The organism is Chelativorans sp. ZYF759, from assembly GCF_012911015.1.
In the GTDB taxonomy this organism is placed as follows: Bacteria; Pseudomonadota; Alphaproteobacteria; order Rhizobiales; family Rhizobiaceae; genus ZYF759.
This window is the reverse complement of sequence record NZ_WVVV01000012.1, coordinates 1-111,693: the sequence shown is the minus strand read 5'-3', so window position 1 is coordinate 111,693 and position 111,693 is coordinate 1. Positions and strand designations below refer to the sequence as shown.

Sequence of the window (111,693 nt, the reverse complement as noted above, 5' to 3'; positions counted from 1 at the left end):
CATCTCTTCGACGATCGCGGCAGCGGTTTCCTCGGCGATGACACCGACATCGCTCATCGCCGCGTCCTTGATGGAGGCGATGCGACGCTCGGCCTCGGTGAGGCGGACCTCGAGGGCGGCCTCCGCCTTGCGCTGCTCGGCATCGGCATCGGCCTTGGCCTTGTCGCGCGCGGTGTTGGCGATGGCGCTGGCCTTCATGCGGGCCTCCGCCAGGTCCTGTTCATAGGCGGCCACGGCCGCATCCGATTCCTCGCGCATCCGGGCGGCCTGGTCGAGATCCTGGGCGATGCGGTCGCGCCGCACCTCTAGGATACCGCCGATGCGCGGAAGCACCACCTTCTGCAGGAAGAGGTAGAAGAGGCCGAAAGTGATCGCCAGCCAGAGCAACTGCGACGGATAGGTCGAAGTATCGAAGGGCGGGAAGGCCGATTCGGCTGGCTGAGAGGCCGGCACCTCGATGGCTTCCTGGATGGTTTCTTCCAGGTCGCCCTCGGGCGTCGCCGCCGGGTCGTTCGTTTGTGCGTAGGCTGTTGCCGTGAACATAGGCTGTCCTGTCACCAATGCCGGACATCTCGTCCGGTTAGGTTCGAGCCGGCCGCAACAAGGCGGCCGGCGTGACGGAGCGCGTCGATCAGACGGCGAAAAGCAGCAGCAGAGCGATCAGCAGCGAGAAGATGCCGAGCGCTTCGGTCACGGCGAAGCCGAAGATCAGGCGGCCGAACTGGCCGTCAGCTGCGGAGGGGTTGCGCAGGGCGCCCGAGAGATAGCTGCCGAAGATATTGCCGAGGCCGAGAGCCGTACCGGCCATACCGAGACAGGCGAGGCCCGCACCAATGAAACGTGCTGCATCTGCTTCCATGTCGAAACTCCTTTTTGAATGGTCAAGCTTGTGTTGCCCACAGCACCGTCTGCGCTGCGGAGATGGGGGTGAAGAGGTCAGTGGTTGGGATGAACCGCGTCGTTGAGATACATGCAGGTCAGGATCGCAAACACATAGGCCTGGATGAACGAGATGAGCAGCTCGAGACCGGTCAGCGCGATGGTCATCAGGAGCGGCAGGATGGCACCGGCCACGCCGATGGCGCCGAGCGAACCGAGCGATACGATGAAGCCCGCGAAGACCTTCAGCGTGATGTGTCCGGCCAGCATGCTGGCGAAGAGGCGCACCGACAGGCTGATAGGGCGCGAGAGAAACGAAATGATCTCGATCGACACGACAAGCGGCAAGAGCGCCTTGGGCACCCCGGATGGGGCAAAGAGCCCCAGGAATTTCAGGCCGTGCTTGTAGAAGCCGTAGAAGATCACGGTTCCGATCACCAGCAGGGCGAGCGCGAAGGTAACGATGATGTGGCTGGTCACCGTAAAGAAGTAGGGCACCATCCCCAAGAGGTTCGCGACCAGCACGAACATGAACAAGGAGAAGACCAGCGGAAAGAACCGCATGCCCTGGGTGCCCGCGGCATCGCGCAACATCGAAGCCACGAATTCGTAGGAAAGCTCGGAGACGGACTGCACGCGGGAAGGAACCAGCCCACGGCTCATCGTCGTCAGATAGAGAAAGCCGCCCGCCGCCGCGACGGTCGCGACCATGAAGAGCGAGGAATTCGTGAAGGAAAAGTCGAGTCCACCAACCTCGATCGGGATCAATCTGTTGATCTCGAACTGATAAATCGGATCGTCGGCCATCCGGGCCCCCTAACTGGCTGCGGCGCCGCACGCGCCCAGAAATTCTATTTCTCGTTTTGACCGTCTGGCCCCGGACGGGGTTTGACGGCACCAAAATCGGCCATCTGTCCAGACGACCGCAACACGTTGACGACACCCGCAACAAAGCCGAGCAGCAGGAACACGATCAGCCCCCAGGGCGACGTGCCTGCAATCCGGTCGAAGAACCAGCCGAGCCCAACACCGACGATGATGGCGGCGATAAACTCGCTCGACAGTTTCAGGGCGCTACCCACGCCCTGCAGCGTGCCGTTCTTCGTGTCTTCACTGTCCGGCGCGGCAGGACGGCGCGCGGCCAATGCCGCATCGAGTGCCTTACCGCGACGATCGAGATCGTCCTTGTCGAAACCGGCCATGCCTTTTTCCCCGGATTGTCGGGCTTTGTCCGGGCGTTTGCTTCCGGCCACCGCGACCTCCAATTCCGGGACCGCCAGCGCTTGGCCACCCGCGTCAAAGTCGCGCGCAACATAGTTTTCGCCCATGCCCCAGTCAAGCCACGGCGCGACTGCCGCAGCGAAACCGGAATACCATCTAGATCAATAACTTAGCAGGCTGCGACAATGCGCCCGCCCTATCCATGTGTGGATGGGCGGGAGAATCGGGGAAGCGGCGACGCCCGGCAGCCTTTCCGGCTCAGCTCCAGCCGCCGCCACGCGTGCGGTAAAATATGTGGAGGCCGATGCGCTGCAGACGCTCCATCGAGCGCGCCCAGCGCGGGCTGACATAGGTCGCGTGATAATGCGTGGAGGAACCGACCTCCGGCAGGAAGATCTTCCCGGCCGTCACGGCCAGACCGACTTCCTCGGCGACACGGTAGTGGCTCGTGCTGCGAACGCGTGGCGTGGTGCCGTCGCAGGCGAAGGAAAACTGGCAGCGGTTGCGCCAGGTACGGTTCTGATACACGACGCCGCAGATCGTGTCGGGGTAGGCGGGATTGCGGACACGGTTCAGAATCACCTGCGCAACGGCGGCCTGCCCTTTGACGATCTCGCCGCGGGCTTCGAAGTAGATGCCTTCGGCCAGGCATTTCTGCTCGGCCTCGGTGAAGACGATCGGGGGCAGCGGCTTCGACATCCAGGCGTGGTCGCGTTGCCCGAGCGGCGGGATGAAACGTCCCGCCTGCAGATCGGGCTCGTCGCGCAACAGGCTGGCAAAGGGCGAGGTGCTGGCATAGTCCGGCGATGCGGGGGCATAGGCGGTGGCAAGCACATCTGGCCGGTTGTTGGTGATCAGCGAAGCCAGATAGGTCGGAACGTCTTCGGCCGCGGGTGCCTGTTCCATCATATGAAAGGCAAGCGCGATCTCGAGTTCGCGACCGGCGATCTCGGGCTCGATGAAGGCCATCGCGAACTCTGAATCCTCGGCAGGGCTCAGGAGATAGCTCTGGCGTTCGAGGATCGAGCCGGCATTGAACATGCGCGGCGGGGCAACCGGCGCGACATGGACGATGCGGCCGCGCTTGGCCTCGCGATTGACTCGCGCCTCGTCGGGAAGCTCGCTGAAGACGCCCTTGTTCGAAAGGAATGCCACCTTGCCGATGCCCGGCGTATCGCGCCCGCCGCCGCTGATCGAACCGGTCGTGCTCGTGTCGATGAACTGCATCTCGCCGGATTGCACGGAGCCCACCGCCGAGCGCTCGACGAACGCGCCCCAGCGCTGGCCCGTATTCTCGAGCCCGGAAACGAGGCTGACCATGTCCTGGTAGGCGATTGCGGTGGGAGAAGCCGCCAGCATGCCCAATCCGATGATCAGGGGCGCCAGCAGCGAACGCCGTTCACGTGCGGCAAAGCGCCGGCGCAACTTCCGCGGAAATCTCAATGACCCACTCCAACGCAACCCGTCCCACAAATCAGCCTCGATAGTGGGTGATTAACCTAAACGGAGGGTTAATGGCGGACTGGCGGCGCGGCAGATCTTTCTGCGATCACATGTGGTTACGCTGAGGCAGCTCAGCGCTTGCGGGCCTTGCCCGCATAGGGATTGTCGGAGGCCCGTGGCATCATGCGGATCGGTACGCCCTGCATGTCGAACGCCTCACGAATGCCGTTGGTCAGATAACGCAGATAGGATTGCGGCATCGCCTCCGGCACCGAACAGTTGAGGACAAAGCCGGGCGGCCGCGTCTTGACCTGGGTCATGTAGCGGATCTTGAGACGCCGCCCGGAAACGGCCGGTGGCGGATGATGCGCCAGCACGCCCTCCAGCCAACGGTTCAGCCGGCCTGTGGATATGCGCGTGTTCCAGACCCGGTGCGTGGCTTCCACCGCTTCCATGAGCCGGTCGAGGCCCTTTCCCGTTTCGCCGGAGACGGTCACCGTCTTGAGGCCGCGGACCTGCGGCAGCAGCCGCTCGGCGCGTTCGCGCAGATCGGCCAGGACGGCCTGGCTGTCCTCGATGAGATCCCATTTGTTGAATGCGAGCACCGGCGCCCTGCCCTCCCGAATGATGAGATCGGCAATCTGCAGATCCTGCTTTTCGAAGGGGATCGTCGAATCGAGGACGATGATGACGACTTCGGCGAATCGGATGGCGCGCAGCGCATCGGCGACGGAAAGCTTCTCCAGCTTCTCCTGGATGCGCGACTTGCGCCGCAGACCCGCCGTGTCGAACAGCTTGATGCGGCGATTGTGCCACTCCCAGTCGACCGAGATCGAATCCCGGGTGATGCCGGCCTCGGGCCCGGTGAGCAGGCGTTCCTGGCCGATCAGGGAATTGATCAGCGTCGACTTGCCCGCATTCGGCCGTCCCACCACGGCGATCCGCAAGGGCTTGGTGGCATCGTATTCGGGAATGTCCTCGGCATCGGGATCGTCGATGTCGTCTCCGGGCATGGCCGGGAAGACTGCGGGAGCCGCTAACTCGACGTGCTCGTCCGGTCCGAAGGCGCGCTCGCCCAGGGCTTCGACGATTGCATCGCGAAGATCCGGCATGCCCTGGCCGTGTTCGGCCGAGATGGAGATCGGTTCGCCGAGGCCCAACTCGTATGATTCCCAGGTGCCCGCATCGGCAGCCCGCGATTCGGACTTGTTGGCGACAAGCACGACCGGCTTGCCCTTGCGGCGCACCACATCGGCAAACCCCTTGTCGTCCGGCATGATGCCCGCGCGCGCATCGATCATGAAGACGATGATGTCGGCGTCGTCGATGGCCTGTTCGGACTGCGCGCGCATGCGTCCTTCAAGCGTGTCCGCGTCGGCTTCCTCGAGACCCGCCGTGTCGATCACGTCGAATCGCAGGTCCTGCAGGCGACCGGCATGGACGCGCCGGTCGCGCGTGACACCGGGCGTGTCGTCGACCAAGGCGAGCTTGCGCCCCGCCAGCCGGTTGAACAATGTGGACTTGCCTACATTGGGGCGGCCGACGATGGCGAGCTTGAATGCCATGGCTTGTCAGGACCGAGGTATCGAGCCGGCGATCAGCTCGACCATCATCTCCGCCCGCTGGCGCGTGTTGGTCGGGGCCGCCGGGTCGTCCACGATCATCGTGAACAGGCGTTGTGCATTGTCGAGATCTTCTGCGGCCCAGGCCGCAAGGCCCATGGCTTCGCGGGCTCCGTGGCGAAGGGCGTTGGCGTCGTCGGCCAATGGCTCGGCACGCGATGCAACGTCGCCGTAGCTCCCATGGTCGACCAGAAGCAGCGCCGCGCGAAGCCTGGCCATATCGCGGATCGAGCCGGGGACCGACGAGTCCGCGGCCACGGAATCGAAGGCCGAGACGGCGGCTTCATATTCGCCGGCCTCGGCCCGGACAGTCGCAGCGCGCATGCGGGCAAGCACCGGATAGGCGCCGTAGCCATCCGCTTCGAGTTGGCCGAGCGCCTCGAGCGCCTCCTCGGTGCGTCCCTCATTGGCCAGCTGGAGCGCAGCTGAATACTGGTCGCCGGACTGATTGGCGCGCTGCTCGTTCCAGTGGTTCCAACCGACATAGCCGGCAGTGCCCGCCAGGATGAGGATCACCCCCGCGACGATCACCATGCCATAGCGGCGCCAGACCGCCTTCAGCTGATCCTGTCGCAGCTCTTCATTGACTTCGCGAACGAAACCGTCGTCGGACATTATCTAGAACCTGTTCCGGCGCTGTTGGTGGCCGACCTGTTGGCCGCCTGATGCTTGGCACCGGGTTTTAACCGAATTTTGGCGGCTGGGAAGGGGCCGCCGCCAAAAAGCCCGCCCGCTCACGGCAGCACGGGCACGCCGAACAGCCATAGATGCAGCCGCCACACGAACAGGAGGTAGAAGACCACCGCTATGGCAAGCGCGATGATGTCCCACTTCACGGGTCCTGGCGCCGGGCCCATGTCGCCGCGCCGCTTGACGGAAATGCGGTCGACGACGGCCCAGGCGAGGAACGAGCCGAACAGGATGAGCGCCGCCAGATCGCCATTTGCGAGCAGGTGGCCGAAGGCCCAGATCTTCACGGCGAGCAGCATGGGATGCTTGACCGCGGCCTTGATGCGGCCAGCCGGCAGTTGGGAGGCGGCCAGGAATACGAACGCGAAGAACATCAGCAGGAGGTTGATGTGCCGCATGAAGATCGGTGGATCGTAGAGGATGGGCGCGGTCAGTCGGGCCATCGAATAGCCCCAGACGATCAGGACGAGGCCGATGAGCGCGACGACGGAATAGATACCCTTCCAGCGTCCCTCCCCGCCCGCGGCGATCTGCCGGTCGCGAAAGTCGGGCGCGACGATCCGGACCGAGTGGATGCCCAGAAAGACGACGATCCCCAGTATCAGTACCAGCATGCGAGCCCCCTTGTTCAACTCGCCGGAGACTACGCCAATGGCCACCATGCGCAAGGCGCACCTTGCCGCGGCGCCGCCTGCTTCGAGCCACAATCGGCCTTTAGGCGAAGCCGCTTCGGCAGATTGCGTGCGCGTGGAGATCAGGTCAGTGCTGCGTTTCGGGTTCCTCCTTCTCACCCTGTTGGCCACCGGCCACGCCCTCGCCGACGACCGGCCAGTCCAGAAGGTGCTGGTGTCCTTCGACGGCGCACTCCATAACGAGCAATGGGACCGCAGCCTGGCGCTTGCCGTGGAGACCGGCGCCCGTTTCACCTACTTCCTTTCCTGTACCTATCTGCTCACATGGGAGACGCGGCGCGAGTACAGGCCGCCGGATCGTGGCGCCGGCGCCTCGAATGTCGGCTTCGGCTATTCGCGCGAGGACGTCGCCGACAGGCTGGCCAACATCCTGCGCGCCGACAGTGAGGGGCACGAGATCGGCAATCATGCCTGCGGCCATTTCGACGGCGGTGGCTGGACCGAGGCCGAATGGCTGCATGAATTTGCCGAATTCGACCGGATCGTGGCCCGCGCCTACGAAATAAACGGGATCGAGAACGAACCCGAACCCTGGCGCGATCTGGCCAGAGCGATGAATGGCGGCTTCCGCGCGCCCTATCTGTCGGCCGGAGACGGGATGTTTGCCGCGCTTCGCGCGCATGGTTTCGCCTATGACGCCTCGACCGTCTCCCAGGGGCCCCAGGCACCCGGGGCGGTGAACGGCCTCGCGACCTTCGCCCTGCCGATGGTCGCCGAAGGCCCCCAGGGCCGTCCCGTTCTGGCCATGGACTACAATCTGTTCGTGCGCCACTCCGGCGGATTCGAGCGTGCGGACACGGAGGGAGCCTTCGAGGAACGGGCTTACCGGGCCTTTATGGATGCGTTCGAAAGCGAATATGGCGGATCGCGCAAGCCGCTGCAGATCGGCTTCCATTTCACGCTGATGAATGGCGGCGCCTATTGGAACGCGCTGGAGCGTTTCGCGCGCGCGGTCTGCATTCGCGACGATGTGGCGTGCATCAGCTATCGTGAAGCGCTGGCCGACGGGGCCGTCGTTACGGGCGCCGGGGGCTAGTCCGTGCCCGCGCCCCGGCGCGAAGAAAGGACAAGTCCCGCGGCAACGAGCAGCGCCACTGCCGCCAGCAGCGAGGCCAGCACGAAATCACCGGTCCGGTCGGCGACGAAGCCGGCGGCGATGGGGCCGAGAATCTGGCCGGTGCCGAAGGAGGCCGTCATCAGCGCGAGCGCGCGGCGTGGCGACAGGCTGGCGAGCCTGCGGCCGGCCTGGAGGCCGAAGGCCGTGACGGCCACGAAGGTGCCACCAAGGAGCACGCCGCCGATCAGCGGGCCGGCAATGCCGGGGACGAGCACGCTGGCGAGCACCCCGACAATCTCGACGACACAGCCGGCTGCGAACGCGACCCGCAGCCCGCGGCGGCGCACCAGCAGGCCCCACAGCCAGATGGAGGGGAGGATGGCCAGGCCCGTTGCCAGCCAGACCCATGCCTCCAGCAGCGGGCCGCCGGTGCCCTGCCGGACGATGGCCACCAGAAATGTCGCGGTCACGATGTAGCCGAAACCGAACAGGCCATATCCGGCGACGAGCTTGAGAAAGGGCGGCGTGAGCGCGAGCGGGGGTTCGGGCGCTGCGATGCCGGTCCGCGGCGCGCCCCGGTCAAGCAGCAGCCACACCGCGCACAGCCCGGCTAGCGAGAGGATGCCCGCCCAGATCCAGCCCGCCTGCCAGGCCGCATCTTCGACATGGAGCAGTCCCGTCATGATCGCGGAGGCGGCAATCCCGAGCCCGACGCCGCTGAAATGAAGCGCCTGCAGATCGTCGCGGCCGGCCGCCATCAGCCGTGTGAAGACCAGCGACGACACGAATATCATCACGAAGGCGCTGGCGATCCCGGCCAGGAAGCGCAGGACCAGGAAAGGTGCAAGCTGGTTGAAGGCCGCCATCAGCGCGACCAGGATCGCGCTCGCCGCCAGGGACCAGAGGCCGACAGCACGCTCCCTGCCCTCACCCCACCCGCCCCCGGCCAGAAGCGCGCCGATCAGATAGCCCGCATAATTGGCGGACGCGATGAGCCCGGCATCGCCGGCGGACTGGCCCAGCGCCTCCATCATGCCGGGCAGGAGCGGCGTATAGACGAAACGTCCGATGCCCATGGCAACCGCCATCGAGATCATGCCGGCAATCGCGGGACGGAATGGAGAAGACAGGAACGACCGCATTGCGGGCAGGATCGGGCATGGCCGTGCTTAAAGCAATCGCGATTGTTCGGGCCAGTTTCCGGCAGCCCGGGCCTCGGGCCCGCATGGTGCGGTCCGAGGTCTCGGGCGCGCGGAACTTCCGCGCCGCGCTCCGGTTGTTGAACGAGGGATCATCGCCATCAGATCGCAAGTCCGGAGACCCGCATGAGCAACACCACCGCAAATCCCCTGGCACAGAAGGGCGGCCGCGAGCTGCTCGCCGGTTATGCCGACGTGGTCAACAGGGCCATGCAGCGCAACGCCGACAAGAGATGGTTCCGCAGGGCCAAGCAGGCCAGCAAGCTCCTGGCGGGCGGATCGCGATTCAAGACGCTGGTCTATGACGGCGATTCCGACAATGTCGTCGCGGAGGCAATTCTGCATTTCGATGCGGACAGGGAAACCGTGCGCGTTGTCGAGGGCAAGAGCGGCCGCGTCACGTTCAGCTGGAAGGTCTCGACCGCCTATCTGCGCGACGTCGTCGACAACCGGCCCGATTGGTACATCGACAATCCCCTGCAGCTCGACTGGAAATGGCTTTCCGACCGCGCCGCCACGGAATGGCGGCACCGAGATACCGAGCCGGTGGCCATGGGCTTCCTGCTAGGCCTGGTCTTTGCCGGCACGATGAGCCTCCTGCGGCCCCGCGACCGCTACCGCTAGCGGCCGTTTTGCCTCAAGCCGCGACGGGGAAGTAGGGCCGGGACCATTCCAGCGCCTTCGGCCCGAGGTGGCCTGCCACGCATCTCGCCGCAGCAAAACCTGCGATCTCGCCGGTCTGCATGCACCAGGGAAAATTGCGCATCACCATGAACAAGGTGTCGTAGGTGAAGGAAAGCGAGGCGCCTGTCAGGATCATATTGTCCACGCCCTTGGGCAGAAAGCAGCGGAAAGGAACCTCGAATTCGTGCTTGCGGTGGCCGTCCCAATAAAAGGGCTTGGTCATGGGGGCTGTCACCGCGTCGCGGAAGCGCCTCCCGGCCAGAACGTCTTCCAGGCTGAAGACATGCTCGCCCACCGGATGGCGGCCATCGCGCACACCCACGAAGCGCCCGACGCTGGCAATGGCCGCTTTCTCGAAGCCGGGCACGTATTTCCTGAGGAATTTCGCTTCCGCGTTGACGTATGAACGCAGCAGGCGGATGGCCAGTGCCTGGTCCTCCCCGCTCTCATCCATGTGCAGGCCGAGTTCGTAAGGCACGTTCTGCCACAGCACATAGGTGCCGTCGGCGGAGATGGGGCTCATGTCGAGCGTCGGGTGCCCGATGTAGAAATCGCCATAGACGCCCTTGCCGCCCATCTTGGGGCGGTAAAGGTCGGGCGGGATATCGCCGGCTGCCAGCGCTTCGGCGATGGTCTTTTGCAGGAACGGATCCCTCGCATCGCGCTGGTGGCGCGCGACAGCCGAGAAATCGATGCCCGACATGGTCCACAGGAGCCCGCCGGGAATGGGGCGCTCGACGCCATCCCATTGCGCGGTGTCGGGCTGGCCACCGCCGCCAGACACATAGGGCACGCCGGCGCGCGCCGCGAGTTCGGCCGTGCCCGATCCCTCGATGAAGATCTTTCCGCGAATTGCAAATCGGCCGCTGGGGTTCTCGACAACGATCGCCTCGATGGTTGCGTCACCCGGACCATCGCGCATCACGCAATCGACGAAGCGGGTGTCGTAGAGCGTTCGCACCCCCGCCTCGTGCAGCATCTCCGACATGACGCAGCCCGCACCTTCCGGGTTGAAAGTGACGCGGGTGAAGGGGCTGCCGGCTTCCTTGAAGCGCTCGTAATGGGTGAGCGGATTGCCGGCCCAGTCGGGGTGCGACTGCTCGTTTGCGGTATAGACATAGCCTTCCGCCTCGAGCCGCGCGATGAGCTCGGCATGGATGCCGCCCACCTCACCGTCGGCCGACCCCTGCAGGCCCGATGTGTGGACGCCCCCGGGCATATCGAATTTTTCCACGACGATCACGCTGGCGCCCATGCGGGCTGCCTGGATGGCCGCAGCGAAACCCCCGGGGCCCGCGCCGACCACCACCACCTCCGCCTCGTAGCCGACGGGCAGCCTCGCGGCCGGAATTTCGAAATGGTCACGAGAAACGTCGATCGACATGAGCACCTCCTCCTGATTGACCTGCATTCTCACGATGCGAGACCAAATAACAAGATCGGCGCCAAGACCTGTTACGTCACTCCCATTCGATCGTGCCGGGCGGTTTCGACGTGACGTCGTAGACGACGCGGTTGATGCCGCGCACCTCGTTGATGATGCGGGTCGCGGCCGCGCCGAGGAAGCTCATGTCATAGTGGTAGAAGTCGGCTGTCATGCCGTCGACGGATGTGACGGCGCGTAGCGCGCAGACATATTCGTAGGTCCGCCCGTCGCCCATCACGCCGACCGTCTGCACGGGCAGGAGCACCGCGAAGGCCTGCCAGATGGCATCGTAGAGGCCCGCCTTGCGGATCTCGTCGAGATAGATCGCGTCCGCCTCGCGCAATATGTCGAGTTTCTCGCGGGTGATCCCACCAGGGCAGCGGATGGCGAGGCCCGGTCCCGGGAAAGGATGGCGCCCGATGAAGGAATCCGGCAGGCCGAGTTCCTTGCCCAGCACCCGCACCTCGTCCTTGAAGAGCTCGCGCAATGGCTCCACCAGCTGCATGTTCATGCGCTCGGGCAGGCCGCCGACATTGTGGTGCGACTTGATGGTCACCGAAGGCCCGCCGGTGAATGAGACGCTTTCGATCACGTCCGGATAGAGCGTCCCCTGGCCCAGGAAATCGGCGCCGCCAAGCTTCTTTGCCTCGTCTTCGAAAGTCTCGATGAAGAGGCGGCCGATGATCTTGCGCTTGGTTTCGGGATCGGACACGCCTTCCAGCTCGCCCACGAACCTGTCGACGGCATCCACATGGATAAGGTGCAGATTGTAGTGTTCCCTGAACATGGCGACCACGTCGGCCGCCTCGTTCTTACGCATCAGCCCGTGGTCCACGAGGATGCAGGTCAGCTGGTCGCCCACCGCCTCATGGATCAGAAGCGCCGCGACCGACGAATCGACACCTCCCGAGAGCGCGCAGATCACGCGCCTGTCGCCGACCTGCGCCTTGATCTGCTCCACCGCCTTCTGGCGATAGGCGTGCATGGTCCAGTCGCCCGTGATCCCCGCGACATTGTGCACGAAGTTCTGGATCAGCCTGGCACCATCCGGCGTGTGCACGACTTCGGGGTGAAACTGCACGCCGTAATATTTGCGGGCCTTGTCGGCGATGAAGGCGAAGGGGGCGTTGGCGGAGGTCGCGAGCACCTTGAAACCCGGCGGGATTTCGGTGACCCGGTCGCCATGCGACATCCACACCTGATGACGCGAGCCTACCGACCAGAGTCCCTCGAAGAGCTCGCTGTCTGCTTCTACATCAAGGAAGGCTCGGCCGAATTCGCGGTGATGGCCGCCTTCCACCTTGCCGCCAAGCTGCGCGCACATGGTCTGCTGGCCATAGCAGATGCCGAAGACGGGTACGCCGCTGTCGAAGATGATCTCGGGCACGCGGGGGCTGCCGTCGTCCAGCGTCGAGGCCGGACTGCCCGAAAGAATGACGGCCTTGGGCTTAAGCCGCCGGAAAGCCTCATCGGCGGATTGGAAGGGGACGATCTCGGAGTAGACGCCGGCTTCGCGGACGCGCCGGGCAATCAGCTGCGTGACCTGCGAACCGAAATCCACGATGAGGACGGTGTCGGGATGGGCTGAAATACTCATGTCGAGCGCATAGAGAAACGCGGACGATTGCGCAAGCGATCAGAGCGGAATCGCCCCGCCTTCGATGGCTGCGGCCAGTTTGTCCACCGCTTCGGCCAGCTTCCTGTCGAGCGCCTCCAGGCTGTCGGTCCAATGCCCTATCTCTGTCACCTCCGCATGGCCGTCGGAGATGCCACGCAGGCCGATCACCTGCACGCCGAAATCTTCCGCGACCCGCACCACGGCGTAGGTTTCCATGTCCACCATCTGCGCCAGGATGCCGTCATAGGCGAATCCCGACACGACATTGCCGCCGGTGGAGAGACTGGCGCGCGGCAGGCCGGGAATGACATAGGGAAGAACGATGGTCGCCGGCCGATCGAGGAACGGCGTGACACCTTTCTCGAAGCCGAGGGCCGATGCGTCCATGTCGCGGTAGCCGACATCGGCGACCTGGTAGATCTGGGAGTGGTCCAGCACCCGGCTGCCGGCCGAACCGATGGAAACGATCAGGTCCGGGAGCCGATCGGCGGCGGCAAGGGAATGCAGGTTGCCGGTCAGGACGATCGCCGATTCGACGGGGCCGACACCCGTCATCAGCGGGACGAAGCGTTTGCGCAGATGGATGCCATATTCCGGTTCGGCGGCCATGACGAACAGGATAGAGCGTCCGGCAAAGGATGTTGGCTCAATCGTGGTCTGGCGCATGTGGCCTCCTCTGGATCCTAGCCCTTCAGCCCTTCGCGGCCGCTGACCACCATGATGGTGGCCGTCATGGTGGCGACCAGCTTGGCATTGCCGTCGGCATCGAAACCGTAGCCGCGGCCATCGGCGACGATGATGGTCCGGCCAGGCTTGGTCACCTCGCCGCGGAAGAGAAAACGCTCGCCCCTTCCCGGCGCAAGCAGGTTCACCTTGAATTCGATGGTGAGCACCGCCGCATCGACCGGCATGAGCGAATAGGCCGCGTAGCCGCAGGCCGAGTCGAGCGCCGACGATATGACGCCGGCATGCAGGAAACCGTGCTGCTGGGTCAGGGCCTCCGCATAGTCCATCTCGATCTCGACGATGCCGGGCGTGACGGAGGTCAACCGCGCGCCGATCGTCTCCATCGCCTTCTGGCGGTCGAAACTCTCGCGCACGCGCGCCTCGAAATCACCGTCCGGCCTGATCTCGGCCATCATCGCCTCGTCCTTCTGCTGCCTGCGTCGGCTTTATCGCAAAGCCGGCTTCGCTCGGCAATGCGAATTTGTGCAGCGCAGCAATCAGTTCAGCCACCATATCGAAGCGTTGAGGAGCGAGGCGAAGGCGACCCAGGCCGCGTAGGGGAAAAACAGATAGGCAGAGATGCGGTCCCTGTCCCAGGCCAGCACGATGAAAGTAATCACCGAGGCAAGCATCGCCAGCACGACGACCAACGCCCAGTCGGGACGCTGCAGCGAGAAGAACAGCGGCGACCAGAGGAAGTTGAAGCCGAGCTGCACCCACCAGGCCGTCATCGCGCCGCCGGTGCGCTGCCGTATCCAGATGCGCCAGCCGGCCACGGCGATCATGATATAGAGGACGGACCAGACGGGTCCGAAGATCCAGTTGGGCGGGTTGAACCAGGGCTTCTCGAGCGCGGCATACCACGCACCGGGCGCGGTCCCCGCAGCGATCAGCGATCCGCCACCGACGACGGCGACGATAAACAGAATGAGGGGGATATATCGGGCCAATTGCATTCTCCGGTTCATCGTCGAAACAGACGCCGTGTCCATCAGGACAATCAACGGAAAAAGGTGGCAGCGCGTTCCTCAGCCCGTCCTTCGCAGCAGCGCGACAAAAAAGCCGTCAGTGCCCGTGCGGGCGGGCGTCATGACGATGCCGCCCGTGGACTCCACGCGCGCCATGGCTTCCATGCCCGGAAAACGGGCCGCCCAGATGGCTGCGTGGTCCTCGGGTGCGAATTCCGGGTTCTTCTCGAGGAAGGCCGCGACCTGCGCCCCGTTCTCTGAGGGAAAGACGGAACATGTGACATAGGCGAGCCGGCCGCCAGGCTTCACGTAGCGCGCTGCCTTTTCAAGTATCATGGCCTGTTCGGCCAGGCGCAGTTCGAGTTGCCGGTCGGTAAGGCGCCATTTTGCGTCCGGGCGGCGCCGCCAGGTTCCGGAACCCGTGCAGGGCGCATCGACCAGGACCAGATCAAGCTGGCCTTCCAGCGCTTCGAGACGCGCAGGATCGGCAAAGGCCTGGACGTTGCGCGTACCGGCGCGCTTCAGCCGGTCGAAGATCGGCGCCAGGCGCTGCTTCTCCGCGTCGAAGGCGAAGATCTGGCCTCGGTTTTCCATCGCCGATGCCATGGCCAGCGTCTTTCCACCCGCACCCGCGCAATAGTCGAGCACCTGCTGCGAGATTTCGGCGCCGGCAAGCTCCGCCGCCAGCTGGGAGCCTGTGTCCTGGATCTCGAACCAGCCTTTGCGGAAGGCCGGTTCGGACTGGACATTGGGGTGGCGACCGCCAGCTTCGATGGGCGGGATGCGGATGCCATTGCGGGCGAGCAGCGAGGGCACGGCGCCACTCGGCGCGAGTTCCGCCAATACCTTGTCGCGGCTGGCCGAAAGCGTGTTGACGCGCAGATCGAGCGGGGGCCGCGCGGCGAGTGCTGCGGCTTCCTCGACCCATTCGGGGCCGAAGGCCTGTTCGAAGAGCGGCACGCACCAGTCGGGACAGTCGGCGCGAACGGCGGCGGGTGCCTGATCGAGAGTGCGATCAGCGAGTGCGCCCCTTTCCATGTCGTCGAGCGAGGCGGGCGCGAAGCGGTCGCCCTCCAGTTGCGAGTCGATCTGTGCGGGCGACATTTTCCATTCGAGAACGAGCGCGCCGAGGGCGAGGGCGCGCGAGGTGCTGGCATCCAGGAGCCAGGCGGCCGAGCGTTTGCGCCGCAGCGCGTCGTAGACGATGTTGCCGATTGCCGCGCGGTCGCCCGCGCCCGCGAAACGGTGGGAGAGCCCCCAGTCGCGCAACGCTTCGGAGGCCGGACGGTGCCGTGACTCCATGTCGTCCAGGACCTCGATTGCCGCTGCCAGCCTGCCGCCCAGACGCATGTCATACCTCATCGATCGGTTTGCCCGAATGGACGCTTGCTAACGGGCCTCACCAGCCATGGCAAGGGCAATCGGCCGGCCGCGCGCGCCCTTCGAACGCAAAAGGGCCGGACGTACCGACCGGCCCCCTTTCGTATTGTGGAAACCCGGTTGCCCTAGTTCTTGGTGACCAGATCGAAGCGGTCGTTGTTCATGATCTTCACCCATGCGGCCACGAAGTCCTTGACGAACTTCTCCCTGGAATCGGCACAGGCATAGACCTCGGCAAAGGCGCGAAGCTGCGAATGCGCGCCGAAGATGAGATCGACCCGGGTGGCACGCCACTTCTGCTCGCCGGTGTTGCGGTCGCGACCTTCATAGGTGCCGTCGGGCAGCCCCTCCCACTCGGTCTCCATGGTGAGGAGGTTGAGGAAGAAGTCGTTGGTCAGCTGACCGACATTGTTCGTCAGAACACCGTGGTCGGTTCCGCCGGCATTGGCCCCGAGCACCCTCAGGCCGCCCAGAAGCACCGTCATTTCCGGGCCGGTCAGCGCCAGCAGCTGGGCACGGTCGACCATCGCCTCCTCGGGCTGCATGAACTGCTTGCCGGAGAGGTAGTTGCGGAAAGCATCTGCCCGCGGCTCGAGCGCCCGGAAGGAATCGACATCCGTCTGTTCCTGGCTTGCATCCATGCGACCGGGGGAGAACGGCACGGAGATGTCCACGCCGGCATCCCTGGCGGCCTTCTCCACGGCGGCCGTGCCGGCGAGCACGATCAGGTCCGCGAGCGAAACCTTCTTCTCGCCGGTCTGGGCATCATTATAGGCCTTCTGGATAGCTTCCAGCTTCTCCAGCACCTTGGCCAGTTGGCCCGGGTCGTTGACCTCCCAGTCCTTCTGCGGCGCGAGCCGGATGCGCGCGCCATTGGCGCCGCCGCGCTTGTCGGAACGGCGGAAGGTCGAGGCGGAGGCCCAGGCGGTCGAGACCAGTTCGGAGACAGTCAGGCCCGAAGCGAGGATCTTCGACTTCAGATCGGCGATATCGTCGTGGCTGACCAGTTCATGGTCGAGCTCGGGAATCGGATCCTGCCAGATCAGGGTTTCTTCAGGCACGAGCGGTCCGAGATAGCGGACCTTCGGGCCCATGTCGCGGTGGGTGAGCTTGAACCAGGCGCGCGCGAAGGCATCGGCAAACTGGTCCGGGTTCTCGTAGAAGCGCCGCGAAATCTTCTCGTATTCGGGATCGAAGCGCAGTGCCAGATCGGTCGTCAGCATGGTGGGTACATGCTTGCGGGAGGGATCATGGGCGTCCGGCACGTCGGCCGGCGCATCCTTGGCTTTCCACTGGAAGGCACCCGCCGGGCTCTTGTGGAGCTCCCACTCGAATTTGAAGAGATTGTCGAAGAAGTGGTTGCTCCAGCGCGTCGGTGTCTGCGTCCACGTCACCTCCGGTCCGCCGGTGATGGTGTCGGCGCCAAGCCCCGTGCCATGGCCGCTCTTCCAGCCGAGGCCCTGGTCCTCGACGGCCGCGCTTTCCGGATCGGCGCCGATCAACGACGGATCGCCCGCACCGTGCGTCTTGCCGAAAGTGTGACCACCCGCGATGAGCGCGACGGTCTCTTCGTCGTTCATGGCCATCCGGTAAAAGGTCTCGCGGATATCCTTCGCCGCTGCGATGGGGTCCGGCTTGCCGCCCGGTCCTTCCGGGTTGACGTAGATGAGGCCCATCTGCACGGCGGCCAGCGGCTCCTCGAGCTGGCGCTCGCCACTGTAGCGCGAATCACCCAGCCAGGTGCCCTCGGGGCCCCAGTAAAGCTCTTCGGGCTCCCACACGTCCTTGCGTCCGCCGGCAAAACCGAAGGTCTTGAAGTCCATCGATTCAAGCGCCGCGTTGCCGGCCAGGATCATCAGGTCGGCCCAGGAGATCTTGCGGCCGTATTTCTGCTTGATCGGCCACAAGAGCCGGCGCGCCTTGTCCAGATTGGCGTTGTCTGGCCAGGAATTGAGCGGGGCAAAACGCTGCTGCCCGGCGCCGGCGCCGCCGCGGCCGTCGGTGATGCGGTAGGTTCCGGCCGAGTGCCAGGCCATGCGGACCATGAGGCCGCCATAATGGCCGAAATCCGCCGGCCACCAATCCTTCGAGTCGGTCATCAGCGCCTTGAGGTCGGCCATGACCGTATCAAGGTCGAGCGTCTTGAATTCCGCCGCATAGTCGAAATCCTCGCCCATCGGGTCGGACAAATTCGAGTTGCGGTGGAGGACCTCGATGTCGAGCGCCTCGGGCCACCAGTCGCGATTGCGGTGTCCGCGGCCACCGCCGCCACCCATCGGGCATTTGCCGGCGTTGTCGTCTGTCTTGGCGTCCATGATCGTTCCTCGCTCGGTCTGAAAAAGGCAGCGCGGCCGGCTGATCCCATCGGCACGACGCACTCCACCCAAATTGGAATGGTTCCAGACTATCGCGTTCCAGCCATAGATACAAATTGCCAATTCTGTTCAGTTTGATAATCGCTCCTTATGATCAGATTGACCATCCGCCAGCTTGAATATTTCGAGGCGCTGACAGAGACGCTGCATTTCGGCCGGGCGGCCGCGCTTGCGGGCGTGACCCAGCCGGCACTGTCGTCTCAGATCGCGGAGATGGAGCGGCGCCTGGGATGTCGTCTCTTCGAGCGCGGCGCACGCGTGGTGCGGTTGACGGAAGAAGCAAATCTTCTGCGACCGCGTATCGAGAGGCTGTTGAGCGAGATCCGCGAGTTGGAGGCCTTCACTGCCAAGGACCGCCATGCCATGGAGGGCCGGTTCCGCCTCGGCGTCATTCCCACCATCGCGCCTTATTTTCTGCCCGCGGTGCTCCCCGTTCTCAAGACACGTTTTCCTCACCTGTCGATCGAACTGCGCGAATCCGTGACGCAGACATTGGTCGGCGAGACCGTAGGCGGGCAGCTGGATGCGATGATTGCGGCGCTCCCACTGGACCATGGTGCGCTGAGCGTGGCGACACTCTTCGAGGATCGTTTCCTGCTGGCGGTTCCAGCGTCCGATCCCGACTTCGCCTCGCCGCCGGTCGCGCCGGAAAGTCCGGCGCTGGAGAGACTGATGCTGCTGGAAGAAGGCCATTGCCTGCGCGACCAGGCCCTGGCGATCTGCGGGTCCATCCGCCCGGTCGCCATGGCCAGTTACGGAGCGACCAGCCTGACCACGCTGCTGCAGATGGTCGCCCACGGCCAGGGCATCACGCTGATACCGGAAATGGCGGCGGCCTCCGCCCCGCAATCCGGCATCAACATCGTGCCGTTCGCGCCGCCCGTCCCCATGCGGACGATCGGCATGGCCTGGCGGCGCAATTCCAGCCGCCAGTCCGTGTGCCGCGCGCTGGCGGAAATCCTGTCGGAGTTCGGCGCGGGTTCAGCCCGTGGCGAGCTGAATGGCGAGCAGCAGCCACATGCCGGCGAGTAGCACGAAGCCGGCCATGAAGGCGGGCTGGCGATAGCGTATCCGGTTCGAGGTGACGTGGATGATCGTGTGGATCACCCGCGAGGCCACGAACAGCCAGGCGAGCACGATGGCAAGCGTGCCGGCGCCACCCGCCGCCAGAAGCGCCAGACAGCCGGCGTGGAAAAGCATGGGCAGTTCGAACTGGTTTTCGAGATTGTTGCGCGCGAAGAGACTCGATGGCGGCTCGTTCTGGTTCTCCCGGAATCCGGAAATCCTGGCCTCTCCAGCCATCACCGCCTGCCTGCGGCGCAGGCCAAGCAGGACATAGACGGCAAAGACCAGGGCCACATGGGCGATCATCGGCCAGAGTATTGCGGTTTGGGTCATGGGGAATCCTGTGTGGTGTGCGGCTAGCATACGCGCCATGCGTGCCCACGGATTGCAACAAGGCTGTGGCGCAATCCACGGTTCAGGTCCCTTCAAACGACGAAGGGCGGGCCTGCGGCCCGCCCTCGGTTGTCGCGACCTTCAGCCCTCAGGGCAGCGACGGCACCCGGAAATCCGGGATCCGGCCCGTCAGCGCATTGAGGAACGCCTCGATGTCGGCCACCTCCTCGTCGGGCAGTTCCACAGCCAGCATCTCCTGCGCCATGACCCTGATCGCCTCATCGAGCGTGGCGACATTGCCGTTGTTGAAATAGGGATAGGTGAGCGCGACATTGCGCAGCGTCGGTGTCTTGAAGGCGTGGCGATCGAACTCCTCCCCCGTCACCACAAAACGGCCCATATCGGTCGAGCCCGGCACCTGGATGGAATGGAACAGGCTGTCCGTGAGGGCCGGGCCGCTGTGACAGGCCACGCAGCCGCGCTCCACGAAGGCCGCCATGCCGCGCTTCTGCTGTTCGCTCATGGCACCTTCGTCGCCGGCCAGCCAGAGGTCGAGCGGCGATCCGGGTGTGGTGAGCGTACGCTGGAACGCGGCCAGCGCCAGCGCCATGTTCTCGTCGCGGATCGGGTCTTCATCGCCCGGGAAGGCCGCGTCGAACATCTCTCTGTACATCACGAATTCGCCCAGCCGCTGCACCGCGTCGCCGATCGGCATGGCCATCTCGATCTCGGCCTCGATGGGTCCGAGCGCCTGGTCCTCCAGCGTATCGGCACGACCATCCCAGAACTGGGCACCGAAGAAACCGGAATTGAGCACGGTCGGCGTATTGCGCTCGCCGATCTGCCCGTCATGTCCGGTGGCGCGCGGAATACGGTCGGTATAGCCGAGCGCGGGGTTGTGGCAGGTGGCGCATGAGATGACACCGCTCGCCGAAATGCGCGGTTCGAAGAACAGGAACTTGCCGAGCTCGATCTTCTCCGGCGTCATTGAATTGTGAGCGGGAATGGGCGGGATGGCCGGAATCGGCTCGAAGAACTCCCGGTACTGCGCATAGTCCGCGAAAGCCGGCGCGCTGGCGGCAAGAACCAAAGCGACCGCCCCAATCGCCCCCCTCAGTCTGCCTGCCATCCGCGTCATCGTCTTTCTCCTCGGTCGAAGCGCTGGCCCGCCCAGCGATTTTGCAGCGCAGCATAGAATGCCGACCGCGCCCGGCATTTGATCGAGATCAAGGTGGGAGCGCGCGTCGGCGAGACAGGCCAAGGCAATGGCCAGGCGAAAGTGACGGTAAACTCGTGTTGATAAGCGGTCTCGCGGCGCGGCAAGACCTCTCCGCCACTAACGGAATGATCAAATGTGTGGCAGCATGCCAATTACTGCGCCATGTCGCTCCGTCATCATTCTCAAGAAATGAAGCGGAACACGGCTGTCGCGACAGTGCTGCCGGGTCGCCTAGTGGTAAGGGCCAGGGGGGCGATTACTCCTGAGCGCGGGTTCGAATCCCGTCCCGGCATCCACGCGCCTTTCCACAGGCCTACATCATTCCCGGATAATTCGGGCTTTCGCGGGTGATCGTCACATCGTGGGTGTGGCTCTCGCGTAGACCCGCATTGGAGATGCGGACGAAGGTTGCCTTTTCGCGGAGCTCGGCGAGATCAGCCGCGCCGACATAACCCATGGCCGCCTTGAGCCCGCCGACGAGCTGGTGCAGCACGCCGGAAACCGGTCCCTTGTAGGGCACCTGCCCCTCGATACCCTCGGGCACCAGCTTCAGCGTGTCGCGCACCTCGGCCTGGAAGTAGCGGTCGGCAGAGCCGCGTGCCATCGCACCCACCGATCCCATGCCGCGATAGGCCTTGTAGGAGCGGCCCTGGTGCAGATAGACCTCGCCCGGGCTCTCATCCGTGCCGGCCAGAAGCGAGCCGACCATGGCCGCCACTGCGCCTGCGGCCAGCGCCTTGGCGAGATCGCCGGAAAACTTGATGCCGCCATCGGCAATCACGCCGATGCCGGCCTTCTGCGCTTCTTCGGCGGCGCCGAGAATGGCCGAGAGTTGCGGCACGCCGACGCCGGCCACGATGCGGGTGGTGCAGATCGAGCCTGGCCCGATGCCGATCTTGACGGCGTCCGCGCCGGCATCGATCAGCGCCTTGGTGCCGTCGGCCGTCGCCACGTTGCCGGCAATGATGCGCACCGAGTTGGAGAGCTTCTTGGCGCGCTCCACGGCATCGAGCACGCGCTGGGAGTGGCCGTGCGCGGTGTCGATCACCAGCAGGTCCACCCCGGCGTCGATCAGGCGCTCGGCGCGCTCGAAGCCGTCATCGCCCACGCTGGTGGCGGCGGCGACCCGCAGGCGGCCCTGGTCGTCCTTGGTGGCATGGGGATTGAGCTGCGACTTCTCGATATCCTTGACGGTGATGAGGCCGACGCAGCGGCCTTCGGGATCGACCACCAGCAGCTTCTCGATGCGGTGCTGGTGGAGGAGCCGCTTGGCTTCGACCTGGTCGACATTCTCGGTCACGGTGATGAGGCTGCCGCCGGTCATCAGCTCGCTGACCTTCTGGGCCGGATCGGAGGCGAAACGCACGTCGCGGTTGGTCAGGATGCCGACCAGCCTGCCGGTATGGTGGCCGCCCGTGCCGCCATTCTCGACGACCGGGATGCCCGAGATTCCATGCGCGCGCATCAGCGCCTGGGCATCGCCCAGCGTCGCATCCGGGCCGATGGTGACGGGATTGACCACCATGCCGCTTTCGAATTTCTTGACCTGGCGGACCTCCTCGGCCTGCTCGGCCGGCGTGAAATTGCGGTGGACGACGCCGATGCCGCCGGCCTGCGCCATGGCGATGGCGAGCCTTGCGTCGGTGACGGTGTCCATCGCCGCCGAGAGGATCGGGATGTTGAGGTCGATGTCGCGGGCAATGCGCGTGCGCACGTCCGTCTGGCCAGGCATGACAACGGAATGTGCGGGCTGCAAGAGCACGTCGTCGAAGGTCAGTGCCATCGCACCGGTCGCGGTTTCGATGATTTTCGCCATGGAGCGCCAGCCCTGGTTGGCGGTAAGCGCAATGCGCCCGCGAGGCCTGTGGCCGGCGGCGACTCGCATGCGGGTCCCGTATGAAGATTGGCGCTGGCAGGTACCACGTCACAGGCGGGTTGAAAAGAGCGGGCGTGGCCGGAACCGCCGCCGCGGGGGGGACGCTGGCACTCCTATCCGGTGAGTGCCAAAATTTTTCACGGGTCCTCTTGAACGGCGATTCTGGCGCACCCAGATCATCGCCGCGGCGCCGCTTGCGGGCCGTGCCCCGCACGCCCTTCGGGCCTGCGGAGGAACCTCTCGAAAACCTGTTTGTCCTTTGAGGAGAACAAAGATGACGTTCCGTCCCCTCCATGACCGAGTCCTGGTCCGCCGCGTCGAGGCCGAAGAAAAGACGGCCGGTGGCATCATCATCCCCGACACCGCCAAGGAGAAGCCGCAGGAAGGCGAGGTGATCGCCGTCGGCCCGGGCGCGCGCGACGAGTCCGGCAAGCTGGCCCCGCTCGACGTCGAGGTCGGCGACCGCATCCTGTTCGGCAAGTGGTCCGGCACCGAGATCAGGCTCAATGGCGAGGACCTCCTGATCATGAAGGAGTCCGACGTGATGGGGGTGATCCAGGCCGAAGCCGCGATGCAGAAGGCCGCGTAAGCGCCTTCCCCCTGCCCAGTCAGAATTGCTGCCTATGATGGAGTAGAACAATGGCTGCGAAAGACGTGAAATTCCATGCCGATGCCCGCGAGCGCATGTTGCGCGGCGTCGATATCCTCGCCAATGCGGTGAAGGTCACGCTCGGCCCCAAGGGCCGCAACGTCGTCATCGACAAATCCTTCGGCGCCCCGCGCATCACCAAGGATGGGGTCACAGTCGCCAAGGAAATCGAGCTCGAGGACAAGTTCGAGAACATGGGCGCCCAGATGGTGCGCGAGGTGGCTTCCAAGACCAATGATCTGGCCGGCGACGGCACCACCACGGCCACCGTGCTGGCGCAGGCCATCGTCAAGGAGGGTGCCAAGGCGGTCGCCTCCGGCATGAACCCGATGGACTTGAAGCGAGGGATCGATCTCGCGGTCGAGGCCGTTGTCGCGGAACTGAAGAAGCAGTCGCGCAACGTGACCCGCAATGACGAGATCGCCCAGGTCGGCACCATCTCGGCCAATGGCGACGCCGAGATCGGCCGGTTCCTCGCCGAGGCGATGGAGAAGGTCGGCAATGAAGGCGTCATCACGGTCGAGGAGGCCAAGAGCCTGGAGACCGAGTTGGAAGTGGTCGAGGGCATGCAGTTCGACCGCGGCTATCTCTCGCCCTATTTCGTGACCAACCAGGACAAGATGCGCGTCGAGCTCGAGGACCCCTATGTCCTGATCCACGAGAAGAAGCTGTCGAACCTGCAGGCGCTGCTTCCCGTACTGGAAGCTGTCGTGCAGTCCTCCAAGCCGCTGCTGATCATCGCCGAGGACGTCGAGGGCGAGGCGCTCGCCACGCTCGTCGTCAACAGGCTGCGCGGCGGGCTGAAGGTCGCGGCCGTCAAGGCACCCGGCTTCGGCGACCGCCGCAAGGCCATGCTGCAGGACATCGCGATCCTGACCGGCGGCACCGCGGTCTCCGAGGATCTGGGCATCAAGCTGGAGAACGTGACGCTCAACATGCTCGGCCGGGCGAAGAAGGTGACCATCGACAAGGAGAACACCACCATCGTCGACGGCGCCGGCTCCAGGGCCGAAATCGAAAGCCGTGTCGCGCAGATCAAGGCGCAGATCGAGGAGACCACGTCGGACTATGACCGCGAGAAGCTGCAGGAGCGGCTGGCCAAGCTCGCCGGTGGCGTCGCGGTGATCCGTGTCGGTGGCGCGACGGAAGTCGAGGTGAAGGAGCGCAAGGACCGCGTCGACGACGCGCTGCATGCCACGCGTGCGGCCGTCGAGGAAGGCGTGCTGCCGGGCGGCGGCGTGGCGTTGCTGCGCGCCGTCTCCGCGCTCGAGAACCTGTCGGCCGCCAATGATGACCAGAAGGCCGGCATCGCCATCGTGCGCCGCGCCATCGAGGCGCCGGTGCGCCAGATCGCGGAGAATGCTGGTGCCGAGGGCTCCATCGTGGTCGGCAGGCTGCGCGAGAACACCGATTTCGGCTGGGGCTGGAACGCCCAGACGGGCGAATATGGCGACCTCTACGCGCAAGGCGTCATCGACCCGGCCAAGGTGGTACGCACGGCGCTTCAGGATGCGGCCTCCGTGGCGGGCCTGCTGGTCACCACGGAAGCGATGGTGGCCGAGAAGCCCAAGAAGGAAGCAGCCGCGCCGGCGATGCCGGGTGGCATGGATTTCTGATCCGGGCTTTTGTCAAAACGATCGAGGGCGGTGGCCATGCCATCGTCCTCTTGATTCGTTGCACCGCCTCAGTCGACGATCTCGGCGCCCTCGCTGGTGACCACCACCTTGTGGCTGTGGTCGACCTTGGGCCGTTCGGGCGGGAGTTGCGATCCGGTCGCGATATGGAACACCGTCTCGGCGATGTTGGTGGCATGGTCGCCGATACGCTCGATGTTCTTGGCGCAGAAGAGAAGATGCGTGCAGGCCGAGATGTTGCGCGGATCCTCCATCATGTAGGTGAGCAACTCGCGGAAGAGCGACGTGTAGACGGCGTCGATCTCCTCGTCGCGGTCGCGGATCATGGCGATCGAATCGACGCGGCGCGAGGCGTAGACATCAAGGACGTCCTTGAGCTGCGTCAGGGCAAGGGTCGAAAGCGCCTCGAGGCCGCGGAAGAGCGCGCGCGGCTGGCGGGCTTCGGCGATGGCCGCCACGCGCTTGGCATTGCTCTTGCCGAGGTCGCCCACGCGCTCCAGTTCCGCGGCGATGCGGATCGTGCCGATGATCTCCCGCAGGTCCTCCGCCATCGGCTGGCGCCTGGCGATCATCACGATGACGCGGTCATCGACCTCCCGCTGGAGTTCGTCGAGAACGGCATCGTCTGCGATCACCTTCGCGCCGAGCGCGGCATCGCCTGCAATCAGCGCGGTGACGGATTCGTCGACCATTCGTTCCGCGTGACCGCCCATCGCGGCGATGCGATTGGCCAGGAGCGCGAGTTCCTCGTCGAATGCACGAACGATATGCTGGGACGGCATGTGTCCTCCTGTCTGCCGGCGCGGATGGATTCTTGCGCCCGAATCTAGGCTACGCACATGACAGGAAAAAGAAAGCCGGCACGCTAACCGCCGATGGGCCTGAACAGCGTCATGACCGGCTGCCACGTCCATCCGCTGCCGGTGACCACTTCCGACAATGGCTTGCGGATCTCGGAGGCGTCGAAACGATAGGCGTAGCCTTCATTCACCGTGGGCGCGCCGTCTGGATCGGCGCTGACGCCGAGCTGCGCCCCGCCGTCGAGCGACTTGAAGGTGATGCCCTGGAAGAAGACAACCCGACCGCTGACGCTGCGAATGCCGCCGCCCCAACCGATCTTGTAGGTCTTTTCGAGCACGCGCACCGTGCGGGTGCCCTCGTCGATGTCCAGATAGAAGCGATGGGCCCGCCTGATGCCGCTCGTCGCCATGACGCTCATCCAGTCGGGATCGGCCAGGCGCCACTGGGCGACCAGCTGGCCGGGCCGCTCCTCCACCAGATGGAAGGGCTGGTTGAGGGTGCTGATCGCCAGCAACCTTTGTCGAAGCGTTTCGGCATCGGCCGGCGCGATCGTCTCCGGGGGCGGCAGCCTTCCCGCCCAGGCGCCCCCGCGCGCCAGAAACAGGATGAGCAGCAGGACATAGGCGCCCACTGCGGCCAGCGACAGTCCGGCCCGTTCCGTCAGGGCGATCCAGAGAAAGTTCGGCTCGGGATTTTCCGCGACGAAATCGAGTGCGGCAAAACGTTGCTCGACCAGCGGCGCCGTGGGCGCCTCGATCTCGATCACATACTGCTCGACCGGCAGGATCAGCCCGTGCCGTTCGGTGTCGGAACGGCGATAACGGGCGACCTCGAAAGTGCGGTTGACGAAGTTGGTCGGGCGGGCCTCGAACAGTTCCCGCGCAGCCTCCGTCGCCTCTTCCGGCGAGCCATAGGCGCGGAGCTCGACCTGCGAGCCGTCGTCGAAGGCGCGCTGCTGCAGCCACTCGTCGCCCGGGCCGCCGCCGGCCAGGATGTAGGGCGCGGGGCCAGTTGCCGCGAGGAAGGCGAGGATGCCGATCGGCAATGCAATGGCCACGAAATACGCGGCGAAGAAAATGGCGGCACGCTTCATTGCTGGGCTCCGGCCGGCCTGCCGACTGTGGAATGCAGATGCACGGTGAAGACGGCCCCCTCGCCCGGCCGCGAACGGATGGTCAATCTGGCGTCGTGGCGCGTGAGGATGTGCTTGACGATGGCCAGGCCCAGCCCGGTCCCCTTCTGGGAACGGCTGGTCTCGACATCGACTCGATAGAAGCGTTCGGTGATGCGCGGGATGTGTTCCTCGGCGATCCCCGGCCCGAAATCGCGAATGGAGACGTTCACTTCCCGATCGTCCGTCGCGCTGCGGTCGTCGATCTCGATCTCGACGCGGCCGCCGGAGGCCCCGTATTTGCAGGCATTCTCCAGCAGGTTCTGAAAGACCTGGTAGAGTTCGTCCCGGCTGCCGGGAACGGTGACCGGCGCATCGCCGAGCTTGGCCTTGACCTCGACGCCGGATTCTCTTGCCATGTGGCCCATCGTCTCGATCACCTGCCGGAGCACGGCGCGGAGATCGACCGGCGTGGTCGGCCGCACATAAGTCCGCATCTCGAGCCGCGAGAGGGAAAGCAGATCATCGATGAGCCGTGCCATGCGCTCGGTCTGGTTCTGCATGATCTGGAGGAAATTCTCGCGCGCCTTCTCGTCATCGCGCGCCGGACCGCGCAGCGTTTCGATGAAGCCCGAGATGGAGGCCAGCGGGGTGCGCAGTTCGTGGCTGGCATTGGCGATGAAATCGGCGCGCATGCGGTCGATGCGGCGCGATTCGCTCTGATCCCTGAAGACCATGGCAAACACTCCGGCGCCTCGACCGAGAGGCATTGCCGCCACGCGAAAAGCCCGTTCGACAGGTACGCGCTCGGCATATTCGATGATGGCGGGCGCCGCTTCGCCGGACAGGACGCGCGCGACCAGATCCTGCATCTCGGGGACACGAAAACGCATCTGCAGGAGCAGGCCCTCGGGGAGTTCGCCGAAGGCCGCCTGCGCGGCTTCGTTGGCATGAAGGACCGCGCCGGAACGGTCGAAGATCACGAGTGCGTCGGGCACCGCGGCCGCCAGGTCGATCGCCGTCAGCCTTTCCAGGTCGGCGCGCGCCCTGACAAGTGCGGGCGGTGACTGGGACGGCAAGGTCGCGGGCGACCCGCGCGGCGCGACGAGCGCCACGGCGACCACGCCGATGAAGGCCAGCACCGGCAGCCACCAGCCCGCCTCAGGCCAGGCGGCGACCACGAGCAGCGCCAGGGCGGCGGCGGCCAGCGTCCATCTCGCATTGTGAAGCCGGGCTCGCGCAAGCCCTGCCCGTCTGGTTTCGCTCATGGGTGTCGATGCCCCGTCGGCCAAAGCCATGGTGCCGAACCGTCCGGGCGTGTGGGTGGACGGTCCAGCCTGCCCCCAATAGCATGAAAGCCTCACCGGACAAGGCTGGCCGCGCCGTGCGCGTCGTGTTTTCCTCCTCTATGCAAGCGCTCCCGCCCGGCGCAATGTGGCGCTCCGAACTGAAGAAACGGCGCAGGGATCAAGACATGAGAGACGTTCCGGCGGGTGCGATCGAGATAGAGGTCGACGGCAAGATGCGCAGCTTCGACATCGACGATCCGAAATTGCCTGGCTGGGTCGAGAAACGGCATCTGTCGGCGGGCGGATATCCCCATGCCGAACGCATGAAGCGCGGCGCGTACGAAGCGTCGCTGAAAGCGCTGCAGATCGAACTCGTGAAGCTGCAATACTGGCTCCAGGAGACGGGCGAGCGCGTGCTGGCCATCTTCGAAGGGCGGGACGCGGCAGGAAAAGGCGGCACCATTTTCGTGCTGCGCCAGTACATGAACCCGCGCTCTGCCCGCAACGTGGCGCTGACCAAGCCGACGGAGACCGAGCGTGGCCAGTGGTACTTCCAGCGTCACGTGGCGCATTTCCCCACCGCCGGCGAGTTCGTGACCTTCGACCGCTCCTGGTACAACCGCGCCGGCGTCGAGCCGGTCATGGGCTTCTGCACGCCCGAGGAACACGCGAAGTTCCTGACAGAGGTGCCGGGTTTCGAGCGCTCGATCACCGACGAGGGCATCCGCTTCTTCAAGTTCTGGCTCAATATCGGCCAGGAAACGCAACTGAAGCGCTTTCACGAACGCCGCCATGATCCGCTGAAGACCTGGAAGTTCTCGCCGATCGACGTGGCCGGCCTGACGCGCTGGGAGGATTACACGCGCGCCCGCGAAACCATGTTCCGCCACACGCATACCGACCACGCGCCGTGGACGGTGATCCGCGCCAACGACAAGCGGCGTGCGCGGCTGGCGGCGATCCGCCACGTCCTGCTCTCCATCCCCTATGAGGGCCGCGACATGCAGGTGATCGGCGACCAGGACCCGGAGATCGTCGCAAACGATCCCGGCCTGGTCAGCGGCGCGGATGCTTCCTGAGCGGGTGGTGGGTCTTTTCCCAGTGATGCGGCCGGCGATATAATTCCCATAACGCGCGCCACGCGGCGATCGACATCGCCAGCCAGTAGGCCGGCGTCCACAAGACGACCTTCCAGAACGCGGTCCGCTCGCCAGGGTGCAGGACGCGGCGGCCCAGCAACAGATAGGCCGTGAAGCCGACGAAGACATTGACTGCATCCACTGCCAGGAGAGCCGCGTGGTAGCCGCCCAGCGTTCCGGTCGCAGCCACCAGCAGGGCGATCCACACCAGCGTCAGCGCGAAGATGACGTAGGCGAGCGACGACACGACGAGGCCGATCAGCATGACCTGCGACACGGCGAAGCGCGCGACGCCCGTCTCGCGGATGAGACGGCGCGGGTCGCGCATGTGGACGAGCCAGGTCTGCATCCAGCCCTTGAACCAGCGGGTGCGTTGCCGGCCCCAGTTGAACAAGGCTTCCGGCGCATCCTCCAGCGTGGGGCGGGTGATCGTCTCGGAGCGATAACCGAAACGCGCAAGGCGCAGCCCCAGATCGGCATCCTCGGTCACATTGAACGGGTCCCAGGCGCCGACCGCTTCGAGCGCCGCCCGGCGGAAGTGATTGGATGTCCCACCCAGCGGCAGAATAAGCTGATGCCGCGCCAGCCAGGGCAGCAGACCGCGAAAAAGCCCGGCATATTCGAACGCAAAGAGGATGGGCAGCAGCTTCTTCTGGGTGGGCACGACGACTAGCGGCGCCTGAAGACAGCCGAGCGCGTCATCCGAGGCACGGAACCGCTGCCAGGCTTCGTGGAGCTGGTCCGGATGTGGCTGATCCTCGGCATCGTAAAGCGTGACGAACTCGCCCGAACAAAGCGGCAGTGCATAGGACAGCGCCTTGGGCTTCGTGCGCGGCTGGCCCTTCGGCACGCGGATGATCTCGATGCATGGGTTGAGGCGAAATGCCGTCAGGGCTTCGAGGGTCGGTGCATCATCCTCCTCGCAGATCAGCTTGATCTCGAGCTTGCTGCGCGGCCAGCGAAGCCGCGAGAGCGCCGCCAGCACTTGCGGGACGATTTCCGCTTCGCGGTAGAGCGCGACCAGTACGGAATAGACGGGCAGTTCCTCAGCCGGCGCCGGCTCCAGCGGGCGCAGTTGGGGGGGCGTCGCGGTCATGGCGGCGGCGAGACGCAGCATCACGCAAGCCAGGAAGGCCAGCGAGAAGAGCACATGGACCGCCAGCCATGCGCTGGAGGCGTCGAGCCAGAAGGCGAATATGAGACTTGTCGCGATGGCGCCGCCAACCACGCCCTGCCCGCCCGCAAATACCTGACGCGCGGAGTGTTCGGGCTGTTCGATATACAGCGCGGTACGGGCATGCTCCGAGATATCCTCGCTGGCGGCCGCCAGCAGGGCTTTGCGCAATACGGTCGGCACCACGATCCCCAGGCGATCGCCCAGCCCCGGTCGGGACTGGACCACGCGATGCAATTCGGTCAGTTCGACCCGGGAGGGCGACAGAAGCAGGCGCATATGCTCCCCCTTGTCCCGGGCAAGGGCCATCGCGACGCCGCGATGCTCCCTGAGAGCCATTTCGCGCTCGCTGCGGCGCATGAGGAGCTGAGACGCCGCGAGTTGCTCCACTACCGGCAGTTCCAGTTCGCGCGCGATCTCGCGGCAGAGGCACGCCTCATCCACGACCCCGCTGGAGAACAGTTCGATCTGGAACGAGGTGCCGTTGGCATCGGCGCGTCTCAAGAGGACGCCGATGGCCTGTTGCGCGAGACCCAGCCGAAGCAGGATCGGCCACCAGGCATCGGGCACCTCCGCTTTCGACACGGGCGGCGGCAGCAGACGCAGATGTGGAGCCCGTCGGACCGTTCCCGGCTGGTCTCCGCTGGCAACCGATCGAATGAGAGACGCCGTCGCTGAGTCGGCGTAAAACTCAGACATCGCCTGTCCGCCCGTCCCCTGTTTCCCCAGCGGCATGCAAGATCAGTAGGGTCCGTTCGTCAACCAGAAATCGCAACTGCCGCGCCATCTCGCGTGCATTTTCGGCGTTGACAGAGCGCCCCTGCCCTGCTGACTGGGACCGGATTTTGTCCGTGTCTCAGGTAGCGATATTGCCGATCAAGTCTGTCATCGTCGCCGTTCTGCTTTGCCTGGCCTCGGTTCTACCGACGATCGCGCAGGAGGGACCGACCATCCCTCAATATTGGGACGAGCGGGAGCGGTTGCCTGCGCCCGACATTTCCGCGCTCGAGCGGGTGCGTTTTCTCACCACCAACGATTTCCCTCCCTTCAACTACCTTGACGAGGCGGGGCGGCCGGCCGGCTTCCATGTCGAACTGGTACGGCTGATCTGCGCGGAACTCGATATTTCCGACATCTGCCAGATCCAGGTGATTCCGTGGGATGAACTGGAGGAGGCGCTGGGCGCGCGCCGGGGCGAGGCGGTGATCGCCGGCCTTGCCGTCACGGCCGAAACGCGCGACCGGCTCGCCTTCACGCGGTCCTATCTCCGGTTTCCCGCCCGCTTCATCGTGCAGCGTGGCTCCCCTCTGACGGAGCCCCTGCACCAGTCGGTCGCCGACAGACGGGTCGGGGTCCTGGAGGGATCAGCGCATGAGGCGATGCTAAGGGACTATTTCGGGGCGGCTCGCCCCGTCACCTATTCGCGCCAGAGCTGGATGATGCGCGACCTGCGCGAGGGCCGCATCGACGCGGTCTTCGGCGACGGGATGCGGCTCTCCTTCTGGCTGGCGGATGCGGCGGCCGAGAATTGCTGCCGCTTCGCAGGCGGCCCGTATCTGTCGGCGGAGTTTCTGGGCCTGGGACTGGCCATCGCCACCCGCCGCGAAGACGAGCCGCTGGCCAGGGCCTTCGACTATGCGCTGCGCGAGATCAGCGTCAGCGGTCGTTTCGCGGAACTCTACCTGCGCCACTTTCCGATCGGCTTCTACTGACGGGCGGCGGCTCAGGCCTTGCGGTGGCGAATGCTGGCCGCCCGCTCGATGGCGTTGACGACCGGCCGCTCGAGTTCGAACCTGTCCTTCACGATGTCCAGCATCCGGTGTTCTTCCGGGTTCAACGACCGGTCCGCAATGGCGACATCCACCGCCAGGGCGTAGGCGGTTTCGCGAAGTTCGGGCGTCAGCGCGTCGTGAATAAGGGTCAGGATCCCTTCCAGGCCGACCTCCTCGTCGGACAGCAGCTTCTGGCAGCCCTGCGCCACCTCGAGGGTCCGCGCGTGCTCGAATTCGGAGAACACCGGCAGGGTGCGCACGACCGCGCCGATGCGGGCGAGTTCCGCGTCGCCCATGTCGCGGTCCGAGGCCGATACGATGACCATGAGGTGGATGAGGGCTTCCTGGGGTGACGAGAGGGTCATGTGATGTCCTTTTGGCGGAGTGCGCCCGGCGAAGTTAGGAAGGCGGCCACCGCTTCGCAATCAAAAAGGAACCGCATGATTGACGCATTGCGCCGCCACGCCTAGACGAAAGTCGACGCTCGGCAGGTCCGGGCCAGCAATCCCTTCCCACAAAGACCCGTCCGATGACCCAGCCGACCTCAGCACCCGCCGATCTTTCGCCCGAACTCGTCGCCGCAGCAGCCGAGAGCAAGGCCTGGCCGTTCGAAGAGGCGCGCAAGATCGTGAAGCGTTACGAGGGCGGCGACTGGCCGGCAGCGGTGCTGTTCGAGACCGGATACGGACCGTCCGGCCTGCCGCATATCGGAACGTTCGGGGAGGTGGCGCGCACGACGATGGTGCGCCATGCATTCCGCGTCCTCACCGAAGACAAGGTGCCGACGCGCCTGCTCTGCTTCTCCGACGATCTGGACGGGATGCGCAAGATTCCGGACAGCGTGCCGGACCGGACCGCGCTGGAACCCTATCTGCACATGCCGCTGACCGCCGTGCCGAATCCCTTCGGCGGCGAGCATGGGAGTTTTGGCCACCACAACAACGCGATGCTGCGCCGCTTCCTGGACACGTTCGGCTTCGACTACGAGTTCGCCAGCGCCACCGACTACTACAGATCCGGCCGTTTCGACGACATCCTGAGGAGGGTGGCGGAGCGCTATGACGCGATCATGGACATCATGCTGCCGACGCTCGGCGAGGAACGGCGCGCCACCTATTCGCCCTTCCTGCCGATCTCGCCCAAGACCGGGCGCGTGCTCTACGTGCCGATGAAGAAGGTCGATGCCGAGAACGCCACCATCACCTTCGACGAAGATGGCGAGGAGACGACGCTTCCCGTCACCGGCGGCAATGTGAAGCTTCAGTGGAAGCCCGATTTCGGCGCCCGATGGGCCGCGCTCGGCGTCGATTTCGAGATGTTCGGCAAGGATCACGGGCCCAACATGGGCGTCTATGACCGCATCTGCGAGGCGCTGGGCGGACGCGCGCCCGAGCATTTCGTCTACGAGCTGTTCTTGGACGAGAACGGCCAGAAGATCTCCAAGTCGAAGGGCAACGGGCTCACCATCGATGAATGGCTGACCTACGCGCCGACGGAAAGCCTGGCGCTCTACATGTTCCAGCGCCCGCGCCAGGCCAAGAAGCTCTATTTCGACGTCATCCCGCGCGCCGTGGACGAATATTACCAGTTCCTCGCCGCCTATCCGAAGCAGGACTGGAAGGAGCGGCTGGGCAATCCGGTCTGGCACATTCATTCGGGCAATCCGCCGGCGATCGAACTGCCGGTCTCGTTTGCACTGCTGCTCAATCTCGTCAGCGCCTCCAATGCGCATGACAAGGGCGTGCTGTGGGGCTTCATCTCGCGCCACGCGTCCGGCGTGACGCCCGAGAGCCATCCCGAACTCGACCGGCTCACCGAATACGCGATCCGCTATTTCGACGATTTCGTGAAGCCGACCAAGGTCTTCCGCGCGGCGGACGAGGTGGAGGCGGCAGCGCTTCAGGCGCTGGCCGACACGCTCGCCGTATTGCCTTCGGATGCCGATGGAGAGGCGATCCAGAACGCCGCGCTCGACGTGGCGCGTGGAATCGAGCGCTACCAGGACCACAAGAAGAAGAGCCCGACTGGCGGTCCGGGCGTTTCGGTGGCCTTTTTCCAGATGATCTACCAGGTGCTGATCGGCCAGGAGCGCGGCCCCCGCTTCGGCTCCTTCGCGGCACTTTACGGCATCGACAACACCCGCGCGCTGATCGACAAGGCCCTGAAGGGCGAACTCCTGGCGAAGCCCGCCTAGCCGCCTGGCGGCGGGCCGAACAGGCCGCGCTGCGCCGCACGGGCCTCATCGATCGCGTCGCCATATTCGGCGGCGCCTTCGCGGACCCAGCCATTTTCGGCAAGCCACAGCGCCGGGTCCGCACCGGCCACGGTGCATTTCACGGTAAGTGTCTCGCGCAGCGGTGTGGCCGGAACGATGCAGGAAAGGGCGCGGGCGCGCAGGAAGTTGCGGAAGGCGGTGCGGGCGTGGGCACCGCATGGCCATTGCCGGCCCTCATGGTCGCACATCTCCTCGGGATCGACCGTCTCGATGCCGGCCAACGCGATGTCATGGCCCTGCGCCTGGACCAGCCCGGCCGCCAGCGCCACGGGTCGATGCAGCACCGTCTCGCGCGGCGGCATGTTGGCCGGGTCCGGCGCGGCGCCAAGCGGGCTGAGCGGCAGGCGCGCTTCCTGCCTGACCAGTTCCCCGCCGTCGATCCGGGGCACGGCGACGACTTCCGGCGCGATCGGCCGCGCATTCTGGACGCGTGGCGTGCGCTGGGAGGATGGCTGCGCAACCACAGAAGACGCGGGGGCTGCCGTTTCTACCGGGTCTGGTGCATCGTTCACGATAGACGGCCGCAGCCACAGAAGCGCCAGCCCCACGCCGACGATCACCAGCATGGAGAGGAGCGCGCGCAGCATGCTACTGGCTCGCCCAGACGATGCGGGCCACCCATTCGACTTCTTCGACGGGCACGGCCCGCTCGCCATGTTCGGGATTGACGGAGAGAAGCTCCAGCGCGCGCGTGCCGCGCTTGGTGAGGATCTTGGCCATCACCTCGCCGCCGCGCGTCTTGACCACCACGCGGTCGCCCTTGCGGACGGCGGCGGCCGGATCGACGATGAGGAGATCGCCGTTCCTGTAGAGGGGCAGCATGGAATCGCCCTGGACTTCCAGCGCATAGGCGCCCTCGCTTGTTGCGGCGGGCAGGTCGACCATCTCCCAGCCATGGCCGACGGGAAAGCCGGCATCGTCGAAGAAGCCGCCCGCACCCGCCTGGGCGAAGCCGATCAGCGGCACGCGGCTGGCGGCGGCCGCCTGGCCTTCTTCGATCAGGGCCAGCATCTCGGGCAGCCCGCAGCCCGTGGCCTGCATGATCTTGGCCAGAGATTCCGTCGACGGCCAGCGCGGACGCCCGTCGGCCGAGCAGCGCTTGGACTTGTTGAAGGCGGTCGAATCCAGGCCGGCCCTGCGCGCAAGGCCCGATGGCGACATGGAATAACGTTCGGCCAACGCGTCGATGGCGGCCCAAATGCGGGCGTGCGAGAGCATCCGCTCCCTCCGTGACAGGAAAATATGCCTTCTGCGGAAAATATGGCGGGAGACGTCAAGAGTCCAGCAAGGCCGACGGCCAATACACTGCCAATCGAAGGAAAAACAGGATGATGGATCGTTTTGTGACGATTTCGGGCTGCTCGGGCGGCGGCAAGTCGACGCTGGTGGCAGAACTCGCGCGGCGCGGCCATGCGGTGGTGGCGGAGCCCGGCCGGCGCATCGTGCGCGAAGAACTGGCGGGCGACGGCACGGCCCTGCCCTGGATCGACGGCACGGCCTTCGCGCGCCGCGCCATCGCCATGGCGCTGGACGATCTGGAAAAGGCGGCCGCCCAGCCGGGCCTCGTCTTTTTCGACCGCGGGCTGGTCGATGCGGCCGCGGCGCTGGAACATCTCACCGGCGAGCCGGCCATCGAGGCAGCCGCGCGGCGGCATCAGACCCACCGCCAGGTGTTCATGGCGCCGCCCTGGCCGGAAATCTACCTCAGCGACGCGGAGCGGCCACACGGGTTCGAGGCGGCCGTGGCCGAGTATGAGAGGCTGCTTGCCGCCTATGCGGCGCTGGAGCACGAGCTGGTGATCCTGCCGAAGGTCCCGGTGGCGGAACGGGCCGATTTCGTGTTGGAGAGGGTGAAAGTCGATCGAAACTGACGGGTCTTCGGCGTCAGGGAGTTGTGTTGTCCACATCGCGCGAAGAATGCAGAACGCGAACGATTTCGACGAGGTCGTCGCCAACCCTGTAGAAGATGATAAAGGGCGGGACCGACATCTTCCGAAGGCCCCGTCGCCCAGGACGCAATACACGCGGTCCCATGTTGGGTCGAAGCGCCAGCAGCCCTATTGTCTTTCGGAAACGTCCGATCACGCCATCCGCAGCCACCGGGTTATCCGCCGAGACATAGGCGTGAATATCCTCAATATCGCGCTCGGCGCGAGGCGCGATGATGACATCAAGAGCCAAGGCGCGCCGTCAGGCGGTCGAAGACCACATCAGCGGGGACACCCTTGCCGGCATCCAGTTCCGCAAGGCCTGCATCGATATCCTCGGCCAGCGCCAGATACTTGTCGATATAATGCAGCAGATCCTCGCCCAGCTCTTCGCGAAGGTCTTCGGGGAGGTTTTCAGCGGCCTTCACCGCGCGGTCGAACTTGCTCATGGCGGTCACTCCTGCGGCCATCATAGCAAACCGCCCGCATCCGCAAAAGCCTCACCCCTCGCCCTTGGCGAGATCCCGCACGCCGGCATGGGAGTCGATGAAGGCCTGTTCCGCAGGTGTCAGCGCGCGCGGCGCCAGCCCCGGCGATAAGGCATCCACCACCTCCTGAACCGGCACGAAGCGCTTGCCGCGTCGGTCATAGACGCCGGCCGTGGTCAGGATCATCGCCGCGGTGCGGCCATCCTCCAGGAGAAAGCGGTGGCGGCCGATCATCTGGCGGTCAGTCCACGTCTCGATGGTGGAGACGATCTCGAAACGCTTCCACAGCTTGATCTCGCGCACATAGGCCGATTGCAGCCCGCCCATCATCGGCCCCCAGCCATTGCGCGCGCACAGCGCCCAGAAGCCGGAGCGCAGGAAGATGTCGATGCGCCCGACATCGGCCAGCATCATGTAGCGGGCATTGTTGAGATGCATGTTGCGGTCGATGTCGTGCGGCAGGCAGCGGAAGGACAGCCGGCTTTCATCCCCGAAACGGAACGGCCCGCGCCGCTTCGATGTCGCCGCCATCCAGGCAAGGCGTCCCCAGACATACATACGCGCTGTCTCCGAAGAGAAAGGCCGGGCGGTCATCCGCCCGGCCGATGGCTCTTAGATGGCGATCAAGCCGCCTGCTTCTCGCCCGCATAGGGATCGAAGCGCTGGTAGAAGCTCTCGCCCTTGGCCGCCATGTCCTTGAGCAGCGCCGGCACGTCGAACTCCTTGCCGTATTTCGCGCCCAGGCGCTCGGCGAGTTCGACAAAGGCCTTGGCCCCCATGCCGTCGATGTAGGAGAGCGCACCGCCCGTATAGGGGGCGAAGCCGAAGGCAAGGATCGAGCCGACATCGGCCTCGCGCGGGTCGGTGACGATCCCCTCCTCCATCACGCGGGCCGCTTCCAGCGCGATGGTGACGAGGAAGCGCTGCTTCAGCTCCGTCACGTCGAGCTTGTCGGGGTCCTGCTGCTCATAGAGGTCCTTCAGGCCGGGCCACAGATGCTTCTTGGCCGGCTTCTCGGGATAGTCATAGAAGCCCTTGCCGTTCTTGCGGCCCAGGCGCCCATGCGTGTCGACCATCGTGTTGATGAGCTCGAACTGTTTGAGATCGACCGCTTCCTCGCCGAGATCGCGGATGGTCTGCTTCATGATCTTCTGGGCCAGATCGATGGCCGTCTCGTCGGTCAGCGCCAGCGGTCCGACCGGCATGCCGGCCATCTTGGCGGCATTCTCGATCATCGGCGCGGGCACGCCCTCGATCAGCATCTTGAAGGCTTCCGACATGTAGCGCAGCACGCAGCGATTGACGTAGAAGCCGCGCGTGTCGTTGACGACGATCGGCGTCTTCTTGATGGCGCGCACATAGTCGATCGCCACCGCCAGCGCCTTGTCGCCCGTCTTCTCACCCATGATGATCTCGACCAGCATCATCTTGTCGACCGGCGAGAAGAAGTGGATGCCGATGAACTGCTCGGGCCGCTTCGAATTGGTCGCGAGCGAAGAGATGGGGATCGTGGAGGTGTTGGAGGCGAAGGTCGAGCCTTCCGGCATGACGGCTTCCGATTTCTCGGTAACGCCTTTCTTGACCTCGGAATCCTCGAACACCGCCTCGACCACTAGGTCGGCACCGTCCAGCTTTCCGTAATCGGGCGTGGCCGTGATGAGCGACAGGAGCTTCTCCTTGTCCTCCGCCGTGGCACGGCCCTTCTTGATCAGGCCGTCCATCAGCTTTTCGGAATGGGCCTTCCCCTTGTCGGCCGCTTCCTGGTCGCGGTCGATCAGCACCACGGGGATGCCGGCCTTGGCGGTGACGAAGGCGATGCCCGCGCCCATGAAGCCGGCGCCGAGCACGCCCACCTTGGAGAATTTGGTCGGCGCGATGCCACCGGGACGACGCGCGCCCTTGTTCAACTCCTGAAGCGAGACGAAGAGCGAGCGGATCATCATCTTCGCTTCGGTCGTCTGCATGATCTCGGTGAAGTAGCGCTGCTCGATGCGAAGCGCGGTGTCGAACGGCACCAAAAGCCCCTCATAGGCGCATTTCAGAATCGCGGTGGCAGCCGGATAATTGCCATAGGTCTCGCGACGCAGGATGGCGATTGCCGGCGGCCAGAGATTGGCGCCCGCGGCCGAATAGACGGGACCGCCGGGCAGCTTGAAGCCCTTCTCGTCCCAGGGCTGGACCGGCTTGAGGCCGTCCCTGATCATCTTCTTGGCCGTCTCGATCAGCTGATCGGGCGCGGCGATTTCGTGGATCAGGCCCATCTGCTTGGCCTTTTTCGGCGTCAGCGTCTGGCCCGTGGTCAGCATCTGCAGCGCCTGCTGCGGATCGGTCAGGCGTGGCACGCGCTGGGTGCCGCCGGCGCCGGGGAAGATGCCGACCTTGACCTCGGGCAGCGCCATCCTGACCTTGTCACTATCGGCGGCAACACGGCCGTGGCAGGCGAGCGACAGCTCGAACGCGCCACCCATGCAGGTGCCGTTGATGGCCGAGACCCAGGGCTTGCCGGAGGTCTCGAGCTTGCGCCACAGCCAGCTCATGCGGCCGGCGCCGTCGAACAGCATCTTGATGGCGGCGTCGGGGTTCTTCTGCTTTTCCTCGGCGAAGAGGCCCAGCATCTTCTGCAGCATGGTGAGGTCCGCGCCGCCGGAAAAGGAATCCTTGCCGGAGGTGATGACGGCACCCTTGATCGCCTCGTCGCCGGCAACGGCCTCGATGATCGCCTCCAGCTCGTTCATCACCTCCTCGGTGAAGACGTTCATGGAGCGGCCGGGCGAATCCCAGGTGACGAGCGCGATGCCGTCGGAATCGGTTTCGACGGTGAAGTTCTTGTAGTCGGTCATGATTGTTCTCCTCCGGCCCGGTCAGACGCGCTCGATGATGGTGGCGGTGCCCATGCCGGCACCGATGCAGAGCGTGACCAGGGCGGTGTTCAGATCGCGGCGTTCCAGCTCGTCCAGCACGGTGCCGAAGATCATCGCGCCGGTGGCACCCAGCGGGTGCCCCATGGCGATGGCGCCGCCATTGACGTTCATCTTGGCCGGATCGATGTCGAAGGCCTGCAGATAGCGCAGCACAACGCTGGCGAATGCCTCGTTGAGCTCGAACAGGTCTATGTCGTCGAGCGTCATGTTGGCCTTGGCCAGCAGCTTTTCGGTCACGTCGACCGGGCCGGTCAGCATGATGGCGGGCTCGGAACCGATATTGGTGAAGGCCTTGATGCGGGCGCGGGGCTTGAGGCCCATCGTCTCGCCGGCAGCCTTGGAGCCGAGCAACACCGCGGCTGCGCCATCGACGATGCCGGACGAATTGCCGGCATGGTGGACGTGGTTGACGCCCTCGATCTCGGGATAACGCTGGACGGCGACGGCATCGAAGCCGCCCATCTCGCCCGGCATCACGAAGGAGGGGTTGAGCGAGGCCAGCGACTGCATGTCGGTCGAAGGCCGCATGTGCTCGTCATGGTCGAGGATGGTCATGCCGTTCTGGTCCTTGACCGGAACGACCGAGTTCTTGAAACGCCCGTCCTTCCAGGCTGCGGCCGCGCGCTTCTGGCTCTCCACCGCATAGGCATCCACGTCATCGCGCGAAAAGCCGTATTTGGTGGCGATCAGGTCGGCAGAGATGCCCTGCGGCATGAAGTAGGAGGGCAGGCCGACCGAGGGGTCCATGAACCAGGCGCCGCCCGACATGCCCATGCCGACGCGGCTCATCGATTCCACACCGCCCGCGATCACGATCCCGTCCGAGCCGCCGGCGATCTTGGCCGCGCCCAGATTGATGGCGTCGAGGCCGGACGCGCAGAAGCGCGAGATTTGGAGACCGGGGGCCTTGTTGTCGTAGCCGGCCTCGAAGGCGGCCGAGCGCGGGATCACCGAGCCGGCCTCGCCGACGGGATCGACGCAGCCGAAGATGATGTCGTCGACCTTGGTCGTGTCGAGCCCGTTGCGGTCGCGCACGGCTTCCAGGACCTTGGCGCCGAGGCGCACGGCCGGAACCTCATGCAGAGAGCCGTCCTTCTTGCCGCGTCCGCGCGGCGTGCGCACGGCGTCATAGACAAATGCATCTGCCATCTGATTTCTCCCTGTGTTCCTACAAGCTTCTGGCGATCAGAAGCTTCATGATCTCGTTGGTGCCGCCATAGATGCGCTGGACGCGGGCGTCGCGCCACATCCGGGCGATCGGATATTCGTTCATGTAGCCATAGCCGCCATGCAGCTGCAGGCATTCGTCGGCGACCTTGCCCTGCAGGTCGGTCAGCCAGTATTTCGCCATCGAGGCGGTGACCGGATCGAGCTCGCCCTTCACATGGCGCGCCACGCAATCATTGTAGAAGACGCGGCCGATGGTGGCCTCTGTCTTCAGCTCGGCCAGCGTGAACTGCGTGTTCTGGAAGTCGATGACCGCCTTGCCGAAGGCCTTGCGCTCCTTGACGTAGTCGATGGTGACCGCCAGCGCGCGCTCGACCATGGCGATCGCCGTGCCGCCGATCTGCAGCCGTTCCTGCGGAAGCTGCTGCATGAGCTGGACGAAGCCCTGCCCTTCCTCGGTGCCCAGCAGGTTGGAGGTCGGCACGCGCACGTCGTTGAAGAAGAGTTCCGACGTGTCGTTCGACTTCAGGCCGATCTTGTCGAGGTTGCGACCGCGCTGGAAACCTTCCACCTCGTCGGTCTCGACCACGATCAGCGAGGTGCCCTTGGCACCCTTTTCCGGATCGGTCTTGGTGACGACGACGATCAGATTGGCCAGCTGCCCGTTGGTGATGAATGTCTTGGAACCGTTGATGCGGTAGTGGTTGCCGTCCTTGACCGCGCGGGTCTTGACCCCTTGCAGGTCCGAACCCGCCCCGGGCTCGGTCATGGCGATGGCACCGATCAGCTCGCCGGTCGCCATCTTCGGCAGCCATCTCTTCTTTTGCTCTTCCGAGCCGTAATGGGCGATGTAGGGCGCGACGATGGAATTGTGCAACGCGATGCCGAAGCCATCGACGCCGACATGGCTGATCGCCTCGATGATCGCGCTCTCATGAGCGTAGGTGCCGCCCGAACCGCCATATTCCTCCGGCATGGAGGCGCAGAGAAGGCCGTTCTCGCCGGCCTTCTTCCAGCTCTCCCGGTCGAAGATCTCCGCGTCCTCGAATTCATCGTAGCGCGGCAGGATCTCGTCCGTCAGGAAGCGCGTCGCCATGTCCTGCAACATGGCGACATCGTCCTGCGCCCATTCGGGGCGGGGCACGTTCAGGACGGTGGCGGGGTTGGTCGACATCAAACGCCTCCTCTCGTCGGACCGGGCAAGGCACGCGCCCGTTTTCTAGAATGCCTCCGCTTCGAGCGCCATCATGGAATCGGCGCCGCTCGAGATGCGCGCCAGATGGGCCGTCGATTCCGGCATCAGCCGGTCGAAATAGAAGCGCGCGGTGGCGAGCTTGGCTTCGAGGAAGGCCTTGTCGCCGCCATTGGCCAGCCCTTCCTGCGCCTTCTTCACCGACAGGCCCCACATGTAACCCAGCGCCACCAGGCCGAAGAGGTGCATGTAGTCGGTCGAGGCCGCGCCCGCATTGTCGGGCTTGGCCATCGCGTTCTGCATCAGCCACATGGTGGCCGCCTGGAGGTCGTTCAAGCCCTTCTTGAGGCCCTTGGTGAAGGGCGCCATGGCCTCGTCGGAACGGTTTGCCTCGCAGAAATCGCCGACTTCCTTGAAGAAGGCCTGGACCGCCCGGCCGCCATTGGCGCCAAGCTTGCGGCCGACGAGGTCGAGCGCCTGGATGCCGTTGGCGCCCTCGTAGATCTGCGCAATGCGGGCATCGCGCACGAACTGGCTCATGCCCCATTCCTCGATATAGCCATGACCGCCATAGACCTGCTGCGCCATGACGGCGATGTCGAAGCCCTTGTCGGTCAGCACGCCCTTGATCACCGGGGTCATCAGGCCGAGATGGTCGTCGGCGGCCTGCCGCTCGGCCTCGTCCTGCGAGCGGTGCTTGAGGTCGGATTTCAGCGCCGTCCAGAGGATCAGCGCCCGGCCGGCCTCGTTGATGGCGCGCATGGTCATCAGCTTGCGGCGGATGTCTGGGTGCACGATGATCGGGTCGGCCGGCTTGTCGGCGGCCTTCGGTCCGGTCAGCGAGCGGCCCTGAAGACGGTCCTTCGCATAGGCAACCGCGTTCTGGTAGGCGATCTCGCCCATCGACAGGCCCTGCATGCCGACGCCGAGACGCGCTTCGTTCATCATCACGAACATGGCGCGCAGGCCGCCATTCTCAGCACCGATGAGATAGCCCTCGGCATTGTCGTAGTTCATCACGCAGGTGGCGTTGCCGTGGATGCCCATCTTCTCCTCGATGGAACCGCAGGACACGCCGTTCTTCTCGCCGACGCTGCCGTCTTCAACCACCTTGTATTTCGGCACGATGAAGAGCGAGATGCCCTTGGTGCCGGCAGGCGCGCCCTCGATGCGGGCCAGAACGAGATGGATGATGTTCTCCGACATGTCGTGCTCGCCGGCCGAGATGAAGATCTTCTGGCCGGAAATGGCGTAGGAGCCGTCCCCGTTCGGCACCGCGCGGGTGCGCAGGAGGCCCAGATCCGTGCCGCAATGCGGCTCGGTCAGGTTCATGGTGCCGGTCCACACGCCGTCGGTCATCTTCGGCACATAGGTCTGCTTCTGCTCTTCCGAGCCATGCTCCAGGATCGCGGCGATGGCGCCCTGGGTCAGGCCCGGATACATCATCAGCGCCATGTTGGCGGAGGAGAAGAACTCTCCCACCGCCGAATGCACGGTGTAGGGCAGACCCTGGCCGCCGAACTCGGCCGGCACGGACAGGCCCATCCAGCCGCCCTCGCGGTAATGGCCATAGGCCTCCTTGAAGCCCTTGGGCGTCGTCACGGACGCGTCGTCATGGCGCGTGCAGCCCTCATGGTCGCCCGACTGGTTGAGCGGATGCATCACGTTCTCGGCGAGCTTGGCGCCTTCCTCGAGGATGGCTTCCAGCACGTCGGTGGAGGCGTCGGAAAATCCGGGGAGATTGGAATAGCGCTCGTAGCCGAGCACATCCTTCAGCACGAAAAGCGTGTCTTTGACGGGCGCCTTGTAGACGGTCATGAGATCCTCCGAACGTTTCGCGGCGCCGGCGTCAAATGCCGCCGGGCGCCCTCTGTCGATTTCGCGATCGTGCCTAGCAAATTTTGACGTTTGCGTAAACGTCAATCTAGCGGCTTCAACGTCGATTTGATCGCATGCAAACGCCAAAAGCCCCGGACGCAGGCGACCGGGGCTCGGCGTTGCCGAAGCGGAGTGGCGATGAGGGTCAGGCTGCCTTGGATTTGCCCATCTGCTGACGGGCACCCTCGAGCAGTTCCTTGAGCGCGTTGATCGCCTGATCGATCTCGTCGCGCTGCTTCTGCAGGCGCGCAAGCTGGCGCTCCGACTTGTCGACCACCACGCGCATCTGGCGCGAATTGCCGTTGGCCGGATCATAGAGATCCATCATCTGCTTGACCTCGCGCAGCGTGAAACCGACCTGGCGGCCCAGCAGCACGAGCCGGAGGCGCGACAGGTCCCGCTGCGAATAGAGGCGGGTATTGCCGTCGCGCTGGGGAGTGATGAGACCCTTGTCCTCGTAGAAGCGAAGAGTGCGCAGGGTCACGCCGTACTGCTTGGCGACATCGCCAATGCGGGCATAATCTCGATGATCGCCGCTCGCGGTATCACCGGTTGAGGCCATTGCATTGCTGGCCGACATCATGTTCATCTTGCTATTCCAGTCCGTACGAATTGGGGGGTTAGCCAACCCCTTCTCCGCAGGTCGGCTTCGAATGCTCTTGGAGCACCTTCGGTTCTTAACGGGCTATGCTATTGGCGGGCGCCGCTCGCGGCAGGCCCTATTTCTGAGCGCGATATAATAAGTCGGCGCGAATGCTGCAAGTGCGAAAGCCGGCGCAGTCTGTCGCAGCCAGGCCGAAACAGTTTCAAGTCCGGTAAGGTTGGTTAACGGCTTGTTTACCACGTTCGGGGAATGGTGTGGGCCAACGATCCCCGTGAATTCATGTTCCTCGTTGCTTCACGGACGCGACCATCCACACGCCTGAGCGGGCGCAGCGAGCTGTACATGAGCCAAAAGCGATCCTACCTCGAATCCCTGAATGCCGGACGCAGGCGCCGGCCTTCGACATCCATCGAGCGCCTCAACCGCACGCTGGAGGAACTCGAGGGCCGCATCGGCGGGGCGGAAGACCGCGATCGGCCGCACGCGCCTCGCGACCCGTGGCAGGATGGGCAGCCCCAGCGAGGCACGCCGGCCTATTCGGATCTCGCCCATACGGTGCGGCAGGCGCGCTCGCGGGAGGAGGATTTCGCCTCCGTCAGCCAGATCGCGGCGGAGTTGAGAAACCTGCGCGAGGAGGTTCGCGGCCAGGATGGTCACGGCGTGGGACAGGAAATCGCGGCGCTGAGACGCGACATGGCGAACAATAGGGCCGAGCGCGGCGAAGATGCCCAGGCCACTGCCCTCGCAGCCGAACTCGAACGTCTTTCGGGCATGATCGAGCGGTTGGGCGAGCGCACCGACGACCGCGGCATTCCCGTGCTGCGAAACGAAATCAACGACATCAAGGCAGCCCTTGGCGATCTGGCCCGTGAGGAAACCGTCCTTTCGGTCGGTGAGCGCTGGGAGGATTTCGACAAGCGCTGGGCCGCGCTGGCGAGCGACCTGCGCAGCACAAGCGCCAGCGACCCGTTCCAGGAAGCGCTGGAACAGCGACTGAACCATATCGAGAACGCGGTGCGCGCCCTGCCCGAGTCGCTGTCTTTGCGGTCCCTGGAAGACAAGATGCGCTCGCTTGCCCTGGTCGTCGAGAAGCTCGACCGCGAACATGACGGTTTTGGCGCGGAAGCGATCGAGACGATCGAACGCCGTCTGGACGAACTGTCGCGGGCGATCGTGTCGTCCACTTCCGCGCAGCGGGCGCAGCGTTTCGATCCCGAACCGCTGGAGCGGATCGAAGCCCGTATCGGCGCACTCGCGCGCCAGATCGAGGACATGCAGGTCGAATCGGGCTTCGGCATTTCCGGCCAGATCGAGACGATCTCCAGCCGGGTGGACGAGCTGACGCAACGGGTCAGCTTTCCCGAAAACGCTGTCGAGAAGCTGGCAGAGCAGATATCGATCATCTCCCAAAAACTCGACACCGTGCCCAGCATTCCCGACATGGCGCCGATCTTCCGTGACATGGAGCACCGGTTCGACGCCATCTCGGCGCGCATGGACGAGCGCCATGGCGACGCGCTCGAGCAGGGGCACAGCCTGTTCCGCGAACTCGAGCAGCGCATCGCGCAGCTTGCCAGCAAGCAGGCCGACAGCGCGGATTCCGGCGCCGCGAGCGAACTCGTCGCGATGATGGACCGCCGTTTCGCCGAAATTTCAGAGCGCGTCGAACGGCGCGTCGAGGGGCTGGATGGCGCTTCCCTGGGTCAGCTGGAGGAACGTCTAGACGACATCGCCCGGCGTCTGGAAGCCACGGCGCGGCGATCGGCGGGGATCGATTCGGAGCTGATCGGCAGCCTGCAGGCCCAGGTCTCCGCGCTGTCGGATCATATCATGAGCCCGAGCCGCCCGCTTCCCGAGTTCGAGGATCTGGGACCGCGCCTCGACTATATCGAGCGTTCCATTCTCGAGACCCGCGACAATCTGATGGAGGCAGCCCGCCAGGCGGCCGAAGATGCGGTCCACCGGCTCGGAGGTAGCCATGACGGCGGCATCGCGGGCGAGCTTGGGCAGGAGCTGCGCAGCCTCGAGAACCTCACCCGCGTCTCGGACGAACGAAACGCCAAGACCTTCGAAGCCATTCACGACACGCTCATCAAGATCGTGGATCGGCTGGGCTCGATGGAAAAGCGCCAGAACGCCGCCGCCGCTCCGGTCGCGGAACGTCGCGAGACGATCGCCTCGCCCTCCATCGCACCAGAGATCGAAACCGCTCCTCCGCCGGTGGCCGAAAGCTCCAGGGCGGAGAAGACCAGCGGCATCGCAAGCGAGGCAGCCAGCGCCGCGGCCACCGCGGCCGCGCTGGATTCGCTGGAGGACGGCAAGAAGCAGTCACGCTCGCTCTTGGGCGGCATCACGCGCGCATTCCGCGGCAAGAAGAAGCCCGCCGAGGACCAGCTTCCCGCGCAGCCGCGCGAGGAGCCCGCCGCCGAGATGGATTTCGACAGCCCGCTCGATCCCAGGCAGGCGAACCGGCCGCTGGAGCCGGGGACCGGCGCTCCCGATCTCAACGCCATCATGCGGCGCGTGCGCGACCAGCGCCCGGCAGCCGGTGAGCGGACCGGGGACGCCGCCAAATCCGACTTCATTGCCGCCGCCCGGCGCGCCGCCCAGGCCGCCGCCGCGGAGGCTGAAGCCACGAAGGGACGGCCTGCCGGCAAGGATGGCGGCCCCCAGGGGCTGGGCAGGCTGCTGCCGACGAGCCGCAAGACCGCGATGGTGGGCATAGCGGCCCTGGTTGTGGCACTCGGCGCGCTGCAACTGAGCCGCACGATGAATTCCAGCGGCGACGCGCAGATGGAGGTCGGTCAGGTGGCTGCCCTCACTGCGGAAGCCTTCGAGCCCGCCGAGGCCGTGACGCTCGAGGCGTCCGTGTCGCCCTTGGCGCTCGAGGCAGCGCAGGCCAATACCGTCGACGACAAGGTGCGCGTGCTCGAGGAGACCCGGACCGAGGTCGTCGCGGCGCCCGCCGACCCCTTGCCCATGAGCCTGCAGGACTACGCCATTCCCGAAACGGCAGCATCGGGCTTTGTCGAACCGATCGAGCCCGCGGCCACGCAGGTCGAGGACGCGATGGCGGAGCCGCTCGTCTCGGTGCCGGTCGAAGCTGGCCCGGCCGCGTTGCGCGAGGCCGCGGAGACCGGCAATCCGCTGGCTCTCTTCGAGATCGGCAACCGCTACACCGAGGGGCGCGGCATCGCCGCCAGCCCGGAAGAAGCGGCCGTATGGTACGAAATGGCCGCCGAACTCGGTCTCGCCATCGCCCAGTACAAGGTCGGCAGCCTCTACGAAAAGGGAATCGGCGTGGAGCGCGACGTGAGCGTGGCCGAAAGCTGGTACCGGCTGGCGGCCGATCAGGGCAATGCCAGCGCCATGCACAATCTCGGCGTGCTGCTCGCCATGGGCGCGACCGGCGCACCGAACAATGAGGAGGCAGCGCGCTGGTTCTCCAAGGCGGCGGAACTGGGCGTCACCGACAGCCAGTTCAACATGGGCATCCTCTCCGCCAAGGGCATCGGCATGCGCCAGGACCTAGAGGAAGGCTACAAATGGTTCGCCATCGTGGCCGAGGGCGGCGACGGAGATGCCGGAGCCAAGCGCGAAGAGGTGGCCGAAATGCTGTCGCCCGAGCAGCTCGAAAACGCCAAGGCGGCGGCGGCCCTGTGGCGCGTGAAGACGCCGGACCCGGCCAGCAATTCCTACGCGATTCCGGAAGGCTGGACGGAAAGCAACGAGACCACCGCGAGCATCGACGGTTTCGACGTTCGCCAGGCGGTCTCCGACCTGCAGCGTCTCCTCAACGAACGCGGCTACGATGCCGGCCCGGTCGACGGATTGATTGGCCAGAAGACGCGTAACGCCATCATTGCCTTCCAGCGCGATTCCGGGCTTGAGCCGGACGGCGCGGTCAACCAGGCGCTGATCGAGAAGCTGCTGCCGGAGGGCTAGGCGCCCGCCTGCGCCTTGCGTCAACCATATTGTTCAAATTCAAGGATTTGGGGCGGTTTACGGGCCGCCCCGTTTGACTCCGCCCTATTGTGGGCGCAAGTAGAATTATAGCTGTTCGACGTCTTGTCCGGGGGCGGACCTCAGGTCGGAGACAATCCCGAAAGGGCGCGATCCCACTGCGGCGCGCCGATGGCAGAGTATTACGGTGGGCATCTATCTCCCCATCGCTGAGATGTCGGTCAACATCCTGGTGCTTCTCGCCATGGGTGGGGCCGTCGGCTTTCTGTCCGGCATGTTCGGCGTGGGCGGCGGCTTTCTCATCACGCCCCTCCTGATCTTCTACAACATTCCCCCCGCTATCGCGGTGGCGACAGGCGCCAACCAGGTCGTGGCCTCGTCCATTTCCGGCGCGCTCTACCATTTCAAGCGCGGCACGCTCGACGTGAAGCTCGGCATGATCCTCCTGGCAGGCGGTGTCGTGGGGTCGTCGCTCGGCGTCTACGTCTTCGCGCTGCTGCGCTCGATCGGGCAGCTCGACCTGTTCGTGTCGCTGCTCTACGTCTTCCTGCTCGGCTCCGTGGGCGGCATGATGATGGTGGAGAGCGTGCGGGCGCTGCGCCGGTCGGCCGGCGGACAGGTCTACAGCCTGCGCAAGCCCGGCCAGCACAACTGGATCCACCGGCTGCCGCTGAAGATGCGCTTCAGGACGTCGAAGCTGTTCGTCAGCGTCATCCCCGTGCTCGGGCTCGGTGCCATCATCGGCTTCCTGGCCTCCATCATGGGTGTGGGCGGCGGCTTCATCATGGTTCCGGCCCTGATCTACCTCCTCAAGGTGCCGGCCAACGTGGTGGTGGGCACATCGCTCTTCCAGATCGTCTTCGTGGCCGGCTACACGACGGTGGTCCATGCCGCCACCAACCAGACCGTCGACATCGTGCTGGCCTTCATATTGATGATCGGCGGCGTTGCCGGCGCGCAATACGGGGCGATGGCAGGTCAGAAGCTGCGCAGCGAACAGTTGCGCGCCTTGCTGGCGCTGCTTGTCATAGCGGTGGCCGCGCGGCTGGCGCTTGACCTCTTCGTGCCGCCGGAGAGCGTCTACTCTCTGGCACCGTTCGGGGAGGTCTGACGATGGTCTTCGCGATGTTCGCCCGAATCCTCTCCGCCTGGCTGGCGCTCTGGCTGGTGCCGGCCACGGCGCTCGCGCAGCCCCATACCGACCGGCTCATCATCCAGCCGCGCGAATCGATCCAGATCGGCCTGTCGACCGACCGGGTCGCCATCACCTCGGATTTCTCCGGCGCGGACCTCACCATCTTCGGCGCACTCGAGAACATCGATCCCCTCGTCGCCCGGCAGGGACGCTACGATGTCGTGGTGGTGCTGGAAGGTCCCGCGCGCGTTTCGGTCGTGCGGCGCAAGAGCCGGGTGCTCGGCATGTGGATGAACACGGAGTGGCACAGCTTCGTCAACGTGCCGGCTTCCTATTCGATGGCCACCACGCGCGCGCCCCAGGACATCGCGACGCCCGAAGTCTACCGTCAGATGGCGCTCGGCATCGACAACATCTATCTGCGGCCGGCCGATCCCACACTCGATCCCGAGACGCTGGCGGCCTTTACCGCGGCACTGCGGGACCGCAAGCGCGCGGAAGGGCTCTTCGTGTCGCGCGCGGGCGGGGTGCAGTTCCTCTCGCAGAACATGTTCCGCGCCAATCTGGCACTGGCGCCGAGCGTGCCGGTCGGTGTCCACCGGGCGCGGGCCTTCCTTTTCAAGCAAGGTGTGTTCGTCGGCGAGACGTCGGCCAACCTGACCATCTCCAAGGCCGGCATGGAGCAGTACATCTACAACGCGGCGCGCAACCAGAGCCTGCTCTACGGGCTTTTCGCCGTGCTTCTGGCGGTGGCGACCGGCTGGGCGGGACGCATCATCTTCCGCAAGGACTGAGGTTCAGCCAGGCATCAGTTCCGAGGCGGGCAGCCGGTACAGCCGGTCTGCCCCCAGTGCCCAGGCGACCAGCCCGTCCTCGCGAAACATGCCGGCAAATGCCCGGTCGCGCAGGTTGAGCGCGCCCGTATAGGCGCCATAGGCCGGCATGATCATGCGCGCGCCGTCGGTGGCGAAGCAGCGTCGCCTGACCGAGCGCCCGCGCCGCACGATCCGCGCGCCGGGATGAAGATGACCGGCCACCTCGCCGTGCACGCTGCCAGCGCTCGGATGGTGGACGAAATTGAGCCCGCCGACGGCCATGGCGCGCACCGAGTCGCCGCCCAGCCCCTCGGGTGGCAGGGGATCGTGGTTGCCCTCGATCCAGAACCAGTCGCGCCCCGCCATCAGCGTGGCCAGCCGATCGCGGAACAGTCGGGGCATCGCGGACGAGCCCCCCGCGTCGTCGAAACTGTCACCGAGACAGATGACGGAACGCGGGTCGAACAGTGCCAGCGAGCGTTCCAGCAGGTTCAGCGTGGCGGCGGTGTCGTAGGGGGGCACCAGGTGGCCGCGACGTGCCTTGGCGGCGCCCTTTTCCAGATGCAGGTCCGAGACGATCAGGACCCGCGCATCGACGAGGAAGAGCGCGCCCCGGATGTCGGCGCGGCAGGCTTCGCCCGCCAGTTCGAATTCGCCCGACGTCTCCTCCCGGCGCACCGCCAAATTCATTTCGTCTCCATCGCCTCGCGTATCATCTCGTCCTGCGCGGCTTCGCCCAGAAGCGCTTCCTCGGCTTCGCCCTGTACACGTTCCTTGCCGATCTCCAGCATGATCGGGACGGCCAGCGGCGACACCTGTTCGAGGCGTTTATGCACGATTCGCCCGCGGATGCGCGACAGGAGTTCGCCCAGCCTCCTGACATCGAGAAGGCCGTATGCGGCATCGGCACGCGTCGCGCGCAGGAGGATGTGGTCGGGGTCGTGGGTGCGAAGTACGTCATAAATGAGGTCGGCGGAGACCGTGACCTGGCGCCCCGTCTTCTCCTTGCCGGGGTGGCGTTTCTCGATCAGGCCGGAGATCAGCGCGCAGTGGCGGAAGGTGCGCTTGAGAAGCCAGCTGCCCGCCAGCCAGTCCTCCAGGTCGTCGCCCAGCATGTCCTCGTCGAAGAGATCGCCGAAATCGAGCTTGCCGTTTCGGTGCATCTCGCCCATGTCGCGCAGGCCCCAGACCGCGAGCGCGTAGTCGGACGCGACAAAGCCCAGCGGCTGCGCGCCGGCACGCTCCAGGCGGCGGGTCAGCAGCATGCCCAGCGTCTGATGCGCGAGCCGCCCTTCGAAGGGATAGGCGACCATGTAGTGCCGGCTGCCGCGCGGAAACGTCTCGATCAGCATGTCATCGCGGCCGGGAAGGACCGATTTCAGCTGCTGGATCTGCAGCCATTCACCCACCTGCGGCGGCAGCGCGCCCCAGCGTTTCGGATCCCCCAGCATGGCGCGCACCTCGCTGGCCAGGTAGGTCGAGAGCGGGAACTTGCCGCCCGCCCAGTACGGCACCTTCGCGTCCTGGCCGGGCGCGTTGGCGACCAGGCACTCGCTCTCGCGTATGCCCACGAAGCGCAGAACGCGGCCCGAGAAGAGGAAGGTGTCGCCCGGCGAAAGCGTCTCGAGAAAGTCCTCCTCGATCTTGCCGAGCGCAGGACCGCCCCGCGCGGCCTGCCCTCCGGCCTTCACGTAGCGGATCGTCAGATAGGGCGCCTCGACGATGGTGCCGACATTCAGCCTGTATTGCTGGGCGAGCCGCGGATGGCTGACGCGCCAGCGCCCGTCCTTCATCTGGCGGATGCGCGCATAACGCTCGTAGACGCGCAGCGCGTAGCCGCCCGTGGCCACGAAATCCAGAACGCGGTCGAAAGTGTCGCGGTCGAGCCTTGCATAGGGTTCGGCTGTAGTGATCTCGCCAAACAGCTCGTCGGCATGGAACGGCTCGGCGCAGGCCATGCCCATGACGTGCTGGGCAAGCACGTCGAGCGCGCCGTCGGCGAGCGGCGGCGTGTCCTGGGCGCCCAGATAGTTCGCCTCGATGGCCGCCCGGCACTCCAGCACCTCGAAACGGTTGGCGGGCACGAGGATCGCCCGGCTTGGTTCGTCGAGCCGGTGGTTGGAGCGGCCGATGCGCTGGGCGAGCCGGCTTGCCCCCTTCGGCGCGCCGACATGAACGACAAGGTCGACATCGCCCCAGTCGATGCCGAGGTCCAGCGTCGAGGTGGCGACAATGGCCCTGAGGCTGCCCGTCTCCATGGCTTTCTCGACCCTGCGGCGCTGGCCGACATCGAGCGAGCCATGATGCAGCGCGATGGGCAGCGTGTCCTCGTTGACGCGCCACAGTTCCTGGAAAAGAAGCTCGGACTGGCTGCGGGTGTTGACGAAGAGCAGCGTCGTTCTGTGCGCCTTGATCGCCTCGTAGAGCTCGCCGATCGAATAGCGTGCCGAATGGCCGGCCCACGGAACGCGCTCCTTCGAATCGAGAATCCGGATCTCGGGCTTGGCGCCACCTTGAACCTGCACCAGGTCGGCCATCGGCAGCGTTTCGTCCTGGGCCACCAGCCAGCGCCTGAGTTCCTCGGGCTGGGCCACGGTCGCAGACAGGCCGATCGCGCGCAGTTCCGGCGCGAAGCGGCGCAGGCGCGCCAGCCCCAGCGACAGAAGATGGCCGCGCTTGGACGTCACGAGCGAATGAAGCTCGTCGAGCACGACGTGCTTCAGCCCGGCAAAGAAGCGCTCGGCATCCTTGCTTGCCAGGAGCAGGGCCAGCTGTTCGGGCGTGGTCAGCAGGATGTCGGGCGGCACGAGCTTCTGGCGCTGGCGCTTGTGGGAAGGCGTGTCGCCAGTGCGCGTCTCCATGGCGATCTGCAGACCCATCTCGGAAACGGGCTTGGCCAGGTTGCGTTCGATGTCGACGGCGAGCGCCTTGAGCGGCGAGATGTAGAGCGTGTGGACGCCGCGATGGGCCTCGCCCGGCAGGCTCGGTTTGCGCCCGGCGAGATCGACCAGCGACGGCAGGAAACCGGCCAGCGTCTTGCCGGCGCCGGTCGGCGCGATCAGCAGGACGGAACGGCCGGCCGCGACCCGGCCGAGCAGTTCGAGCTGATGGGGGCGCGGGGCCCAGCCACGCGTGGCAAACCAGCGCGCGAAGGCACCGGGCAGGAGCGTCGCGCCATCGGTCGGATCGGAGGTCAAGGGCCTGTTCACGGCCCAGACCTAGCGCGGGAAATGGGGCTCGCCAATGGCCGGGTGCATGGGGAATGGCGAGCATTCGACGTTGATCGCTCCCGATGGAGCTTTCCGCCGGGCATCGAGGTGCCTATCTAGTTGTGCCATGCGCCCTGCCCCGCTCCTCCTGCCCCGACCCGAAGGTCTCTACTGCCCGATGGGCGATTTCTTCGTCGATCCGGTGCGCCCGGTCGACCGCGCCCTGATCACCCATGGCCATGCCGACCATGCGCGATCCGGCCACGCCCATGTGATGGCGACGGATGACACGCTCGCCATCATGGCGCTGCGCTACGGCGAGGATTTCGCGGGAGCGACCCAGACAGCCGTACTCGGCGAGCGGATGGAGATCGGCGGCGTCGGCGTCACCTTCCATCCGGCCGGCCATGTGCTCGGCTCGGCCCAGATCGCGGTCGAGCAGGCCGGCACCCGTATCGTCGTGTCCGGCGACTACAAGCGCCAGGCAGACCCCACCTGCCTGCCCTTCGAGCCGATCGCCTGCGACATCTTCATTACCGAGGCGACGTTCGGCCTGCCGGTCTTCCGCCATCCGCCTGCGGAGGAAGAGGTGGCGCGCCTGCTCAAATCGGTGCGCCAGTTCCCGGAGCGGGCACATCTGGTGGGCGCCTATGCACTCGGCAAGGCGCAGCGCATGATCCGGCTCCTGCGTGATGCGGGCTACGAGGAGCCCATCTACATTCACGGTGCGCTGGCGAAGCTCTGCGATTTCTACCAGCAAAAGGGCATCGATCTGGGCCCGCTCGAGCCCGCGACGGTCGACCGCGCCAACAAGGAAGGTTTTGCCGGTGCGATCGTGGTCGGACCGCCTTCGGCCTTTGCCGACCGCTGGGCGCGGCGCTTTCCCGATCCCGTCTCCGCCTTCGCCTCCGGCTGGATGCGCATCCGCCAGCGCGCCAAGCAACGCGGCGTGGAACTGCCGCTGATCGTGTCGGACCATTCCGACTGGGACGAACTGACCGCCACGATCCACGAGACCGGCGCCGGCGAGGTCTGGGTCACGCATGGGCGCGAGGAGGCACTGGTGCGCTGGTGCGAGATCGAAGGAATCAAGGCACGCCCGCTCCACCTCGTCGGCTACGAGGACGAGGGGGACTAGCCATGGACGCCTTCGCCCAGCTCCTCGACCGACTCGTGCTGGCCTCTGCACGCAATGCCAAGCTGGCACTCATGCGCGACTATTTTTCGGTCACGCGCGATCCCGACCGCGGGCTGGCACTGGCCGCGCTCACCGGCGATCTCTCCTTTTCGTCGGTGAAACCCGCCATGCTGCGCACGCTGATCACGGAGCGCATGGACCCGGTGCTGTTTGCCTATTCCTACGATTATGTGGGCGATCTGGCCGAGACCGTCTCGCTGGCCTGGCAACAGAGGGAGGGAAGCCGGCCGAACGATCGCGACATCTCGCTGGCGGATGCGGTGGAACGTCTGAGTTCGGCCAGCCGCTCGGACGGGCCGCGCGTGCTGGAGGATCTGCTCGACCGGATGGAGGCGCCCGCCCGCTTTGCCATCATCAAGCTTGTCACCGGCGGCTTGCGCGTCGGCGTGTCGACGGGCCTGGCCAAGCAGGCGCTGGCGGAGATGGGCGGGGTTCACGTCCACGAGATCGAGGAGCTCTGGCACGGGCTGACGCCGCCTTATGGCGAACTCTTCGCCTGGCTCGAAGGCACGGGCGAAAAACCGGTCTCGGCGGCGCGCGCGATGTTCCGGCCGGTGATGCTGTCGACAGCCACCGATCTGGCCGAACTCGCCAACGTCGATCCGTCGGAATATTCTGCCGAATGGAAATGGGACGGCATCCGCGTCCAGGCCGTGTCGGAATCCGGTACGCGGCGGCTTTATTCGCGCACCGGCGACGACATATCGGGCACGTTCCCCGATGTGCTGGAAGCGATGGATTTCGACGCCGCGCTCGATGGCGAGTTGCTCGTCGGCACGCCGCCCGATCATACGGGCAGCTTCTCCGACCTGCAGCAGCGGCTCAACCGCAAGAGCGTTTCCGACAAGCAGTTGAAGGCCTTCCCCGCCTTCGTGCGCTGCTATGACCTGCTGCAGGAGGCGGACGAGGACCTTCGTCCCCTGCCCTTCGTCGAGCGACGCAAACGGCTGGAAGCATTCATCGGCGCACTGGGCTCGCCGCGCTTCGACCTGTCGCCGCTGGTGCCTTTCGGCAATTGGGAGGAACTCGAGGGTCTGCGCACCGCGCCGCCGCATCCGGTGATCGAAGGCGTGATGCTGAAACGGCACGATTCGCGCTACCTGCCGGGTCGGCCGCGTGGGCCCTGGTTCAAGTGGAAGCGCGACCCGCACACGGTGGACGCGGTGCTGATGTATGCGCAGCGCGGCCACGGCAAGCGCTCGAGCTTCTACTCCGACTACACCTTCGGGGTGTGGACGGGCGATGCTGGCCAGCCCGAGCTCGTGCCGGTCGGCAAGGCCTATTTCGGCTTCACCGACGAGGAACTGAAGCAGATCGACAAGTTCGTGCGCGACAACACGATCGACCGCTATGGGCCGGTTCGCGCGGTGCGCGCAGAACCCGGCCACGGGCTGGTCATCGAGGTGGCATTCGAGGGTCTTGCCCGGTCGACGCGGCACAAGTCGGGGGTGGCGATGCGCTTTCCGCGCGTCTCGCGGCTCAGATGGGACAAGCCGCCGCACGAGGCCGACAGGCTGGAGACGCTGCAGGCGATGCTCGACTAGCGTGCCGGTGCGACCGAAATCGAATGGATGCGGACCGGCCGGCCGCCCCCTTCCACGTCGGTGTTGATGCTGATGGCGCCCGCGCCGCCGGGATTGGCGTTGGACAGCTCCACCTCGAACAGGAAATCGTCCCGCGTGATCCCCACCAGGAAACGTCGGCGGCCGCAATCGCCCAGGCCGGCGAAGTTGCACTGAACCGATATCTGGGTTTCGCCCTCGCCCTCGTCGGCGCTGGCCGAAATGCGGAAGACGACACGGCTGCCGGCGATCGACTGCAGCGCGCCCTCGCCGATCGCGAACTGCACGGGGGTGCCCGAATCGCCCGAACGCGCCTGCACGAAGGCATCGCCGTCCTGCTCGTCGGCCGCCGCGGAGGCATCGCCCGACGCCGTCACCGTCGTGGGGTCGGCGGGATCGAAGAGCTGGATCCAGTTCTCGTCGTCGGGGGCGCTGACCATCGGTCTCGGCGTCGCCGCGGGTTGGTCCGTCTCTGTCGTCGGCGCGGCGACGGGCGCTCCGCCGGTCTGCGTCGGAACGCTGCCGGGCTGCCAGAACCACCAGCCCACGCTGGCAAGGGCGACAAGCAGGACGATGACAAGCACCGGACCCGTCCAGGAGCGCTTGCGCGCCCGCAGGACCCGTGCCTCGTCGCGCTCGGGCGCAAGATCGCGCTGGGCGGTGGGCTTGCCGCGCGAGGGCTCGGCGCGGCGTTCCGGCGCGAAGTCGAGCGTCGGTTCGACGCGGCCTTGCGCGGGATTGTCGGCGCGCGGAGCCGGCGGCGGCACGTCGGCAGCCGGCCGGGGCGAGGCCCGCTCCGACGCGGCTGCAGCCATGGCCGGCACATATTCGGTTTCGATCTCGAAGACCTTGGCCTTCAGCGCGGCGCGCCGGCGCTGGCGCATCTCGTCCGTTATGTCGCCCTTGGTGGCCAGGGTGCGCTCCAGCGCGGCGAAAGCCGAGCGGTAGACCTTCTCGCGGAACCCGCGATCTTCCGCATTGCCCTTTTCGAGCGCATTCCTGATGGCGCGTTCGATGCCTTCCACGTGTCGCGTCCCTTCGCCTTTACTATGACACGGATATAGTGAGCCGCGACCACTATCAACGACCACGCGCCAAATGCTCGATTGCCCCCGGGATGGAATTTGCTACAAACTGACGTTTACGCAAACGTCAATAACGGAGGATCGACATGGCGCTGCCGGACATTCTGAAAAACAGGCTGCGCATTCCGGTCGTTGCCTCCCCGATGTTCATCATCTCCCATCCGCCGCTGGTGACCGCGCAGTGCAAGGCGGGCGTGGTGGGATCGTTTCCCGCCCTCAATGCCCGCCCGCAGAGCCTCCTCGACGAGTGGCTGTCGCAGATCAACGAGGAACTCGCCGCCCATGATGCCACGCATCCCGACCGGCCGGCCGCGCCCTTTGCCGTCAACCAGATCGTGCACAAGTCCAACAACCGGCTGGAACAGGACCTCGCCGACTGCGTGAAGCACAAGGTGCCCATCGTCATCACCTCGCTGGGTGCGGTGGAAGAGGTGAACCAGGCCGTCCATTCCTATGGCGGCATCGTGCTGCATGACGTGATCCATGATCGGCATGCCCGCAAGGCGATCGAGAAGGGCGCCGATGGCCTCATCGCGGTGGCGACGGGCGCCGGCGGCCATGCCGGCACGCTGTCGCCCTTCGCGCTGGTCCAGGAGATACGGCAATGGTTCGACGGGCCGCTGCTTCTGTCGGGCGCCATCGCCAATGGCGGTGCGGTGCTTGCCGCGCAGGCAATGGGCGCCGATCTCGCCTATATCGGCTCGCCCTTCATCGCCACGAAGGAGGCGCGCGCCGTCGACGAATACAAGCAGATGATCGTTGACTCCAAGGCGGCCGACATCGTCTATTCCAACCTCTTCACGGGCGTGCACGGCAATTATCTGAAGGGTTCGGTTCGCAATGCAGGAATGGATCCCGACAATCTGCCCGAGTCCGATCCCACCAAGATGAGTTTCGCCAGCGATTCCACCAAGGCCTGGAAGGACATCTGGGGCTGCGGCCAGGGCATCGGCGCCGTCGACGCCGTGCTCGGCGCGGGCGAGTTTGTCGACCGTCTGGCAGGCGAATACGAAGCCGCTCGGCAGCGAATCTGCGCATGAGCACCGTGCCTGCGCGGCAGGAAGACCCCGCGCAGGCGCTGATGGCGGTGATGATGATGCTGGTCGCCTGCGCGTTGCTGGCGGGCACCACGCTGATTGCCAAGACGCTCGGCCCGGTCGGCTCCGGAGAGGCGGCGCTCCACCCGCTTCAGGTAACCGCCGGCCGCTTCACCTTCGCCGCGATTGCGCTGATGCCCTTCATGGTCTGGCTTCGGCCGCCCTTGCGCGGCGCGGCCTGGGGCAACCACGCCATGCGCGTGGGTTTCGGCTGGGCCGGCGTCACCTGCCTGTTTGCCGCCGCCTCCATGATGCGGCTGGCCGATGCGACCGCCATCAGCTTCCTCAATCCGATCGTCGCCATGATCCTGTCGATCCCGCTTCTGGGAGAGAAGGTCGGACCCTGGCGCTGGGGAGCGGCGGGCATCGCCTTTGCCGGCGCCGTGATCCTCACGGAGCCCGGCAGCGGCGCCATTCAGATCGCCGCGCTGATTGCCCTTCTGGCCGCCATCTTCATGGGCGCCGAGGCGATCCTCATCAAGAAGCTCAGCGATTCCGAGCCGCCCTTGCGCATCCTCACGATCAACAATCTGGCCGGCATGATGCTTGCCCTGACTGCCGCCTCCTTCGTCTGGCGCTGGCCATCACCCGATCAGTGGCTGCTGCTGGCGCTTCTCGGGGTGACCATGGTCAGCGTGCAGGCGCTCTTTATCCAGGCCCTGCGCCGCGGCGACGCCAGCTTCGTCATGCCCTTCTTCTACACGACGCTGATCTTCGCGGCCTTCTACGACTTTGTCACTTTCGGCGAGATCCCGACCCTGGCAGCCTGGATGGGAGCCGGCCTCATCATCACGGGCGCCCTGGTCGTGGCCTGGCGGGAACGGATGGTGCGGCGTCGCCGGAGCCTTGACGCGAAAAGGCCCGACACGGGGCCGGGCCTTTCCTGATCTCGGACTGACGCCCGCGGATTACGACGCGTTGCGCGCCGCTTCCAGCCACTCGTCGACCTGATCGCGGCTGTTTTCGATCCACTCGGCCGCCTGGGCCTCGATGTCGTCGTCACCCTCGTTCATGCGGGCGTTCTGCTCGAAGATGTCCTCGACCGCGACCGAGGCGTTTTCCAGCAGCACGCGTGCCGCCGGGTTCTCGTCGAGAAACGCGGTGTTGGCCACGGGGCGGATGTCGTTGGCCGGGAAGCCCAGCATGCAGGGATCGGAAACGCAGCCCTCGACGCCGTCGAGCGTGGCCGCGTCGGCGAGATCCATCATCTCCTCGGGCAGGTTCACTTCCGGAACCTCGATCCAGACCACATCTTCGCCCGGGACGAGCTCGTTGACGGTCCAGTTCGGCGTCCAAGTGTAGAACAGGATCGACTCGCCCTGCCCGAACGCGGCAATCGCATCGGCCATGGAAGCGGCATACTCCGCCTTCACCAGCGTGATGTGGTCGCGCAGCTCATAGGCGTCCATGTGATGCTCGATGTTGATCTCGCATCCCCAGCCGGGCGGGCAGGCGACCATGTCGGCGCGGCCGTCACCATTGCGGTCAAAGGCTTCCTTGACCTCGTCGCGCTTGAAATCCTCGAGGCTGGTGATTTCCAGTTCCTCGGCCGTCGCGCGGTCGATGAGGTAACCTTCGAGTGCGCCGCCGTCGGCCACCGAGCCAACGATCTCGGCGCCTTGCGAGTAGACGGGCTCGTAGGTGTTGTGGAGCGGGAACCAGCCATTGACCCACAGATCGAGGTCGCCCTGCGCGACCGCCTGGTAGAAGGGCGGGTTGTCGAGCGTGGTGGGGCCGTCAACCGAATAGCCCAGTTCCTCGAGCAGCTGCTTGTAGATCTCGGCGTGGAACCAGCCGGTGTCCCAGGTGGCCTGCGCCATGTTGACCGTCACGCCTTCGCCGGGCGCGTCCTGCGCGCTGGCAGCCATGGGCGTTGCGAGGATAGCGGCGGCGGAAACGCCGACAGCCAGGAATTTCGCGAGGGATGTGTTCTTCATGTGAAGAGCTCCTTCTTGTCGTTGGATTCGCCCTCCCGATCACCGGGAAGGCATGGTCGCCACCTGTTCGGCAGCGAAGGAAGGGCGGCCTCAGCCGGCCTTTTCTAACCGCCCGGCTTCATGAGCCGGCCGGAAATAGCCTCTGAGCGTGGCCCAGAGGGACGTGGTGTGGACGCGGCGATCCTCGCCCAGCGCCTGGGTGATGCGGTCGAGGATGATGGCGAGCAGCACGATGCCGACGCCACCAGCCGTCGCGTTGCCGACATCGAGCCGGCCGAGCCCGGTATAGACCGTGAGCCCCAGCCCGCCGGCGCCGATCAGCGCGGTGATGACCACCATGGACAGCGCCAGCATCAGCGTCTGGTTCAGTCCCGCCATGATGGTGCGCAGCGCCAGCGGAAACTGGACGTCCCACAGCACCTGCCGCGGCGTCGAGCCGAAGGCGTAGGCCGCCTCCACCAGGTCGCCGCGCACATTGCGGATGCCGAGATTGGTCAGCCGCACGATGGGCGGCAGGGCAAACACGATCGTGGCGATGATGCCCGGCACCATGCCGACGCCGAACAGCATGACGATGGGCACCAGATAGACGAAGGACGGGATCGTCTGCATGATGTCGAGGATCGGCCTTACGACGGCATAGGTCCGGTCGCTGCGCGCGGCGAGGATGCCGAGCGGCACGCCGATCAGCGTGCAGAAGAAGACGGCCGTCACGATCATGGCCAGCGTCGTCATCGTCTCCGGCCACAGGCCGATCATGTCGATGAAGGCGAGCGCGATGAGCGTGAAGATAGCCACGCCCCGACCCGCCGTGCGCCAGGCCACGAAAGCCAGCAACGCGGTGAAGAGAAGCATCGGTGTTGCCTGAAGCAGCGCGTCGAGGCTGTTCAGCACCTGCGTGATCGGCCACTGCAGCGAGCGGAAGAAGGGCCGGAAATTGGGCACCAGCCAGTCGCGAACCAGAAAATTGATCCAGTCGCTGAACGGGATGGTCAGTAGGTCACCTGGACTCGGCATGAATGTCTCCATCGCCGGTGCGGGACCGGCAATTCGTTATTATTGGCAGGGGCGTATCAGGCTGCGGCTTCGCCGCCCGCCAGTTTCGCGAAGACGGCCTGCGGCGGGACGATGCCCTTCAGCCTGCCTTTGCGGTCGGTCAGCGCGATCGGCAGCCCGGACTCGGCGAGCGGATAAAGCTCGAAAAGCGGCGTCGTGCGACTGGCCGTTGGAAATTCGGTGATCAGCGAGTCCTTCAGGACGCCGCCATTGTCGCGTGTCGAGGCCGACAGATCGCGATAGGTCACCGCACCGGCGATGCGATCGCCGTCCGTGACATAGATCGCGTCCTGGTCGAGTTCCTCCATACGATGCATGGCCGATGCCGCGGTCGCCTCGGAAAGCTCAAGCGCCTCTGCCGGTACCGAGACGCTTCCCGCGGTGAAAACGCGAGAGCGGTCGATGTCCTGGGTGAAGGCGGCGACATAGTCGTCGGCCGGGCTTTCGACGATCTCCTCGGCCGTGGCGACCTGCACGAAGCGGCCATCCTTCATGATGGCGATGCGATCGCCCAGAATCAGCGCCTCGTTGAGATCATGGGTGATGAAGATGATGGTCTTCTTCAACGAACGCTGGAGCTCGAGCAGCTCCTCCTGCATGTCGCGGCGGATCAGCGGATCGAGCGCGGAGAACGGTTCGTCCATCAGCAGGATTTCGGGTTCGGCCGCCAGCCCGCGCGCCAGGCCGACACGCTGCTGCATGCCGCCGGAAAGCTCGTCGGGGTAGCTGTCGGCATAGGGCTTGAGGCCCACCTGTTCGAGCGCCACGAGTGCCCGCTCCCGGCGTTCCTTGGCGCCGACACCCTTCACCTTCAGTCCGTAGGCGACATTGTCGACCACCGTCCTGTGCGGAAACAGCGCGAAGTGCTGGAACACCATCGCCACCTTGTCGCGGCGGGTCTTTCTCAAGGTTTCCGGGCTGCAATTGGCAATATCGGTGCCGTCGATCGACATCGACCCGGAGGTCGGCATGATCAGTCCGTTGATCATGCGCACCAGGGTGGACTTTCCCGATCCGGAAAGACCCATAACCACGAAGATTTCGCCCTCGCCGACCTCGAAACTCACATTGTCGACACCGACAGTGTGGCCGGTTTGCTCGAAAATCGCATCCTTCGATTTTCCGCTGGAAAGCATTTCCCGCGCATTTTGCGGATCACTTCCAAATATCTTTACAATATCCTTCGCCTGTACCTTGGTGCTCATGCCTTCTTTCAATCTATCCATTCGCCCTTTAGTGCCAAAAGCGACCTTCAACATGGAACGTAATTCCATGCCGGATCAGCGAAATGACACATGATTTTTCGTGGCAACGGCCGCGGCTGCCAAAATCTTGCCTTAAACTATAGGGGAACAGAGGGCGAGCGGCAACCCGCCCGAGACGAAGCCTCGTGGCGGAGGTGGCGTGCGGACGGGGGCAAGCCCCGGCGAATCAAGGGTTTCCGCCGGGGCCAGAAAAATCCGGTCGGTGCTCAGTCCGCGCCGATTTCGGTTATGCGGCCTTCCAGAACCGGCTGGTAGGGCGCGTTATTGGCGAGATATTCGGCCACCGCCTCTTCCAGGCCGGGACCGTAATCATAGGGGTCGAGCGCATTGGAGGCGAAGATCGCATAACCGTCGCCGCCCTTGCGCATGAAGTCGTTGGTGACGACGCCATAGGTCTCGCCCTCGTCGATGGCCACCCACTCGCCGTCCTGCATCACCTCGACCGACTGGATGCGGCCCTCGTTCGGTGCCACCGACTTGTCGAAGGAATAGCGCAGGCCGGAAACCTGCGGGAACTTGCCGGCTCCCTCCTCGATCCCGCTCACCGCGGCCTCCAGCGCGGCGACGATGTCGGCGCCGGAAAGCCGCATGGTGGCGATCGTGTTCTGGAAGGGAAGGACCGTCAGCACGTCGCCCACGGTCGCGGTGCCCGCGCCGATCGAGGCACGCAAGCCCCCGCCATTCTGGATGGCGATCGTCATGCCCTGGTCGGCGGTCCGCGCCAGCATGGCATCGGCAACCAGGTTGCCCATCTCGCATTCGCGGGTGCGGCAGCTTTCGCGGCTGCCGTCGATGTCGGCCGCGACCTCCGCGATGGGCGTACGCGTCATCTCCTCGATCGGGCCCGACAGGGCCGCGACCCGCTCCTCGATGCCCGGATCGGGCTCGACGGAAGCATCGAGAAGCAGGGTGTCGCCCGTCGCCTCTGCGACATAACCCTCATCGTCGAAGGTCAGCGTGAGATCGCCGAGATATTTCGAATAGGCATAGGCCTGGACGATGGGCACGGCCTTGCCGGCCGGGTTTTCCACGATGGTCGCATAGGCCGGCGTGTCGTCGACATCGTTCGACAGAAGCGTGTGGCTGTGGCCGCCGATGATCGCCGCGATGCCCTCGACTGCGGCCGCGATCTCCTGGTCGCGCACGAAGCCGACATGCGACAGCAGGATGACCTTGTCGACGCCCTCTTCCGAGCGCAGGCGCGAGACCGCATCCTGCAGGTATTCGATCTCGTCCTCGAAGCTGATATTGGGACCGGGCGAGGCGATGACGGCCGTGTCGGGGGTGAGCACCGACAGGATGCCCACCTTCTCGCCATTGACGTCGAGCACCGCCCATTCCTCCACCAGGCCGGCAAGCCGCTCCTCGTCGCCGATGACGGTATTGCCGGAAATGACGGGGAACTCGGCCATATCGATGAAGTCGGCCAGCACGTCCGGGCCATCGTCGAACTCGTGGTTGCCGACGGCCATGACGTCGAAACCGATCGCGTTCATGAACTCGACCTCGGCCTTGCCCTTGTAGGTCGTGTAGAACAGCGAGCCCATGAACTGGTCGCCGGCATCGAGCGTGATGACGTTGGCGCCTTCGTCTTCCAGTTGTCCGCGCCGCTCCCAGAGCTTCGTCGCCAGGCGCCCGACGCCACCGAAGCAATTGCCGTCGGCCTCGTCCGTGTCCGAACAGGTCGAATCGAAACGGCTGATCGATTCGATGCGCGAATGCATGTCATTGATGTGCAGGACGTTGAGCGTGAAACCGCCCTCCTGCGCCCGCGCCGTCTTCATGTGGAAGAAGCCGGCGCCCGTCAGTGCGCTGCCGGTCACCATCAGGCTCGCGCCCGCCACCTGCATGAACCGGCGCCGGTCCATGGCCACCGTCATGGCACGCGATTGATCTTTGCTTGCGTCGTATCTCAGCATGGAGGCCTCCGATTGTCGTTTGCGTCTATGAGTGTTCCCGAGTTTTCATTGCAGTCGGATGACGCCCCGTCGCCTTCCGTCGCGCCACGAGGGCAGCGATCGATGTTTTCCCTCCCCTGCCCCGCGGTCAAGCCAAAATGCCACCGGAGGCTGAAATGATTTGCCGGCGAAACGCGCGAAGCGGTGTCCCGAAAAGAAGAAGGGCCCCGCAACGCGAGGCCCTTTGAACGGGTTACGGGTCGGCCAAGGCTGACCCGTCAAGGCTAGCCCTTCGCCGCCGCCACCGCGCGCTTGGCCATGACCACGACGAGGTTTGCCCGATAATCGGCCGAGGCGTGGATATCGGACATCAGATCGTCGGCGGAAACCGAGACCCCTTCCAGCGCGGAAGGATCGAAACTGCCGGCCAGCGCTTCCTCGATCGCGGTGGCGCGGAAGACGCCGTCGTCGCCGGCGCCGGTCACCGCCACGCGCACCTCGCCGCCGCGCCTGGCCACGAAGACGCCCGTCAGCGCGTAGCGGGAGGCTGGGTTCGGGAACTTCGCGTAACCGCACTGATCGGGCGCGGTGAACTTCACCGCCGTGACGACCTCGCCTTCCTCGAGTGCGGTTTCGAACATGCCGGTGAAGTAGTCGTCGGCCGCGATTTCGCGGCTGTTGGTGACGATGGTCGCCCCGAGCGCAAGCAGCCCTGCCGGGTAGTCGGCGGCGGGATCGTTGTTGGCGATCGAGCCGCCGATCGTGCCCATGTGGCGCACATGCGGGTCGCCGATATGGGAGGCCAGATGGCAGATGGCGTGGCAGGCCCGGGCCAGTTCCCCATGCGCCGCCACCTCGGCATGGGTGGTCCCGGCTGCGATCGTCACCTCCTTGCCGGCGACCGAGATGCCCTTGAGCTCGCCGACATGGCGCAGATCGATCAGATCCGAAGGCGCGGCGAGCCGCGTCTTCATCGCCGCGATCAGCGTCATGCCGCCGGCAAGCAGCTTGCCGTCATCGCTGGACTTCAGGAGCTTCACGGCGTCGTCGACGGAGGAAGCACGGTGGTAGTTGGTCTGGTACATGATGGATCTCCCTCAGTGCCGTGTCGCCGATTTCAGGGCCGACCAGACCGCCTGCGGCGTGGCGGGCATGGTCAGGTCGTTGGTGCCGATCGCATCGGTGATCGCGTTGATGACGGCGGGCGGCGAGCCGATGGCGCCTGCCTCGCCGCAACCCTTGATGCCCAGCGGATTGCCAGGACAGGGCGTGTTGGAGGTCGACACCTGGAAGGACGGCAGGTCGTCGGCGCGCGGCATGGTGTAGTCCATGTAGCTTGCCGTCACGAGCTGGCCCGAGCCGGGGTCGTAACGCGTGCCCTCGAGCAGAGCCTGGCCGACACCTTGTGCGATGCCGCCATGAACCTGGCCTTCCACGATCATCGGGTTGATGATGTTGCCGAAATCGTCGGCGGCCACGAACTGGACGATCTCCGTCTTGCCCGTGTCGGGATCGACCTCGACCTCGCAGATGTAGCAGCCGGCCGGGAAGGTGAAGTTGGACGGATCGTAGAATGCCCCTTCCTTCAGGCCCGGCTCCATGCCTTCCGGCAGGTTGTGCGCGGTGTAGGCAGCCAGCGCCACCTGGAACCACGGCACCGTCTTGTCGGTGCCGGCCACCTTGCACTCGCCATTCTCGATGACGATGTCGCCCTCGTCGGCCTCCATCAGATGCGCGGCGATCTTCTTGGCCTTCTTCTCGACCTTGTCGAGTGCCTTGACGATGGCCGACATGCCGACGGCGCCGGAACGCGAGCCATAGGTGCCCATGCCCATCTGCACCTTGTCGGTGTCGCCATGCACGATGTTGACGGTATCGATACCCACGCCGAACCGGTCGGAAACCAGCTGGGCGAAGGTCGTCTCGTGGCCCTGGCCGTGGCTGTGCGAGCCGGTCAGCACTTCGATCGTGCCGGCCGCATTGACGCGCACCTCGGCCGATTCCCAGAGGCCGACGCCGGCCCCCAGCGAGCCGACCGCGGCCGACGGCGCGATGCCGCAGGCCTCGATGTAGCAGCTCATGCCGATGCCGCGCAGCTTGCCGCGCGCCTTCGCCTCGTCACGGCGCTTCTCGAAGCCGGCATAGTCGGCCGCCTCCATCGCCGCTGAAAGCGAGGCCTCGTAGTCGCCGGCGTCGTAATTCATGATCACCGGCGTCTGGTAGGGGAACTCGCGGATGAAGTTCTTGCGCCGCAGTTCCGCCGGTGGAACGCCCAGTTCACGTGCGGCCGTCTCGACGATGCGTTCCAGCAGATAGGTCGCCTCCGGCCTGCCGGCCCCGCGATAGGCGTCGACCGGGGCGGTGTTGGTGTAGACGGCCCGGACATTGGCGTGGATCGCGGGAATGACATACTGGCCCGACAAGAGCGTGGCGTAGAGATAGGTCGGAACGGCGGAGGAGAAGAGCGACATGTAGGCGCCGAAATTGGCGATGGTGTCGACCTTGAGCGCCGTCATGCGGTTGTCGGCGTCGAAGGCCATCTGGACCTCCGACACGTGATCGCGGCCATGCGCGTCGGTGAGGAAGCTCTCGGTGCGGTCGGCCACCCATTTGACCGGCACGCCCGACTTCTTCGATGCCCACAGGCAGACGATCTCCTCGGGATAGATATAGATCTTCGAGCCGAAGCCGCCGCCCACGTCGGGCGCGATGACACGCAGCTTGTTTTCCGGCGCGACATTGTAGAACGCACTCATGACGAGGCGCGCGACATGGGGGTTCTGGGAGGTGGTCCAGCAGGTATAGTGATCCTCGGCCTTGTCGTAGTGACCGAGCGCGGCGCGCGGTTCCATGGCGTTGGGCACCAGCCGGTTGTTGACGATCCTCATCCTCGTCACATGGGCCGCACGGGAGATAGCCTCGTCCACGGCCTTCGCCTCGCCGATCTCCCAGTCGTAGATCAGATTGCCGTTGGCCTCGGGATGGATCTGCGGCGCGCCGGCTTCCAGGGCCGCGACGGCCTCGGTGACGGCGGGAAGCTCCTCGTAGTCGATCTCGACGGCCTCGGCCGCGTCGCGCGCCTGCCCCTTGGTCTCCGCCACCACGATGGCCACCGCGTCGCCCACATAGCGCACCGTTTCGGTGGCCAGCGGCGACCACGCGCCCATGTTCATGGGCGAGCCGTCCTTGGAGTGGATCATCCAGCCGCAGATCAGATTGCCGATACCGTCGGCCTGCAATTCCCTGCCGCCCAACACGGCGATGACGCCGGGCATGGCCTGCGCCGCGGTGACGTCGATGCCCTTGATCCTCGCATGCGCATGCGGCGAGCGCACGAAGGCGGCGTGCTTCATGCCCGGCACCACCATGTCGTCGACATAGCGGCCGGCGCCCGTGACGAAGCGTCTGTCCTCCTTGCGCGCCACGCGGGCGCCGATGCCTTCAATACCCATCAGAGTTCTCCTCCCGAACTGCGATAACTGGCAAATGGCGGACGTCTTTGCGCGCGGCCGCCCTTAAAGCATGCTTGCTAGGGCGTCATGCCGCCCGCGCCGCGCCGGCGCTCATCTGCCCGGATGCAGCCAGGATCGCCTTGACGATATTGTGATAGCCGGTGCAGCGGCAGATATTGCCCTCCAGCTCGGCGCGCACGGTCTTCTCGTCGAGCCCGCCGGGGTGGCGGTTGATCATGTCGACGGCGGCCATGATCATGCCCGGCGTGCAGAAGCCGCATTGCAGGCCATGATGCTCCTTGAAGGCCGCCTGCACGGGGTGCAGTTCGCCGCCCGCCGCGAGGCCCTCGATGGTGATCACGTCTGACCCCGAGGCCTGTGCGGCCAGCATGGAACAGGATTTGACGGCCTTGCCGTCGAGATGCACCACGCAGGCGCCGCATTGCGAGGTATCGCACCCCACATGGGTGCCGGTCATCCCCAGATTCTCGCGCAGGAAGTGGACCAGCAACGTGCGATCCTCCACTTCGCCGGCCACTTTCCGGCCATTGACCATCATTTCGACCTTGGACATTGGACGCTCCTCCCAATTCACCCTTTGCGTGTCGGTGCTCATGCCGCCCCGGGCGGGCCGCACACCGGCAAGCCCGACGGAGATTAGCGCCAACGCAAAAAGAGTCCATGGGGGACCGTGGCTGCATGACCAGCGCAGCACGCACGCGCCATCATCCTTGACGACAACGCTTGAATTGTCCCCCCATTAGGGCTATCACGCGCGCCATCCCTCAGGGACGCCGCTTTAGCTCAGTTGGTAGAGCATCGCATTCGTAATGCGGAGGTCGTCAGTTCGAGTCTGACAAGCGGCACCAGCACCCCCATTTCAGCACGATTCAGACTGTTTCACGAGGTTGCAAAAAACCTTGTGTCGTGAGCAACTTGGGCTTCACTGGTGGGGGGCCTCTTGTCTCGCGTGTCCCTCGTCTGACGTCAATTAAAGCTCAGGCTGGGTTGGCGCTCATGCCATCGGCAAGCATTCTCATTAGCCTTATGAGCTCGTCGAAGTCTTCGCGGCTCCAGTTCCGGAACAGCGTCAGGGCCATCTTCTCTCGCGCGGCATCGAGTGCGTCCGTGGCTTGTTTGCCGTGCGGCGTGATGACCGCCTCGCGCACCCGCTTGTCGCTGGCGCCGGAGCGGCGCTCGACAAGTCCGAGCTCTTCCAGTCGCGCGACCTGACGGCTGACCGTCGTGTAGTCGCGCCCGACTCCATCAGCCAATTCGACGACGCCGATCGGTCCCCGGCGCTCAATTCCCACAAGAAGCGGGAACAGCGCCCGCTCAAGTCTCAGCCCCGCCATTTCGAGCAGTTGGGTGTCGCGCTCAGGGCTGTTCATGAGGATGGTGATGTCGACGAGCGCACGATGAAGCTCGGGGAGCGATTTCTTGATATGCGTACTATGCACCTTTCTCATTGACATCGCCTGATCTCCCGATTATCCATGCATAATACACATTTTATGGCCATCAAAAAGGAAATGTCAGGTTTCCACGTCAGTTGCAATGGAGCCGCACCGGAACAGGCCTGGGCGAAGGCTCTGCCCCGGACAGACATCAAGGGCCCTTGGCCGGAGGCATCGGGGTTCACCACTCGCCGCGCTGGGTTGCCCGGACCGATCCAGCCACTTCCGCCGAATCGCTGCCAGGGAATCGCTGGATAGCCTTGCCGGCGAACCCGCTCGTTTGCCGAACTTCGCTTCTGCAGCCACCCCCCCCAAGCAAATGCCGGCCGGACCTCATTGGACGGAGACGCAACCGCGTCAGCTCTTTCGGACGCGTCCTCCTTGAAACCGCCACGCTCCCTATTTATGTGTATAATGCACTAATAATCCATAAGGAGATGCCGCATGACACATTTGACCAGACTCCGCGGGGCCACAGCTGGCGGGCTGTTCGCGCTCGGCCTGCTTGTCGTTCCAGTCGCCGCCCAGCCCGCTCCTGGGACACCAGCGATGATCAACCCGGCCGAAGATCTCCTGGCCCAGGACCCGGGCACGGAAAGGGGCTGGTTCGACTCGATCTATTTCACGAGCGCCTTGGAAGCCGACGGGCGCAATATCGGCGTGCTTCTTCACACCATGACGATGCCAAGGGTCTTCGGACCGGTGATCATATTTTCGGTCACCGATGAGACGAAGGGGCTCTACAAGAGCCACATGACGCAGATATCCCCGAACGAGTATTCGTGGGACAAGACCGAGTTCGAGATCACGGCGCCGGGCCTGCGGTGGACCGGTGACGACGAGAAGATGTCCGTCAGCTTCGAGGCGCCATGGGGCGCGATCGAGTTTACCCTCGAGGCGCAGGGGCCTGCGCTGGCATATGGCGGTACCGGGGTCTTTCCCCTGCTCGGGGAAACCAACTACGAGTTTGCCCTGCCGAATATGGCGACCACGGGCAAGCTGACCCTTGAAGGCGAAACGTTGGCGGTCGAGGGCCGGTCCTGGCTGGATCGCCAATGGGGCACGATCACGCCGCGACCCGACTTGCGCTGGACCTGGATGAACCTGATCATGCCGGACGGCGAAGTCGTGGCCATCTGGAATGCGCTCGACTCGAAGGCGGAGGAGTCCTGGGCCACCATCATGCGCGAGGACGGTTCCCATGAGGTGGTCGCCGTCGAACCTCTCGCCAGGGGCGCCGGCGATTTCTGGACGAGCGAGCAGACCGGCCAGAAATATCCCACCAGCTGGCGCGTGCGCATTCCCGCCGTCGATGCCGATCTCGCGGTCGACATCACCGGCCCGGCCAGCCAGGAATCGTTTCTGCCCGGCGGGCACATGGCGCGCCTGGAGGCTACAGCAACCTTCTCCGGCACCTACAGGAACGAAGCCGTGAGTGGCCGAAACTACGTCGAGATGATCGGCGACTGGCCTCGATAGATCCCGCGCGGAACGCTTGGACCTCCTGCACTCCGCATGATGAAGATTTTCCACTGGCCGGCGGACCCGAATAGTGTCCAAGGTGGTCCAGTGCTCCTTGCCGGAGCACTGGACCATCTGTTCCGAGCCTGCTGCGACATGAGCACGGATAAAACGGCGTGACCGTATTCACCTGTATCGTTCCCGCCTACAACGAGGCGCCGCGTATCGGCCGGGTGCTGGACGCTGTAGCCCGGCATCCGCTTGTCCGCGAAGTGCTCGTCGTGGATGACGCGTCCACCGATGGTTCTGGGGACCTCGCTCGAACGCGCGGCCTCAGGACCGTTGTTCTAGCCAGGAATATGGGCAAGGCAGTCGCCGTGGCACGGGGGCTGGAACTTGTTCGAACCAGCCACGTCCTCCTTCTGGATGCCGATCTTGTCGGTCTGAAGAGCACCGACATCGACCGGCTGCTCGAGCCTGTCATGTCCCGTGAAGCAGTGGCTTCAATCTCCCTCAGGGGCAATGCCCTTCTGGCATGGAGGCTGCTCGGCTTCGATTATATCTCCGGCGAACGGGCTTTCCCCGCACATCTCGTGCTGCAGAAGCTGGCGGAAATCGAGAAGCTGCCTCGATTTGGCTTCGAGGTCTACCTGAACGATCTCCTGCTGGCCACGGGTGGGAAGATCGGAAGTGTGCGCTGGCCCGGAGTCATCAGCCCGCTGAAGACCGCAAAGCGCGGCACACTGGTGGGCATCAGGGACGAGATCGGCATGATATCCGACATCTATCGCACAGTGGGTGCAAGCCGCAGCCTGGACCAGTTGCGCCGGCTCAAGAAACAGACGGTGCTGTATTGAGCCGTGCGTTGCCAGACAGTCCACGGCAAGAATCGAAAGACTGGCGATTGCACGTGCCACGTCGCTGATGCCTCTGCCCGGGTCGGGAACCGCCAGCGGAGGCTCGCGGCCTTCTTCCCGAGACTTTCCTGTCCGCGCGAACACGGATCACACGGCGAGTTTGTCGTCCATTACGTGCTTCAGCCCGGCACGGAGGTAGTCGTAGCCGGTATAGAGCGTCACCCCGAGGGAGATCCACAGCAGCGTTGTGCCGACCGTCATTGTGAGGCCTGTCGGCATGAGGGCGTCGCCTGCCGGTCCAACCAGCAGGAAGGCGATAGCGACCATCTGAATGGCGGTCTTCCACTTGGCCAGCTGCGTGACCGGAACGGAGACCTTGAGGCCGGCCAGATACTCGCGCAGGCCGGAAACCAGTATCTCCCGGCACAGGATGAGGATCCCGGCCCAAAGCGACCAGCCGGCGACCGTCCCGTCGGCGACGAGCAACACCAGGCAGGTGACGACCAGAAGCTTGTCGGCAATGGGGTCAAGCAACATGCCGATGTTCGATGTCTGCTTCCAGATGCGCGCCAAATAGCCATCGAGATAATCGGTTACGCTGGCGGCGACAAAGACGAGGAGCGCCGACCACCGGCGGAGGTCGCTCGAGTGCAGGCCTTCTTCGATGAAGAAACACATGACGATCAGTGGGACCGCCAGGATGCGGGCGTAGGTCAGGATGTTCGGCAGATTGAAAGCCTGTTGCGACATGTGATGGACCTCTGCTGCGAGCAATGATGATTGGTGACGTCGTCGAATGACCGAAAGACATCGAAACCCTCTTCGGCCCATCACAACGCATTCTGCCGCCCCGCATTTAAGCGTATTATACACATATATTGGATAGGAACTCACCGTCAAGGGCTGACGCGCATCACGCATGTAGCGCCAGCCGCTTCCGCCTTTCATTGAGGCGGCCCGACAGGGAAAATCCCGCTCATGGCGGTGAGTGCTTGGGCCAGGCCAAGTGGTATGCTCATGGTGGAATGACTGCCGGCATGGGCTGCGAGCGGCGCATTCCGGTTCGGCCAGGCAGCCCCGCAGCTCGCCACATCGAACCGGGAAGGTCGGGACGGAATTTTCCGCAATCGAGGAAGACTGTCAGGTGTTTCTGCCAATGACGCGCGACGGCTCGCCCTGCCGCGGATGGAAGCGGCACATGCGTCCTGGCACAGCCCGCGCGACATCGCTGCCGCGCGGGCCGTTTCATTCTACTTGGCGTTATCGGCCAGCCACTGGGTCATTTCATCGATTTCCTGAACCTGGGCTTCGATGATTTCCTCGGCAAGGCCGCGGATCCACTCGTCCTCGCCATGCTCCAGCTGGATGCGGGCCATGTCGATGGCGCCCTGGTGATGGGCGATCATGGCGCAGGCGAAGGCGACGTCCGGATCGTCATGCATCATGCCTTCCATCATGGCGGGCATGGTGCCCATCATCTTCTCCATGTTCTCGCGCTGGAAGTCGGTCATGCCGTCCAGGTCCATGTTCATGGACATCATGCCCATTCCCATGCCGCCGCCGTGCATGCCGCCATGGCCCATATGTCCCATGCCGCCATCGACGGCGCATTGGTCCGGCAGGCGGAACTCGGCCGCGTCCTGGGCAAGGGCGGGAACGGAAAGCGAGGCCGCCAGGATAGAGGCGGCAAGGGCGTGTTTGATCATCTTCATCGGGATACTCCTTGAATGCTTGAATCGGTTTCTGGTCGCTTCAGACAAGGAGCGCACGCGGCGGCGGCACGAGGATCGGCGGATCGACACCTGCTTCCTGGGCGGGAGAGGACGGTTCGTGCTTCGGATGAAGATCCGCAAGAGACATCCTCAACAGCGCCTGCGCGACGCCCGGATGACAGTGCGTCATCGCACAGCAGCCCAGCTCGGCGGAACAGACCGGCGTCTGGTCGACATTCCGGTGATGATGTGGCGCGCCATGCGCATCGGCCGAGGCCGGATGATGGTTGCCCGACTCCGCGTGCCGGTCGTGGGGAGCGGCCATGGAAGGCCACGCCAGGGAGACCGCAAGCACCAGCAGCAGGCTGGTCAGCACATCGCGGATCTTGGCCAGATGTTTCGAGCGAGGCATTCGCAAGGACCTACAGTTTCGCCCGTCGGAGAAGCTGGGCGTTGAGGGCCACGATAATGGTGCTTGCCGACATCAATATGGCGCCGACCGCCGGTGCGAGGATGATGCCCGCCCAGGCGAGCACGCCGGCCGCCAGCGGAATGGCGACGATGTTGTATCCCGCCGCCAGCCACAGGTTCTGGACCATCTTCCGGTAGCTGGCGCGGCTGAGCGCCACGATGCGCGGCACGTCGCGGGGATCGGAGCGCACCAGCACGACGTCGCCCGCCTCGACGGCCACGTCCGTGCCTGCGCCGATGGCAATGCCTATGTCGGCCGTCACCAGCGCCGGGGCGTCGTTGACGCCGTCGCCGACCATGGCGACCTTCTTGCCCTGGGCCTGCAGCTCCTCGATCTTGCGCGCCTTGTCCTGCGGCAGCACCTGGGCGAACACGGTGTCGATGCCGAGTTCGCGCGCAACCGTGTCGGCGACGGCCTGCGAGTCGCCTGTCAACATCGCGACCTCGATGCCGGCCTCGTGCAACCGCCGGACCGCCTCGAAGGATTCGGGACGGATCTTGTCGGCGACGGCGAAGACCGCCAGCACCCGGTCATTCTCGACCAGATAGATCGCCGCCTGTCCGGCTTCGCCATAACGCGTCGCGGCAGCGGCGATTTCGGCGTCAGGCTCGAGGCCGAGCTGGCCCAGCAGGGCCGGTCCGCCGACCTTGAGCGTGCGTCCCTCGACTTCGGCCACCACCCCCTGTCCGGCAACAGCCGCGAATCCCTTCGCATGCGGGAGGGCGATCTCCTTTTCCTCGGCGCTCTTGAGCAGCGCCCGGGCAATGGGGTGTTCGGAATCCCGCTCGATGGCGGCAGCTAGCCGCAGTGCTCCATCGGCGTCTACGCCCGGCGCCGTCGCCATCTCCACCACCCGGTGCTCGCCGAGCGTCAGCGTCCCGGTCTTGTCGAAGACGACGACGTTCAATTCGCGCGCCTCTTCCAGGCCCCGCCGGTCGCGAACCAGCAGGCCATTGCGCGCGCCGAGCGTCGTGGAGATCGCCACCACGAGCGGAATGGCGAGACCCAGCGCATGGGGACAGGCGATGACGAGCACCGTGACGACGCGGGTGATGGTGAAGTCCAGCGTCGCGCCGACGGCGAGCCAGGCTGCGAACGTCACGACGCCGGCGGCAAGCGCCACGACCGTCAGGAAGAAGGCCGCGCGGTCGGCCAGCGCCTGCGCGCGCGATCGCGATGTCTGCGCCTGCGCGACCAGCCGCATGATGCCGGCGAGCGCTGTGCCTTCGCCGGTTTGGGTCACTTCCACGCGCAACGACCCCTGACCGTTCACCGTGCCGGCAATGACCTTGTCGCCGTCGTGCTTGTCGACGGGCACCGATTCCCCGGTGATCATCGCCTCGTTGACGGAGCTTCTGCCGCTTTCGACAACGCCGTCGGAAGGGATGCCAGCCCCCGGCCGGATCAGGAGCAGGTCGCCGGCTCGCAGTCGGTCGATGGTGACCTCTTCGGTGCGATCGCCGTCGATAAGCCGCAGCGCGGTATCGGGGAGGAGGCGGGCCAGTTCCTTGAGCGCGCCCTGTGCCTGGAAGATCGAGCGCATTTCGATCCAATGGCCGAGCAGCATGATGGTCACCAGGGTGGCGAGCTCCCACCACAGCGCGTGACCTTCGAAGCCCACGAGCACGGCGAGGCTGTAGAGAAATGCGACGGTGATCGCCAGCGAGATCAGGGTCATCATGCCCGGCAGGCGGGCCCGCAACTCCTCCAGGGCACCGCGGATAAATACCCGCCCGCCATAGAGGAAGACTGCGATGCCGAAGATTGCCGGGACGTAGACCGAACCGGTGAATACCGGCGCGGTATAGCCGAACCAGTCCTGCAGCATGGGCTCCCATATCAGGACCGGGATGGCGAGAACCAGCGAGACCCAGAAGCGGTCGCGGAACATCTCGACGCTGTGGCCGGCATGCTTGTCGTGGCCGCCATGAGCCGGACCAGGGGTCCCGCCATCCCCACCGTGCCGATCGTGCGAATGGTGTGCGTGTCGGTGGGCCATCGTCCTGCCTCCAGTCGCTCTCCGCGAGGTTGACGCGAGACCCCACAGCTAGGTCTTCCAGCAACTGGAAGGTCAAGGGAAAGGTGTCATCGACCTGCGCCATCGGCGATCCAGTGATCTCCGGCCTTCGCGTGCCTCCCCGCGTTTGCCCGCAGCCTGGGCACTTTCTCCATTGTCCCGACAGCACCCGCACCCGCCACTGTCGCCGCGACCGGGTCAAGGCCGCTTGACCTTCCCGCAACTGGAAGCCCTATCCACGGGCAAAGGAGCAAAGCGATGATGTGGGATGGCTGGATGATGGGTGGCTGGATCTGGATGTTGCCGATCGGCGTTCTGATCTTGCTCGCGATCGCCGCGCTCATCAAATACCTGGCTAAGTGATCCGATGAGCCTCGGCCGTACCATCCTGCGTCACGTGGCCATTTCCGTCCTGGCAGGTTTCGCCGGGTTGGCGATTCATTTCGCACTGATGAGCGCGAAGGACAGGCTTGGCATCCTGCCCGAGTTCCAGCCCTATCAGGATCTCCAGGCGCTGCTCGGCGGCCTGGCGCCGGGGACGTTCGGCTGGGCGCTGCCTTCCGTCACCGGCGCGTTGCTATGGGGTTTCATCTACGGCCGCGTGCACGACGTCCTGCCCGCCCATGGCCCACTGGCGAAAGCGGCCGTCTTTGCCACGCTCGCCTGGCTGGTGATGGCGGTGGTCTTCTTCCCCGTCGTCGGTCATGGGCTTTTCGGTCTGGGATTGGGTCGCGGGTTGCTGCCCGCGCTCTTAATGCTGCCCATGCTCGTCACCTTCAGCCTCGTGCTTGCGGTGGCGCATACCTGGCTGCGCACCGTTCGGTTCGTCCATGGAAGCACGGTATCGGCGCCACCTATCTCCAACGAAAGGATGTTGAAATGATCAGACTGAGCGTTCCAGAAATGAGTTGCGGTCACTGCGAGAAAACAATCCGCGAGGCGGTGAAGGACGTGGATCGCGACGCCAGAGTTGTGGTGGATCTCGGTTCCCGCATTGTCGACATCGAAACGGCGCGGACACGCGATGACGTGTCCGGCGCCATCGCGAGGGCCGGCTATGCAAACAGCCCGCTGACTGGCGGCTGAAGCGGCGGTAGGCCGTGCGCATTGTCAGGTTGGCGCGACCCGCGCGACCTGGACCTCATGGCCCGACAGGACGGCAGCGGGAATTGCCTGGTCGCAAGCACGCGCGGCCGCGACGGCCAGCGGCAATTTGCCGTTGCGCAAATAGCGGGTAGAACAGGATGGAAATCACTCTCCGCTTGTAGGAGCCGCTCCTTGCCGTTGGACAGATCACTGATTTCGGGCCTTGCCCTCTTCGCGGAGATGACGCCGGCCGAGCAGGAAGACATCCTGGCCAAAGCCCGCTCCTCGCGACATCCCAAGGACGCGGTGATCTTCGCGCAGGAGGAAGAGGCACATTCCTTCTTCGTGCTGCTGGCAGGCCATATTCGCGTCGTGAAGACGACGCCGGACGGGGAGCAGGTGATCGCGCGCTATATCAACGAGGGCGAGCTTTTCGGCATCGCACCGGCCATCGGTCGAACCACCTATCCCGCCAGCGCGATCGCCGCGGTTGACTGCGTGGCACTCGCCTGGCCCACGCGGCTGTGGAGCGACTTCGCCTCGAGCTATCCCTCCCTCACCTCGAACACATACGCCACCGTGGGAAGGCGCCTGCAGGAGACCCAGCAACGCGTCGTCGAGATGTCCACGGAACAGGTCGAGCAACGGGTGGCCCATACCATCCTGCGCCTCATCAAGCAGGCCGGTCGCAAGACACCGGAGGGAATCGAGATCGACTTCCCCATTACCCGCCAGGATATCGCCGAGATGACGGGAACCACGCTGCACACCGTCAGCCGTCTCATGAGCGCATGGGAGGATGAGGGCATTGTGGTCGGCGGCAGGCAAAAGGTGACGGTTTCCGATCCGCACCGCCTGATGCTGATCGCCGAGCATCGGCGAAAGCGCTAGCCCGGCTCCGGCCGCGACAGAATGAAGACACTGACGGCGGTCAGGCAGGCAATCTGAAACGCCAGTACCCAGGCAGGCACCCCGGCCACAATCGCAATTGCAAGGCTGGCAGCGATCGAGACCATGGCGAGGCACTTGGCCTTGCGGGAGATGGCGCCCTGTCGCCGCCATGCTTCGATGGGCGGACCGAGGCGGGGGTGGTGAACCAGCCAGTCGTGGAACCGCTTCGAGCTTCGCGCGAAACACCAGGCCGACAGCAGCAGGAACGGCGTGGTTGGCAGCAGCGGCAGGATGACGCCGAGCGCCCCCATCATCAGGCTGATCCAGCCGATCCCCTGCCAGACGAACCTCATCATGTTCCGTTCGGCTCCCGCCTTCGGTAGCGGCCGCCGGGCGGGACGATCACGCCGTCATGGCTTGCCACCGCCAGTTCGAGGCTGCCCGCGATCATGCGCGACCTTTCGACGAAGATCGCGGCGGCATCGGGGCTCAGGACGTCGCCTGCCGTTTCCTCGAACAGTTCCAGCCAGCGGTCGAAATGCGTGGCGTCGATGCCGAGCGGCACATGGGCCGGTACCGGCCGGCCCTGGTAACGACCCGTGCGATGGATGACGGACGACCAGAAATCCTGGATACGAAGCAGATGGTGCTCCCAGTTCTCGACATGGGCCGCGAAAATGGGCCCGAGAAGCGCGTCTTGGCGTGCCCGTCCGTAGAAGCTGCGCACGAGACGCGCGATGTCGTCTTCCTCGATCACTTTGCCTGTCTTGTCCTGGATGTCGCTCGGGCTGTTCATCGCCACGTCGATTCAATTGCTGTCGCGAGTTCCTCGACAAGTGTCTCCTCATCGAGCCCGTGCTCCTGGCATGCTTCCGGCACTGTGTGAAACCCACCGATCGGGCAGCCAACGCACAGCATCCGATGCCGCATCATGACCTCCAGCGTGGCAGGCCAGCGGCGCATCACCATGTCGATTGGCATATCCGGGTCGTATGTCCACTTCGTGTTCATCGAAGTCTCCCGCCATGATCACAGTTTCGGTCGCGCCAGCATGGGGCCGTAGCGCGTCGCGAAGAGGAGGAAGGCGAGGCTCCAGACCAGCCCACCGGCGGCAAGCAGGGGAAGATGGAAGTCCGGCACGAAACCGGCGCCGAGGCGCAGAAGTGCCCCTGCCGTGACGCAGGAATAGATGAGCACCGTCCATCCGTCGGCACTGATCTGACGTCCCGTGTGACCGAGACTGGCGCGCGTCATGACGGCCAGCGTCATCGTTCCGACCGCCCCCGCCGTCAGCGCGTGCAGCGCGGCACTGGGAGCGATCGCGTCAGGCCAGGCAATGGCGGCGCCCATCAGCATCAGCGACAGCGCAAGCCAGCCATAGCCCAGATGCAGGATGGCGACGATCGGCTCACGCAAGGTGGCAAGTGTGCGCCATCGCGACAGCCGAACGCACAGGAGCGCGCCGCCCCCGATGAGCAGGCCGGCCGTGACCGCGTTATGGGGCCAGAACAGCCAGCCGACTGCCGCAAGGATGGTGACGACCAGTGCCAGCTTGTCGACCCGCCCGAAACTGGCCGGCATTGGTTGCCCGGCCTGGCGGGCCAGCCAGTTGCGGGTGAAGCTCGGCACGATGCGCCCGCCGATGAGGGCCATCAGAACGACGATGGCGCCGAGAGCCAGCCGGATGGCAAAACCTGGCTCGCCCCATCCGGCCGCTTCGAGATGGTGCAGAAGATTGGCGCAGGCGAGCAGCGACAGCATCAGCGCCACCGGCGTATTGCGCCAGTTGCGGCCCACGACGATCTCGCGCCAGACCGAGGCGGCCAGGAGGGTGAGAAAGGCCACGTCGATGATCGCCGCAGCAACCGGCGGCGCCATAAACCCGGTGGCAAGGCGGCCGGCGAGCCACAGTCCGACGAGCCCAGCGAGCGGCGCGCCGCTCAACGGCAGCCGGCCGGTCCAGTTGGGCACGGCGGTCAGCACAAAACCGGCGACGATGGCGGCCAGATAGCCGAAGACCATCTCATGCGCGTGCCACTGCATCGCATCGAACGGTCCGACCGGCCGGAGATCGGCGATCAGTATGAGCAGCCAGAGCGGAATGAGAAGCGCTGCGTGCAGCGAACCCAACAGGAAAAACGGCCTGAAACCGTAATTCAGAATTGCCGGTCCTCCACGTATGCGCCCGCGCCCGTCCCGTGTCCGATCACCCTGGCGGATCCGGCTGCGCGGCACGGATCTGTCGGAAGTCTTGTCGAAGGAGGCTTCCGGTCGCTCGAGGCAGGGGCGTGGCGTGGGCATTGTGGAATCCTCTGCTTGACACGAAACGGGCCGCCGGTTTCCCGGCGGCCCGTCGGCTGGGACTGGCCCTAGTCGGCGAGGTAGCTCAGCTCTTCGCCGTCCACGCTCTCGCGGAACAGATCGGGCTGCTCGGGCCCGGTGACGATCAGCTTGCCGACCAGTCCGCGGGCTGCGCGGGAAAGGGCGTGGTCGACGACCAGATATTCTCCCGGCACCTCGAGTTTCATGTCGACTGCCACCGCCCCGCCTGGGGGTACCGAGATGGTCTGCACATCCTGGAGCGGCGCGCTGGTCAGTGAACCCAGATTGTAGACCTTGTCGAAGATCTCCCCGATCACGTGGAAGCTCGAGGTCTTGTTGGGCCCGCCGACACCGAAATAGATGCGGATCGTCTCGCCCACCTCGGCATGAAGGGCATTGTCGCCCGTCAGAGCCATGTCCGCGCCGTTGAAGACGTAGTATTCCGGCGTCTCGTTCATGAGCTTGTCGTAGTCCTCGGTGAGATGACCGCGGCTACCATAGGCCTCGTAGGTGTAGAGCTCGCCCTGCATCACGTAGAACTCATGATCCACAGGCGGCAGGCCGCCCTCGGGCTCCACCAGGATCAGCCCATACATGCCATTGGCGATGTGCTGGGCCGCTGGCCCGACCGCGCAATGATAGACATAGAGGCCGGCATTGAGTGCCTTGAAGGTAAAGCCCTTGGTCTCGCCCGGGGCCGCCATCGTGGCGTGCCCGCCGCCATGAAGACCCGTCACGGCATGGAAATCGACATTGTGCATGGCGATGGAATCCTCATGGTTCTTCATGAGAACCTCGACCGTATCGCCGACACGTACCCGCACGAAGGGTCCAGGAACCTTGTGGTTGAAGGTCCAGTAATCGTAGGTCGTGCCGTTCGACAATTCGCCGATGACTTCGACCGTCTCCAGATTGATGCGGACGGTCTCGGGACCGCGGTCACCGATCGCGGCCGGCAGGTCGATCGCCGAACGAATGACGTTGACCGGCGCCTCGTGCGTGCCCAGCTCGGCAGCGAATGCCGGTGCCGTGGCAAATGCGCCGCCGATGGCCAGCGCACCGGCCGCGGCAGTGCTGAGGAGAAGTTGGCGGATGTTCATTGGTCTTGTCCTTTCGACCGCGTTGTTATGGGGACAAGCTAGTCGCGTGCACCTCCTCCTTCTTTGTCATTGCACAAACTGGGGGCCGATCGCTTCCTTTACGCATCCAGACATCCAGAATCCGGACCCAAGGCTGCACCGATGACGCAATTCCTGCTGGCGCTGGGCGCCTTCCTTCTTGCCCATGCCGTCCCGCCACTGCCTGCCGTCCGCGGCAGGCTGGTCGTGCTGCTGGGCAGGCGCGCCTATCTGATCCTCTATTCCGCTCTTTCGCTCGTGCTGCTTGCCTGGCTCATCTCGGCCGCCAGCCGCGCCCCCCGCATCGCGCTTTGGTATGCGGAGCCGTGGCAAGCGGCGATCCCGCTGATCGCCATGCCGGTCGCCTTCTGGCTGCTGATCGCCGGCCTGGCCGAAGCCAGTTCGCTCTCGGTCTCGATACGCAGTCCGAACCCCTCGACCGGACCGGGCCCTGTGGCGAGTGTGACGCGGCATCCGGTTTTGTGGGGCTTCTTGATCTGGTCGGTGGCGCACATCCCGCCGACCGGCCATGTCGTGGCACTGATCCTGTTCGGGGGGATGGGCCTGCTGTCGCTGTCCGGCATGTTCGCTCTCGATCGAAGGGCGCAAAAAAGACTGGGCAAGGAACGCTGGAAGGCGCTGGCCGCAGAGGCCCCGCTCATTCCCTTTGCCGGCCTCATGCGCAATGCCGGCCGTCTGGCGGAGATCAAGGTCTGGCCAGTGGCGATGGCCGCACTGGTCTATCTGTGGTTCCTGCTCGACGGGCACCAGCGCCTCATCGGGCCGGATCCGCTGGCCTGGTTCTGAGCCAGGGCAGCGGGCCAGGCGCTTGCCGCGAGGCGCTGGCGTCCCCGCCGAATTCAGCGGCGCAAAGAGCGCCACCTTGGATTGACGTTCCGTCGGCGCGACGTGGTATCCTTCCGCTTCATCTCAGGAGAAAGAGGCCATGGCCGATCCCAACGACATCTCAGGCCGGCAGTTCGCCGCCGCCCGTGTGCTGCTGCGCATGAGCGTCGAGCGGCTGGCGAGACTCACCGGTCTCGACGACCGGACGATCCAGGCGGTCGAGGACAGCCGGGTCCAGCCGGCCGGGCCCGCCGAGGCCGTGGCCGCCATGTGCACCGCGCTCGAGAACAGCGGCATCCGCTTCATCCCCGACAATGGCGGGGGCGAAGGAGTGCGGCTGAAATTCTCACGCTCGGAAAGCCGGCGGCTGGCGACGCTGGAAGGCGAAGGCGGGATCGTCGCCGAGGACGACGTCTAGTCTTTCGAGCAGCCGGATCATCCCCATGCCGAATGCCCGCAAGCGCCTTCTTGCGCCCGGCAAACGGCAACCTACCTAGAGCCATCGACCCATCCGGCACAAAGGCTCTGCACTCCCATGGACATGAACAGGCTGCTCGAAGGATTTTTCGGCGCAGGCAACGCTGCACCTCAAGATGACGGCGCCACCCCCGGCGGCGCAAACAATCCGCTGGCCGGTCTTGGCGCAAGCGATCTGGCCCGTGGTCTCGGGCTGGGCGGCATCCCGGGCGGCCTGGGCGGGGTAGCGGCGGGCGGCGTGATCGGCCTCCTGCTCGGCAACAGGAAGGCCCGCAAGGTGGCCGGCAAGGCCGTCACCTATGGCGGGCTGGCGGCCGTGGCCGCGCTCGCGTACCGCGCCTGGCAGAACTCGCGCGGGGAGGCGCCCGTGGCCAATCCGCATACGCCCCCTGCCCTGCCGCCGGCCGACAGCGGCTTCGATCCGGCCACGCTGCGCGACGGCGAGGGCTCGGATTTCAGGCTGACGCTGCTCAAGGCGATGATCGCGGCGGCCAGTGCCGATGGCCATATCGACGCCGCCGAGCGGGCCATGCTGCAGCAGCAGATCGAAGCCTCGGCGCTCGCCGCCGACGAGAAGGCGTTCCTGTTCGACCAGATGACAAGGCCGAGCGACCCGGTGGCGGTGGCCCGACTGGCCACCGACGACAAGCAGGCGGCCGAGATCTATCTGGCGTCGAGCCTTGCCATCGACCCGGACACGCCCGAGGAGCAGCGCTATCTCGAGCGGCTGGGCGACGCGCTCAGGCTCGACACACCCCTTCGCACGGAACTCGACCGGCAGGCAGCGGCCGCCCGGCAGGCCTGATCGCCAGCAAAAAAGGGGCGGCACGAAGCCGCCCCCTGCTTTCCTTCATCGCTTGCCGGATCAGCCATAGGGCGACAGGCAGGCGCGGCGCGAACCGCTGTAGGGCTGGAAGGTGTTGTCCGACAGCCGGTAGGAGATGTAGCGGCTCTGGCACCAGCTCACATGCGCCTGGCTGAGCCGGCCGGGACGCACGGTCTGCGGCTGGTTGGCCACCGCGCCGCCTATGATCGCACCCATGACGAAGGCCGCCGGCGGGAACCAGTAGCCATTGTACTGGCGATAGCCGGCACGGCGCTGGGTGTAGCCGCGATGGCCGTTGTAATAGCCCTGATTGCCCTGGCGGTAGAAGCCGCGGCGCTGGTTGCTGCGCTGTTGGGTGCGCTGGGGCGCGCGCTGCTGGGCGCGTGGACGCTGGTTGTTGCGATACTGGGCCTCCTGGAACTGGGCTTCGGCTGCCTGTCCAAGCGGCATGGCCAGCGCGGTGGCCGCAGCGCCCGTGGCGGAGGCACCGAGCGTCGTCACGGTGACGGCGGCGGCGCAGAAGAGAGCGATTGGTCGCTTCATTTGTCTTTCCTTTTTCTTTCGTATCGATGTCGTCCCACCCACGACACTGTCGTCCGCGACATGAACGCCGGATGAATTCGCCGATTACCATTTGGTAATGAGCGCCTAGAACAACGCATTGAAAATACTTGCTTATCGCCACAGTATCGAAGCCCTCGAAGTGAGGCTTCCGGAGTGTTCCGCAAGGTCATTAAGGCAAGTGGAGAAAGCGCTTTTCAGCACCTTTCCAACTGACGAACGCTCTTCTATGGTACGCGCCAATCGGGGCGGCCAACGCCTGCCACGGGGAAACCGGAACAAAAAAGACTTATGGGAGTCATCATGCGTAAATTCCTGATCACCGCGAGCGTACTGGCGCTCGCAGCCGGCGCGCTGCCGGCCTCCGCAGAAGCCGAGACGCTGCGCTGGGCGCGCGTCGGCGATGCGCTGACGCTCGATCCGCATTCGCAGAACGAGGGTCCGACCCACACGCTGAACCACCACATCTACGAGACGCTCGTCGGCCGCGCCGTCGACGGTTCGCTGACGCCGCGGCTTGCCACCGAGTGGGGCATCACCGAGGACGACGACACCGTCTGGGAATTCAAGATCCGCGAAGGCGTCACCTTCCATGACGGCCAGGAGCTGACGGCCGAGGACGTGGTGTTCTCGCTCGATCGCGCCCGCACCCCGCCGTCCGGCATGGCCGCGCTCCACGCCGCCGTCGAGGAAGTCACCGCCGTCGACGACTACACCGTCCACGTCAAGCTCTCGGGCCCGGCGCCGCTCTACGTCCAGAACCTCACCAACACCTTCATCATGAGCAAGGAGTGGGCCGAGGAGAACGACACCACCACGGCCCCCAATTTCGCCGCCGGCGAAGAGAGCTATTCGGTCCGCAACACCAACGGCACCGGCCCCTACAGGCTCGTCTCCCGCGACCCCGAGGTGCGGACCGTTCTGGAAGCCTTCGAGGGCCACTGGGATGAAGCTCCGGCCGTGACCGAGATCATCTACACGCCGATCGCCGAAGCCGCGACCCGCGTCGCTGCCCTTCTGTCGGGCGAGGTCGACATCGTGCAGGACGTGCCCGTCCAGGACATCGCGCGCCTGGAAGGCACGGACGGCATCAGCGTCGTGCGTGGACCGGAAAACCGCAACATCTTCTTCTCCTACGACATGACGTCGGAGACGCTCGCCTCGGCCAATGTGGACGACAATCCGTTCGCCAAGCCGGAGGTCCGCGAGGCCATGGCGCTTGCCGTCGACCGTGACGCCATTCGCCAGGTGGTGATGCGCGGCGAGTCCGATCCGTCGGCCGCTCCGCTGCCGCCCTTCGTGAACGGCTGGACCGAGGAGATGCACGCCTATGACGCGCCGGACATCGAGCGCGCCATCGAGCTGATGAACGAGGCCGGCTACGAGGACGGCTTCTCCGTCGACCTGCACTGCCCGAACGATCGCTACCTTAATGACGAGGCGATCTGCCAGGCGCTGGTCGGCATGCTCGGCCGCATCAACATGAACGTGAACCTGGTGTCGCAGTCGCGGTCGCTCCACTTCCCGCTGATCGAGAACTGGGAGACCGACTTCTACCTGCTGGGCTGGGGCGTTCCGACCTTCGACAGCCAGTATGTGTTCGACTTCCTGGTCCACACCCGCGAGGGCAGCTACGGCGCCTTCAACGGCACGCGCTACTCGAACGAGGAACTGGACGGCAAGATCGAGCAGCTGGCGACCATGACCGACCTGGAAGCCCGCGATGCGCTGATCGCGGAAATCTGGGAGGAAGTGATGGAAGATCGCATCTTCCTCAACATCCACAACCAGGTGCTGGCCTATGCGATGCGTGACGGGATCAATCTCGAAGTGCATCCGGAAAACCAGCCGCGGATGACCACGGTCACTTTCGACTAAGACATCGGACGTTGCGTCGCCCGCCGTGCATCTTGCGCGGCGGGCGCGTGTCCGTTTAAGGGCGTTATCGGAAAGACGGATTAAAGGCTCGGGCGCACGGCGTCGGGGCCCTGAATCGCATCCCGTCGCGGCCCGCGTGTCGCAGCGTTCCCTATTTCGCAGGGCACCCTGAAACGCGCCGTAGAGGTGAAAACTCCATGCTTGCCTATACTATCAGGCGGCTCCTGCAATCGCTCATCGTCATGCTCGTCGTGGCGCTGGTGGCCTTCTCGCTGTTCCGTTTTGTCGGCGACCCGATCTCCTCCATGGTCGGACAGGAAACCACGCTTGCCGAGCGCGAGGCGATGCGCGATGCGCTGGGCCTCAACCAACCCTTCCCGGTGCAGTTCTTCTCCTACATGGGCAGGGTCCTGCAGGGCGATTTCGGCATCTCCTACCGGCTTCAGCAGCCGGTCATGGAACTGATCCTGTCGCGCCTGCCCGCCACGCTCGAACTGGCGCTGATCTCCGGCTTCTTCGCCTTCGTCATCGGCGTGTCGTTCGGCGTCTATACGGCGCTCAACCGGCGCGGCTGGCTGGCCAATGCCATCATGACCACATCGCTCATCGGCGTGTCGCTGCCCACCTTCCTCATCGGCGTGCTCCTCATCTGGGTCTTCGCGGTGGAGTTCCAGGTCCTGCCGTCATTCGGCCGCGGCGACACCGTCGATATCGGCTGGTGGAGAACCGGCCTGCTCACGCCCTCGGGGCGTGTCTCGCTGATCCTGCCGGCGATCACGCTGGGTCTCTACCAGCTGACCCTCATCATGCGGCTCGTGCGCGCGGAGATGCTGGAAGTGCTGCGCACCGACTACATCAAGTTCGCGCGCGCACGCGGTCTCAGCAACAGGGCCGTGCATTTCGGCCATGCACTGAAGAACACGCTGGTGCCGGTCATCACCATCACCGGTCTCCAGTTCGGCTCGATCATCGCCTTCTCGATCATCACCGAGACCGTCTTCCAGTGGCCGGGCGTCGGCGCGCTGTTCATCAACTCGGTCCGTTTCGTCGACGTGCCGGTGATGGCGGCCTATCTGATGCTGATCGCGCTCGTCTTCGTGGTCATCAACCTCATCGTAGATCTGCTCTATTACGCCGTCGATCCGCGCCTGCGCGTGGAAAGCGGCGGAGCCAAACACTAGCGAGGCGCCGACATGTCAGACAATGCCGCGCGTGATCCCGCATCCCAGGACCCGATAGCCGTGCCGGCGCCGCCGAGCGCATGGCGCCGGGCCTGGGACAGCGACATCGCCTATTCCTTCCGCACGTCGCCGATGGCGCTCATCTCGGGCGTGGTGGCGACGATCATCATCCTGGCCGCCGTCCTGGCGCCCTGGATCGCCCCCTACAATCCCTTCGATCCGGGTTCGCTGAACCTCATGGACGGCTTCACCCCGCCCATGGAGCCGAACGCCTTTACCGGCAATGTCTACTGGCTGGGCACGGACAACCAGGGCCGCGACATCTTCTCCACGATCCTCTACGGCGCGCGCATCTCGCTGTTCGTCGGGTTTGCGGCGGTCATCTTCGCCATGGTGCTGGGCATCACGCTCGGCCTCATCGCCGGCTATCGCGGCGGCTGGGTCGACAGCCTTTTGATGCGCGTCGCCGACGTGCAGCTGACCTTCCCCTCGATCCTCCTTGCGCTCCTGATCTTCGGCATCGCGCGCGGCTTCATCCCGCCCGCCTATCGCGAGACAATGGCGATCTGGGTCCTGATCGTGGCCATCGGCCTGTCCGACTGGGTGCAATATGCGCGCGTCGTGCGCGGCGCCACCATGGTGGAAAAGGGCAAGGAATACGTCCAGGCCGCGCGCGTGATCGGGCGCCATCCCGCCAGCATCCTGATGCGCCATATCCTGCCCAACGTGATGGGCCCCGTGCTGGTCATCGCCACCATCGGTCTGGCGCTCGCCATCATCGCCGAAGCCACGCTGTCCTTCCTCGGCGTGGGCGTGCCGCCCACCCAGCCGAGCCTCGGCACGCTGATCCGCATCGGCCAGGGCTTCCTGTTCTCCGGCGAGTGGTGGATTCTCGCCTTCCCATCCATCGCACTTCTCGCGCTGGCTCTCTCGGTCAACCTTCTGGGCGACTGGCTGCGCGACGCATTGAACCCGAGATTGAGGTAGGCATGAGCGAACCGCTTCTTTCCGTTCGCGGCCTGACCGTCGAGTTCCCGACACGGCACGGGACCCTGACGGCGCTGGACGACATCTCCTTCGACATCGCGCCCGGCGAAGTGCTGGGCATGGTGGGCGAATCCGGTGCCGGCAAGTCGATCACGGGCTCGGCCATCATCGGGCTGATCGAACCGCCCGGCCGCATCGCCAAGGGCGAGATCCTGCTCCACGGCAAGCGCATCGACAATCTCTCGCCGCCCGAGATGCGCAAGGTGCGCGGCCGCAAGGTCGGCATGATCTTCCAGGATCCGCTGACCTCGCTCAACCCGCTCTACCGCATCTCCGATCAGCTGATCGAGACGATCAGGGCGCATCTGCCGCTGTCGGAAGCAGAGGCCCGCAAACGTGCCATCTCGCTGCTCGACGATGTCGGCATCCCGGCGGCCAGCCGGCGCATCGACGATTACCCGCACCAGTTTTCGGGCGGCATGCGGCAGCGCGTCGTCATCGCCCTGGCGCTCGCGGCGGGGCCGGATCTCGTCATCGCCGACGAGCCGACCACCGCCCTCGACGTCTCCGTCCAGGCGCAGATCATCGACGTGATGAAGAAGCTGTGCGCGGAAAACAACGCCGCCATCATGCTGATCACCCACGACATGGGCGTGATCGCGGAGACGGCCGATCGCGTCGTCGTCATGTATGCCGGGCGCATTGCCGAAATCGGCCCGGTCAAGGATGTCATCCGCGACGCCAAGCATCCCTATACGCAGGGGCTGATGGGCTCGATCCCCTCGCTCACCAGCGAACTCGAGCGGCTGGTGCAGATCCCGGGCTCGATGCCGCGGCTGTCGGCCATTCCGCCGGGCTGCCCGTTCAACCCGCGCTGCCCCAAGGTCTTCGACCGCTGCTATGTCGAACGTCCCGACCCCATCCCGAGCGGCACGCGCGACGTGGCCTGCTGGCTCTATGACCGCGACGAGGTGGCCGCATGAGTTCGCCGCTGCTCGAGGTCAAGAACCTCTCGCGCACCTTCGACGTCTCCAAGCCCTGGCTCAACCGGGTGCTGGAACGCAGCGACAAGATGTTCCTGCGGGCCGTGGACGACGTCTCCTTCACCATCAACAAGGGCGAGACATTCGCGCTGGTCGGCGAGTCCGGTTCGGGCAAGTCCACCATCGCCAAGCTGATCGTCGGCCTGATCGAACCCAGCGAGGGCGAGATCCTGTTCGACGGCCGGTCGCTGACGAAAGGGCTGAAGGGAGCCGAGGCGCGACGCCTGCGCAGCCGCTTCCAGATGATCTTCCAGGACCCCTTCGCCAGCCTCAACGCGCGCTGGCGGGTCAACGACGTCATCGCCGAGCCGCTGGTCGTCTTCGAGAAGGGCATGAACGCCGCCGCCCGCCGCCAGCGGGTGGGCGAGTTGCTGACGCTGGTGGGGCTTTCCCCGCAGGACGGCGTCAAGTTCCCGCACCAGTTCTCCGGCGGCCAGCGCCAGCGCATCGCGATCGCGCGCGCGCTCGCGTCCAACCCGGATTTCATCGTCTGCGACGAGCCGACCTCCGCGCTCGACGTCTCGGTGCAGGCACAGATCCTCAATCTGATGAAGGATCTGCAGAAGGAATTCGGGCTGACCTACCTCTTCATCAGCCACGACCTGTCGGTCGTGCGCCACATGGCCAACCGGATCGGCGTTCTCTATCTGGGCAGGCTTGCGGAGGTCTCCGATTCCAGGACGCTCTTCCGCCAGCCGCGTCATCCCTACACCCGCATGCTGCTCGATGCGGTGCCCGATCTCGAAATGTCGGGCCGACAGCGCAAGCCGGTGGAGGGCGAGATTCCCAATCCGATCGACCCGCCGCCCGGCTGCACCTTCCATCCGCGCTGTCCGTTCGTTTTCGACCGCTGCCGCGTGGAAGTGCCGCCCTTGCTGCCCAACGGCGTCAGCGAAACCACTTGCCACGGTGTGGAGGAAGGTCGAATCTGACCGGATTCGGCCGCGTACCGGCCGTGCAGCGATATCAATGGAGGGGACATGCCGCAGGAGAATTGGGTCGACGAGGTGTTGGCTTTCTGGTTCGAGGAACTCGGGCCGGCTGATTGGTATGCCGGTGGCGAGGAACTGGACACCAGGATCAGGAGCCGCTTCACCGACCTTCACCAGCGCCTGAAGACGGAACTGTCGGTCGACGAGATCGATGACGCGCGCACCGCGCAGGCGGCCATCATCGTGTTCGACCAGTTTCCGCGCAACATCTACCGGGGAACTGCCGAAGCCTTCTCGACCGACGACATGGCTGTCCAGATCGCGCGGCGCGCGCTGGATGCGCAGTTCGACCGCGACCTCTCAGACGACGAGAAATCGTTCATCTACATGCCCTTCATGCATTCGGAGATCCTCGCCGACCAGGAGCGCTGCGTGGACCTTTTCCGCGCGCTTTCCAACGAGGAAGGGTTGAAATACGCCATCGACCACCGCGACGTCGTCGCCAAATACGGTCGGTTCCCGCATCGCAACAAGCCGCTCGGGCGCGAAAGCACGCCGGCCGAACTCGAATTCCTGGAGTCCCATCCGGGCTACGGTCAATGAGCAGATTCCCGACCCGAGGGAGCGCGGCTTGCACAGCCTGCACTCCGCGGCCTAGATATGTGCGAAACCATGCCGCCAGGCAGGCTGGAACCCAGTCTACCGCCAGCGGTTGAATGTGCGTCCGCTGCCGGCGGGCGCCTAACAAATTCCCGGAGGAGTGAACACGTGGCCAAGACAACGACCCGCAAGACGACCGCAAAGGCTGCTGCCAGCAAATCCGCCAAAGCCCAGCCCGAAGGCAAGGCCCAGGAGATGACGGATCCGACGCCGTCCAAGACGGCCACCTCTCAGGAGCCGGCCAAGGCCGGCGCAACCGCCAAGGGAAAGAGCACCTCGTCCGCCGCGAAAGCCAAGACCGCGGCGCCCAAGGCTGCGAGCGCCAAGGCCGCGAAGGCACCCGCCGCCGCAAAGACGACTTCCGCGCCGAAGGCGGCCGCCGCGTCGAGCCGCAAGGGCAAGGCTGCACCGAAAGCCGCCGAGAGCCCTGATCCGGCGCCCGCGCAGTCGAAGGCTGCCGTCGCCAGAACGCCCGCCAAGTCGGGCGCGACCACCGGCACGAAATCATCCACCAAGGCGGCCGCGACCAAGGCGGGCACGGCCAAGGCGGCCCCTGCCAAGGCGGCCACTGCCAAGGCGGGCACTGCCAAGTCGAGTGCCGACAAGCCGAGCGCAGCCAAGGGCAAGACCGCCAAGGCGAACGCCTCCGCGGCGAGTTCAGCTAAAGCTGCCGCCCCGAAAGCCGCTGCGGCTGCCGCCGCCAGGCCCAAGGCCGCCGCGTCGGGCAAGGGAACCGGTAAGGGAGCCGGCAAGAAGACCGCGACAACCAAGGCCACGCCGGCCGCCAAGTCAGGCACGGCACCGTGGCTCGCCAGCTACCCCAAGGGAATCGCCGCCGAGATCGGGCCGCTCGAACATCAGTCGATCGCCGATCTGCTCGTGGCTTCCTGCCGCCAGTATTCCTCCCGCCCTGCCTTCACCTGCATGGGCCGCGAGATGGCCTATGGCGAGCTGGAGACGCTGTCGGCGCAGTTCGGCGCCTATCTCCAGTCCACCGGCCTGGCGAAGGGATCGCGCGTCGCGATCATGATGCCCAACATCCTCCAATATCCCGTCGCCATGATGGGCGCGCTCAGGGCGGGCTACACGATCGTCAACGTCAACCCGCTCTACACGCCGCGCGAGCTCGAACATCAGCTCAACGATTCAGGCGCCGAGGCGATCGTCATCCTGGAGAACTTCGCCCACACGCTGCAGGCGGTTAAGGGCAAGACCAAGGTCAAGCATGTCGTCGTCGCCTCGATGGGCGATCTCATGGGCAGCCTGAAGGGATTCGTCGTCAATCTGGTCGTGCGCCGCGTGCGCAAGATGGTGCCGTCCTGGAACCTGCCCGGCCACGTGAAGTTCAACGCCGCGCTCTCCAAGGGCAAGTCCGGCAGCCTCAGGAAGATCGTGCTCACGCCCGACGACTATGCCTTCCTGCAATATACGGGCGGCACGACGGGCGTCTCCAAGGGTGCGGCGCTTACCCATGGCAATGTTCTGTCCAACGTCGCCCAGAACGAATTATGGGTGCAAGCGCTGTTCAACGACAAGAAGCGGCCCGACCAGCTCGTCTACATCTGCGCGCTGCCGCTCTACCACATCTTCGCGCTCACGGTGAACGCGATGATGGGCATGCAGCAGGGCGCGCACAACATCCTCATCCCCAACCCGCGCGACATCCCGGGCTTCGTCAAGGAGCTGCAGAGCCACAAGTTCCACATCTTCCCGGGGCTCAACACGCTGTTCAACGCGCTGCTCAACAATGACGACTTCAAGAAGATCGACTTCAAGCCGCTGATGCTGACCATCGGTGGCGGCATGGCCGTCCAGGCTCCGGTGGCGGAGCGGTGGAAGAAGCTCACCGGCAGCACGATCTGCGAGGGCTACGGTCTGTCGGAGACATCGCCGGTGGCGACCGCCAACCGCTTCGACAGCACCGAATTCACCGGCACGATCGGCCTTCCCCTTCCCTCCACCGAAATCGTCATCCGCGACGAGGACGGCAAGGACGTGAAGCTGGGCGAGATCGGCGAGATCTGCATTCGCGGACCGCAGGTGATGAAGGGCTATTGGAACCGCGACGACGAAACCGCCAAGGTCATGACCAAGGACGGGTTCTTCCGCTCCGGCGACATGGGCTTCATGGACGAGCGCGGCTACGTGAAGATCGTCGACCGCAAGAAGGACATGATCCTCGTCTCGGGCTTCAACGTCTATCCGAACGAGATCGAGGAAGTGGTCGTGCAGCACCCCGGCGTGCTCGAGGTCGCAGCCATCGGCGTGCCCGACGAGAAGTCGGGCGAGGTGCCGAAGCTCTTTGTCGTCAAGAAGGACGACAAGGTGACAGCCGAGGAGATCATCGAGTTCACCAAGGACAAGCTGACGGCCTACAAGCGCCCGAAGCACGTCGAGTTCCGCAAGGAACTGCCGAAGACCAATGTCGGCAAGATCCTGCGGCGTGAACTGAGGTAGACAGACCTACCTGGCCTGCCCGATCTTAAAGAGGTCGGGCAGGTCCGCCACCGAGTCCAGCACCATGTCGGCCAACGGCGCGAGCTTGTCGCGCGTGCCAGTGCCCGACAGGACCGCCACGACCAGCCCGGCGCCAGCCGCGCGGCCGGCTTCGAGATCGTGCCGGTTGTCGCCGACCATCGCCACCTGCGTCACCTTCAGCCCCGCCATGTCGGCGAAGGCCGTCACCACGTCGCCCGCCGGCTTCGGATTGGCCACCGCGTCATAGCCGTAGACGGCATCGAACATCTGCGCGACGCCGAGCGAGACCAGCGTGCGTTCCGCCCCTTCGGTGGAATCATTGGTGGCCACCCCCAGCCGCATCCCGGCTTCGCGCAGCGTGCCGATCGCGTCGAGCACCCCCTTCACCGCCACAGCACTGGACGCACCTTGCATGGCCGTGACCCGGTCGAAATGCGCGATGCGGGCGCGCCGCGCCTCGCGGTCGAGTTCGGGATGCCAGAGATCGACGATGTCGGCGTTGGTTCCGGCCGCCGCCACGGAATCGGCGCGAAAGCAGGCCTCCCGATGGTCATAGCCCGCCCTGTCCATGAGCTCGTCGGCCAGCGTGCGGTCGCCGCCCGCCGCCTCCAGCGCCATGCTGTCGGCCACCGCATGCCAGGTGGCGTGGAAATCGATCAGCGTGCCGTCCTTGTCGAACAGTACCCCGCGAATGTGCTCCCACCTGCTCATCTGTCGTCCCTCAGGCGATGGAGGTGGGCGAGCAACCCTGCCGTGGAACCGTCGCGCGCGCCGGCCCCTTCCCGGCCCTGCACCACCGGCAACAGCCCCGTGGCAAGCTCCTTGCCGAGTTCGACGCCCCATTGGTCGAAGGCATTGATGCCGAACAGCGTCGCCTCGACGAAGACCCGGTGCTCGTAGAGCGCCAGAAGGCGCCCCAGCGTGTGGGCGTCGAGCACGCGGTACATGATGGTCAGCGAAGGGCGGTTGCCCGGAAAGACGCGATGCGGCGCAAGCCTGTCGGCATCCGCCGCGCTCGTTCCCTTGGCGACCAGCTGGGCCTTCGCCTCGGCCAGGGTGCGCCCCTTCAGCAGGGCTTCGGACTGGGCCAGGCAGTTGGCGAGCAGCAGGTCGTGATGCTCGAACAGCTCGGCCTCATGGGCTTCTGCCGCGACGAGGAACTCGACGGGAATGACGTCCGTGCCCTGGTGCAGCAGCTGGAAGAAGGCGTGCTGGCCGTTGGTGCCGGGCTCGCCCCAGACCAGCGGCCCGGTCGGCGTCTCCACCGGCGTGCCGTCGAGGCGCACGCTCTTGCCGTTCGATTCCATGTCGAGCTGCTGCAGGAAGGCGGGAAGGCGGGCAAGGCGCTGGTCGTAGGGGATGACGGCCCGCGCCGGCCAGCCGCAGATCACGCGGTGCCAGTAGCCCACAAGCCCCATGAGGACGGGCAGGTTCGTGGCGAGCGGCGTCTCGGCGAAATGCCGATCCATCTCATAGGCGCCGGCCAGGAGATTGCGAAACCCGGCCGGACCGATCGCCATCATGATCGGCAGGCCGATGGCCGACCAGAGCGAATAGCGGCCGCCGACCCAGTCCCAGAAGCCGAAGACGCGATCGTCTTGAATGCCGAAAGCGGCGACCTTGTCGAGCGCGGTCGAGACGGCGGCGAAATGCGCGCCGACCGCATCCGCGCCCAGCGCATTGCCGATCCAGTGCCGGGCGGTGTCGGCATTGGTCATGGTCTCGATCGTGGTGAAGGTCTTGGAGGCGATGATGAAGAAGGTGGTCGCGGGGTCGAGCGCCTTCAGCGTGTCGGCAATGTGGGCGCCATCGACATTGGAGACGAAATGCGCGCGCGGCCCGTCGTGGAAGGGGGCCAGAGCCAGGGTGGCCATGGCCGGCCCGAGATCGGAACCGCCAATCCCGATATTGACGACATCGGTGATCGGCTTGCCGGTCGCCCCGCGCACCGTGCCGCCGCGCAGCGCGTCGGCAAACTCTTCCATCTGTGCCAGCACGGCGCGCACGTCGCCCGTGGCGTCGCGGCCATCGACGGCCATGGGGGCGCCGGACAGGTTGCGCAGGGCCACGTGAAGCACGGCGCGATCCTCGGTGGAATTGATGTGCTCGCCCGCAAACATCGCCGCGCGGCGCGCTTCCAGCCCGGCGCTCTTGGCGAAGCCGACGAGCGCGGTGAGATCATCGGCGGTCAGCGCGCATTTGGAATAGTCGAGCAGCAGGTCGCCCTCCGTCGCCGACAGGTCGTCGAAGCGACGCGGATCGGCCTCGAAGGCCGCCCGGATATCGAGGGGGCCTTGCTCCCCGTAGCGGCGTTTCAGTTCGGCGAGGGCAGTCTGGAAATCGGCCATCTGGCGGGCTTTCGTCCTTGAGCGTTTGCCGGGCGCACCACTTAGGACGGCTCGCAGCACCCGTTCAAGCGGGAAATCCCCCGCGCTCCGAAAGCCCCGCGGCTTATGGCCCAATCTCCACTCATCACTGGCACAAAAGCATAACATCAAAAAAAATCATTGGAGTATTGCATTGGTCCAGACTTGAGGCGCGCACGGGCCGCGCATAGGCTGCCCCCTCTCGTGGAGGAACCCGAATGGCTCAACGCACCGATCCCGCCATCTGGTCCGGCCTTTTCCGGCTATCGCCCGATTCGGGTCAGACCCTGCAGGCGCAGATCCGCCAGGCCATCGTCGCGGCCATTCTGGATCGCCAGATCGCCGCATCGATGCCGCTGCCCTCATGCCGGGTGCTGGCCGACCGGCTGGGCGTGGCGCGCGGCACGGTGGTGCTGGCCTTCCAGCAACTCGTCGACCAGGGTTTCCTCGTCGCCAGGGAAAGGCGCGGCCATTTCGTCAATCCCGACGTGCTGGCCTCGCCACCGGCAGGCGCACCCTTCGGGGACCGGGCGCTTTCCGCCATCGACTGGAAGGCCCGCCGCCGGATCGCGGCGACGGACCTGCCGGAGCCCACCAAGCAGGACAACTGGATGAAGGCTCCCTACCCCTTCGTCTATGGGCAGTTCGACCCGGCCCTCTTCCCAACCGCGGAATGGCGCGAGTGCAACCGCATGGCGCTGGCCGTTCTGGAAATCCGCGACTGGGCGGGCGATCGCATCGACCAGGACGATCCGCTCCTGATCGAACAGATCCAGGCGCGCCTGCTGCCCCGGCGCGGCATCTTCGCCAATCCGGACGAGATCATCGTCACGCTGGGGGCCCAGAACGCGATCTACATGCTGTCGCGCCTCCTGATGGGAACCGGCACCCGGGTGGCCATGGAAGATCCCGGCTATCCCGAAGCCCGCGACGTGTTCCGGCTCTCGGGCGCCGAGGTCCTGCCGACACCCGTCGACGGGGACGGGCTCGATGTCGGCGCGATTCCCAAGGGTGCGGACTATGTGTTCGTGACGCCCAACCACCATTGCCCCACCATGGTGGCGATGAGCGAGACCCGCCGCGCGGCACTCCTGGCCGATGCCGAGGCCAATGACCGCGTGATCATCGAGGACGGTTACGACAGCCAACTGGCGGACGATGCCCCGCAACAGGCGCTCAAGAGCGTCGATCGCTCGGGCCGCGTCATCTATGTCGGCTCGATGTCGAAGACACTGGCGCCCGGCCTGCGGCTGGGCTTCATCGTCGCGCCCGCGCCGCTGGTGGCCGAGTTGCGCGCGCTACGGCGCTTCATGATGCGCCACCCGCCGGCCAACAACCAGCGCGCGGTGGCCCTCTTCCTCTCGCTCGGCCATCACGAGGCGCTGGTGCGGCGGCTTTCCTCGTCCTTCCAGGAACGGCGCGAACGGCTGATCTCGGAACTGCGGCTCCAGATGCCGGAATGGAAGATCACCCGGACCTCGGGCGGCACCTCCGTATGGCTCGAAGGCCCGCGCGGTTCGGATGCGCGTGGCGTGGTCGAGGCGGCGGCGGCCCGCGGGGTCGTCACCCAGGCCGGAGCGCGTTACTTCGACGACGCCGAGACCGGCAGCCGCTTCCTCAGGCTGGGCATATCGTCAATCCCGCTCAACCACATCGAGCCCGGCATCCGCGAGCTCGCATCGGCCATCGGCCGGCGGTCGGCGGCCGCCTAGTCACAGGAGAGTTCGGACAGCCAACCGTTGGTGGGAGAGCCGACATCGGCCACCTTCCATCCGTCCCGGTCGACCAGCCGCCACATGACCTGGCTGCGGTGGCCGAAATTCGAGAAGCTTGCCACCACCTCGGCCTCCTGCCCGTCCACCGTCTGGGTCAGTTCCAGCGATTCGGCGATGCCTTCGTCGTGATCCTGTCCGTCGACGGCGATGAGGAAGCCGAGGCAGAGGTCGCCCTCTTCGGCCATGCGGCGGTCCCCCTCCAGCACGCTCAGTGCCGGGTCGGCGAAAAGCGCCAGCGAGCCATCCTCATATTCGAGGCCGATATGTTCGTAGAAGGGCCGGACCGCGTCGGCCGGTTCGGCGGCGAGAGCCGGCACAGCCATGCCGGCGAGGAGGAGGATTGTCAGGAGATGGCGCATTGTGGGAACCCGATCTGCATGTCGATCGCCATCAGAGGCGGTGCGCACATTCCGACAGCCTGACGGTACGGTCAACAGTTTCGGGCAACACCTGACGCCGCCGTACCGAGGCAGGTCGCGGCAAGCGGCCTGCGGTCATCTGATCGGGGAAGTCCGGGTGTCTTGGTGGAGCCAGGCGGAATCGAACCGCCGACCTCTTGAATGCCATTCAAGCGCTCTCCCAACTGAGCTATGGCCCCATCAACCCTTGCGGGTGTTGTCGGTCCCGACTTGCGGGAGGCGCGGGCTGGTCCGTGCCCCGACAGGAAGCGGCTTCTAACCGGGAGCCGCCCCCTTGGCAAGCCCGAAATGCGGCTTGCCGTTCAGGCGAGGATCAATTTTCGTCCTCGTCGTCCACACCGATGATATCCGACACGTCGTCATCGTCATCGTCGTCGTCGGCGGCCAGGAAAGTGTCGTCGTCATCATCGTCGATCTCGACGTCTTCCTCGTCCTCGATGCCGGGAATGGCATCGCCGTCGCTGTCGTCTTCCTCGGCATCCTCGAGTGAAACGATCTCCGGGGCGCTCTCGTCCTCGGTCTCGACTTCCTTTTCCTCGACCTCTTCCTCTTCCTCGACGCGGCTGCCGCCGGTCTGGAAGAAGGAGAGCGGGTAGCTCATGCCCGTATAGGGCGAAACGATCGGATCCTTGTTCAGATCGTAGAATTTGCGACCCGTTTCGGGGCAAATGCGTTTGGTGCCGATGTCGGATTTTGCCACGTGAAGCCTCTTCGTGCTGGCTGTGTCCTGCGGGCCGGTAGGCCGCCTCATGCCGCGCCGGGCATCTTCGCGCCCAAGCGCGGCGGGCTGTCCGTACCGAATGCGCGATGGTGAATTTGGCGTCCCCATAAACACTTGGCCGGCACCTGTCAAAGCCTATGTGGCGCCGGATGTCGGGGGGCGCCGCAACGGGGCAAGGCAGGGGTGACCATACCGTCGCCTCATGCTAGGAGGATGCCCGCATTCCGGCCGGGCGAGGAGCGCCGCGGCGCATCTTCAGACAGGACGCAATGACCAAGGACGCTTCCCCTGTGCCCGCGACATCCAGGCGCGCGGGCCCTCTGTCGGGTACAGCCCGCGTGCCCGGCGACAAGTCGATTTCCCATCGCTCGCTGATGTTCGGCGGCCTTGCCTCCGGGCGCACGCGCATCACCGGCCTGCTCGAAGGCGAGGACGTGTTGCGCACGGGCGAGGCCATGAAGGCCATGGGCGCGCATATAGAGCACGCGGGCGACGAATGGATCGTCGACGGCGTCGGCAATGGCTGCCTTCTCGAGGCCGCCGAACCGCTCGATTTCGGCAATGCCGGCACGGGCGCACGGCTCACCATGGGTCTGGTCGGCACCTACGACATGAAGACTCGTTTTGTCGGCGACGCCTCGCTGTCGTCCCGCCCCATGGGCCGTGTGCTGGCGCCCTTGCGCCAGATGGGAACGCAGGTGCTGGACGCGGTCCCCGGCGACCGCATGCCGCTGACGCTGGCCGGACCGAAACATGCCGCGCCCATCACCTATCGCGTGCCCATGGCGTCCGCGCAGGTGAAGTCCGCCGTGCTTCTGGCCGGCCTCAACACGCCCGGCGTCACCACGGTCATCGAGCCGGTGGCCACGCGCGACCACACCGAGAAGATGCTTGCGGGCTTCGGCGCCGCGATCGAGGTGGAGGTGGATGGCGACGGCGCGCGTCACATCCGCATCCAGGGCCAGACGCGGCTTCAGGGACGCGACATCGCCGTGCCCGGCGACCCCTCCTCCGCCGCCTTTCCGCTCGTGGCGGCGCTCATCGTGCCGGGCTCCGACGTCACCATCGCCAACGTGCTGATGAACCCGACCCGCACCGGCCTGATCGACACGCTCCTGGAAATGGGCGCGAGTATCGACATTCTCGACCGGCGCGATGCCGGTGGCGAAGAGGTGGCCGACCTCCGGGTCCGCGCCTCCGACCTCAGGGGCGTCACCGTGCCGCCGGCGCGCGCTCCCTTCATGATCGACGAATATCCGGTGCTGGCGGTCGCGGCCGCCTTCGCCGAAGGCGACACGGTCATGGACGGGCTCGACGAACTGCGCGTGAAGGAAAGCGACCGGCTTGCGGCCGTCGCCCGCGGTCTGGAGGCCAACGGCGTGGCATGCAGCGAGGGCGAAGCCTCCCTCGTCGTCAGCGGCCGGCCGGGCGGCAAGGGATTGGGCGGTGGCACGGTGGCTACCCATCTCGACCACCGCATCGCCATGAGTTTCCTCGTCCTGGGGATGGCCTCCGAAAAGCCCGTCACCGTCGACGACGCCCGCATGATCGCCACGAGCTTCCCGGAATTCATGGTTCTGATGGGGCAGCTTGGCGCCGCCATCGATCAGGACTAGTGCCGATCATGTCGCGATTTGGCGAAACGACGACAACCCGCTAGAAGAACCTTTCAGGCGTCGCCAGGCTCTCTGGCACGCACCCGCCGAATTCATGAACGCTGCTGAATGAAATCTCTTCCGAACTGCTACGTTATCGCAATCGACGGCCCCGCCGCTTCGGGCAAGGGCACCCTCGCCCGCCTCATCGCCGAGCACTACGGCTTTCCCCATCTAGACACCGGCCTGACCTATCGCGCGGTGGCGCGGACCCTGGTGATCGAGGACCTGCCGCTGGACAATGAGGAACTCGCCGCCCACGCCGCCGCCAATATCGATCTCGCGCATCTCGATAGGGATCTGCTGTCGGCCTACGGCATTGCCGATGCGGCGTCCCAGGTTGCCGTCATGCCCGCCGTGCGCCGCGCCCTGGTCGAAAAGCAGCGCGCCTTTGCCGAAACGCCGCCCGGCGCCGTCCTCGACGGCCGCGACATCGGCACCGTCGTATGTCCGGACGCCGACGTGAAGCTCTACGTGACGGCGAGCCCGCAGGCGCGTGCCGAGCGCCGGCATGCCGAGATTCTCGAGGCCGGCGGCAGCGAGAGCCTGTCGGAGGTGCTGGCCGGGATCCGGCGGCGCGACGAACGCGACATGGGCCGCGCCGATTCCCCGCTCAAGCCGGCGGAGGACGCGCACTTGCTTGACACGTCCGAAATGGATATAGAAACCGCGTTTCGCGCGGCGATATCCATCATCGATGCAGCTCGTGCGGCGGGACAGCATAGCTGAGACGACAGGCGGCGTTCGATCGCCCTCGCGTGAGAGGGGTCGGCGGCGCATTTCGGCTTTGAGCGAACTAAACCGGGTGACGGCATCAACGAGCGCCGGATGCAGGTCACTCTTACGAAACACCAACCCGATGGCGCCGCTCGATCTGCCAGATATGGCCGACGGGCATCCCAGGAGCACCAATGTCAGAACTCAACCCCAACCGTGACGATTTCGCCAGCCTTCTCAACGAATCCTTCGAAGAGCGGGATCTGGCCGAAGGTTCGGTCGTCAAGGGAATTGTTACGGCCATCGAAAAAGACATGGCCATCATCGATGTGGGCCTCAAGGTCGAGGGCCGCGTCCCGCTGAAGGAATTCGGCGCCAAGGCCAAGGACGGCACGCTGAAGCCCGGCGATGAAGTCGAGATTTATGTCGAGCGCATCGAGAACGCGCTTGGCGAAGCAGTCCTGTCGCGCGAGAAGGCTCGCCGCGAGGAGAGCTGGGTCAAGCTCGAGGTCAAGTTCGCCAATGGCGAGCGTGTCGAGGGCGTCATCTTCAACCAGGTCAAGGGCGGCTTCACCGTCGATCTGGACGGCGCCGTGGCCTTCCTGCCGCGTTCGCAGGTCGACATCCGTCCGATCCGCGACGTCAGCCCGCTGATGCACAATCCGCAGCCCTTCGAAATCCTCAAGATGGACAAGCGCCGCGGCAACATCGTCGTTTCGCGCCGTACCGTTCTCGAAGAGAGCCGTGCAGAGCAGCGCTCCGAGATCGTCCAGAACCTCGAAGAGGGTCAGGTGGTCGAAGGCGTGGTCAAGAACATCACCGACTACGGTGCGTTCGTCGACCTCGGCGGCATCGATGGTCTGCTGCACGTCACCGACATGGCCTGGCGCCGCGTCAACCATCCGACCGAAATCCTCAATATCGGTCAGACGGTCAAGGTGCAGATCATCCGCATCAACCAGGAAACCCACCGCATCTCGCTGGGCATGAAGCAGCTGGAAGCTGATCCCTGGGAAGGCATTGGCGGCAAGTACCCGCTCGGCAAGAAGATCACCGGCACGGTCACGAACATCACCGATTACGGCGCGTTCGTGGAGCTGGAGCCGGGCATCGAAGGCCTCATCCACGTCTCCGAGATGAGCTGGACCAAGAAGAACGTCCACCCCGGCAAGATCCTGTCGACGACGCAGGAAGTCGACGTGGTCGTGCTCGAGGTCGATCCGGTCAAGCGCCGCATCTCGCTGGGTCTCAAGCAGACGCTCGAGAATCCGTGGGAAGCCTTCGCGCGTGAGCATCCGGTCGGCAGCCAGGTCGAGGGCGAGGTCAAGAACAAGACCGAGTTCGGCCTGTTCATCGGCCTGGAAGGCGATGTCGACGGCATGGTCCACCTGTCGGATCTCGACTGGAACCGTCCCGGCGAGCAGGTGATCGAGGAGTACAACCGTGGCGACATGGTTCAGGCGCAGGTTCTCGACGTCGACGTCGAGAAGGAGCGCATCTCGCTCGGCATCAAGCAGCTCGGCCGTGACGCCATCGGCGAAGCCGCGGCTTCGGGCGAACTGCGCAAGAACGCGGTCGTCACCTGCGAAGTCACCGGCATCAAGGACGGCGGCATCGAGGTGAAGCTGGTCGATCACGAGTTCGACGCCTTCATCAAGCGTTCGGACCTGTCGCGCGATCGCGACGAGCAGCGCCCCGAGCGCTTCTCGGTCGGCCAGAAGGTCGATGCCCGCGTCACGCAGTTCGACAAGAAGACGCGCCGCATCACCGTCTCGATCAAGGCGCTGGAAATCGCCGAGGAGAAGGAAGCGGTTGCCCAGTTCGGCTCCACCGATTCCGGCGCCTCGCTCGGCGACATCCTGGGCGCCGCGCTCAAGAAGCAGGGCAAGGACGACTAGTCCTTTCTCGGACAAGAATTGCCAAAGGCCCGTCGGAAATTTCGGCGGGCCTTTTTTCTTTGCCCCAGCCGGCTGGAACGAAGACGTCCCTTGCCACGTTCCTCTCCCGACGGCCCGCCACTTTGAGGGCCAGTAACCTGAAGGAGACGCGCCATGAATTGGGATCGTATCGAAGGCAATTGGGATCAGTTCAAGGGCAAGGCCCAGCAGCAGTGGGGAAAGCTCACCAATGACGATCTCGACGTCGTCAAGGGCAAGCGCACCGAGCTCGTCGGCAAGATCAAGGAGCGCTACGGCAAGGCGCAGGACGAGGCCGAACGCGAAGTCGACGACTGGCTGTCGCGCAGCTGACCATCGCGGTCATGCGGCATGATAATACCCGACGGCGCGGATTCTAGGATCCGCGCCTTTTTATTGTGAAGAGAGGTCAGATACCGTCCGGATGCCTGTGGGCCGCCCAGGGTCGCCAATGCGTCGGGTTGACCTCCAGCAGTTCCCCTGTATCCGCCCGCGCCCAGCCCCTGTCGGTCCGCTTGCAGGCAAAAACCAGCGCATGCGTGCCGTCATGGTCGATGACGGCAAGTTCGATCTTCAGATCGAGGGGGGCGGTTGAGGCAGCGTTCCACATCACCGAGAACTGACCCCACCCACAACTTTCCGCATTGATCTGAATCAGAGACGGATCGGCCCGTCGAGCCATGCAAAAAAAAGACCGGGTCCCGGAGGACCCGGCCGCATGCCGGAAGCTTGCCCGGGCCTCTAGCCCTGGAGGCACTCGGCCAGCGAGGTCGTCAGGTTGCGGATCAGCTCGAAATAGAGCTCCTGCCCGTCGTCCAGTTCGGCGCCCAGTGGATCGAGGACACCCGCCCTTGCCGGCGTGCCCTCGGTCACCACCTCGACCAGGCGCGGCTCGAATTGCGGCTCGGCGAAGACGCAGGCGACCTCGAGTTCCTGGATGCGGGTGCGGATCTCCTCGATACGCGCAGCTCCCGGCATCACCTCCGGGCTGACGGTGATGGAACCCGCCGCCGTGATGCCGAAGCGGTTCTCGTAATATTGATAGGCATCGTGGAAGACGACGAAGTCGCGCCCGCGCACATCCGCAAGTGCCGCATCGACTTCGGCCGAAAGCTCGTCGAGACGCGCCTGCAGGGCCTCGCCATTCTCCGCGAAGGTGGCGGCATTGTCGGGATCGGCGGCCGAAAGCGCCGACACGATCTCACCCACGAACACTTTTGCGTTCTCGGGATCGAGCCACATATGCATGTCGTAGGCCCCGTGATGGGCGTGATCGTCATGCCCGTCATCGTCATGGCCGTCATCGTCGTGCGCATGAGCGGCGTCTTCGTGATCGTGGCCATGGTCGTCATGGGCGTGGTCGTCGTGCCCRTCATCGTCATGGCCGTCATCGTCGTGCGCGTGAGCGGCGTCTTCGTGATCGTGGCCATGGTCGTCATGGGCGTGGTCGTCGTGCCCRTCATCGTCATGGCCGTCATCGTCGTGCGCATGAGCGGCGTCTTCGTGATCGTGGCCATGGTCGTCATGGGCGTGGTCGTCATGCCCGTCATCGTCATGGCCGTCATCGTCGTGGGCATGGCCGTGATCGGCGTGCCCATGATCGTCATGCGCATGCCCGTGGTCGTCATCCCCGTGCGTGTGGGATTCGAAAGGTCCGCCCTCGCGGAATTCGAGCCGGGTCAGACCTTCGGACTCGCTCAGTTCCACGACCGTGGCGTTGCTGGCCAGGGTGGTCAGCGCACCCGACAGGAACATTTCGAGGTCGGGACCGACCCAGAAGACCACGTCGGCGCGTTCCAGCATTGCGGCCTCGGAGGGACGCAGCGAATAGGTGTGCGGCGAGCCCGCGCCACGCACGAGAAGGTCCGGCTCGCCGACCCCTTCCATGACCGCGGCAACCAGCGAATGTACCGGCTTGATGGAAGCGACCACATCGAGCGCGTGGGCTGTCCCCGTGGCGCACAGCGCCATGGCCGTCGATGCCAGCACAACCCGTCTGAAGCTCTTCATCACATTCTCCCTCTTGATTTCTCGGTCACGATCGATCGCAAGCTAACGTTATGACATTACGTCCAATTGCGAAACGCTATAACGTGTGCCATATGCCGTGGGCAACCCCCGACGGAACCAGGATGCTGAAGCGAACCGACAGTCTTGCGCCCGACACGCTGGTCGCCCTTTCCGGCGCCGGCGTGAGGCGCAGCGGGCGCTGGCTCGTGCGCGGCATCGATCTCGAGGTGCGCCGCGGCGAGATCGTGACCCTCATCGGGCCCAACGGTTCGGGCAAGAGCACGACCGCGAAGACGGCCATCGGTGTCATCAAGGCGGATGAAGGCTCGGTGCGGCGCCAGCCGGATCTGAAGGTGGGTTACGTCCCCCAGAAGCTCACGATCGACTGGACGTTGCCGCTGACCGTCGAGCGCCTGATGAGTTTGACCGGCCCCCTGCCCAAGGCCGAAATCACGGAAGCGCTTGTTGCCGTGGGCATCGCGCATCTGGCAGGCGCGGAGGTGCAGCACCTGTCCGGCGGCGAATTCCAGCGCGCGCTTCTGGCCAGAGCGCTTGCCCGCAAGCCGGATCTGCTGGTGCTCGACGAGCCCGTGCAGGGTGTGGATTTTTCTGGCGAGGTCGCGCTCTACCAGCTGATCCGGGACATTCGCGACCGCACCGGCTGCGGCATCCTCTTGATCTCGCACGATCTCCACGTCGTGATGGCCGACACCGACACCGTTCTGTGCCTGAACGGCCATGTGTGCTGCCGCGGCACGCCCGAGTCCGTCGTTGCCGATCCGGAATATCTGCGCCTGTTCGGGGCGCGCGCGGCCGAGACGCTGGCCATCTACCGGCACCGCCACGACCACACGCATCTGGCCGACGGCCGCGTGATGCATGCCGACGGGACGATCACCGACCATTGCCACCCCGAGGACGGCCACCACCACGACGACCATCATCACGGCGAGGGCCACGACCACGGAGCCGGCCATGCTCGATGATTTCTTTTCCCGCGCCATGGTCGCCGGCATCGGGCTGGCGCTGACGGTCGGCCCGCTCGGCTGTTTCATCGTGTGGCGGCGGATGGCCTATTTCGGCGACACCATGGCGCATTCCGCCCTGCTCGGCGTCGCCATCTCCTTCCTGTTTTCCATCGACATCACGATCGGCGTCTTCGTCGTGGCGTCCCTTGTCTCCCTCGCGCTGCTCATGCTGCAGAAAAGGGGTGCGCTTTCGACCGATGCCCTTCTCGGCATCCTGTCTCACTCGACGCTGGCGCTCGGTCTCGTCATGGTGGCCTTCATGACCTGGATCCGCGTCGATCTGATGGGTTTCCTCTTCGGCGACATTCTCGCCGTCTCGCGCATGGACATCGCCACCATCTATGCGGGCGGCGTGGTCATCCTGGGTCTGGTGGCGTGGCTGTGGCGCCCGCTGCTGGCCTCCACCGTCAACGAGGAACTGGCGGAGGCGGAAGGCCTTTCGCCGGAGCGCTCGCGCCTGGTGTTCATGCTCCTGATGGCGCTGGTCATCGCCATCGCCATGAAGATCGTCGGCATCCTGCTCATCACCGCGCTGCTCATTATTCCCGCGGCCACGGCGCGCCGCTTCGCCGCGACGCCGGAACAGATGGCGGTGCTTGCCTCGTTCATCGGGGCCGTCGCCGTAACGGGCGGCCTGTTCGGATCGCTGCATTACGACACGCCTTCCGGCCCCTCGATCGTGGTGGCCGCGCTGGCGCTTTTCATTATAAGCCTCTTGCCGGCTGGTCTGTTGTACCGGCGCCAGACAGCGGAGGGCCATCGCCGATGACGTCCCATCAGAAGCTTACCCGCAACCAGGCACTGGTTCTGGGCTCGCTGGAGAAGGCAGGTCAGCCGCTTTCGGCCTATACCATCCTCGACCAGTTGCGCGATGACGGCCTCCGCGCACCCCTGCAGGTCTACCGGGCGCTCGACAAACTTCTGGAGTCGGGCTTGGTTCACCGGCTGGAAAGCATCAACGCTTTCGTGGCGTGTTCCCATCCGCACAGCCACAGCCACGGCTCGGCCGCCTTCGCCATCTGCGAAAGGTGCGGGCGCGTGGACGAGTTCTCCGATGCGGTCGTCCAGAAACGGCTGGCAAGCTGGTCGTCGGAACATGGCTTCAAGCCAAGTCGGACCACGGTGGAAATCCGCGGCGAATGCGCGGCCTGTCTGGGCAACTGACGGCGCCGGCTAGATGGGCTCGGTGCCCGGCTCAGGCTGCTCGATCTGCTCCAGGGGAGCCGTCAATGTCCAGCAGACACGGCCGTCGAGCCGGTGGTAAGTCGACGAGCCGAACAGCGACTGTGGCGTTGCGCGTTTGAGCACCACGCTGCCGAAGCCCTTGCGGTCGCTTATATCGGTGATGAGCATCGGCTCCGAGGTGTCCTCGGTCCAGGACAGCAGGAACCGCTTGCCATCCGCTCCGTCCTCGATCCCCCAGGCGACATCGACGGCCCCACCACGCGCCAGCACGCCATATTTGGCGGAGTTGGTGGCGAGTTCATGAAAGGCCATGCCGAGCGACTGCACGGCGGTCGGTGTCAGGACAAGAGGCGGGCCTGCCAGCCGGACGCTGTCCTGGCCGCCGAAAGGCTCCATCTGCTGCAGGATCAGTTCCGCCAGGGAGGCGCCCCGCCAGTCCCGGTTCACGAGCAGGTCATGCGAACGGGCGAGCGACATGATCCGCTCGCGCAGCTTGGTCTCGAATTCTTCCGACGAGCCGGTGTGCTTGAGGGTTTCGCGGACCATCGAAAGGATCACCGCATATTGATTCTTGACCCGGTGGTTGACCTCGCGAAGCAGCAATCGGATGCGCCTTTGCGTCTCCTTCCGGGCCGAAATGTCGCGTGCGATCTTCGAGGCGCCCACGATCCGTCCATCATGGGAGCGGATGGGTGAAATGGTCAGCGATACGGGCACGACCGAACCGTCCTTCCGGCTGCGCACGGTCTCGAAAGTTTCCACGCGTTCGCCCCGCCTTATGCGCGCGATAATCTGCGCTTCCTCATCGAGATGGCTGGGCGGGACGAGCAGGAGTATGGATTGGCCGACAGCCTCCTCCGCCGTATAGCCGAAAAGTCGTTCCGCCGCCGGGTTCCAGCTCGTGATGATTCCGTCGAGATCCTTGCTGATGATGGCATCGAAGGAGGATTCCACGATCGCCGCCAGTCGCGCGTCGACGAGCGCATCGCCGGTTCCGTCAGAACTGTCAAAAGAGGCAGCTTCATCCTGTTTCATGTCAAATGATAATCGCGTCTTCAGTCGAAGACAGCAACAACAATTCCCGCCTGTTGGTTCCGGCGCCCGGCAAGGGCTGCTCATCGGCACGCACCCGAGGACGCATTCGCCGGTCGCCCTTCCGAGCTTGGAACAAGAATCGGTCCAGTCGCTTCGGACGTCGAGAACATCGGGTCGCGTCAACCGGACACGGCGACATGGGACACAGGATCGGTTTTTCCGGTTTCCCGCCTGGCCATGGGATTGGCTCCCATCCCTGCCTCGCCCGACCCGGTGTTCTCGTCCTCATCTCAAAACATTCCGGGCTGGCACAGGGCGAGCGGCCTGGCATAAACGGCAGTCGTTGCGCATGGGCGAACGCCTCGTTACGTTCGTCGCCGACAGGCATGGCTGCACGGGAGGTACGAGGATGACCGGATTGACGCGCCGTCGGCTTCTGGCGACCGCCTTCGCCGCGGCCGCGCTACCAGTGGCGGCGCGGGCCCAGGACGCCCAGGACGAGTTCTCCTATGACGGCATTCTCCCCTTCCTGTGGGATGCGCATGTGGTGCGGGATCTCGTCCTGCTTTCGGATATGGGCGAGGAACAGACCATCCGTTATGTCGGCCGCGACTTCCATTCGCGTACCGGGCTGGTCGCCGCCGCACGGCTGATGGGTGCCTTCGAGACAAGGCAGCAGGCCACCCGCTATCTGGAGGGGCTGTCACAGGTCGACGAAGCGCAGTTCTCGCCGGAGGCGATGGCCTCGCAGATGAAGGTCATCGAAGAACTTCTGCGGACCAACCTGCCGCTGATCCCGCGCACGGGCTCGGTTCAGCCGGTGCGCCTGGCGCTCGTGGAACCGCCGCCCTTCGTGCCGCCTGAAGACCGGGCCATCCTTGCCCGCATCATCGCCGACACGCTCGAAATCCATCCCGAGGATCTGCCCGAGGGCGAAGCGCTCGACAACTCCGGGGAACTCACCGAACTCCTCGACGAGTTGCTTGCTCTCACGCGCGACGAAGAGTGGAACGCCCTTTCGGACAGAGCCGAAAGGCTGCTTGTGGTTGCCGTCGTCCCCGACCGGATCGCCACGCTGCGCGGTCCGGCACGTCCGCGGGTGCTTTATAACCTCGCGGTCGCTTGCGTCCCGCTGATCGGCTGGACCTACATGACCGCACGCCTGGTGGCAGGAATCCGGCGCAACCGGCACCGGTTCTCGTTCGGCTGAGGGCGGCGAGCTGCGCGCGCTAGCGCAGGGGATATTGCGCGGCCAGCTGCTTGCGCTGGCGCCAGCCGCTTTTTTGAACCGCCATGACGGTGGTCGGGACGAGCGAGATTTCGTCGCCCTCCTTTCGAAGACGAAACCGGCGGCTGGCGCCCACAAGATCGTTGCGCGCCGTGTAGACGGCGAACACGGTCACTTCCATCTCGTCCACCTCTTCAGGCGAGGCCGGTCGCTTGTCGGGCGGGATGGTCTGCAGCACCATCTCGACAAGCCGCGAGAACTTGCCGAGATCGAGCAGGTCGCCCTCGGCCACCGGTCCCTGCGCCGTCGTCTCGATGGCCATGCGCGCGCTCTGCCCTTCGTGGAGTTTCTCCGTGTCGGACACCACCCGGCTGAATTTCTGCTCCCCGACAGTGACCTCCACCTTGACCGCCTGCACGTAGATCGGGCTCGGGCTCATGTTGGCGACAATGCAGCGGCTTTCCAGATCCTCGCCGGCGCCCCGGTTGATCAGGATGTTCGGCCGGTTCTGCTTCTTGAATGTCACATGGAGAAGGTGGAAATAGCCCAGCCAGACGAACAGCATGGCGGCGTTGAGAACCACATTGATCGTGTCTGAATTGTCCGTCACCCAGGACCACATCAGCCTGTCTCCTTCTCTCCTCCATCCTTCGCCGGCCCTCGGACGTCTTCCAGCTTGTCGACGTCGACCCCCCTTCCGGCGGTGAACGCCTTGGCAAGCTTCTTCAGCGCCTTGGGGTCGAGCCTGCGCCCGGCCTGCCCGTGAATTTCGGACAGGAAATCGCGCTGGGCACGCCGCGGCCTGCCGGCCAGAACCGTCGCCAGCGTCAGGACGTCGAGCACGATCGTCTTCTCGTCGTCGTCGAGCCGGTCGAGATTGTCGCGATCGGACTCCCAGTCCGTCTCGATCTCCTCGCGTTCGGGATCGACCTCTTCGACCAGTCGCTTGATGAGCAGGATATAGTTGGGGTGGGCGTCATAGCCACGCATCACCGTCTCGGCCACGCCGTGGAGCAGGATGTCGACGGCTTCCTCGCTCAGCCCGCCATCGTGGGACTTGATGAGATCCACCACCGTCTCGATGGCGCCGGGACCGAGCGTGCGCAACCTGGCCTCGTCGACGACACGCCAGGTGATCCAGGCGTTCCAGATCGCATAAAGCGGGATGGCAAGCAGCGGGATGAAGCCGCGCAGGGCCGCTCTTGCGAAGACGCGCCGCATCAGGATGCGCAGGATGAAGCTGGAGGCGCCGACCTTCGCCTTGTAGAGCAGGTTCTGGGCGATCAGGCGCCAGCGCGGCATCAGCGCGTAGGGGTCGACGCCGTGGACCACCTGATGCGGGTTTGGCGATTCCAGCGCGGCGCGCGCCAGCCCGACGGCGAGGAATTCCGAACGGTCTTCACCGTCGAGCGGCGCGCCGATCAGCCCGTTCAGACGTGCCGTCGCATCCAGCGCGTTCCAGTAGAGAAAAGCCATTTCCACAACGGTGATGACGCCAACCAGCGCATAGAAGGCGGCCCAGTAGGGAAACTGGTCCCAGAACGGCATGTCCTCGATACCGCCGCGATAGACCAGCCGCAGCCAGGCCTCGCTGCCGCCGATGATGGCGCCCGAGACCAGTCCCGACAGCACGGCCCAGGCCACGGCGTTGCGACGGATACGGGAGAGTTCGGACGTGTCGACGCTGGCGGGGTCCGGGCTGCGTTCCTTGCGCCCGGACCGTCTCTCCAGATACAGGCTTGCCCGCCGCTCGAGCACATTCGGCTCGGGCAGTTCCTGCGCCTGGGACGACGCGCCGCTCATGTCTTTTCGGGCGTCGAGATTCTGTCCTCCGCCGGATCGATTCCTTGCCTTGCGCGAGATCAATGATGCAAAGCGCGATGAGTTGCAATTTTGAGTCGTTCTAAGGAGTGTGAGGCCAGACTTTTGCGAAAGCGCGCTTTGGCCGCACCACAAATTAGGGACAGGGTATTGCGTCTGAGCGCACAGCTTGCACATAAGGCGCAGCAGCTTATAATTGTTCTAATGAGAGCCGGACTATGAATTTCGACGCCTTTTTTGCCGAGAGGCTGGCTGCCTTGCACGATGAGGGACGCTATCGGGTCTTTGCGGATCTGGAGCGGCGGGCGGGGTCGTTTCCGCGTGCCAAGCGTTTCGTGGGGGAGGAGGCGCGCGAGGTCACGGTCTGGTGCTCCAACGACTATCTTGG

General features: G+C 65.2%; 104 protein-coding genes, 3 tRNA genes and 1 pseudogene (1 of these 108 only partly in view). 43 read left to right on the top strand and 65 right to left on the bottom strand.

All coding sequences use genetic code 11. The features are described from left to right. From GRZ55_RS17740 to GRZ55_RS17705, 8 genes are all read right to left on the bottom strand, one after another. Nucleotides 1-543: the 5' portion of a F0F1 ATP synthase subunit B gene (locus GRZ55_RS17740; RefSeq protein WP_169288290.1), read on the bottom strand. Its footprint begins 57 nt before the window's first position; only the first 543 of its 600 coding nucleotides appear in the window; the start codon lies at nt 541-543; its stop codon lies beyond the left edge, outside the window. A gap of 88 nt (nt 544-631) precedes the next feature. Next, entirely contained in the window at nt 632-859 is a 228-nt protein-coding gene (locus GRZ55_RS17735; RefSeq protein ID WP_169288289.1) for a F0F1 ATP synthase subunit C, read from the bottom strand. A gap of 77 nt (nt 860-936) precedes the next feature. Continuing rightward, complete coding sequence (locus tag GRZ55_RS17730; protein WP_169288288.1) at nt 937-1,686, bottom strand: F0F1 ATP synthase subunit A; 750 nt, start codon at nt 1,684-1,686, stop codon at nt 937-939. Nucleotides 1,687-1,730: 44 nt separating this feature from the next. Then, the gene (locus GRZ55_RS17725) at nt 1,731-2,081 is read right to left on the bottom strand and encodes an AtpZ/AtpI family protein (RefSeq protein WP_246734850.1); all 351 of its coding nucleotides are present in this window, start codon (nt 2,079-2,081) and stop codon (nt 1,731-1,733) included. A 277-nt stretch (nt 2,082-2,358) separates the two neighbouring features. Then, complete coding sequence (locus tag GRZ55_RS17720; RefSeq protein ID WP_246734845.1) at nt 2,359-3,543, bottom strand: cell wall hydrolase; 1,185 nt, start codon at nt 3,541-3,543, stop codon at nt 2,359-2,361. Nucleotides 3,544-3,674: 131 nt separating this feature from the next. Continuing rightward, nucleotides 3,675-5,108 (bottom strand): ribosome biogenesis GTPase Der, encoded by a 1,434-nt coding sequence (der, locus tag GRZ55_RS17715; protein WP_169288286.1) that lies wholly within the window; start codon nt 5,106-5,108, stop codon nt 3,675-3,677. Between the two features lie 6 nt (nt 5,109-5,114). Further along, the gene (locus GRZ55_RS17710; RefSeq protein WP_169288285.1) at nt 5,115-5,780 is read right to left on the bottom strand and encodes a tetratricopeptide repeat protein; all 666 of its coding nucleotides are present in this window, start codon (nt 5,778-5,780) and stop codon (nt 5,115-5,117) included. A 119-nt stretch (nt 5,781-5,899) separates the two neighbouring features. Continuing rightward, a complete protein-coding gene (locus GRZ55_RS17705; RefSeq protein ID WP_169288284.1) occupies nt 5,900-6,469 on the bottom strand; it encodes an NnrU family protein in 570 nt (189 codons plus the stop codon). Between the two features lie 37 nt (nt 6,470-6,506). On the opposite strand from GRZ55_RS17705, the gene GRZ55_RS17700 reads away from it, so the two are divergent. Further along, the gene (locus tag GRZ55_RS17700) at nt 6,507-7,583 is read left to right on the top strand and encodes a polysaccharide deacetylase (protein ID WP_246734844.1); all 1,077 of its coding nucleotides are present in this window, start codon (nt 6,507-6,509) and stop codon (nt 7,581-7,583) included. Here GRZ55_RS17700 and GRZ55_RS17695 read toward each other — a convergent pair. Continuing rightward, the gene (locus GRZ55_RS17695; protein WP_169288283.1) at nt 7,580-8,701 is read right to left on the bottom strand and encodes a YbfB/YjiJ family MFS transporter; all 1,122 of its coding nucleotides are present in this window, start codon (nt 8,699-8,701) and stop codon (nt 7,580-7,582) included. The two genes, GRZ55_RS17700 and GRZ55_RS17695, sit on opposite strands and share 4 nt — an antisense overlap. A 228-nt stretch (nt 8,702-8,929) precedes the next feature. On the opposite strand from GRZ55_RS17695, the gene GRZ55_RS17690 reads away from it, so the two are divergent. After that, the gene (locus GRZ55_RS17690; protein WP_169288282.1) at nt 8,930-9,427 is read left to right on the top strand and encodes a hypothetical protein; all 498 of its coding nucleotides are present in this window, start codon (nt 8,930-8,932) and stop codon (nt 9,425-9,427) included. Between the two features lie 13 nt (nt 9,428-9,440). On the opposite strand, the gene GRZ55_RS17685 is transcribed toward GRZ55_RS17690, so the two are convergent. The 7 genes from GRZ55_RS17685 to katG form a co-directional block, all read right to left on the bottom strand. Further along, complete coding sequence (locus GRZ55_RS17685) at nt 9,441-10,871, bottom strand: FAD-dependent oxidoreductase (protein ID WP_169288281.1); 1,431 nt, start codon at nt 10,869-10,871, stop codon at nt 9,441-9,443. Nucleotides 10,872-10,947: 76 nt separating this feature from the next. After that, on the bottom strand, nt 10,948-12,510 hold the full coding sequence (gene guaA / locus GRZ55_RS17680) for a glutamine-hydrolyzing GMP synthase (protein WP_169288280.1): 1,563 nt from the start codon (nt 12,508-12,510) through the stop codon (nt 10,948-10,950). 39 nt (nt 12,511-12,549) lie between these two features. Next, the gene (locus GRZ55_RS17675) at nt 12,550-13,197 is read right to left on the bottom strand and encodes a 5'-methylthioadenosine/S-adenosylhomocysteine nucleosidase (protein WP_169288279.1); all 648 of its coding nucleotides are present in this window, start codon (nt 13,195-13,197) and stop codon (nt 12,550-12,552) included. A 17-nt stretch (nt 13,198-13,214) separates the two neighbouring features. Next, entirely contained in the window at nt 13,215-13,673 is a 459-nt protein-coding gene (locus GRZ55_RS17670; protein WP_169288278.1) for a PaaI family thioesterase, read from the bottom strand. Between the two features lie 81 nt (nt 13,674-13,754). Next, nucleotides 13,755-14,213 (bottom strand): TspO/MBR family protein, encoded by a 459-nt coding sequence (locus GRZ55_RS17665; RefSeq protein ID WP_169288277.1) that lies wholly within the window; start codon nt 14,211-14,213, stop codon nt 13,755-13,757. A 72-nt stretch (nt 14,214-14,285) separates the two neighbouring features. Next, nucleotides 14,286-15,575 carry an RsmB/NOP family class I SAM-dependent RNA methyltransferase gene (locus GRZ55_RS17660; RefSeq protein ID WP_169288276.1) on the bottom strand — a complete coding sequence of 430 codons (1,290 nt, stop codon included), beginning with the start codon at nt 15,573-15,575 and terminating at the stop codon, nt 14,286-14,288. Between the two features lie 155 nt (nt 15,576-15,730). After that, a complete protein-coding gene (gene katG, locus GRZ55_RS17655; RefSeq protein WP_169288275.1) occupies nt 15,731-17,920 on the bottom strand; it encodes a catalase/peroxidase HPI in 2,190 nt (729 codons plus the stop codon). A 150-nt stretch (nt 17,921-18,070) separates the two neighbouring features. Between katG and GRZ55_RS17650 the strand changes: the two genes are divergently transcribed. Beyond that, entirely contained in the window at nt 18,071-19,012 is a 942-nt protein-coding gene (locus GRZ55_RS17650; protein WP_169288274.1) for a hydrogen peroxide-inducible genes activator, read from the top strand. Here GRZ55_RS17650 and GRZ55_RS17645 read toward each other — a convergent pair. Both GRZ55_RS17645 and GRZ55_RS17640 read right to left on the bottom strand, forming a co-directional pair. Further along, a complete protein-coding gene (locus tag GRZ55_RS17645) occupies nt 18,962-19,378 on the bottom strand; it encodes an MAPEG family protein (RefSeq protein WP_169288273.1) in 417 nt (138 codons plus the stop codon). The genes GRZ55_RS17650 and GRZ55_RS17645 overlap by 51 nt on opposite strands. Before the next feature lie 148 nt (nt 19,379-19,526). After that, nucleotides 19,527-20,516, bottom strand: coding sequence for a cytochrome-c peroxidase (locus GRZ55_RS17640; protein ID WP_169288272.1), 990 nt, complete (start codon nt 20,514-20,516; stop codon nt 19,527-19,529). A 301-nt stretch (nt 20,517-20,817) separates the two neighbouring features. Between GRZ55_RS17640 and GRZ55_RS17635 the strand changes: the two genes are divergently transcribed. Then, nucleotides 20,818-20,893 (top strand) — tRNA-Arg (locus GRZ55_RS17635). A 17-nt stretch (nt 20,894-20,910) separates the two neighbouring features. Here the strand turns inward: GRZ55_RS17635 and guaB are convergent. Next, nucleotides 20,911-22,413, bottom strand: coding sequence for an IMP dehydrogenase (gene guaB, locus GRZ55_RS17630; protein ID WP_169288271.1), 1,503 nt, complete (start codon nt 22,411-22,413; stop codon nt 20,911-20,913). Between the two features lie 334 nt (nt 22,414-22,747). Between guaB and GRZ55_RS17625 the strand changes: the two genes are divergently transcribed. Both GRZ55_RS17625 and groL read left to right on the top strand, forming a co-directional pair. After that, nucleotides 22,748-23,062 carry a co-chaperone GroES gene (locus GRZ55_RS17625; RefSeq protein ID WP_169288270.1) on the top strand — a complete coding sequence of 105 codons (315 nt, stop codon included), beginning with the start codon at nt 22,748-22,750 and terminating at the stop codon, nt 23,060-23,062. 50 nt (nt 23,063-23,112) lie between these two features. Next, nucleotides 23,113-24,738, top strand: a complete 1,626-nt coding sequence (gene groL, locus GRZ55_RS17620; protein ID WP_169288269.1) for a chaperonin GroEL — start codon at nt 23,113-23,115, stop codon at nt 24,736-24,738. Between the two features lie 68 nt (nt 24,739-24,806). On the opposite strand, the gene phoU is transcribed toward groL, so the two are convergent. The 3 genes from phoU to GRZ55_RS17605 form a co-directional block, all read right to left on the bottom strand. Further along, nucleotides 24,807-25,538: a phosphate signaling complex protein PhoU gene (gene phoU, locus GRZ55_RS17615; protein WP_169288268.1), complete on the bottom strand. Its 732-nt coding sequence runs from the start codon at nt 25,536-25,538 to the stop codon at nt 24,807-24,809. Nucleotides 25,539-25,621: 83 nt separating this feature from the next. Then, nucleotides 25,622-26,650 carry a hypothetical protein gene (locus GRZ55_RS17610; protein ID WP_169288267.1) on the bottom strand — a complete coding sequence of 343 codons (1,029 nt, stop codon included), beginning with the start codon at nt 26,648-26,650 and terminating at the stop codon, nt 25,622-25,624. Next, nucleotides 26,647-27,936, bottom strand: coding sequence for an ATP-binding protein (locus tag GRZ55_RS17605; protein WP_169288266.1), 1,290 nt, complete (start codon nt 27,934-27,936; stop codon nt 26,647-26,649). Before GRZ55_RS17605 ends, GRZ55_RS17610 begins: the two co-directional genes overlap by 4 nt. Nucleotides 27,937-28,142: 206 nt before the next feature. Here GRZ55_RS17605 and ppk2 point away from each other — a divergent pair, with 206 nt between their 5' ends. Next, complete coding sequence (gene ppk2, locus GRZ55_RS17600; protein WP_169288265.1) at nt 28,143-29,036, top strand: polyphosphate kinase 2; 894 nt, start codon at nt 28,143-28,145, stop codon at nt 29,034-29,036. Here the strand turns inward: ppk2 and GRZ55_RS23795 are convergent. Next, nucleotides 29,014-30,855 (bottom strand): glycosyltransferase family 2 protein, encoded by a 1,842-nt coding sequence (locus tag GRZ55_RS23795; RefSeq protein ID WP_169288264.1) that lies wholly within the window; start codon nt 30,853-30,855, stop codon nt 29,014-29,016. The two genes, ppk2 and GRZ55_RS23795, sit on opposite strands and share 23 nt — an antisense overlap. Before the next feature lie 266 nt (nt 30,856-31,121). On the opposite strand from GRZ55_RS23795, the gene GRZ55_RS17590 reads away from it, so the two are divergent. Continuing rightward, complete coding sequence (locus GRZ55_RS17590; RefSeq protein ID WP_368856638.1) at nt 31,122-31,982, top strand: transporter substrate-binding domain-containing protein; 861 nt, start codon at nt 31,122-31,124, stop codon at nt 31,980-31,982. Nucleotides 31,983-31,993: 11 nt separating this feature from the next. On the opposite strand, the gene GRZ55_RS17585 is transcribed toward GRZ55_RS17590, so the two are convergent. Next, nucleotides 31,994-32,407, bottom strand: coding sequence for a tellurite resistance TerB family protein (locus GRZ55_RS17585; protein WP_169288263.1), 414 nt, complete (start codon nt 32,405-32,407; stop codon nt 31,994-31,996). Nucleotides 32,408-32,571: 164 nt separating this feature from the next. Between GRZ55_RS17585 and GRZ55_RS17580 the strand changes: the two genes are divergently transcribed. Beyond that, nucleotides 32,572-34,236 (top strand): lysine--tRNA ligase, encoded by a 1,665-nt coding sequence (locus GRZ55_RS17580; RefSeq protein WP_169288262.1) that lies wholly within the window; start codon nt 32,572-32,574, stop codon nt 34,234-34,236. Here the strand turns inward: GRZ55_RS17580 and GRZ55_RS17575 are convergent. Together GRZ55_RS17575 and GRZ55_RS17570 are read right to left on the bottom strand one after the other, a co-directional pair. Then, nucleotides 34,233-34,904, bottom strand: a complete 672-nt coding sequence (locus GRZ55_RS17575; protein WP_169288261.1) for a thermonuclease family protein — start codon at nt 34,902-34,904, stop codon at nt 34,233-34,235. The two genes, GRZ55_RS17580 and GRZ55_RS17575, sit on opposite strands and share 4 nt — an antisense overlap. A gap of 1 nt (nt 34,905) precedes the next feature. Then, nucleotides 34,906-35,535 carry a helix-turn-helix transcriptional regulator gene (locus GRZ55_RS17570; protein ID WP_169288260.1) on the bottom strand — a complete coding sequence of 210 codons (630 nt, stop codon included), beginning with the start codon at nt 35,533-35,535 and terminating at the stop codon, nt 34,906-34,908. Between the two features lie 113 nt (nt 35,536-35,648). Here GRZ55_RS17570 and GRZ55_RS17565 point away from each other — a divergent pair, with 113 nt between their 5' ends. Next, on the top strand, nt 35,649-36,188 hold the full coding sequence (locus GRZ55_RS17565; protein WP_169288302.1) for an AAA family ATPase: 540 nt from the start codon (nt 35,649-35,651) through the stop codon (nt 36,186-36,188). 13 nt (nt 36,189-36,201) lie between these two features. On the opposite strand, the gene GRZ55_RS17560 is transcribed toward GRZ55_RS17565, so the two are convergent. The 8 genes from GRZ55_RS17560 to GRZ55_RS17525 all read right to left on the bottom strand — a co-directional run bounded on the left by GRZ55_RS17560 (nt 36,202) and on the right by GRZ55_RS17525 (nt 44,480). Continuing rightward, on the bottom strand, nt 36,202-36,498 hold the full coding sequence (locus GRZ55_RS17560) for a type II toxin-antitoxin system RelE/ParE family toxin (protein WP_169288259.1): 297 nt from the start codon (nt 36,496-36,498) through the stop codon (nt 36,202-36,204). Continuing rightward, nucleotides 36,488-36,694, bottom strand: coding sequence for a hypothetical protein (locus tag GRZ55_RS17555; RefSeq protein WP_169288258.1), 207 nt, complete (start codon nt 36,692-36,694; stop codon nt 36,488-36,490). Before GRZ55_RS17555 ends, GRZ55_RS17560 begins: the two co-directional genes overlap by 11 nt. 51 nt (nt 36,695-36,745) lie before the next feature. After that, nucleotides 36,746-37,291: a thioesterase family protein gene (locus GRZ55_RS17550; protein ID WP_169288257.1), complete on the bottom strand. Its 546-nt coding sequence runs from the start codon at nt 37,289-37,291 to the stop codon at nt 36,746-36,748. Between the two features lie 65 nt (nt 37,292-37,356). Beyond that, a complete protein-coding gene (locus GRZ55_RS17545) occupies nt 37,357-39,573 on the bottom strand; it encodes a 3-hydroxyacyl-CoA dehydrogenase NAD-binding domain-containing protein (RefSeq protein WP_169288256.1) in 2,217 nt (738 codons plus the stop codon). Between the two features lie 21 nt (nt 39,574-39,594). Then, a complete protein-coding gene (locus tag GRZ55_RS17540) occupies nt 39,595-40,803 on the bottom strand; it encodes an acetyl-CoA C-acetyltransferase (protein WP_169288255.1) in 1,209 nt (402 codons plus the stop codon). Nucleotides 40,804-40,822: 19 nt separating this feature from the next. After that, entirely contained in the window at nt 40,823-41,995 is a 1,173-nt protein-coding gene (locus GRZ55_RS17535) for an acyl-CoA dehydrogenase family protein (RefSeq protein ID WP_169288254.1), read from the bottom strand. 45 nt (nt 41,996-42,040) lie between these two features. Beyond that, complete coding sequence (locus GRZ55_RS17530) at nt 42,041-43,831, bottom strand: acyl-CoA dehydrogenase C-terminal domain-containing protein (RefSeq protein ID WP_169288253.1); 1,791 nt, start codon at nt 43,829-43,831, stop codon at nt 42,041-42,043. A gap of 205 nt (nt 43,832-44,036) precedes the next feature. Then, entirely contained in the window at nt 44,037-44,480 is a 444-nt protein-coding gene (locus tag GRZ55_RS17525) for a MerR family DNA-binding transcriptional regulator (protein ID WP_169288252.1), read from the bottom strand. Between the two features lie 357 nt (nt 44,481-44,837). On the opposite strand from GRZ55_RS17525, the gene GRZ55_RS17520 reads away from it, so the two are divergent. From GRZ55_RS17520 to GRZ55_RS17510, 3 genes are all read left to right on the top strand, one after another. After that, nucleotides 44,838-48,440, top strand: coding sequence for a peptidoglycan-binding protein (locus GRZ55_RS17520; RefSeq protein WP_169288251.1), 3,603 nt, complete (start codon nt 44,838-44,840; stop codon nt 48,438-48,440). A gap of 205 nt (nt 48,441-48,645) precedes the next feature. Then, a complete protein-coding gene (locus GRZ55_RS17515) occupies nt 48,646-49,569 on the top strand; it encodes a sulfite exporter TauE/SafE family protein (RefSeq protein WP_169288250.1) in 924 nt (307 codons plus the stop codon). A 2-nt stretch (nt 49,570-49,571) separates the two neighbouring features. After that, nucleotides 49,572-50,387 carry a TIGR02186 family protein gene (locus GRZ55_RS17510; protein ID WP_246734843.1) on the top strand — a complete coding sequence of 272 codons (816 nt, stop codon included), beginning with the start codon at nt 49,572-49,574 and terminating at the stop codon, nt 50,385-50,387. A 3-nt stretch (nt 50,388-50,390) separates the two neighbouring features. Here the strand turns inward: GRZ55_RS17510 and pdeM are convergent, their stop codons facing one another. Together pdeM and GRZ55_RS17500 are read right to left on the bottom strand one after the other, a co-directional pair. Further along, nucleotides 50,391-51,098, bottom strand: a complete 708-nt coding sequence (gene pdeM / locus GRZ55_RS17505; RefSeq protein ID WP_169288249.1) for a ligase-associated DNA damage response endonuclease PdeM — start codon at nt 51,096-51,098, stop codon at nt 50,391-50,393. Continuing rightward, complete coding sequence (locus tag GRZ55_RS17500; RefSeq protein ID WP_169288248.1) at nt 51,095-53,617, bottom strand: ligase-associated DNA damage response DEXH box helicase; 2,523 nt, start codon at nt 53,615-53,617, stop codon at nt 51,095-51,097. The genes pdeM and GRZ55_RS17500 overlap by 4 nt, the downstream gene beginning before the upstream one ends. A 127-nt stretch (nt 53,618-53,744) precedes the next feature. Here GRZ55_RS17500 and GRZ55_RS17495 point away from each other — a divergent pair, with 127 nt between their 5' ends. Then, on the top strand, nt 53,745-54,755 hold the full coding sequence (locus GRZ55_RS17495; protein ID WP_169288247.1) for a ligase-associated DNA damage response exonuclease: 1,011 nt from the start codon (nt 53,745-53,747) through the stop codon (nt 54,753-54,755). A gap of 2 nt (nt 54,756-54,757) precedes the next feature. After that, complete coding sequence (locus GRZ55_RS17490) at nt 54,758-56,359, top strand: cisplatin damage response ATP-dependent DNA ligase (protein WP_169288246.1); 1,602 nt, start codon at nt 54,758-54,760, stop codon at nt 56,357-56,359. Here GRZ55_RS17490 and GRZ55_RS17485 read toward each other — a convergent pair. Beyond that, the gene (locus GRZ55_RS17485) at nt 56,356-57,402 is read right to left on the bottom strand and encodes a hypothetical protein (RefSeq protein WP_169288245.1); all 1,047 of its coding nucleotides are present in this window, start codon (nt 57,400-57,402) and stop codon (nt 56,356-56,358) included. The genes GRZ55_RS17490 and GRZ55_RS17485 overlap by 4 nt on opposite strands. Before the next feature lie 146 nt (nt 57,403-57,548). Between GRZ55_RS17485 and GRZ55_RS17480 the strand changes: the two genes are divergently transcribed. Next, a complete protein-coding gene (locus tag GRZ55_RS17480; protein ID WP_169288244.1) occupies nt 57,549-58,502 on the top strand; it encodes a nitronate monooxygenase family protein in 954 nt (317 codons plus the stop codon). After that, nucleotides 58,499-59,446, top strand: a complete 948-nt coding sequence (locus tag GRZ55_RS17475) for a DMT family transporter (RefSeq protein WP_169288243.1) — start codon at nt 58,499-58,501, stop codon at nt 59,444-59,446. Before GRZ55_RS17480 ends, GRZ55_RS17475 begins: the two co-directional genes overlap by 4 nt. A 21-nt stretch (nt 59,447-59,467) precedes the next feature. Here GRZ55_RS17475 and proX read toward each other — a convergent pair whose 3' ends face one another. The 7 genes from proX to GRZ55_RS17440 form a co-directional block, all read right to left on the bottom strand. Continuing rightward, complete coding sequence (gene proX, locus GRZ55_RS17470) at nt 59,468-60,496, bottom strand: glycine betaine/L-proline ABC transporter substrate-binding protein ProX (protein WP_169288242.1); 1,029 nt, start codon at nt 60,494-60,496, stop codon at nt 59,468-59,470. A 90-nt stretch (nt 60,497-60,586) separates the two neighbouring features. Next, nucleotides 60,587-61,513 (bottom strand): proline/glycine betaine ABC transporter permease, encoded by a 927-nt coding sequence (locus tag GRZ55_RS17465; RefSeq protein WP_169288241.1) that lies wholly within the window; start codon nt 61,511-61,513, stop codon nt 60,587-60,589. 56 nt (nt 61,514-61,569) lie between these two features. Beyond that, on the bottom strand, nt 61,570-62,688 hold the full coding sequence (locus GRZ55_RS17460) for a glycine betaine/L-proline ABC transporter ATP-binding protein (protein WP_306785613.1): 1,119 nt from the start codon (nt 62,686-62,688) through the stop codon (nt 61,570-61,572). 335 nt (nt 62,689-63,023) lie between these two features. After that, the gene (locus GRZ55_RS17455) at nt 63,024-64,736 is read right to left on the bottom strand and encodes a bifunctional UDP-sugar hydrolase/5'-nucleotidase (RefSeq protein ID WP_246734842.1); all 1,713 of its coding nucleotides are present in this window, start codon (nt 64,734-64,736) and stop codon (nt 63,024-63,026) included. A gap of 263 nt (nt 64,737-64,999) precedes the next feature. After that, the gene (locus GRZ55_RS17450) at nt 65,000-65,800 is read right to left on the bottom strand and encodes a xanthine dehydrogenase family protein subunit M (protein ID WP_169288239.1); all 801 of its coding nucleotides are present in this window, start codon (nt 65,798-65,800) and stop codon (nt 65,000-65,002) included. Between the two features lie 12 nt (nt 65,801-65,812). Then, the gene (locus GRZ55_RS17445; protein ID WP_169288238.1) at nt 65,813-68,167 is read right to left on the bottom strand and encodes a xanthine dehydrogenase family protein molybdopterin-binding subunit; all 2,355 of its coding nucleotides are present in this window, start codon (nt 68,165-68,167) and stop codon (nt 65,813-65,815) included. Nucleotides 68,168-68,252: 85 nt separating this feature from the next. Continuing rightward, on the bottom strand, nt 68,253-68,741 hold the full coding sequence (locus GRZ55_RS17440; protein WP_169288237.1) for a (2Fe-2S)-binding protein: 489 nt from the start codon (nt 68,739-68,741) through the stop codon (nt 68,253-68,255). 219 nt (nt 68,742-68,960) lie between these two features. Between GRZ55_RS17440 and GRZ55_RS17435 the strand changes: the two genes are divergently transcribed. Then, nucleotides 68,961-69,036: transfer RNA gene (locus GRZ55_RS17435), tRNA-Thr, on the top strand. 129 nt (nt 69,037-69,165) lie between these two features. Here the strand turns inward: GRZ55_RS17435 and GRZ55_RS17430 are convergent. Beyond that, on the bottom strand, nt 69,166-69,642 hold the full coding sequence (locus tag GRZ55_RS17430) for a MarR family winged helix-turn-helix transcriptional regulator (RefSeq protein WP_169288236.1): 477 nt from the start codon (nt 69,640-69,642) through the stop codon (nt 69,166-69,168). Nucleotides 69,643-70,068: 426 nt separating this feature from the next. Between GRZ55_RS17430 and GRZ55_RS17425 the strand changes: the two genes are divergently transcribed. Continuing rightward, on the top strand, nt 70,069-71,103 hold the full coding sequence (locus tag GRZ55_RS17425; protein WP_169288235.1) for a lipocalin family protein: 1,035 nt from the start codon (nt 70,069-70,071) through the stop codon (nt 71,101-71,103). A gap of 158 nt (nt 71,104-71,261) precedes the next feature. Further along, nucleotides 71,262-71,942: a glycosyltransferase family 2 protein gene (locus GRZ55_RS17420; protein WP_169288234.1), complete on the top strand. Its 681-nt coding sequence runs from the start codon at nt 71,262-71,264 to the stop codon at nt 71,940-71,942. Nucleotides 71,943-72,089: 147 nt separating this feature from the next. On the opposite strand, the gene pgsA is transcribed toward GRZ55_RS17420, so the two are convergent. From pgsA to GRZ55_RS17400, 4 genes are all read right to left on the bottom strand, one after another. Continuing rightward, nucleotides 72,090-72,692 carry a CDP-diacylglycerol--glycerol-3-phosphate 3-phosphatidyltransferase gene (gene pgsA / locus GRZ55_RS17415; RefSeq protein ID WP_169288233.1) on the bottom strand — a complete coding sequence of 201 codons (603 nt, stop codon included), beginning with the start codon at nt 72,690-72,692 and terminating at the stop codon, nt 72,090-72,092. Between the two features lie 500 nt (nt 72,693-73,192). Beyond that, on the bottom strand, nt 73,193-73,654 hold the full coding sequence (locus tag GRZ55_RS17410; RefSeq protein WP_169288232.1) for a DUF305 domain-containing protein: 462 nt from the start codon (nt 73,652-73,654) through the stop codon (nt 73,193-73,195). A 40-nt stretch (nt 73,655-73,694) separates the two neighbouring features. Next, entirely contained in the window at nt 73,695-74,066 is a 372-nt protein-coding gene (locus GRZ55_RS17405; protein ID WP_169288231.1) for a hypothetical protein, read from the bottom strand. A 10-nt stretch (nt 74,067-74,076) separates the two neighbouring features. Further along, nucleotides 74,077-76,125, bottom strand: coding sequence for a heavy metal translocating P-type ATPase (locus GRZ55_RS17400; protein ID WP_246734841.1), 2,049 nt, complete (start codon nt 76,123-76,125; stop codon nt 74,077-74,079). 385 nt (nt 76,126-76,510) lie between these two features. On the opposite strand from GRZ55_RS17400, the gene GRZ55_RS17395 reads away from it, so the two are divergent. The 3 genes from GRZ55_RS17395 (at nt 76,511) to GRZ55_RS17385 (ending at nt 78,120) form a co-directional block, all read left to right on the top strand. Continuing rightward, on the top strand, nt 76,511-77,026 hold the full coding sequence (locus tag GRZ55_RS17395) for a DUF6789 family protein (protein WP_169288230.1): 516 nt from the start codon (nt 76,511-76,513) through the stop codon (nt 77,024-77,026). Further along, the gene (locus GRZ55_RS17390; RefSeq protein ID WP_169288229.1) at nt 77,023-77,229 is read left to right on the top strand and encodes a heavy-metal-associated domain-containing protein; all 207 of its coding nucleotides are present in this window, start codon (nt 77,023-77,025) and stop codon (nt 77,227-77,229) included. Before GRZ55_RS17395 ends, GRZ55_RS17390 begins: the two co-directional genes overlap by 4 nt. Before the next feature lie 192 nt (nt 77,230-77,421). Next, a complete protein-coding gene (locus GRZ55_RS17385) occupies nt 77,422-78,120 on the top strand; it encodes a Crp/Fnr family transcriptional regulator (RefSeq protein ID WP_246734840.1) in 699 nt (232 codons plus the stop codon). Here the strand turns inward: GRZ55_RS17385 and GRZ55_RS17380 are convergent. From GRZ55_RS17380 to nirK, 5 genes are all read right to left on the bottom strand, one after another. After that, entirely contained in the window at nt 78,117-78,476 is a 360-nt protein-coding gene (locus tag GRZ55_RS17380) for a YbaN family protein (protein ID WP_210257398.1), read from the bottom strand. The two genes, GRZ55_RS17385 and GRZ55_RS17380, sit on opposite strands and share 4 nt — an antisense overlap. Further along, nucleotides 78,473-78,916 carry a group III truncated hemoglobin gene (locus tag GRZ55_RS17375; protein WP_169288227.1) on the bottom strand — a complete coding sequence of 148 codons (444 nt, stop codon included), beginning with the start codon at nt 78,914-78,916 and terminating at the stop codon, nt 78,473-78,475. Before GRZ55_RS17375 ends, GRZ55_RS17380 begins: the two co-directional genes overlap by 4 nt. Beyond that, complete coding sequence (locus GRZ55_RS17370) at nt 78,913-79,131, bottom strand: DUF1858 domain-containing protein (RefSeq protein ID WP_169288226.1); 219 nt, start codon at nt 79,129-79,131, stop codon at nt 78,913-78,915. Before GRZ55_RS17370 ends, GRZ55_RS17375 begins: the two co-directional genes overlap by 4 nt. A gap of 18 nt (nt 79,132-79,149) precedes the next feature. Beyond that, complete coding sequence (locus GRZ55_RS17365; protein ID WP_169288225.1) at nt 79,150-80,421, bottom strand: NnrS family protein; 1,272 nt, start codon at nt 80,419-80,421, stop codon at nt 79,150-79,152. Nucleotides 80,422-80,489: 68 nt separating this feature from the next. Continuing rightward, nucleotides 80,490-81,542, bottom strand: a complete 1,053-nt coding sequence (gene nirK / locus GRZ55_RS17360) for a copper-containing nitrite reductase (protein ID WP_169288224.1) — start codon at nt 81,540-81,542, stop codon at nt 80,490-80,492. 141 nt (nt 81,543-81,683) lie between these two features. On the opposite strand from nirK, the gene GRZ55_RS17355 reads away from it, so the two are divergent. The 3 genes from GRZ55_RS17355 (at nt 81,684) to GRZ55_RS17345 (ending at nt 83,688) form a co-directional block, all read left to right on the top strand. Then, complete coding sequence (locus GRZ55_RS17355) at nt 81,684-82,367, top strand: NnrU family protein (protein WP_169288223.1); 684 nt, start codon at nt 81,684-81,686, stop codon at nt 82,365-82,367. A gap of 139 nt (nt 82,368-82,506) precedes the next feature. Then, nucleotides 82,507-82,824 (top strand): XRE family transcriptional regulator, encoded by a 318-nt coding sequence (locus tag GRZ55_RS17350; protein WP_169288198.1) that lies wholly within the window; start codon nt 82,507-82,509, stop codon nt 82,822-82,824. A gap of 117 nt (nt 82,825-82,941) precedes the next feature. After that, entirely contained in the window at nt 82,942-83,688 is a 747-nt protein-coding gene (locus tag GRZ55_RS17345) for a tellurite resistance TerB family protein (protein ID WP_169288222.1), read from the top strand. 60 nt (nt 83,689-83,748) lie between these two features. On the opposite strand, the gene GRZ55_RS17340 is transcribed toward GRZ55_RS17345, so the two are convergent. Next, a complete protein-coding gene (locus tag GRZ55_RS17340) occupies nt 83,749-84,252 on the bottom strand; it encodes a BA14K family protein (protein WP_169288221.1) in 504 nt (167 codons plus the stop codon). A 321-nt stretch (nt 84,253-84,573) separates the two neighbouring features. Here GRZ55_RS17340 and GRZ55_RS17335 point away from each other — a divergent pair, with 321 nt between their 5' ends. The 7 genes from GRZ55_RS17335 to GRZ55_RS17305 all read left to right on the top strand — a co-directional run bounded on the left by GRZ55_RS17335 (nt 84,574) and on the right by GRZ55_RS17305 (nt 93,408). Then, on the top strand, nt 84,574-86,148 hold the full coding sequence (locus GRZ55_RS17335) for an ABC transporter substrate-binding protein (protein WP_210257397.1): 1,575 nt from the start codon (nt 84,574-84,576) through the stop codon (nt 86,146-86,148). A gap of 197 nt (nt 86,149-86,345) precedes the next feature. After that, a complete protein-coding gene (locus tag GRZ55_RS17330) occupies nt 86,346-87,329 on the top strand; it encodes an ABC transporter permease (RefSeq protein WP_169288220.1) in 984 nt (327 codons plus the stop codon). Nucleotides 87,330-87,341: 12 nt separating this feature from the next. Next, on the top strand, nt 87,342-88,316 hold the full coding sequence (locus GRZ55_RS17325) for an ABC transporter permease (protein ID WP_169288219.1): 975 nt from the start codon (nt 87,342-87,344) through the stop codon (nt 88,314-88,316). A gap of 2 nt (nt 88,317-88,318) precedes the next feature. Beyond that, the gene (locus GRZ55_RS17320) at nt 88,319-89,299 is read left to right on the top strand and encodes an ABC transporter ATP-binding protein (RefSeq protein ID WP_169288218.1); all 981 of its coding nucleotides are present in this window, start codon (nt 88,319-88,321) and stop codon (nt 89,297-89,299) included. After that, nucleotides 89,296-90,291 (top strand): ABC transporter ATP-binding protein, encoded by a 996-nt coding sequence (locus GRZ55_RS17315; protein WP_169288217.1) that lies wholly within the window; start codon nt 89,296-89,298, stop codon nt 90,289-90,291. The genes GRZ55_RS17320 and GRZ55_RS17315 overlap by 4 nt, the downstream gene beginning before the upstream one ends. A gap of 48 nt (nt 90,292-90,339) precedes the next feature. Next, nucleotides 90,340-90,894 carry a DUF924 family protein gene (locus GRZ55_RS17310; protein ID WP_169288216.1) on the top strand — a complete coding sequence of 185 codons (555 nt, stop codon included), beginning with the start codon at nt 90,340-90,342 and terminating at the stop codon, nt 90,892-90,894. Between the two features lie 165 nt (nt 90,895-91,059). Beyond that, complete coding sequence (locus GRZ55_RS17305) at nt 91,060-93,408, top strand: long-chain-fatty-acid--CoA ligase (RefSeq protein WP_368856637.1); 2,349 nt, start codon at nt 91,060-91,062, stop codon at nt 93,406-93,408. Nucleotides 93,409-93,414: 6 nt separating this feature from the next. Here GRZ55_RS17305 and GRZ55_RS17300 read toward each other — a convergent pair whose 3' ends face one another. Beyond that, nucleotides 93,415-94,140: an HAD family hydrolase gene (locus GRZ55_RS17300; protein ID WP_169288215.1), complete on the bottom strand. Its 726-nt coding sequence runs from the start codon at nt 94,138-94,140 to the stop codon at nt 93,415-93,417. Continuing rightward, nucleotides 94,137-95,777 (bottom strand): glucose-6-phosphate isomerase, encoded by a 1,641-nt coding sequence (pgi, locus tag GRZ55_RS17295; protein ID WP_169288214.1) that lies wholly within the window; start codon nt 95,775-95,777, stop codon nt 94,137-94,139. Before pgi ends, GRZ55_RS17300 begins: the two co-directional genes overlap by 4 nt. 236 nt (nt 95,778-96,013) lie before the next feature. On the opposite strand from pgi, the gene GRZ55_RS17290 reads away from it, so the two are divergent. After that, nucleotides 96,014-97,507, top strand: coding sequence for a PLP-dependent aminotransferase family protein (locus tag GRZ55_RS17290; RefSeq protein WP_169288213.1), 1,494 nt, complete (start codon nt 96,014-96,016; stop codon nt 97,505-97,507). Here the strand turns inward: GRZ55_RS17290 and GRZ55_RS17285 are convergent. From GRZ55_RS17285 to GRZ55_RS17275, 3 genes are all read right to left on the bottom strand, one after another. After that, on the bottom strand, nt 97,504-97,929 hold the full coding sequence (locus tag GRZ55_RS17285; protein ID WP_169288212.1) for a hypothetical protein: 426 nt from the start codon (nt 97,927-97,929) through the stop codon (nt 97,504-97,506). The two genes, GRZ55_RS17290 and GRZ55_RS17285, sit on opposite strands and share 4 nt — an antisense overlap. A 163-nt stretch (nt 97,930-98,092) precedes the next feature. Then, nucleotides 98,093-98,168: transfer RNA gene (locus tag GRZ55_RS17280), tRNA-Ala, on the bottom strand. 134 nt (nt 98,169-98,302) lie between these two features. Then, nucleotides 98,303-98,689: a TIGR02300 family protein gene (locus GRZ55_RS17275; protein WP_169288211.1), complete on the bottom strand. Its 387-nt coding sequence runs from the start codon at nt 98,687-98,689 to the stop codon at nt 98,303-98,305. 290 nt (nt 98,690-98,979) lie between these two features. On the opposite strand from GRZ55_RS17275, the gene aroA reads away from it, so the two are divergent. The 4 genes from aroA (at nt 98,980) to GRZ55_RS17255 (ending at nt 103,331) form a co-directional block, all read left to right on the top strand. After that, complete coding sequence (gene aroA, locus GRZ55_RS17270) at nt 98,980-100,326, top strand: 3-phosphoshikimate 1-carboxyvinyltransferase (RefSeq protein WP_169288210.1); 1,347 nt, start codon at nt 98,980-98,982, stop codon at nt 100,324-100,326. 108 nt (nt 100,327-100,434) lie between these two features. After that, a complete protein-coding gene (gene cmk, locus GRZ55_RS17265; protein WP_169288209.1) occupies nt 100,435-101,094 on the top strand; it encodes a (d)CMP kinase in 660 nt (219 codons plus the stop codon). A 182-nt stretch (nt 101,095-101,276) separates the two neighbouring features. After that, nucleotides 101,277-102,980, top strand: coding sequence for a 30S ribosomal protein S1 (gene rpsA / locus GRZ55_RS17260; protein ID WP_169288208.1), 1,704 nt, complete (start codon nt 101,277-101,279; stop codon nt 102,978-102,980). 153 nt (nt 102,981-103,133) lie between these two features. Then, nucleotides 103,134-103,331, top strand: coding sequence for a CsbD family protein (locus tag GRZ55_RS17255; RefSeq protein ID WP_169288207.1), 198 nt, complete (start codon nt 103,134-103,136; stop codon nt 103,329-103,331). Nucleotides 103,332-103,407: 76 nt separating this feature from the next. On the opposite strand, the gene GRZ55_RS17250 is transcribed toward GRZ55_RS17255, so the two are convergent. Together GRZ55_RS17250 and GRZ55_RS17245 are read right to left on the bottom strand one after the other, a co-directional pair. After that, nucleotides 103,408-103,608, bottom strand: a complete 201-nt coding sequence (locus tag GRZ55_RS17250) for a hypothetical protein (protein WP_169288295.1) — start codon at nt 103,606-103,608, stop codon at nt 103,408-103,410. Between the two features lie 131 nt (nt 103,609-103,739). Continuing rightward, the gene (locus GRZ55_RS17245; RefSeq protein ID WP_169288206.1) at nt 103,740-105,008 is read right to left on the bottom strand and encodes a zinc ABC transporter substrate-binding protein; all 1,269 of its coding nucleotides are present in this window, start codon (nt 105,006-105,008) and stop codon (nt 103,740-103,742) included. Nucleotides 105,009-105,130: 122 nt separating this feature from the next. On the opposite strand from GRZ55_RS17245, the gene GRZ55_RS17240 reads away from it, so the two are divergent. From GRZ55_RS17240 to GRZ55_RS17230, 3 genes are read left to right on the top strand one after another with little or no spacing between them, the layout of a single operon-like run. Beyond that, nucleotides 105,131-105,994 carry an ATP-binding cassette domain-containing protein gene (locus GRZ55_RS17240; RefSeq protein ID WP_169288205.1) on the top strand — a complete coding sequence of 288 codons (864 nt, stop codon included), beginning with the start codon at nt 105,131-105,133 and terminating at the stop codon, nt 105,992-105,994. Continuing rightward, nucleotides 105,984-106,805, top strand: a complete 822-nt coding sequence (znuB, locus tag GRZ55_RS17235; RefSeq protein WP_169288204.1) for a zinc ABC transporter permease subunit ZnuB — start codon at nt 105,984-105,986, stop codon at nt 106,803-106,805. Before GRZ55_RS17240 ends, znuB begins: the two co-directional genes overlap by 11 nt. Beyond that, nucleotides 106,802-107,200, top strand: coding sequence for a Fur family transcriptional regulator (locus GRZ55_RS17230; RefSeq protein ID WP_169288203.1), 399 nt, complete (start codon nt 106,802-106,804; stop codon nt 107,198-107,200). The genes znuB and GRZ55_RS17230 overlap by 4 nt, the downstream gene beginning before the upstream one ends. Before the next feature lie 9 nt (nt 107,201-107,209). Here the strand turns inward: GRZ55_RS17230 and GRZ55_RS17225 are convergent, their stop codons facing one another. Further along, entirely contained in the window at nt 107,210-108,256 is a 1,047-nt protein-coding gene (locus tag GRZ55_RS17225) for a sensor histidine kinase (RefSeq protein WP_169288202.1), read from the bottom strand. 409 nt (nt 108,257-108,665) lie between these two features. On the opposite strand from GRZ55_RS17225, the gene GRZ55_RS17220 reads away from it, so the two are divergent. After that, nucleotides 108,666-109,466, top strand: a complete 801-nt coding sequence (locus GRZ55_RS17220) for a hypothetical protein (RefSeq protein WP_169288201.1) — start codon at nt 108,666-108,668, stop codon at nt 109,464-109,466. Nucleotides 109,467-109,485: 19 nt separating this feature from the next. On the opposite strand, the gene GRZ55_RS17215 is transcribed toward GRZ55_RS17220, so the two are convergent. Both GRZ55_RS17215 and GRZ55_RS17210 read right to left on the bottom strand, forming a co-directional pair. After that, entirely contained in the window at nt 109,486-110,106 is a 621-nt protein-coding gene (locus tag GRZ55_RS17215; protein ID WP_169288200.1) for a hypothetical protein, read from the bottom strand. Beyond that, entirely contained in the window at nt 110,106-111,287 is a 1,182-nt protein-coding gene (locus GRZ55_RS17210; protein ID WP_169288199.1) for a hypothetical protein, read from the bottom strand. Before GRZ55_RS17210 ends, GRZ55_RS17215 begins: the two co-directional genes overlap by 1 nt. 236 nt (nt 111,288-111,523) lie before the next feature. Here GRZ55_RS17210 and GRZ55_RS23470 point away from each other — a divergent pair. Beyond that, nucleotides 111,524-111,693, top strand: a pseudogene (locus GRZ55_RS23470) (5-aminolevulinate synthase); the annotation flags it as partial.

What these genes read in the sequence shown, in the direction of transcription:
- GRZ55_RS17735 (WP_169288289.1), bottom strand. Translation starts at nt 859, where the DNA reads ATGGAAGCAGATGCAGCACGTTTCATTGGTGCGGGCCTCGCCTGTCTC.
- GRZ55_RS17730 (WP_169288288.1), bottom strand. Translation starts at nt 1,686, where the DNA reads ATGGCCGACGATCCGATTTATCAGTTCGAGATCAACAGATTGATCCCG.
- GRZ55_RS17725 (WP_246734850.1), bottom strand. Translation starts at nt 2,081, where the DNA reads ATGGCCGGTTTCGACAAGGACGATCTCGATCGTCGCGGTAAGGCACTC.
- der (WP_169288286.1), bottom strand. Translation starts at nt 5,108, where the DNA reads ATGGCATTCAAGCTCGCCATCGTCGGCCGCCCCAATGTAGGCAAGTCC.
- GRZ55_RS17710 (WP_169288285.1), bottom strand. Translation starts at nt 5,780, where the DNA reads ATGTCCGACGACGGTTTCGTTCGCGAAGTCAATGAAGAGCTGCGACAG.
- GRZ55_RS17705 (WP_169288284.1), bottom strand. Translation starts at nt 6,469, where the DNA reads ATGCTGGTACTGATACTGGGGATCGTCGTCTTTCTGGGCATCCACTCG.
- GRZ55_RS17700 (WP_246734844.1), top strand. Translation starts at nt 6,507, where the DNA reads ATGGCCACCATGCGCAAGGCGCACCTTGCCGCGGCGCCGCCTGCTTCG.
- GRZ55_RS17695 (WP_169288283.1), bottom strand. Translation starts at nt 8,701, where the DNA reads ATGATCTCGATGGCGGTTGCCATGGGCATCGGACGTTTCGTCTATACG.
- GRZ55_RS17690 (WP_169288282.1), top strand. Translation starts at nt 8,930, where the DNA reads ATGAGCAACACCACCGCAAATCCCCTGGCACAGAAGGGCGGCCGCGAG.
- GRZ55_RS17685 (WP_169288281.1), bottom strand. Translation starts at nt 10,871, where the DNA reads ATGTCGATCGACGTTTCTCGTGACCATTTCGAAATTCCGGCCGCGAGG.
- guaA (WP_169288280.1), bottom strand. Translation starts at nt 12,510, where the DNA reads ATGAGTATTTCAGCCCATCCCGACACCGTCCTCATCGTGGATTTCGGT.
- GRZ55_RS17675 (WP_169288279.1), bottom strand. Translation starts at nt 13,197, where the DNA reads ATGCGCCAGACCACGATTGAGCCAACATCCTTTGCCGGACGCTCTATC.
- GRZ55_RS17670 (WP_169288278.1), bottom strand. Translation starts at nt 13,673, where the DNA reads ATGATGGCCGAGATCAGGCCGGACGGTGATTTCGAGGCGCGCGTGCGC.
- GRZ55_RS17665 (WP_169288277.1), bottom strand. Translation starts at nt 14,213, where the DNA reads ATGCAATTGGCCCGATATATCCCCCTCATTCTGTTTATCGTCGCCGTC.
- GRZ55_RS17660 (WP_169288276.1), bottom strand. Translation starts at nt 15,575, where the DNA reads ATGCGTCTGGGCGGCAGGCTGGCAGCGGCAATCGAGGTCCTGGACGAC.
- katG (WP_169288275.1), bottom strand. Translation starts at nt 17,920, where the DNA reads ATGGACGCCAAGACAGACGACAACGCCGGCAAATGCCCGATGGGTGGC.
- GRZ55_RS17650 (WP_169288274.1), top strand. Translation starts at nt 18,071, where the DNA reads ATGATCAGATTGACCATCCGCCAGCTTGAATATTTCGAGGCGCTGACA.
- GRZ55_RS17645 (WP_169288273.1), bottom strand. Translation starts at nt 19,378, where the DNA reads ATGACCCAAACCGCAATACTCTGGCCGATGATCGCCCATGTGGCCCTG.
- GRZ55_RS17640 (WP_169288272.1), bottom strand. Translation starts at nt 20,516, where the DNA reads ATGACGCGGATGGCAGGCAGACTGAGGGGGGCGATTGGGGCGGTCGCT.
- guaB (WP_169288271.1), bottom strand. Translation starts at nt 22,413, where the DNA reads ATGGCGAAAATCATCGAAACCGCGACCGGTGCGATGGCACTGACCTTC.
- GRZ55_RS17625 (WP_169288270.1), top strand. Translation starts at nt 22,748, where the DNA reads ATGACGTTCCGTCCCCTCCATGACCGAGTCCTGGTCCGCCGCGTCGAG.
- groL (WP_169288269.1), top strand. Translation starts at nt 23,113, where the DNA reads ATGGCTGCGAAAGACGTGAAATTCCATGCCGATGCCCGCGAGCGCATG.
- phoU (WP_169288268.1), bottom strand. Translation starts at nt 25,538, where the DNA reads ATGCCGTCCCAGCATATCGTTCGTGCATTCGACGAGGAACTCGCGCTC.
- GRZ55_RS17610 (WP_169288267.1), bottom strand. Translation starts at nt 26,650, where the DNA reads ATGAAGCGTGCCGCCATTTTCTTCGCCGCGTATTTCGTGGCCATTGCA.
- GRZ55_RS17605 (WP_169288266.1), bottom strand. Translation starts at nt 27,936, where the DNA reads ATGAGCGAAACCAGACGGGCAGGGCTTGCGCGAGCCCGGCTTCACAAT.
- ppk2 (WP_169288265.1), top strand. Translation starts at nt 28,143, where the DNA reads ATGAGAGACGTTCCGGCGGGTGCGATCGAGATAGAGGTCGACGGCAAG.
- GRZ55_RS17585 (WP_169288263.1), bottom strand. Translation starts at nt 32,407, where the DNA reads ATGACCCTCTCGTCACCCCAGGAAGCCCTCATCCACCTCATGGTCATC.
- GRZ55_RS17580 (WP_169288262.1), top strand. Translation starts at nt 32,572, where the DNA reads ATGACCCAGCCGACCTCAGCACCCGCCGATCTTTCGCCCGAACTCGTC.
- GRZ55_RS17575 (WP_169288261.1), bottom strand. Translation starts at nt 34,904, where the DNA reads ATGCTGCGCGCGCTCCTCTCCATGCTGGTGATCGTCGGCGTGGGGCTG.
- GRZ55_RS17570 (WP_169288260.1), bottom strand. Translation starts at nt 35,535, where the DNA reads ATGCTCTCGCACGCCCGCATTTGGGCCGCCATCGACGCGTTGGCCGAA.
- GRZ55_RS17565 (WP_169288302.1), top strand. Translation starts at nt 35,649, where the DNA reads ATGGATCGTTTTGTGACGATTTCGGGCTGCTCGGGCGGCGGCAAGTCG.
- GRZ55_RS17555 (WP_169288258.1), bottom strand. Translation starts at nt 36,694, where the DNA reads ATGAGCAAGTTCGACCGCGCGGTGAAGGCCGCTGAAAACCTCCCCGAA.
- GRZ55_RS17550 (WP_169288257.1), bottom strand. Translation starts at nt 37,291, where the DNA reads ATGTATGTCTGGGGACGCCTTGCCTGGATGGCGGCGACATCGAAGCGG.
- GRZ55_RS17545 (WP_169288256.1), bottom strand. Translation starts at nt 39,573, where the DNA reads ATGACCGACTACAAGAACTTCACCGTCGAAACCGATTCCGACGGCATC.
- GRZ55_RS17540 (WP_169288255.1), bottom strand. Translation starts at nt 40,803, where the DNA reads ATGGCAGATGCATTTGTCTATGACGCCGTGCGCACGCCGCGCGGACGC.
- GRZ55_RS17535 (WP_169288254.1), bottom strand. Translation starts at nt 41,995, where the DNA reads ATGTCGACCAACCCCGCCACCGTCCTGAACGTGCCCCGCCCCGAATGG.
- GRZ55_RS17530 (WP_169288253.1), bottom strand. Translation starts at nt 43,831, where the DNA reads ATGACCGTCTACAAGGCGCCCGTCAAAGACACGCTTTTCGTGCTGAAG.
- GRZ55_RS17525 (WP_169288252.1), bottom strand. Translation starts at nt 44,480, where the DNA reads ATGAACATGATGTCGGCCAGCAATGCAATGGCCTCAACCGGTGATACC.
- GRZ55_RS17520 (WP_169288251.1), top strand. Translation starts at nt 44,838, where the DNA reads ATGAGCCAAAAGCGATCCTACCTCGAATCCCTGAATGCCGGACGCAGG.
- GRZ55_RS17510 (WP_246734843.1), top strand. Translation starts at nt 49,572, where the DNA reads ATGGTCTTCGCGATGTTCGCCCGAATCCTCTCCGCCTGGCTGGCGCTC.
- pdeM (WP_169288249.1), bottom strand. Translation starts at nt 51,098, where the DNA reads ATGAATTTGGCGGTGCGCCGGGAGGAGACGTCGGGCGAATTCGAACTG.
- GRZ55_RS17495 (WP_169288247.1), top strand. Translation starts at nt 53,745, where the DNA reads ATGCGCCCTGCCCCGCTCCTCCTGCCCCGACCCGAAGGTCTCTACTGC.
- GRZ55_RS17490 (WP_169288246.1), top strand. Translation starts at nt 54,758, where the DNA reads ATGGACGCCTTCGCCCAGCTCCTCGACCGACTCGTGCTGGCCTCTGCA.
- GRZ55_RS17480 (WP_169288244.1), top strand. Translation starts at nt 57,549, where the DNA reads ATGGCGCTGCCGGACATTCTGAAAAACAGGCTGCGCATTCCGGTCGTT.
- GRZ55_RS17475 (WP_169288243.1), top strand. Translation starts at nt 58,499, where the DNA reads ATGAGCACCGTGCCTGCGCGGCAGGAAGACCCCGCGCAGGCGCTGATG.
- proX (WP_169288242.1), bottom strand. Translation starts at nt 60,496, where the DNA reads ATGAAGAACACATCCCTCGCGAAATTCCTGGCTGTCGGCGTTTCCGCC.
- GRZ55_RS17465 (WP_169288241.1), bottom strand. Translation starts at nt 61,513, where the DNA reads ATGCCGAGTCCAGGTGACCTACTGACCATCCCGTTCAGCGACTGGATC.
- GRZ55_RS17460 (WP_306785613.1), bottom strand. Translation starts at nt 62,688, where the DNA reads ATGCTTTCCAGCGGAAAATCGAAGGATGCGATTTTCGAGCAAACCGGC.
- GRZ55_RS17455 (WP_246734842.1), bottom strand. Translation starts at nt 64,736, where the DNA reads ATGCTGAGATACGACGCAAGCAAAGATCAATCGCGTGCCATGACGGTG.
- GRZ55_RS17450 (WP_169288239.1), bottom strand. Translation starts at nt 65,800, where the DNA reads ATGTACCAGACCAACTACCACCGTGCTTCCTCCGTCGACGACGCCGTG.
- GRZ55_RS17445 (WP_169288238.1), bottom strand. Translation starts at nt 68,167, where the DNA reads ATGGGTATTGAAGGCATCGGCGCCCGCGTGGCGCGCAAGGAGGACAGA.
- GRZ55_RS17440 (WP_169288237.1), bottom strand. Translation starts at nt 68,741, where the DNA reads ATGTCCAAGGTCGAAATGATGGTCAATGGCCGGAAAGTGGCCGGCGAA.
- GRZ55_RS17430 (WP_169288236.1), bottom strand. Translation starts at nt 69,642, where the DNA reads ATGTCAATGAGAAAGGTGCATAGTACGCATATCAAGAAATCGCTCCCC.
- GRZ55_RS17425 (WP_169288235.1), top strand. Translation starts at nt 70,069, where the DNA reads ATGACACATTTGACCAGACTCCGCGGGGCCACAGCTGGCGGGCTGTTC.
- pgsA (WP_169288233.1), bottom strand. Translation starts at nt 72,692, where the DNA reads ATGTCGCAACAGGCTTTCAATCTGCCGAACATCCTGACCTACGCCCGC.
- GRZ55_RS17410 (WP_169288232.1), bottom strand. Translation starts at nt 73,654, where the DNA reads ATGAAGATGATCAAACACGCCCTTGCCGCCTCTATCCTGGCGGCCTCG.
- GRZ55_RS17405 (WP_169288231.1), bottom strand. Translation starts at nt 74,066, where the DNA reads ATGCCTCGCTCGAAACATCTGGCCAAGATCCGCGATGTGCTGACCAGC.
- GRZ55_RS17400 (WP_246734841.1), bottom strand. Translation starts at nt 76,125, where the DNA reads ATGGCCCACCGACACGCACACCATTCGCACGATCGGCACGGTGGGGAT.
- GRZ55_RS17395 (WP_169288230.1), top strand. Translation starts at nt 76,511, where the DNA reads ATGAGCCTCGGCCGTACCATCCTGCGTCACGTGGCCATTTCCGTCCTG.
- GRZ55_RS17390 (WP_169288229.1), top strand. Translation starts at nt 77,023, where the DNA reads ATGATCAGACTGAGCGTTCCAGAAATGAGTTGCGGTCACTGCGAGAAA.
- GRZ55_RS17380 (WP_210257398.1), bottom strand. Translation starts at nt 78,476, where the DNA reads ATGATGAGGTTCGTCTGGCAGGGGATCGGCTGGATCAGCCTGATGATG.
- GRZ55_RS17375 (WP_169288227.1), bottom strand. Translation starts at nt 78,916, where the DNA reads ATGAACAGCCCGAGCGACATCCAGGACAAGACAGGCAAAGTGATCGAG.
- GRZ55_RS17370 (WP_169288226.1), bottom strand. Translation starts at nt 79,131, where the DNA reads ATGAACACGAAGTGGACATACGACCCGGATATGCCAATCGACATGGTG.
- GRZ55_RS17365 (WP_169288225.1), bottom strand. Translation starts at nt 80,421, where the DNA reads ATGCCCACGCCACGCCCCTGCCTCGAGCGACCGGAAGCCTCCTTCGAC.
- nirK (WP_169288224.1), bottom strand. Translation starts at nt 81,542, where the DNA reads ATGAACATCCGCCAACTTCTCCTCAGCACTGCCGCGGCCGGTGCGCTG.
- GRZ55_RS17355 (WP_169288223.1), top strand. Translation starts at nt 81,684, where the DNA reads ATGACGCAATTCCTGCTGGCGCTGGGCGCCTTCCTTCTTGCCCATGCC.
- GRZ55_RS17350 (WP_169288198.1), top strand. Translation starts at nt 82,507, where the DNA reads ATGGCCGATCCCAACGACATCTCAGGCCGGCAGTTCGCCGCCGCCCGT.
- GRZ55_RS17345 (WP_169288222.1), top strand. Translation starts at nt 82,942, where the DNA reads ATGGACATGAACAGGCTGCTCGAAGGATTTTTCGGCGCAGGCAACGCT.
- GRZ55_RS17340 (WP_169288221.1), bottom strand. Translation starts at nt 84,252, where the DNA reads ATGAAGCGACCAATCGCTCTCTTCTGCGCCGCCGCCGTCACCGTGACG.
- GRZ55_RS17335 (WP_210257397.1), top strand. Translation starts at nt 84,574, where the DNA reads ATGCGTAAATTCCTGATCACCGCGAGCGTACTGGCGCTCGCAGCCGGC.
- GRZ55_RS17330 (WP_169288220.1), top strand. Translation starts at nt 86,346, where the DNA reads ATGCTTGCCTATACTATCAGGCGGCTCCTGCAATCGCTCATCGTCATG.
- GRZ55_RS17325 (WP_169288219.1), top strand. Translation starts at nt 87,342, where the DNA reads ATGTCAGACAATGCCGCGCGTGATCCCGCATCCCAGGACCCGATAGCC.
- GRZ55_RS17320 (WP_169288218.1), top strand. Translation starts at nt 88,319, where the DNA reads ATGAGCGAACCGCTTCTTTCCGTTCGCGGCCTGACCGTCGAGTTCCCG.
- GRZ55_RS17315 (WP_169288217.1), top strand. Translation starts at nt 89,296, where the DNA reads ATGAGTTCGCCGCTGCTCGAGGTCAAGAACCTCTCGCGCACCTTCGAC.
- GRZ55_RS17310 (WP_169288216.1), top strand. Translation starts at nt 90,340, where the DNA reads ATGCCGCAGGAGAATTGGGTCGACGAGGTGTTGGCTTTCTGGTTCGAG.
- GRZ55_RS17300 (WP_169288215.1), bottom strand. Translation starts at nt 94,140, where the DNA reads ATGAGCAGGTGGGAGCACATTCGCGGGGTACTGTTCGACAAGGACGGC.
- pgi (WP_169288214.1), bottom strand. Translation starts at nt 95,777, where the DNA reads ATGGCCGATTTCCAGACTGCCCTCGCCGAACTGAAACGCCGCTACGGG.
- GRZ55_RS17290 (WP_169288213.1), top strand. Translation starts at nt 96,014, where the DNA reads ATGGCTCAACGCACCGATCCCGCCATCTGGTCCGGCCTTTTCCGGCTA.
- GRZ55_RS17285 (WP_169288212.1), bottom strand. Translation starts at nt 97,929, where the DNA reads ATGCGCCATCTCCTGACAATCCTCCTCCTCGCCGGCATGGCTGTGCCG.
- aroA (WP_169288210.1), top strand. Translation starts at nt 98,980, where the DNA reads ATGACCAAGGACGCTTCCCCTGTGCCCGCGACATCCAGGCGCGCGGGC.
- cmk (WP_169288209.1), top strand. Translation starts at nt 100,435, where the DNA reads ATGAAATCTCTTCCGAACTGCTACGTTATCGCAATCGACGGCCCCGCC.
- rpsA (WP_169288208.1), top strand. Translation starts at nt 101,277, where the DNA reads ATGTCAGAACTCAACCCCAACCGTGACGATTTCGCCAGCCTTCTCAAC.
- GRZ55_RS17255 (WP_169288207.1), top strand. Translation starts at nt 103,134, where the DNA reads ATGAATTGGGATCGTATCGAAGGCAATTGGGATCAGTTCAAGGGCAAG.
- GRZ55_RS17250 (WP_169288295.1), bottom strand. Translation starts at nt 103,608, where the DNA reads ATGTGGAACGCTGCCTCAACCGCCCCCCTCGATCTGAAGATCGAACTT.
- GRZ55_RS17240 (WP_169288205.1), top strand. Translation starts at nt 105,131, where the DNA reads ATGCTGAAGCGAACCGACAGTCTTGCGCCCGACACGCTGGTCGCCCTT.
- znuB (WP_169288204.1), top strand. Translation starts at nt 105,984, where the DNA reads ATGCTCGATGATTTCTTTTCCCGCGCCATGGTCGCCGGCATCGGGCTG.
- GRZ55_RS17230 (WP_169288203.1), top strand. Translation starts at nt 106,802, where the DNA reads ATGACGTCCCATCAGAAGCTTACCCGCAACCAGGCACTGGTTCTGGGC.
- GRZ55_RS17225 (WP_169288202.1), bottom strand. Translation starts at nt 108,256, where the DNA reads ATGAAACAGGATGAAGCTGCCTCTTTTGACAGTTCTGACGGAACCGGC.
- GRZ55_RS17220 (WP_169288201.1), top strand. Translation starts at nt 108,666, where the DNA reads ATGACCGGATTGACGCGCCGTCGGCTTCTGGCGACCGCCTTCGCCGCG.
- GRZ55_RS17215 (WP_169288200.1), bottom strand. Translation starts at nt 110,106, where the DNA reads ATGTGGTCCTGGGTGACGGACAATTCAGACACGATCAATGTGGTTCTC.
- GRZ55_RS17210 (WP_169288199.1), bottom strand. Translation starts at nt 111,287, where the DNA reads ATGAGCGGCGCGTCGTCCCAGGCGCAGGAACTGCCCGAGCCGAATGTG.